Origin of the sequence: Novosphingobium sp. IK01 (assembly GCF_033242265.1) — a bacterium.
GTDB classification, from domain to species: domain Bacteria; phylum Pseudomonadota; class Alphaproteobacteria; order Sphingomonadales; family Sphingomonadaceae; genus Novosphingobium; species Novosphingobium pituita.
Genome location: NZ_BTFW01000001.1, coordinates 3,420,082 through 3,533,901, shown reverse-complemented (window position 1 = coordinate 3,533,901; position 113,820 = coordinate 3,420,082). Strand labels below are relative to the sequence as shown.

Below are 113,820 nucleotides of genomic sequence, written 5' to 3'. Positions count from 1 at the left end.
TCTACGGCTTTTGATTGCTGCCATGCTGCAAGACTTGACGCGGCGCACAAAAAGGGACGACCCTCGCACGCGATGAACCAGCCCTCCTCGATGTTGCATGACGGATTTCTCCTGCTTGGCTTTGCCATGGTCTTCGTGCTGGCGTTCCGCCGCGCGGGGCTGGGCGCGACGCTGGGCTATCTCGTGGCGGGGGCCGTCGTCGGCCCGCAAGTGCTGGGCCTGGTGGGCGAGGCCGACCAGAAGATGGGCATTGCCGAACTGGGCATCACGCTGCTGCTGTTCCTCGTCGGGCTCGAACTCAATCCCTCGCGCCTGTGGCGGATGAAGCGCGACATTCTGGGGCTGGGGCTGTTGCAGGTCGTGCTGTGCGGGGCCGGCGTGGCCGCGATGATCGCGCTGGGCACCGATTTCTCGGCGACGGCGGCCATCGCGCTGGGCCTGCCGCTCGCGCTTTCGTCCACCGCGCAGGTGCTGCCGATGTTGCAGGCCTCGGGCAGGCTGCGCACGCCGTTTGGCGAGCGGACATTCGCGATCCTGCTGTTCCAGGACCTCTCGATCATCCCGATGATCACCATCATCGGCGTGCTCAGCCGCAATCCGGCCAACGCCGATGCGCCTCCCGGATGGCAGCAGGCGCTCTATACCGTTCTGGCGATTGCCGGGCTGATCCTGGCCGGGCGCTATCTGATCCGCCCGCTGTTCCGCCTGATCGGCAATCTGGGCGAGCGCGAGATGTTCGTGGTGGCCGCGCTGTTCACGGTCATGGCCTCGGCTGCGCTGATGGAAACGCTGGGTCTTTCGACCGCGCTGGGCGCCTTCATCGCCGGGGTCATGCTGGCCGACAGCCCCTATCGCCACGAACTGGAAGCCGATGTCGAGCCGTTCCGCTCGATCCTGCTCGGGCTGTTCTTCCTGGCGGTGGGCATGATGCTCGACCTTCACGCGATTGCCGAACGCCCGCTGTTCGTGGCGACGATGGCGCTGGCGCTGGTGGGGATCAAGGCACTGGTCATCTTCCTGATCGGGCTGGCCTTCCGCATGACGTGGCGCGGTGCGCTCGCGCTGGGCCTGCTGCTGAGCCAGGGCGGCGAATTCGGCTTCGTGCTGTTTACCCAGGCCCAGAACGCCAACCTGATCGCGCCCGAGGCGGCCAGCCTGTTCGGCGCCATCGTCACCCTTTCGATGGCCACGACCCCGTTCCTGATGGCCCTGACCAAGCCGCTGCGGGCCGATCCGGTCAAATCGGGCAAGAGCCGCGAACGACAGGGCCCCTCTGCCGATCATGCCCATGCCCTCGTGGTCGGCTATGGCCGCTTCGGCCAGACCGTGGCCCAGATGCTCATGGCCAGCGACCTGAGCGTGACCATGGTCGATACCGACGTGGAAATGATCGACGTGGCCCAGGGCTATGGCGCCAAGGTCTATTTCGGTGACGGCACAAGGCTGGACATCCTGCGCCAGGCCGGGGCCGAGGAAGCCGCGCTGATCATGTTCTGCATGGATGGCGACCAGATGAGCGCCGGGGCGCTGGAGGCGGTGCAGCAGGCCTTCCCCAATGCGGCGATCTTCCTGCGCGCCTACGACCGGCGCGCGGTCGTCCGCCTCAAGGGTTCGCCCGCGCGCGGTGTCGTGCGCGAGGTGATGGAATCGGCCATCAAGATGGCCCGCCTCGCCCTGAACGAAAGCGGGGTGAGCGAGGAAGCGATCAAGCGCGCCGAAGACATGTACCGCGCGCGCGACAAGGAACGCCTCAAGATCCAGATCGAGGCGGGCGACTTGCGCGCCGCGCGCGACCGCATCATCACCTCGCCACAGAGCCATGCGCCCCTATCGCCTGCCGGTGAATAGCGGCTCCGGCTCACTTCTTGCGTGAGGCCTCGAAGGCGTTGCGCGTCTTGAGGCTGGGGTCTTCGGCCCAGGGCTGATCAGGCCAGCGGTGGCGCGGATAGCGCCCCTTCATGTCCTTGACCACATCGCGCCACGAACCGCGCCAGAACGCGGGCAGGTCGGCGGTGGTCTGGATCGGGCGCCCGGCGGGCGAGGTCAGCGAGAGCAACAGCGGCTGATGGGTCTGGCCGATGGTGGGGTGACGGTCGAGCCCGAACAGCGCCTGCACGCGCAGTTCGACCGCCGGGCCGCCTTCGTGGGCATAGTCGATGGCGTGGGTCGTGCCCGCGGGCGAGCGGAATTCGCCCGGAGCCAGCCGGTCGAGCTGGCTGCGCGCATTCCAGTCGAGGCGGTCGAGCAAGGCCTCGTGCAGGCGGCCCGCCGGAAGATCGAGGTCGCGATGGCCCTTGAGCAGCGGGGCCAGCCAGTCTTCGGCCTCGTCGAGCAGGGTCTGCGGTTCGAGGCCTTCAAGGCCCGCATAGCGCGCGCGTTCGATCAGCGCGCGCGCCGCCTTGCCCAGCGGCAGCGCATCGAGCCCCTCGCGGCGGACAACCTCGATCAGGAGCGCGGCGACCTCTGCCGGATCGGGCCTGGGATCGGGCGCCTTGCCCAGCACGATGGCGCCCAGCCGCCGTTCCAGCCGCGCCTCGACCCGGCGCTCCTGTGCGTTCCAGGTCAGTGTGTGGCGCTGCTCCATGCGGTGGGCAAGCCACTGGCTGACATCCTCGTCGTCGAGCGCGAGGCCTGCCATGATCCGCGCGCCCTTCGCCTCGCCCTGCGCGTCGCCGATCACCAGCCAGCGCGCGGTCACCAGTGGCGAGGCCGGATCGAGCCGGTAGCCGCGCCCGCCCGAAGACAGCCATTCCTCGCCATTGGCCGCGCGGGGCCGCGCGATGCGGTCGGGAAAGGCTTCGGCCAGAAGCACGCCGAGCGGGGGGCCATCCTGTTCCCCCGCCCGGCCCGGAACCTGACGCTGTGCCGCCTGTGCCCAGCGCGCGGCCAGCTTGCGCGAGGCTTCGGCCCGCGCGCTGCGGTCGCCGCGCCAGCGATCATAGCGCCGGGCAAGGTCTTCGCCGCTGCCGCCAAGGCCGCGCTCCTGAAGCAAGAGGGCCAGCCGCGCAGCCTCCCCCGCTGCGCCATGCTGCGCAGCAAAGAGCAGCATGTGGGCGAGCGCAGGCTCCATCGGCAGGCGCGCCATGGCCCGGCCATGGGCGGTGATCCGCCCTTCCCCGTCGAGCGCGCCGAGCGCGGCCAGCGCGGCCTTCGCCGCCGCCATCGCGGGCGCGGGCGGCGGATCGATCCACGCCATCTGCGCCGGATCGCCCGCCCCCCACTGCGCCAGCGTGAGCGCCAGCGGGGCCAGATCGGAGGTGAGCATTTCAGGCGGATCGAAGGCGGCGCGGCCTGCGTGGGCGGCTTCCTCCCACAGGCGATAGGCCACGCCCGGCCCCTGACGCGCGGCGCGGCCCGCGCGCTGGGCAGCGGCGGCCTGGCTGGCGCGCGTGGTGACGAGGCGGGTAACGCCGGCCACCTTGTCGAACTCGGCCCGGCGCGAAAGCCCGGCATCGACCACCACGCAAACGCCGTCGAGCGTCAGCGAGGTTTCGGCAATGGCCGTGGCCAGCACGATGCGGCGGCGCCCTTGCGCATCGCGCCGGATCGCCGCGCGCTGGCCCGCAGGCTCGACCTGCCCGTGCAGCGGCAGGATCAGCGCGGAAGGCAGGCGCTGGGCGAGAAGGTCGGCGGTGCGCTCGATATCACGCACACCGGGCAGGAAGCCGAGGATGTCGCCGGTCTGCTCCTGCCAGGCCTGGACCACGGCATTGGCCATGGCCTGATCGGTGCGGAGCTGCGGGCTGGCCCCCAGCCAGCGGATTTCGAGCGGATGGGCCTTGCCCTCGCTCTCGATCACGCGGGCGCCGGGCATCAGCGCGGAAAAACGCGCGCCATCGAGCGTGGCCGACATGACCACCACGCGCAGATCCTCGCGCAAGACCCCTTGCGCTTCGAGCGCGAGGGCAAGGCCGAGGTCAGAATCGAGATGGCGCTCGTGGGCTTCGTCGAACAGCACCGCGCTGACCCCGGAAAGCTCGGGATCGGACAGGATCGTCGCGACGAAAATCGCCTCGGTCATCACCACGACGCGGGTACGCCCCGACCGTTTGGTGTCGAGGCGGGTGACATAGCCGATGGTCTCGCCCGGTTCTTCACCAAGGGTCTGGGCCATGCGCTCGGCCGCCGCGCGCGCGGCCACGCGGCGGGGCGACAGGACGATGACCGTGCCCGTGCACCAGGGCTGGTCGAGCAGGGCGGGCGCAAGCGCGGTGGTCTTGCCCGCGCCGGGCGGCGCGATCAGCACGGCATTGGGCCCGCTGGCGAGGGCCGCGAGCAGCTCGGGCAGGACGGCATGAATGGGAAGATCGGTCACCCGCCAGCCCTTATCGCGCGGGGGCGGGCTTGGCGAGAGTGGAGCAGAAACACCCGCGCGTGCCCGAAAGCCTGCCACCCTCGGGACAATCCCCGGCTCGCTTTAAAAGAGCATAAACGGGCCGGTTTTACCCTCAAAGCTGCTGCGCACGGGCCCCCTTTCATGATAAACCCGGCGCCTGGCCCTCGCACCCGCAACGACGAAGGCCACCACACCCGAGAGGATGCCATGTTTCTCGATCTCAAAGACCCCTGGCCGCCCCCACCCCCCAATGCGCAGCCCGAACCGGCCGCCCCGCACGCCCCCTTGCAGAAACGGCGGGTCGTCGCGGTGATGCTGGCCCTTGCGCTGGCAGGTGCGCTGGGGCTGACCCTGCTGGTCGGCGCGCCGCTTGCCGAACCCTCGCTGGAGACCGTCATGGCCCGGCTTCCCGACTAGAGGAGCCCGGCCCCCAACTCCGGTCAGAAAGGCCTCCGGTCAGGAACGGCTTCGATCAGAAGCGGGTCCGATCAGAAGTGCCCCTGATCAGAAGCGGCGGGCCACCGCGAATTCGGCGGCTTCGCACATGGCTGCCTTGGCATCGCTGTCGGGGAATCGGGCGATCGCGTCGATGGCGCGCTGGGCATAGTCACGCGCGCGTTCGCGGGTGGCCTGCACGGCATCGTGCTTGCGAATCAGGGCGATGGCCGTGGCAAGGTCTTCGTCGCTGTTGCGGTTGCCCGCAATGGCCTCGCGCCAGAAGGCCCGCTCGTCTTCCGAACCGCGCGCATAGGCCAGAATCACCGGCAGGGTCATCTTGCCCTCGCGGAAATCGTCGCCCTGATCCTTGCCCATTTCCGAAGCGTCGGAATCATAGTCGATGGCGTCGTCGGCCAACTGGAAAGCAATGCCCAGATAGCGGCCATAGGCATCGAGCGCCAGTTCGTCGGCTTCCGAGCGCTCGGCCACGACGGCGGCGATCCGGCAGGCTGCGGCAAAGAGCGCGGCGGTCTTGGCGTTGATGATCGAGAGATAGCGTTCCTCGCTCGTCTCGACCTGGCGCTGGGCGACCAGCTGGTCCACCTCGCCCTCGGCAATCACCGCAGAAGCATTTGAAAGGATGCGCAAAACCTGAATTGCGCCGTCTTCCGTCATCAGCTCGAAGCTGCGCGAGAAGAGGAAATCGCCAACCAGCACGGTGGCCGGGTTGCCATAAATGATATTGGCCGCCTTCTTGCCCCGGCGCATGTCCGAGCCATCGACCACGTCGTCATGCAGCAGGGTCGCGGTGTGGATGAATTCGACCGCGGCGGCCAGCTTGTAGTGACGATCCCCCTCGTACCCGATCAGCGCGGCCCCCGCGAGCGTGAGCATCGGGCGCATGCGCTTGCCGCCCCCGGCGACAAGATGCCCGGCCAGCGCCGGGATCAGCGGAATACGCGATTGCATCCTGTCGAGGATCACGGCGTTCACGCTGTTCATGCCATCGGCCACCAGCGCCATGAGCGGCGCCAACGAGGGTTCGACCTTGCGGGGGAGCGTATGGAGGGGTGCAGTCATCGCTGCCCGCTTGGCGCTTGGGGCACGGCTTGGCAAGTCGCAAGTTGCGCGGTAGCGACAAGACCGTCATTTGAGCGGTCGATTGATCGCCCTCCATACCATCACGATCCACAGCAAGGCACGAGAAACCCATGAGCGCATATGCGGGCAAGCCCGACGACACGCTGGCCGCAGCAGCAAGTGCAGGCCCCGACCCGGTTCTGGCCAGCTATCGCCAGAGCATCGACAATATCGATGCGGCCATGATCCACATTCTGGCCGAACGCTTCCGCATCACCCAGGCCGTGGGCGCCTACAAGGCCGAAAAGCAGCTTCCCGCCAGCGATCCGGGCCGCGAGGAGCGCCAGATCGCCCGCCTGCGCAAGCTGGCCGAAGACGCCGCGCTCGACCCCGAATTCTCGGAGAAGTTCCTGCGCTTCATCATCGAGGAAGTGATCCGCCACCACGAACAGGCAAAAGCCGAACGCTGAGCGGGAAAGGGGCCGGGAGCGAGGGCAGCAGCCCACGCTCCCCAGCCGATGAAAGCCCCTCAGTCGGTAAAGGGCCCCTCAATCAGTAAAGGGAACACCCGGCACCTGCTTGGCGGTGCGGATGGTGAGCGAGGTCTTCACGCTGGCCACGTTGGGCACCGGGGTGAGCCTGCTGGTCAGGAATTCCTGGAAACTTTGCAGGTCGCGGCTGACGATCTTGAGGATGAAGTCGATCTCGCCGTTGAGCATGTGGCATTCGCGCACTTCGGGCAGTTCGCGCATGTGCTCCTCGAACTGGCGCAGCGCTTCCTCCGCCTGGCTCTTGAGGCTGACCAGCGCGAAGACCGTGATCGCGAAACCCAGCTTGGCCGGGTCGAGATCGGCGTGATAGCCGCGAATGACGCCCGCTTCCTCCAGCGCGCGCACACGGCGCAGGCATGGGGGCGCTGTCAGCCCCACGCGCTGCGCCAATTCCACGTTGGTTACCCGTCCCTCGTCCTGAAGCTCGGAGAGGAGACGCCGGTCAATTCCGTCCAATGTTGCCATGTTCGTGTTCGTGAACCACTCGGCTCGCAAGATTGTACCTGCCGCAAAAGCGACGTTGCTAATTTTATTAGCTCATATCGCAATTGTCGTGCAATGCAACGCATCAAGGCCACAGCCCTGTGGCTTGGCCACACTTTATTAGCACACGGTCGGTAATAACCGGCGTTATGAACCCGATTATGGTCTGGAACCGGCTTGCCTCGCGGCGGGCGATGCCTCATGTCGACAGACCGTGCAACAGGATACCCCGGCCCGACAGCAATGCCTGCCGACTTTGACCCCTCCTCCGGTTCCAGTCTGGCCGGTTCCAGTCTGGCCAGCTCCAGCGCGGCGCCTGCGGCTCCGTCGATGATTTTCGACGACCGGCTGGAAACGGTCCTGCGCACCCGCGCGGCGGGCCCGGCGGGTCTGCGCGTGCAATTCCGCCAACTGGTCGATCTTCTGGGCCGGGTCCCCGAGCAGGGCTGGAACGCCCGCCATGACGAGGCCCTGGCCCGGCTCGACACCCTGTTCGAAGCCATCGCCGCGCCGCCCGAAGGCACCAGACCCGCGCAGGCCAGCCCTGCCGCCACTTCGCTGTCGGGCGCGGAAGCCGCCGCCGCATTGCTGGCCGCCACCCATCTGGCCCACCCGCGCCTTGTCGCCCATTTTGCCGCGCAGGGCCCACGCGTGGCCCTCGCCAGCATTCGCGGCGCCCGGCTCGACGAGGCCAGTTGGCTCGACCTGATCCCCCGCCTGCCGATTCAGGCGCGCGGGTTCCTGCGCCATCGCCGCGATCTGGGCCCGGCGGTCGAACGGCTGCTCGAACAGCTCGGGATCGACGATTTCGCGCTCACCGGGCCTGAAGTCCCTGTAGAAACGGGCGCCGTCGCCGAACAGGCCCCGGAGCCCATGCCCTGCGCTGAACTGTCCGATGACACGACAGAGGAGCCAGAAGGCCTCGCCCCGGACACGCTTTCCGAACCGGCCAGCCCGGTTTCCGCCCCCATCGAAGGGATCGGCGCCATCGTGCGGCGGATCGAGGCCTTCCGGCGCGACCGCGAAGAACGGCAGGCCGCGCAAGCTGCCCCGGCCAAGGCCACGGCCTCTGGGCCCGCGCCGCGCTCGTCCCCGGACTCTGCCTCTGGCCCGTCTGCCGACGATGTGCCGCCCCCGCTCGCCATCGATCTGGCCTTCGATCCGCAAGGCACGATCGTGGCCGCCGATGCCGATTTCGCGCCGATGCTGGTGGGCCACCGCCCGTTCCCCGCGCCGCACCTGCCCGCCCGGTTCAGCGGCGCCGAAGTGGGCGATGCCAAAGTGGGTGATGCCAAAGTAGGTGATGGGAGCGCCTCTTGCCCGGCCATGGCCGACGCGCCGAGCCTGCGGGCCTTCGCCGCCCGCCAGCCGATCGAAAACGGGATCGTCCGCTTCGATGGCGCGCCCGCCATCGAAGGCTTCTGGCAACTCGATGCGACACCGCTGTTCTCGCGCATGAGCGGGGCCTTTGCGGGCTATCGCGGCCGCCTGCGCCGCCCCCCGCCCGAGGCTTTGGCCCAAACCGCCAGCGACGCACAGGCCCCACTCACACCGCAGCAGCCCACCCCTGAGCAGACCAGCCCCGAGCAACCTGCCGGGCATCAGGGCGCCGACCGCCTGCGCCAGACCCTTCACGAGTTGCGCACCCCGATCAACGCGATCCAGGGGTTTGCCGAGATGATCCAGCAGCAGGTCTTCGGCGCGGCCCCCCACCAGTATCGCAGCCTTGCCGCCAGCATCGCCGCCGATGCCGCGCGCATGCTCGCCGGGTTCGAGGATCTCGAACGGCTCGCCCGCCTCGAAAGCGCGCCGGCTGGCCATGCGGCCGCTTCATCATCAGGTGCGGGCAATGCCGATGACAGCCTGTCGACCGATCTGGCCGCGTTGCTCACCCGCCTGATCGTCCAGCTCGATCCGGTGATCGGCCCGCGCGAGGTGCGCTTGCGCTGGGAGGCTCCGGCAGACGGCGCCCCGGTGGCCGTGGCGCCCGGAGAACTGGAACACACCATCTGGCGCCTGCTCGCCGTGATCGCCAGCACCGCCGCACCGGGCGAAAGGCTGTCGATCACCCTCGCGCCCGAAGCCGACCCTTCGCGCCCGATCCGGCTCGACCTGCCGCTGCCCGCCGCCCTCGCCATGCGCGAAGATGCCGCCCTGTTCGCGCTAGACAGCTATCGCGGCGGCCCCAATGCCAGCGCCGGCGCCGGGCTGGGGCCGGGCGGCATGATGGGCAACGGCTTTGCCCTGCGCCTCGCCATGGCCGAAGTGCGCGCCATGGGCGGGCAGATGCGCCGCGAGGCGGCCCGCCTGCTGATCGACCTTCCGCGCGCCCGCGCCATCGATGCCGGATGGGGCGGGAGCAGCCTGGAGGGCCCACACACATCCGCTCCGCGTCAGGCGAGTTGAGCGCAGTGCTCGCACCGAGGGAAGGCCTCGCCCCCGTCACGCGCGCCGCAATTGCCAGCCCCCCCGCCCCCGAGGCCCATGTGCGCTTCGCGGCGGGGTTTGGCCCTCGCTTTGTCGTCACGGTCGATACCGAAGAGGAATTCGACTGGAGCAAGCCGTTCGAGCGCACCGGCCATGGCCTCAGCCATGTGCCCCGCCTCGCCAAGTTCCAGCAGTTCTGCGAAGGCTTCGGGGTCACCCCGGTCTATCTGATCGATTATCCGATCGCCAGCGACCCGGGCATCAGCGCCGCCCTGGGCCAGGCCGTGGCCGATGGCCGGGCCGAGATCGGCGTCCAGCTTCACCCGTGGGTCAACCCGCCCCATGCCGAAGACCTCACCGTGTCCAACAGCTTTGCCGGCAATCTGGAACCCGCGCTCGAAGAGGCCAAGCTGGTCAAGCTGCGCGACACCATTTCGCGCGCCTTCAACGGCACCGCCCCGCTGATCTACCGCGCCGGACGCTATGGCGTGGGGCCGCATACGGCGGCCATCCTGGGCCAGGCCTCGATCGCCATCGACACCTCGGTGCGCGCCCATTTCGACTATTCCAGCCAGGGCGGCCCGGATTTCACCGGGTTGCCGGCGCACCCCTGGTGGGTCGACCGGCGCGGCGGGTTGATGGAACTGCCGCTGACCACGGTCTTTTCAGGCCTGCTCCGGCGGGCCGGGCCCTGGCTGTTCCCGCGTCTGTGGCGGGTGCCGCGCCTGCGCGGGGTGCTCGCGCGGCTGGGCCTGATGAACCGCGTGCCGCTCACCCCCGAAGGGGTCAGCGCAGCCGAAGCCATCGCCGGGATCGACCTCGCGCTCGGCGATGGCCTGCCGGTGCTGGTCTTCTCGTTTCACAGCCCCTCGCTGCGCCCCGGCAACACGCCCTATGTCCGCGACGACGACCAGCTCGACCAGCTTTACGGCTGGTGGCGCACGGTCTTTGCCCATCTGGCCCGGCGCGGGGTGCGCCCGGCCGGGGTTGCCCAGATCATGCAGGCCGCACAGATATAAGAGCCCGACCCAAAAGTCGGGCGGCGGAGGTTTGGCGAGGGATTTTGGGTCACCACAAGAAGGCTGCGAGCCCAGCGATGCTGGAAGCATCGTGGCGAACAACCGACGCCGTGGTGGGGCAAAAGACCCGCCAAACCGACCCGAAGGACTTTTGGGTCGAGCTCTAAGAGCCTGCCCCCAAAAACGATCCCCCACGAATTGCCTTCGTGCCGGCTTGCCAAGCACGCCCCCCTCCACTAACGGCTTGTCCCGAAGGGGGCCCGTAGCTCAGCGGTTAGAGCTGGCCGCTCATAACGGCTAGGTCGCGGGTTCAAATCCTGCCGGGCCTACCACCCCTTCCCCCCTCCCTTCATGCGACAACACGGCGACAGGTGGCGGCGAACTGACCCGCAACCATCATCGTTGTGCAAAACCGGTGTCATCGTGATGCGCTAGAGCCGTCCGAACGGAGGCGACACACGCATGACACACGCAGGCACGATGCCAAGGGAACAACGCCGCCTGACAGTGCGGCTGGCGCGTGACGACAGGGATCTGGCCGCCGTCCAGGCCCTGCGCTGGGATGTCTTCTTCGCCGAGATGGGCGCGCAGGCGCACGACGTGCTGCACACCCTCGACACCGACCCCTATGACGCCCTGTGCGACCACCTGCTGGTCATCGACGCCGACGAGCCGGGCACCCATCTGGCCGAAGGCGGCGTGGTGGGCACCTATCGCCTGCTGCGCGAAAGCGTCGCGCACCGGGCCGGAGGCTTCTACAGCGCCGGCGAATTCGATCTTTCACCGCTGATGGCGCCCGGCAGCCGACCGGGTGGCGAACTGCTCGAACTGGGCCGCTCCTGCGTGCGCCCGGCCTGGCGCACGAGCGCGACGATCTCGCTGCTCTGGCGCGGGATTGCCGATTACATCGCCAGCCACGGCATCGGCCTGATGTTCGGCTGCGCCTCGTTTCCCGGCACCGACCCCGACGCCCATGCACAGGCTCTCTCGCTGCTGGCCCACACCTGCCTGGCCCCCGCCGAACGCCGCCCCCGCCTGCGCGGGGAACTCGGGCCCGATCAGGCGGTCACGCTCGAACGCCTCGCACGGGGCAGCTACGACGAACGCCGCGCGATGCTGCGGCTGCCGCCACTGGTCAAAGGCTATTTGCGGTGCGGCGCCCTGTTTGGCGACGGCGCCTTCATCGACCATGCATTCAACACGGTCGATGTCTGCGTGGTCCTGCCAGTCGAACAGATCTCCCAGCGCTACGCCACCCGCTTCAGCGTGGCCGCCTGAGGCGCGCCTCACGCCAAGTTTGTTCTTGCACGCCTCCCTGCGCAGACCTAAGGGCAAGGCCGTGTCGGGGAGTAGCGCAGCCTGGTAGCGCATCTGCTTTGGGAGCAGAGGGTCGCAGGTTCGAATCCTGTCTCCCCGACCATCTTCCCCAATGATTTTCCAGTCATTTGCCAAGGCACCGGATCACCCGCCTTGCGCTGGCCCATGCGCGGACCACCAGCCTCTGTCGGGAACTGGCCGGGTTCGTCTGGCCTTGCGCCACACCTAAGGGCCCGTGCGTAAGGACGCAGTTGCAAGATGACAGGTCCGCTCGCCTAGCCTGCGCTCCCGTTCCTGCCGCTCTGGCAGAGCCTTGCACGAGCCCCCCATGTTGCACCGCTCCATTCCCGCCCCGCTGACCGGCAAGACATGGCATGGCCTGATCCCACCCCTGGAGACCCCATGATCCTTGTCCCATCCCTCGAAACGGCCACCCGTGACGCCTTGCGTGACATGGCTGCCGCCACCGGGCAGGTCTTCGACGTGATGACCAGTGCCCGCCGCCATGGCGAGCGCATGCACGCCGAACACAAGCGACGGCTTGACCAGGCCTGGCACAAGGCCCGCGCGATAGGGGAAACCTTTGCCGGTCTGGGCCTGCGCCACGAACTGGCCCACCATGCCAGCGCCTATGCGCTCGACGCCGGACAGCGCGCGATCCTCACCCTCGACACCTTGCGCGAGCGGGGCAACAACGATGCGCTGCACAAGGCTCTCGGCTCGCCCCCGGTGCTGGCCTACGAATACGACCTGATCATCGACGGGGCCGACCTGCCCCGGCCCGTCAACTACATGCTCATGCGCATCCGCGCGCCCGAGGGGTGCACCACGCAGGATGCCAAGCGCCCGTTCATGATCATCGACCCGCGCGCGGGCCATGGCGCGGGGATCGGCGGGTTCAAGTCGGACAGCGAGGTCGGCGTCGCGCTCAAGGCCGGAAACCCGGTCTATTTCGTCACCTTCCGGCCCGAACCCGAACCGGGCCAGACCATCGGCGACGTGACCGAAGCCGAGGCCGCCTTCGTCGCCGAGATCCTGCGCCGCCATCCGGAATCGCCCAAGCCGGTGATCGTGGGCAATTGCCAGGGGGGCTGGGCCTCGCTGCTGCTGGCCGCGACCAATCCCGATCTGGTCGGCCCGCTGGTGATGAACGGGGCGCCGGTGGCGGCCTGGTCGGGGCATATCGGCAATTCGACGATGCGCTACAACGGCGGCTTTGTCGGCGGGGCGCTGCCCGCGCTGATGCTGTCGGATCTGGGCGGGGGCAAGTTCGACGGGGCGCACCTCGTGCTCAATTTCGAGATGCTCAATCCGGGCCGCAACTACTTTGCCAAATATGCCGACCTCTATGCCAATGTCGACGAGAGCCACGGCGAGTTCCTGAAGTTCGAGCGCTGGTGGGGCGGCTTCCACTTCATGAACGAGAACGAGATCCGCTGGATCGTCGAACAGCTTTTCGTGGGCAACAAGCTGGCGCGCGGCGAGGCGCGGCTGCCGGGCGGGCGCATGCTCGACATCAAGGCGGTCACTTCGCCCATCGTGGTCTTTGCCAGTTGGGGCGACAATATCACCCCGCCGCCCCAGGCGCTCAACTGGATCACCGATCTCTATGCCGACGAGACCGAAATCCGCGTCCGGGGCCAGCGCATCGTCTACATGATCCACGAGAAAGTCGGCCATCTGGGGATCTTCGTGTCCTCGTCGGTGGCCCGGCGCGAACATGCCGAGATGGCCTCGACGCTCAAGACCATCGAGGCGCTCGCCCCCGGTCTCTACGAGATGACGATTACCGAACAGGAGGGCCCCGAACAGGAAGGCACAGGAGAGAACGGGGATGGCCCGCATTACCTCGTCGACCTGCACGAACGCACGATGGCCGATTTGCGCGCGCTCAGCGAGGATCGCACCCACGAAGCCGGGTTTGCTGCCGTCTCCTACATCTCTGAACAGAACGCGCGCGCCTATGAAACCATCCTGCGCCCCGCGGTGCGCGCCATGGTCACCCCGCCGGTGGCCGAGCGGCTGACCGAGGCGCATCCCAGCCGGCTGAGCCGCAAGGTCTTTTCCGATGCCAACCCGTTCATGTCCTGGGTCGGCCCGGCGGCCGTGCAGGTTCTCCAGCGCCGCCAGCGCAGCGCCAGCGACAATCCGTTCCTCGCTCTCGAACGCTGGTGGGCCGAGGCGATCACCCAGGGCATCGATGCCTGGCGCGACTGGCGCGATGCGGTGCAGGAAACCAGTTTCCTGGCCATCTGGGGCTTCCCCCTCGCCCAGCGGCTGGGCCGCCAGATGATCGAGCACACCGCCCAGACCGTCCATGACACTGGCACTGGTACTGGCGACCCGCGCGACCTGCCCGAAGTGCGCGCGGCGCTGCGCCGGGTTGCGCAAGGAAGCTATGCCGACGGGGTGATCCGCATCCTCCTGCTGCTGGCCGAATCGCGCGGCGGGGTCCGGCAGGACCGCCTCGCCCGCTCGCAGGAAGTGCTCACGCAGCGCGAGCCTTTTGCCGCGCTGGGCCCCGAGCAGCGCGAGGCGATCCTGCGCAAGCAATCGCTGATCGTCGAATTCGCGCGCGACAAGGCCATGGCCAGCCTGCCCGCGCTCCTGCCCGAGCGGGCCGACCGGCAGAAGGCACTCGACACCGCGCTCTACATCGCGGGCGCGCGCGCTGACATGGCCCCGGCCACGCTCGCCTGCCTCGATGCGATCATCGCGGTGCTCGGCCTCTCCACCCCCGCCCCGGCCCCCAAGCTCAGGAGTGTTGCCCGATGAACGCCCCCATCTCCATGGCTGCCCCGGTTAAGGATGGCCTGCCTGCCCTGTGGGACCCGCAAATGCCCATCGGCGCCATGCTGGCGGGCAAGCGCGGGCTGGTCGTGGGTGTCGCCAACGACCACTCCATCGCCTATGGCTGCGCGGCCCGGTTGCGCGCGCTGGGGGCCGACCTCGCGCTCACCTACCTCAACGCCAAAGCCGAGCCCCATGTCCGCCCGCTGGCCGAGCGGCTGGGCGCCGACTTGTGCCTGCCGCTCGATGTCGAGGAACCCGGCGCGCTCGAACGCGTGTTCGAGACCATCGCCGCGCGTTGGGGCAGCCTCGACTTCGTGATCCACTCGATTGCCTTTGCCCCGCGCGAGGATCTCCACGGGCGGGTGATGGACTGTTCGGCGCAAGGGTTCGCCCAGGCCATGCATGTCTCGGTCTATTCGTTTCTGGCCATGGCCCGGCTGGCCGAACCGCTGCTCAACCCCGGTGCATCGCTGATCACGATGACCTATTACGGGGCCGACAAAGTGGTCGGCCACTACAACGTGATGGGCCCGGTCAAGGCCGCGCTCGAAGCCTCGACCCGCTATCTGGCCGCCGAACTGGGCGAAAAGGGGGTGCGCGTCCATGCCGTCTCGCCGGGCCCCTTGCGCACCCGCGCGGCCAGCGGAATCGCCGATTTCGACAGCCTGACCACCATGGCCCAGACCCGCAGCCCGGCCCACCGGCTGGTCGACATCGCCGAGATCGGCAATCTCGTGGCCTTCCTCGTCGGCGCGGGGGCCTCGGGGATGACCGGGGACACGATCTATGTCGACGCGGGGCTGCACAACATGGCGTGAGTGTCTGATCCGGAATTCGACGCGCACCACGCTTGCCAATGAAAGCGCTGCGCAATGTTTGCTTCATTTCTCGTCATCCCCGCGCAGGCGGGGATCCAGTTCCGACGGTTGCGCATGCAAACAGAGCGCCAGACTGGATTCCCGCCTACGCGGGAATGACGAATAAAAACAACAAAATCATACTTCTGCGCATCGAAGATCTGAATTTGTCCAGCCGCCTGACCAGACACTCAGGCCATCTGGCCCATGCGGCTGTGCCAGGCCATCGCTGCCTCGCCGGCAATCGTGCGCAGTTCGCGCAGGGCGCTGCCATCGGCGCGCTGGCTGCCGGGCAGCAGGACGCCGACATCGTGGAGCGCCAGTTCGGCCTCGATGCTGGCAAGGCCGGCGCGGCGGCGGGTCTCGCGAATCCGGGCCGAAGGGGCTCCGGCCCGCACCGCGTCGCCATAGGCCATGTTCGCCGCGATCCCTTGCGCGATGCGCTCCTGAAGCGAGGCGCCGAAATCGGGCCAGAGGGTGAAGACGGCCAGCAAGGCGGCCACGCTGCCCAGCACGTTGTCGGCCATGCGCGCGGCGGCCACCCCCTCGCCCGGATGCAGGATCTGCGTGACGATCACGAAGAGCATCGTGAGGAAGACCACGAACAGCGTGTAGTTGACCTGCCGCATGGCGATGGTCACCCCGGCCAGAACGACCGCGAGCGCGGCAAAGACCGGCGTCGACACCGTGCCGAACAGCAGCAGCAGAACCATGGCCACCGTGCCCCCGAGCAAGCTGCCCACGATCCGTTCGAGGCACCGCGCCCAGGTCACCCGCGCCCCGCCCTGCAACACGACCACGACCGCCATCGTCGCCCAATAGGGATAGCCCAGATGGAACAGCGCGGCCAGAGCATAGACCGCGACGAGCCCCGCCGTCTGGCGCAGGGCCTGCCGCAGCGCGGGCTGGGGCAGGGTCCATTGCGGGATCAGGCTGCGGCGTTGCGGCGGCCCTTCCTGCCCGGCTTCCTGCCCGGCCTCCTGCACGCCAACTGGCCCGCCAGAAACCGGTTCGGCCGGTTGTTCGTCCTGCGCGCAGAGCACCTGCAACGCGCGTCTTTGCGCAACGACACAACCCACGAACAGCGGATCGTGCAGCCCGGCCTGAAGACGCGCAAGGCGGCGCTCGACCCACGGCAGGCTCTCACCGCTGGCCGCCCCCAGCCGCCAGGCCAGCAGCGTCGTGCGAAAGGCGCGCGCCGTGGCCAGCCGTTCGGCCACCGGGCCATGGTGGACGATGAAAGCCTGGTCGAGCGCGATCATCGCACCGAACAGCGTTTCGGCAGCATCGCGCAGCCGCTCGAACGGAGCGATGGCGGCTTCCTGTCCGGGATAGCGTTCGAGCAGGGCGCGCAGTCGCTCGATCGACAGGCGCACCGCGCGGCGGTGTTCGCCATGGTCGCTGTGCCAGTCCTCGTCGCGGTGGTGCCCGTCGCCCAGTTCGACAAGGCTGACCGCCATGTCGAACAGCCGCGCCAGCACCCCGTCGCCCGCGCGCACCAGCGCGGCGCGCGCATCGATCCGCCAGATCCCGTTGATCAGCAGCCAGCACCACAGGCCCCCGCCCGCAAATGTCAGGGCCTGCGCCAGCGCGGCAGGCGGGCTTTGCGGAAAGCCCACCGCCACCACCGCCACCACCCCCAGCAGCGTGCCCACCAGCCCGCCAAAGCGGACCCGCGCGGCCCCGGCAAGGCTCAGGAAGACCAGCACCGGCCCGACCAGCACGCCTGCCCACGGCGCCAGTCCGGCCAGCAGCGAGCCTACCAGCGCGATTGCCCCGCCCGCCCCCACGAACAGGCCCAGCAGGCGGCGGCGCGGACGGTCCCCGCCCTGCCCGTCGCCCAGACAGGTCCAGAACGCGGCAAAGACCGCCCAGGCCAGCCCCGGCTGGTCGAGCCCCACCGCCAGCGCGAGCGGCACGCCCACGGCCAGCGACGCGCGCAGGCCCTCGGCCAGGCTGAAGTGTTCGGGCACGAAGCCGACATGGCGCAGTTCGAGCCGCCGCGCCGCCCGGCGAAGCCCCCCCGGGCCCCGCACCAGCGAGCGCGACAGGAACGAGGGCGCAAGGGCGATGGCGCGGCTCCGGGGCATGGGCCGTCTCAGTCCTGCACCGCGCAGGCCGGGCAACTGATACCCGGACGATAGAGTGGCGATTGCTGGCCTTGCGGGCTCACCGGGTGGCCGCAGGGCCCGCACAGCACATGCCCGCCCGGCACCAGCCCGTGGCCGACCGCCACGCGCGCATCGAAGACATAGCAGTCGCCCTGCCACAGGCTCTCCCCGGCGGGCACTTTTTCCAGATAGTTGAGGATGCCGCCCTTGAGGTGATAGACTTCGTCGATCCCCTCGCTTTTGAGGAAGGCGGTCGATTTCTCGCAGCGGATGCCCCCGGTGCAGAACATCGCCACGCGGGGCGCGCCCCCGTTCCCGCCAGTTCCCTTTTCACTGGCTCCATCCCCGCGCGCGGCCATCAGGCGCTCGCGCTCGCGGCGGAACCAGCCGGGAAATTCGCGGAACGAGGTCGTGCCCGGATCGATCGCCCCGGCAAACGTGCCCACTTCGACCTCATAGGCGTTGCGGGTGTCGATCACGATGGTGTCGGGATCGCTGATCAGCGCGTTCCAGTCCTCGGGCTCGACATACGTGCCCACGCTCGCCAGCGGGTCGATGCCCTCCACGCCCATCGTCACGATCTCGCGCTTGAGGCGCACCTTGAGGCGCCCGAACGGCATGGCCGGCGCGGTCGCATACTTGACCTCCAGCCCGGCGCAATGGGGCAGCGCGCGCAAGTGATCGACGAGCGCGGCGATTCCTTCGGCGGGCCCGGCCACGGTGCCGTTGATGCCCTCGTCGGCCAGCAGCAGGGTGCCCTTGATGCCCTGCGCCGCGCAGAAGGCCAGCAGCGGTTCGCGCAGGGCCTGCGGATCGTCGAACGGGGCGAACTGGTAGAGCGCGGCGACCAAAACTTCTGGCTGAACTTCAGCCAGACCTTCAGGCTGAACGGCGGGTGTGGAGACGGGAGACTGCATCCCCGCCGCCTACAACAGGATGGCAAATGGTGGGAACCGGTTTTTGGAAAGGGCCCCCACGCAGACGAATGCGGATGGCTATTGCCAGCCCTCGAACGTGCTCGCGCAATCGTGGCGCAGGCGCGAGAGCTGCGCGCCGACTTCGCTCAGCAAGGCCCCGGCCAGCTGGTCGTCGTGGCGTTGCAGCGCGCTTTCGGTGCGCAGGGCCAGATCGTGAAGCCGCATCGCCCCCAGCGTGCCCGCGCTGCCCTTGAGCTTGTGGATGCGCCGGGCGATGTCGGGCGCGGCGATGACCTGGATGGGCGCTTCCTCGAAATCGGCATATTGCTGGACGAGGCTGTGCAGCAGGGTGCCGAACAGCTCGCGGTTGCCGCACAGGCGGCGCTCGGACTGTTCGCGGTCGATCCCCTCGATCCGGGGCCATGTCTCGGCAACCGTGCTGTCGCAGTCCCCCGCTTCGGCTCCCGTATCCGCCCCGGCCACATCGGCGGGGCTGCGCAGGCCCGGCATGTTGACCGCAACCCCCGGCCCGCCCGGCGGCGGCGGCAGCAGCGAATGGCCAAATGGCTGGAACACCACTTGCGCACGGCCCGCCGCCTTGGCCTGATAGAGCGCCTGATCGGCCCGTTCGACCAGCCGCGCGGCATGGTCGGAAGGGCCATTGCCGCCGCGCTGGACCGGATCGCGCCAGTCGTCTTCGAGCGAGGTGACCCCCATGCTGGCGGTGACATGATCGGCCACGCCCGACGCCGAATGGGGAATCGCCAGTTCGTGCAGCCGGGCCAGCATCGCGCGGGCCAGGGTCATCGCGCCATTGCGCGAGGTCTGCGGCAGGAGGACGACGAATTCCTCGCCCCCATAGCGGGCAAAGACATCGCTGGGCCGCCGTGCCATGGCCGACAGCGCGCGGGCGACCTGACGCAGGCATTCATCGCCCGCCGGGTGGCCATACTGGTCGTTGTAGGCCTTGAAATGGTCGATATCGAACAGGATCAGCGAGAGCGTATCGGCATTGCGCAGGGCGCGCGCGGTCTCGGCGTGGAGCGTGGCCTCGAACGTGCGGCGGTTGGCCACCCCGGTCAGCCCGTCGGTCATCGCCTGGTCCTGAAGCTGGCGGGTCATGCGCTGGAGGCGCAAGTGGGTGTTGACCCGCGCGCGCAGCAGCCCGGTGCTCGTCGGCTTGGCGATGAAGTCGCTCGCCCCGCATTCGAGCCCGCGCACTTCGACGTCCTCGTCGCTCATCGCCGTCACGAAGATGATCGGCACCGTTTCGAGGCGCATGTCCTGGCGCAGCGTCCGGCACAGGTCGAGCCCGCCGGTGCCCGGCATGTCCATGTCGAGCAGGATCAGCTCGGGAACGCGCAAGTCGATCTGGAACTGGGCCTCGGCGGCGCTCGCGGCAAACCGCGGTCGGCCGAAGTCTTCCAACTGGCCGATGATGACCCGTGCTGCGATCGGATCGTCGTCTATCAGAAGAATGTCGACATTCACGAAAACGGTCTTCCTGCCTTGTCCGCTCCCGAAGTCCGCCAGTTCCGCCCGTTCCCGTCATGCCGGGGCCGGTTGGACTGTCGGAGAAACGCGTGCGGCCCGTTCATGCAGCACGAAACGGAATCGCTCCCTCCCACACTGCAATCGATGCATGTGACCCCAATGGCGCTAACTTATCGCCACGAATCCCACCGGGAAATCACGTAGCGGCGCCGTTTTGCCGAGGTTCCGGCACCGCTCTGCCCGCCGCGCCCGCTCGCCCAGACCCTTGAATATACTTCCTTTTGACCGATGCCCCGCGCCGGGACGCCGCAATTCGGGTTCCGGGCGGCAGGCCGTGCGCTTGCCGGATGAATGGACAACAACCCTCAGGGAAATGACGCAATGCACAATGCCCCGAAAGGCGGTTACTTCTGCCTCTGTTATTTGTGATTTCCTGTGAAAATACGGTGTTTCCACAATAACGCCCTAAACCCTCCGTTTGGCGTCTTTGTCTATTTTCGAAACGCCGGGTCGCCAACGGGCAAAAAGAAGAAAACCAGCACGGACTGGCCAGCACCAACTGGAAAGGGCGCGCGCGGGTCATATCCCGTCGGCCCCGGACAGTCCCGGTACGACCGCCACATCAGATCGAGGCCGATACACAAACCAGTCACAGCAAAGCCGGGGCAACGAAGGCCCGGCAGCGCCAAGCTCAACGGACCTGGAAGGGTTTCCCCCCCAATGCTCGACCCAAGCAAGCACGACGAGGAAAACGGACAGCCCGGTCCGCTGGCCGACACGGAACAGGCCGGAATGCCCCCGCCCGATCACGGCATCCTGGCCTTCGACTGCCTGTTCAACACCTCGCCCATGGGCCTGTTGCTGGTCGACGGGCGCGGCCTGATCGTGCGGATCAATGCCCGCGCGCTGGCCATGTTCGGCTATGAGGAGGCCGAACTGGTCGGGGAACCGATCGAGACCCTGCTGCCCCATCGCGCCCGCCCCCATCATGTCGCCATCCGCGAGGGCTATATCGCGGCCCCCTCGATCCGCGCGATGGGCAAGGGCCGCGACCTGACCGGACGCCGCAAGGACGGCATCGAGTTTCCCCTCGAAATCGGGCTGAGCCCGCTCACCACGCAAAACGGAATGATGACCTGCGCCTCGATCGTCGACATCACCGAGCGCAAGCGCGCCGAACTGCGCCTGCGCGAGGCCAATGCCCAGCTCGAAGAATTCACCTATGTCGCCAGCCACGACTTGCGCTCGCCCATGCGCGGCATCGCCAACCTGATCAACATCATCCGCGAAGACTATGGCGAACAGGCGCCCCCGGCCGTGCTCCACAATCTGGGCCGCATGGAAGAGCGGGTGAACAACACCGAGAAGATCATCTCCGATCTCCTGCACTATGCCCGCGCCGGACGCCGCGCGATCAAGGCCGAGCCCATCGTGCTGGCAGACCTGATAGCCGAAGTCGTCGAAACAGAAAGCCCGCCACCGGGCATGACCATCACGGTCGAGGCCAGCGACGAGGAATTCGAGGGCGTGCGCACCCCGCTCACCACGATCCTGCGCAACCTGCTCTCGAACGCGATCAAGCATCACGACCGCGAGACCGGGACGATCACCCTGCGCGCGCGGCTTGAGGGCAACTCCTGCCTTTTCGACGTGTGCGACGACGGGCCGGGCATTCCCGAAGCCTCGCAAGGGCGCGTCTTCCGCCTGTTCCAGACGCTGAGCGCGGCCCAGCGCAAGGGCACCGGCCTGGGGCTGGCCGTCGTGCAGCGCCTGGTCGAAAGCCACGGCGGCTCCATCACCCTGCTCAGCCAGGACGGAAAACGTGGCTGCACGTTCCGTGTCACCTGGCCGCGCTTTGCCAGGACGGATCTGGATGACTGACCGCATGGTAGATATTCTGGTCGTCGACGACGACGAACTCACCGTCGAGATGGTCGCCCGCTCGCTCGCCAAGGTCGGACCGGGATTCCGGGCGATTGCAGCCTGCGACGGGCTGGAGGCACTCGACATCCTGCGGGGGCGCTCGCCCCTCAGGCTCAAGCGCCCCCATATCGTCCTGCTCGATCTCAACATGCCGCGCATGAACGGCTTCGAATTCCTCGAAGCGATCCGCAGCGACGACGAACTTTCGCAGACGGTGGTTTTCGTGCTGACCACCTCGGACGCCGATTCCGACCTGACCCGCGCCTATCGCGAACAGGTCGCCGGCTACATGGTCAAATCGCACGCCGGGCAGCAGTTTGCCCGCGTCGCCTCGCTGCTGTGCGAATATCGCCAGACAGTGCACCTGCCGGTCTGAGGAGCCATCATGTCCCCCCCCGCCTCCAGCCTGCCCGACGACCCCGGCCTGCACCTGCCCTTTCCCCCGGTGTTTCCCTCTGCGCCCGGAGCCCCTCTGGCTTCGCGTTTTGCCGCTTCTCCCCCGCTGCTGGCCCCGGCCCTGCCGACCGCGCCCAGCCGGGAGGAAAGCATGCCCTTGCGCTTCCTGCTGGTCGACGACGACGACGTGGACCGCGAGGTCGTCAGCCGCCTGCTGTCGCGGATCGATCCGAGCTTCGAGCTGGTCGAGGCGGTCAACATCACCGATGCGCGCGAAAAGCTCGAAAACGGGCAGTTCGACTGCGTCCTGCTCGACTATCATCTGGGCGGCGCGCGCGGGCTCGATCTCCTGCCCTTGGTGGCCGCGCACCGGACCGAAATCTGCCCGGTGATCCTGATCACCCTGCGCGAGACCGAGGCCCTGATCGTCGAGGCGATCCGCAGCGGCGTGTCCGACTACATCGCCAAGTCCAGCCTCGACGAACCGCGCCTCCACAGCGTACTCGAAACCGTTCTGGCGCGCGCGGCGGTCGAGGAACAGCGGCTGAGCGCCGAACGCCATTTCCGCAAGCTGGCCGAGTCAATGCGCCTCAACTACGAGGAATCGCTGCGCGCCACCGCCGAGCGCGCCGAAAGCGCGATGCGCGCCAAGACCCAGTTCCTCGCCAACATGAGCCACGAGATCCGCACCCCGCTCAACACCGTGATCGGCATCGCCTACCTGCTGCGCCACACCGCGCTCGATGCCTCGCAGGCCGATCTGGTCGACAAGATCGAAGTGGCCAGCAAGACGCTGCTGGGGATCGTCAACAACGTGCTCGACACCTCAAAGCTCGACGACAAGAGCGTCCGGCTCGAACATATCCCGCTGCGCCTGACCGATCTGGTCGACGACTTGCGCAAGATGACCGAAGTCCAGATCGGCGAGCGCGACCTCGCGCTGCGCTTCTCGATCGCGCCCGACGTGCCCCCCCAGATCCTGGGCGACCCCACCCGCCTCCACCAGATCCTCAGCAACCTGCTGACCAATGCGATCAAGTTCACGCCCAAGGGCCATATCGAACTGACGATCACCACCTTCCTCGACGCCGATCAGGCCCAGCGCTTTGCCATCACCGTCAGCGATACCGGCATCGGCATCGAACGCGACATGATCGACCGCCTGTTCGAGCGCTTCACCCAGGCCGACAGCTCGACCACCCGCCAGTTCGGCGGCTCCGGGCTGGGTCTGGCGATCACCCGCGATCTGGTGACGCTGATGGGCGGGACGATCAGCGCCGAGAGCGAACCAGGCCATGGCACGCGGTTCCGTGTCGAACTGCCCTGCCAGCCTTTCGTGGAAACCGAACCGGCCCAGCAACTGATCGACGAGGACATGGCCGGGTCGCACCGGCTGGCGGGCCTGCGCGTGCTGCTGGTCGACGATTGCGAGATCAACCTCGACATCGCCTCGCGCATCCTCGCGATGGAATCGGCGCAAGTGAGCACCGCCACCAATGGCCAGCAGGCGGTCGACATGGCGCTCGACAGCGCGAACGCCTTCGACATCATCCTGATGGACCTCCAGATGCCGGTGCTCGACGGCCACGATGCCTTCAACCGCATCCGCGGCGCGCGGGGCCATGCCCGCCCGCCGGTCCTCGCGCTGACCGCGGCGGCGGGCGATCTGGTGGGCAACGGCTTCGAGCTGGGAGGGATGGACGGCCTCGTCTCCAAGCCCTTCAACGTCGAGGATCTGGTCCGCGCGATCCTGCGCCACACCCGCAACAATGCCCCGGCCATCCGCGCCCTGCGCCATCAGGAACAGGCCGCGAGCGTCCACGAGACCGATCTGGCCTGGCCCCAGTTCTCGCATATCGACACCGATCAGGCCTGCCTGCGGCTGGGCGGCGATCAGGCGCTGTTCAAGTCGGCGCTCTCGCGCCTGCTTCAGGACAACGGCGATCTGGCCGTCCACATCGCCATGGACGACAGCGCGGCGCTGCGCTCGCGGCTTCACCGGCTCAAGGGCAGCGCGGGCCTCGTGGGGGCGGGCACGCTGCGCCATGCGGTGCACCAGGCCGAAATGGCCTCGCACAAGCAGGACTTGCCCGAACTGGGCCGCTCGCTGGCCATCGTCGTGCGCGAACTCGACCTCATCCGCGCCGAAACCACCCCCTACCTGCAATTCATCCCCTTTGGCCGCGAGACCCTGCATGGCCATTCGAATGCCCCCCTGGGCACACTGAACTGATCGCGAAAGACACTGCCATGGCCCGCATCCTGATTGCCGAAGACGATGCCATTGCCGCCAGCGTGCTGGCCAATGCCCTGATGAACGCGGGCCATGCGGTGGGCGTGCTCGACAATGGCCGCGATGCGCTGTTCACGATCCGCGCCAAGCGCCCCGACATCGTGATCCTCGATGGCGACCTGCCCGAGATGCACGGACTGACCGTGCTGCGCGACTTGCGCCACGATGCGCAAGTCTGGCACACCCCGGTCTTCATGCTCACCGCCAGCCGCAGCCGCGCCGACGAGGAAATCGCGATGCGCGCAGGCGCCACGGGCTATCTGCGCAAGCCTTTCGATCCCGACTACGTGCTCTTTCGCATCAACGAGGCGCTCGAAGCCCATCTTGCGCTCCATGCCCCGCCCCCGCGCCGCACGCTGATCTGACCTTACCCCGTCTCGCCCTTCCCCTGCCTTGTCCTTCCTCCGGCTTTGTGAAAAAGCCCCACTGGTCCGGCATCAGGCCGGAGAGCGGCAGGGAGAACGCGAATGCCTGATGCACAGGCGCCCGATCTTGCGAGTCCCGATCTTGCGAGTATCGTGCACGACATCGCCGCCGAAATGCGCCTGCGGGCCGAGCGGGGCACCGTGGCCGACTATATCCCCGCGCTCGCCACCGTCTCGCCCGACCGCTTCGGCATCGCGGTCATCATGGCCGATGGCACCTGCCACACCGCCGGAGACGCCGACGAGGCCTTCTCGATCCAGAGCATTTCCAAGGTCTTTGCCCTGACCATGGCGCTGGGCGCGGTGGGCGATGCCCTGTGGCAGCGGGTCGGGCGCGAACCTTCGGGCAGCGCGTTCAACTCGATCGTCCAGCTCGAAAGCGAGCATGGCATCCCGCGCAACCCGTTCATCAATGCCGGCGCCATCGTGGTCAGCGACATCCTGCTGGGCAACCACGAACCGCGCGAGGCCATCGGCGAAATGCTGCGCTTCGTGCGCGCGCTGGCCTCCGACGAAACGATCCGCATCGACGAGACCGTCGCCCAGGGCGAATTGCAGACCGGGTTTCGCAACATCGCGCTGGCCAATTACATGCGCGCCTTCGGCAATGTCCGCCATCCGGTCGAAAAAGTGCTCGGTCTCTATTTCCACCAGTGTGCCATCGCGATGAGCTGCCGCCAGTTGGCTGCCGCCGGGCGCTACCTGATGGCGCGCGGGCGCCATCCCGAATCCGGGCGCAGCGTGGTCTCGCCCCGCCGCGCGCGCCGCATCAATGCCCTGATGCTCACCTGCGGCCACTATGACGGCTCGGGCGAATTCGCGTTCCGCACCGGCTTGCCGGGCAAGTCGGGCGTGGGCGGGGGCATTCTGGCCATCGCGCCGGGGGTGGCCAGCATCGCGGTCTGGTCGCCCGGCCTCAACGAACGGGGCAATTCGCTGCTGGGCACGCTCGCCCTCGAACGGCTGGTCGAACACACCGGCTGGTCGGTGTTCGATCCGGTCACCACGGCCTGAAGCCCGCTGCGCGCGGCAGGCCGCCACCACCGCGCGCAACTGCGCCTGCACTTTTTGAAGCCTTTCACGGGGTTCCATATCGGTCGCCCCCGCCTATATGGATGAAACCGTTTGCGTGGCTCGCGCATTGTCTGGCCGCGCCCGAGCGCCGCTCGCCCCAGACGCTGACAGACCCGAAAGTGCATGGCCATGACCCCGACCTCCCCCGGCCCCGGTGCCCCTTCAGAAAGGCCCCGCCGGCGCGGCATCGCCACGGCCAATGCCGAAATCCGCGACGGCATCGTGCCCGCCGCCGATGCGCTGACCCCGGCGCGCGATCCGGGCGGGCCCGATACTTCGGGCTCCAACTACCGGCTGGTCGCGCTGATCGTGGCTTCGGCGCTGTTCATGGAATTCGTCGACGCGACCGTGCTGGCCACCGCCCTGCCCACGATGGCCCGCGATTTCGGCGTGCGCCCGCCCGAAATGAGCATCGCGCTCACCTCCTACCTGCTCGCGCTCGCGGTGTTCATCCCGGCTTCGGGCCTTCTGGCCGACCGCTATGGCTCGCGCACGGTGTTCCGTTCGGCCATCGCACTGTTCGTGGCCGGAAGCCTGGCTTGCGGTCAGGCGCCCACGCTCGGCGCCATGGTGCTGGCCCGCTTCCTCCAGGGCATGGGCGGGGCGATGATGATCCCGGTCGGGCGGCTCGTCCTGCTGCGCTCGGTGGCCAAGCAGGACATGGTCAACGCGATGTCCTGGCTGCTCGTCCCCGCGCTGGTCGGCCCGGTCGTGGGCCCGCCGCTGGGCGGCTTCATCGTCACCTATCTCGACTGGCGCTGGATCTTCTACATCAACCTGCCGGTCGGCGTGCTCGGGTTCTGCCTGGTCAGCCGCTTCATCGCCAATTTCCGCGAAGACCACACCCCGCGCTTCGATGCAGGCGGCTTCGTGCTGAGCGGGGTCTCGCTCGGCTGCCTGCTGTTCGGCTGCGAGATGGCCAGCCGCGCCGGACAGGGCAAGCTGGCACTGGCCCTGCTGGCCATCGGCGCCGTATCGGGCTTCTTCTACATCCGCCACGCGCACGGGCGCGAGGGCGCGATCCTCGACCTTACCCTGATGCGCGATCGCACGTTTCGCCTTTCGGTGATCGCCGGATCGATCACCCGGATCACCCAGGGCGCCCAGCCCTTCCTGCTGCCGCTGATGATGCAGGTGGGCTTCGGCTTTACCGCGGCGCGCAGCGGCATGATCACCGTGGCCACGGCCATCGGCTCGCTCATGATGAAAAGCATGGCACCGCGCGTGCTGCGCCGCTTCGGCTTTCGCCGGACGCTGGTGTGCAACGGGATCATCGCGACGGCAGGCTATGCCACCTGCGGGCTGTTCAGTCCGGCCTGGCCGGTCTGGGCGATGTTCGGCGTGCTGGTGTTCTCGGGCTTCTTCATGTCGCTCCAGTTCACCGCCTACAACACCCTCGCCTACGACGCCATTCCCCAGCGCCGGATGAGCAGCGCGACCGCGTTCTATTCGACGTTCCAGCAACTGATGCTCTCGCTGGGCATCTGCGTGGCTGCCGTGGCACTGCATCTGGCCATGCTGGCAAGCGGCGATGCCACCGCTGTCCGGCACGATTTCTCGGTCGCGTTCTGGGTCGTCACGGCGATCTCGCTGGGCGCAACGATCTGGAACCTGCGCTTTGCTCCCGACGCGGGGGCCGAGATCAGCGGGCACCATGTCCCCGTAACGCCCACGCCCGAAGGGGAGCAGCGGCAGGCGGCCTGAGGGCCCGGAGTCCGTGAAAGACCACGCAGGCCTAGACCAGAACCTTGCGCTCCACGCGCCCGCCCTCGCCAAAGACGCGCAAGTAGCGGGCCACTTCGGCAGCCTCGCCGGTGGTCTTGCGCGGGTTGTCCGAAAGCTTGACCGCCGGACGCCCATTGGCGCTGGTGACCTTGCAGACCAGCGAGATCGGCTCGAGGCCGGGGCTGCCATCGGGCGCGCAGTCGCGGAAATCGTTGGTCAGGTTGGTGCCCCAGCCAAAGCTGAGCCGCACCCGCCCGTGGAAATGGTGGTAGGTCTGCTCGATCGTGTCGATGTCCATGCCATCGGAAAAGATCAGCAGTTTCGTGCGCGGGTCGATCCCTTGCGATTTCCACCAGGCGATGATCTGCTCGCCCCCCTCGATGGGCGGCGCGCTGTCCGGGCGGAAGCCGGTCCATTGCGCGACCCACGATGGCGCATCGCGCAGGAAAGCCGTGGTGCCAAAGGCATCGGGCAGCGCGATCAGCAGGTTGCCGTTGTAGTGAGCGCGCCATTCCTCAAGCACGCGATAGGGCGCGCTGGCCAGTTCGGCATCGTCGCGCGCGAGGGCGGCGGCCACCATCGGCAATTCGTGGGCATTGGTGCCGATGGCTTCAAGATCGGCATCCATCGCCAGCAGCACGTTCGAGGTGCCGATGAAGCGGCTGCCCAGCCCTTCCTTGAGCGCCTCGACACACCAGCGCTGCCACAGGAACCCGTGGCGCCGCCGCGTGCCGAAGTCGGACAGCACGAGATCCGGCAGCAGCCGCAGCCGCTCCACCTTGTCCCACAACTTGGCCTTGGCGCGGGCATAGAGCACGTCGAGCGCAAACTTGCCCCGCGCGCGCATCGCCGCGCGGGCGCGCAACTCGTTGATGATCGCCAGCGCCGGGATTTCCCACATCGTCGTGTGGGTCCACGGGCCTTCGAAGCGCAGTTCATACTGCCCGTCGACCTTGCGCAGATCATAGGGCGGCAGGCGGAAATCGGCGAGCCAGGCGATGAAATCGGGCGAGAACATCTGCTGGCGCCCATAGAAGCTGTTGCCCGCCAGCCAGATCAGCTCCTTCTTGGAAAACCGCAGCGTCCGCGCAAAATCGAGCTGGGCGCGCAGTTCCTCCTCGTCGATCACCTCGGCCAGACGGACCGAGCGCGTGCGGTTGATGACCGAGAACGTCGCCTGCACATCGGCATGGATGTGCTGGATCATCTGGAGCATCAGCAGCTTGTAGAAGTCGGTGTCGAGCAGGCTGCGAACGATGGGGTCGAGCCGGAAATTGTGCCCATACGTGCGCGTGGCGATGTCGGTCAGCGTCATGACCGTGCCATAGCGCCATAACGCAGGCAGCCCAAGCCCCTGCAACAACAAGCCCTTGCAGAACAAGGTGCGGGCGTCATCGCAGGGGCTCGCCCTTCCTCACATCATGTCGCGCGCGATGGTTTCGACCCATTCGCGCTGCGCCACCGGCTCGTCATTCTCATAGGCGACGAGTTCGCCTTCGAGATGGAAATGCGTGGCATCGGAGCGCATGGCCACGCGCACGTCGGCGCGCGTGCGCCAGCCCTCGCGGCCCATCGCAATGGTCTGCGTGAGGACATAGCGCGCGCTGAGCGGATCATCGTCGTGAATGGTCAGTTCGCGGCGCAAGTCGTGGGCGATCTCGGTGCCGGTCTCGTCGAACCGCAGGATGCCCTCGCCAAAGACCCCGCCTGCCGCTTCGGTCACATAGGTCTGCAAGCCGGTCACATGGTCGACCGTGCTCGTGCGCGCAACGGTGCCCTCGCCGATCTGCGTGATCGGCGTGCGGGGCCCATGGGCGGGGGGCAGCATCGTGATCGTGGGGTGATCCTCGGGCAGGACTGGCAGTTCGAGGCGGCTGGCCGCCGCATCGAGCGCGAGCGTCACGCGCGCGGGCGTCGGCCAGATCAGCGGCCAATAGGTCGTCGCCACCGCAAGGCGCATCCGGTGCCCGGCGGGGAAGCGATGGCCGCAGACATTGAGGTCGATCGCCACGTCGAAGGCCTCGCCCGGCACCAGCGGCTCGGGGTTTTCGTGGCTGTGGCGGTGGGTGAGGTTGAAGACCTGGTAGGTCACGCGCGTCGCCGTGCCATCGGGCGCGACGTCGGACAGGCGCAGCACGCAATGGGCGACCGGCTGGTCGGCGCTGAGCCGCAAATGCGCGCGCACCGTGCCCAGAACCGAGAGCGGCGCATCGAGCACATCGGTCTCGAACACCAGCGCCCCGCCATCGTCGAGGCGCTGGTCGGTCGCATGTTCGCCCGCACAGCCCGCCCCCATCCATTCGCCGCCCGCGCGGCCATGGCTCTGGGGCGAGCAGATCGAAAGCACGCCGGGCTTTCCGGGCGCATCGGCAAGGCGGCCCTCGCCCCCCAGATGGAGCACGCGGGGAGCCAATTCGTCCGACGGCCACTGGTCGAGGCCGACCCAGCGCCCCGGCATCATCGTGCGCGTGCCCTCGGGCCGAACCGCATCCTCGACATAGGCGCGCAGTTTGGGATCATCCATGACCCCGGTGTCCTCGCCCTTGAGCCAGTGGTCCCACCAGCGCACGGCCTCCTGGAGAAAGCCGATGGCCGGGCCCGGCACGCCGTCGTGCGGATAGATATGGCCCCAGGGGCCGATGATCCCCCGGCTGGGCACCGCAAGGTTGGCGATCAGGCGCGGCACCGCATTGGTATAGCTGTCGGCCCAGCCGCCCACGGCCAGCACCGGACAGGCAATCGCGCCGTAATCGGTGCAGACCGACCCGTGCTGCCAATAGGCATCATAACGCTGGTGGGCGAGCCAGAGCGCGGGAAAGAACGGCATATGGGCCAGACGGTCGAGCCAGGCCTCGCGCCAGCCCTCGCCCACGATGGCCGGATCGAGCGGGCGGGCCTGATAGGCCAGCATGATCCCGCCCCACCACAGATTGTCGTTGAGCAGGCAGCCGCCCATGTAGTGGATGTCGTCGGTATAGCGGTTGTCGGTGAAGAACGTGGTGATCACCGCCTTGAGCGCCTCCGGACGCCGGGCGGCGACTTGCAGCGAATTGAACCCGCTCCACGACTTGCCCTGCATCCCCACTTTGCCGTTGCACCACGGCTGCGCGGCGATCCACGCGATCACGGCGAGCGCGTCATCCTGTTCGAGCGGCAGGTATTCGTCGGCCAGATACCCGTCGGATTCGCCCGAACCGCGCATGTCGACGCGGATCGCGGCATAGCCGTGCTGCGCATAATAGCCGTGCATCGGCTCGTCGCGCCCGCGCGTTCCGTCGCGCTTGCGATAGGGGATATATTCGAGGATCGCGGGCACGGGCGTTTCGAGGGCACCCTCGGGCAGCCAGAGCCGCGCGCCCAGACGGCAGCCGTCGGGCATCTCGATCCACAGGTGTTCTTCGACAGTTACAGGCACGGGCACAGGTCCGGACATCAGGGGGAGGCTTTCCGAAGGGGATATCATTTGAATTTCGCAGGTTTCAGGCGGCGATAGAGCAGCGCGGGATAGGTTTCATACGTGCCGCTGCCCGCCACGGCCCCGGCCTGCTCGATCCGCACGCCTTCGGGAACCGCATGCCAGACCAGCCGCATGTCGCGCCCGCGCGAAGGGATCACGCTGTCCAGTTCGACGGCGCCATCGGCGCGGGCCTTGCCCGACAGGATGATCGCGCCCCACTGGTTGTCGGCCCAGAGCTGGACCCAATGCTGGCCGTCGAACCGGCTGATGCTCATCCCCGCGAGCGGGAACGGGGTGCCCGGATGGCGATAGGTCTGCCCGACAAAGCGCATCTGCTGGCGGATCACGCAATGGCCATAGAGCGCATCGACATGATCGGTCGCCACCTGACGGTCGCTCTGCGCATCATAGACGGCCCAGTCGCCCAGCCAGAAATCGAACGCATGATGGGCCGGGCTGTCGCACGGGCGAGCCGGATCGAGGCCCGGCGTCGCCGTGGCACTCAGCGTCGAGGGGAGCGCGGGCGCCGCAGCCGCATGGGCCATCGGCGCGCCCGCAACATGGGCCAGGCCCAGCAGCAGCAGGGTCAGAATCGGTTCATGCCTCCAAAGTGCGGGTGCGCGCGATGATGCGGCGCAAGGTCGGCGCGGCCAGCGCGATGATGGTGATGCAGCCGCCCGAGAGCGCGGCGATCATCGTCCAGTAGACCACCGGCGAGAACAGGCCCCACAGGCCCCCGATCCAGCCGCTCGCGATATTGCCGAGGAAGACCGTGAGGTACCACATGGCCATCGTCGTGGCGCCCTTGCCCTCGGGCGCGAGGCGCGAATAGAGGCCCATGGCCGCCGGGCTGAAGAACAGGTCGCCCATTTCCCAGATCAGAAAATAGACCAGCAGCGGCACCATGGCCGGGGGCTTGCCCCCGCTCACCAGCGCATAGACCGGCAGCAGAAGCTGCGCCGCCACGACGAACCCGGCCCCGATCAGCAGCTTGGTCACCGGCCCCGGCTCGCGCCCGCGCCGCGCCTGATGCGACCACCAGCGGTTGAGCAGCGGGGTGCCCAGCAGGACGACACTGGGCGGAATGGCCTGTATCCAGGCCATCATCACGTCGTCGGGCGTGGCCACCAGCCAGCGCATCATGGCATTGGCCTGCTGTTCGTAGCTCATCCACATGAACACCGAGGCCAGCGAGATCAGGCCCAGCACCGCCCATGCCGCGCGCCGTGCAGCTTTCGCCTCTCCCCTGCCCGCCGCAACCTGATCCGCAACCGAAGCGGCAGGCGCCTGCCTGCCACGCGCGCCGGGCAGCAGGCGCAGACAGGCGACATAGATCGCCAGCCCGATCAGCATACCCACCGAAGTCGCCTCGAAGGCCGCGCTCCAGCCCCAGACCTGTGCCAGCCAGGCGCAGACCAGCGGGGCCGCCGTCGCGCCGGTATTGATGCCCACGTAGAACAGCGAGAACCCGCGTTCGCGCCGCCCGTCCTGCGGCGCGTAGAGATCGGCCACTTGCGCGGCGATATTGCCCTTGAGCCCGCCCGTGCCCAGAATGACCAGCACGAGCGCGAGCAGGAACGTGGCATGGGTGGTCAGCAGCACATGGCCGAGCGCCACCAGCACCCCGCCCGCCACGATCATCCGCGACTTGCCAAACCAGCGATCGGCCAGCCAGCCCCCGATCAACGGAGTGAAATAGACGAAGCCGCTGTAAAGCCCGTAAATCTGCGAGGCGAGCGCCTGCCACTGCGCGCTGCTGGCGCGCGCCGCATCGAAGCCGAGCAGCCCGGCCATCGTGGCAAAGCCCACCATGTCCTGCGGCCGCTGGGCCAGCGCGACATGGGTGAGATAGAGGATCAGCAGCGCGCGCATCCCGTAGAACGAGAAGCGCTCCCACAATTCGACCGTGAAGAGCACCGTAAGCCCGGCCGGATGGCCGAACAGATCGCGCACACGCCGGGCTTCCTTCATCGTTCGATCACCACATCCGTCAAAGGCCGCGCACAGCACGGCAGAATAAACCCGGCGTCAATCTCGCGCTGGCGGATGCCGCCATTGTGCGCCATCGCCACCTGGCCGCTCACCAGTCTGGCCTTGCATGTCCCGCACAGGCCATTGGCGCACGAGGACGGCAGCACCACCCCTTGCGCGCGCGCCGCAGAGAGCAGGGTCTGATCAGCGCCCACGGTGATCGTGCGGTTCTGGCGGCTGAAGGTGGCCGAAAAACCGGTCTTTGCCGGCGCATCGTCCACTGTGCTCTCAACCGGGGCGAGGTCGAAGCTTTCTTCGAGCCAGGCCGCCTGTGGCACGCCCGCCGCCACGCCGATGGCCCGCGCCGCCGCCATGAACGGCGCCGGGCCACAGCACAGCACCGTGCGCGCGGCCAGATCGGGCACGAGCGCGCCCAGCAGTTCCGCCGAAATCCGCCCGACCGGCCCGAAATGCCCGCCCGAGCCATCCTCGGGCAGGAAGATCACGCGAAAGCGCGGATTGGCGCGCGCGAGCGCCTGCAAGTCTGCCGCGAAGGCAAAATCGGCAAGGCTCCGCGCGGCATGGAAGAACACCACGTCGGTCCTTGCCGCCGCATCGGCGAGGGTGCGCGCCATGGCGATCATCGGGGTGATCCCCGATCCCGCCGAAAGCAGCAGCAGCTTTTCGGGCAGGGGCCGGGGCAGCGTAAAAGCGCCCGAAGGCCCCATCGCGCGGATCGTGTCCCCCACGCGCAAGGCCTCGTGGAGCCGGTTCGACACGCGCCCGCCGGGCACCCGCTTGACGCTGACCGCAATCGTGCGCGGACGCAGCGCCGAGGACGAGAGCGAGTAGCAGCGCGGCTCGGTCGCGGCCCCTTCCCCGCTTTCCAGCGGCACGTCGAACGTGAAATATTGCCCGGCTTCCAGCGCGAAGGACTGCCCCTGCGCGCCCGCGAACGTGAATGTGCGAATGTCGGGCGTTTCGTCGTGGACCGCGAGGCACACGAGATCGGCATCGGTTTCGCGGTCCCACCAGCGGGCCGCAGGGTCGCAGGTCAGGTCCATCCCGTCCTTCATCCGCTCAACCACCATGCTTGCGCAACTGGTTGAGATACCACGTTGCAAAGCTTTCCAGCTCGGTCTCTGCAAACGTGGAATAGGGGCCGGGCAGATAGGCCGGATCGCCCACCCCGGCATGCGACCGCTCGACAAGGCCGGCGTCCTGCATCGTCGTTGCCGTCCACACGCTGGTCAGGTGGTCGACATCATAGTCCACCCCTTCGACCGCATCCTTGTGGACGAGCCACTTGGTGCGCACCAGTGTTTCATCGGGGCCGAGCGGGATGACCGTGGCGATCACCGCATGGTCGCCCATGAAGTGGTTCCAGGTGTTGTGGCCCCACAAGTGCACGTCGCCCAGCCCCGTGCTGCCGATCGTGCCGAGCAGGCGCTTGCAGGCCGCGCGGGTATCGGGCGACTGGCTTTCGCCCGCGCCGTTCATCATCAGGCGCTGGGTGCGGAAATTGGTGTCGCCATCGGCCTGTGGCAGCACCGCCGCCGAAGGATAGCCCGCTTCCTCCCACTGCGCGGTCACGCTGGCAAAGCGCGCCTCGTGGGCATCGGCCCGCGCGCGATCCTCGGGCGCGAGCGTGGCCGGATCATAGCCGAAATCGAGGTCGATGAACGACAGGCACAGCTCCGGGTGATTGCCCAGACAGTGGTAGCATTCGCGGTTGTTCTCGATCGTCAGCTTCCAGTTGCCGCGCTCGACGATGTCGCACTGGTGGGCGATCTTGGCATTGGCGATGTCGTAGGGCGCAAGGCGCGGGGTCATCGTCTCGACCAGACGCGCAACGTCCTGCGGCGGATCGTCCGACAGGCAGGCATAGATCAGCCCGCCCACGTTCACATGCGCGACCGGGCGCAGCGAATGGCACGAACGATCGAACCCGGCGCCCATGTGCGGGGCATGCATCAGCTCGCCCGAAAGCTCGTAAGTCCACTGATGATAGGGGCACACCAGCTTGGAGATGATGTGCGTGCCCTTGTCGAGCAGGCGCGCGCCGCGATGGCGGCACACATTGTGGACCACGCGCACGGTGTTGTCGTCGTCGCGCAGCAGGATCAGGCTGCTCTTGCCCAGTTCGACGACATGCGCGTCGCCCGGCTCGGGCACGTCGCATTCGAGGCCGATGGCGATCCAGTTGCGACGGAAGAAGATCTCCATGTCGGCGGCAAAGACGTCGTCACGGGTATAGAGCCCGCCGGGCAGGCTGTGGCCCGGCTTGCGGCTGTCGATCAGCGAGCGAATGGCAGGGGAAAGCGGGACCATGGTTTCTCCGTCGCGCAAGAATGGCGTGCAATCCATGTGTCACGGAAGTGCAGCCTGCCTTCAACGGCACAAAGAATCAAACTTCGCTTGAGAAAAAGTTATGGGAAGGCAAGACTGCTCCCTGCCATCAAACAGGGCCCCGCGATGTCGCGTTTTCGCAAGAATATTCCATCGATGAGCGCCCTGCTCGCGCTCGAAGCCACCGCGCGCCATCGCAGCGTGACCCTCGCCGCCGCCGAACTGGGCGTGACGCAGGCCGCCGTCAGCCGCCACATCGGCGCGCTCGAAGGCGAACTGGGCCAGTCGCTGTTCGTGCGCCGCCACCGCGCGATCGACCCCACGCCGACCTGCCTCGCGCTCACCGCCTCGCTCGCCGACAGCTTCACCGCCATCGGCCGCAGCATCGATGCCGCGCGGCTGGGCGACCGCCCGCGCGAGATCACCATCGGCACGACGCTGGCCTTTTCCTCGCTCTGGCTGATGCCGCGCCTCAACGCCTTCCGCGCGGCGGTGCCCATGGCCAAGATCCGCCTGCTCGCCCGCGACAGCCGGATCGGCCTCGACGCGGGCGAGGCCGATGTGGTCGTGCGCTTCGGCGTCCCCCCGTTCGACGACGGACGCGCCCTTGTGCGACGCCGCGACGTGATCATGCCGGTCTGCTCCCCCGCCTTTGCCGCGCGCATCGCCGACCCGCAGGCCTTCCTTGCCGCGCCCAGCGACCTTATCGAGAACGACGTGACCGACCGGCAATGGTATTCCTGGGCCGACTGGTTCGCGCGGGCCCGCCCCGGACAGGCCATTGCCCCGCCCGCGCTGCTGTTCAACGCCTATACCGATGTTCTGGAAGCCGCGCGCGCCGGTCAGGGCGTGGCGCTGGGCTGGGGCGTGCTGTGCGAACGCTTCCTCGCCGATGGCAGCCTCGTGCGGCTGGGGCCCTGCGAGGTCCGGCCCGATGGCACCTATACCGTGCTGCTGCCCCGGCGGCGCGCGTCCGATCCGGTCGCGCAGATGGTGGCGCAGTGGCTGGCGGGGGAACTGGAAGGGTAAAAGAAAAGAACAAGGAAGGGGCCATCGCCCCTTCGACCCCGGAATTCCTGCCGGTGTTGCGCCTCACCCTTTCGTCATTCCCGCGCAGGCGGGAATCCAGCAACGACCTGTGCTTTCTGGATTCCCGCCTGCGCGGGAATGACGAAGAGGGCTACGCCAAGATGGAGGCGGAACATCCGCCCATTGCGCAACATTCGCAGGAGTTCCGGGGTCGAAGGGGCAATGGCCCCTTCCCTCCCCCTTGTTCTTAAAGATCCTTCACCAGCCGCAGCGCATCATAGATCGCCGCATGGGTATTGCGCGAGGAAACCGCGTCGCCGATCCGGTAGAGCGCGAAGGCGCCTTCCACCCCGCGCGAGGCCAGCGGGGAGCTGTCCTGACGCGCACCCGCAACCAGCGCGGCATAGTCGACCGCGCCGAGGTTCGAGGAGAGCGGCTTGAGTTCGAAATAGAGATCGTCGAGCGGCACGGTGCCGTGGTTGACGACCACCTGATCGACCTCCCGGCTGCGCGCGACGGGGCCATAGTCGCTGCCCAGGTGCGCGGTCAGGCCATTGCCCTGACGGGTCACGCCCCTGAGCGTGTAGCTGACGGTGAACGTCGTATCGAGGGCCTGAAGCGAGCGCATGTAGGGCACGAGGTTCATCGCCATGACTTCAGGCGCAAAGCTGCGGTCCGGGGTCATGATCTCGACACTGGCGCCCGCCTTCGCGGCGATTTCGGCGGCCTGAAGCGCCACGTGATCGCCCGCGTCGTCGTAGACCAGAACCCGCGTGCCCGGCTTCACGTCGCCCGCGATCACGTCCCATGCCGTCACCACGAGGTCGCCCCCGGTTTCGAGCGGCACGCTGTCGGCCATGCCGCCGGTGGCCACGATCACCACGTCGGGCTGCTCGGCCAGAACCGTGTCGGCATCCGCCCAGGTGTTGAAGGCAAAGCGCACGCCCTGCTCGGCGCAGCGGTCGAGGCGCCAGTCGATGATCTGCATCATCTCGCGGCGGCGCTCGCTCTGCGCGGTCAGGCGCACCTGCCCGCCCGCGTGGGCCGCGGCTTCGAACACGACGACATCGTGGCCGCGCGCGGATGCGACGCGCGCGGCTTCGAGACCGGCAGGCCCGGCCCCGACGATCACGATCTTGCGGCGATCAGGCGCGGGCGCGATGTCGTGCGGCATCGTCAGTTCGCGGCCCGTCGCCGGGTTGTGGATGCAAAAGGCTGCCCCGCCCTGATAGATGCGGTCGAGGCAATAGTTGGCGCCCACGCAAGGACGGATCGTGTGCTCCTGCCCGGCCACGATCTTGCGCACGATGTGGGGGTCGGCCATGTGCGCGCGGGTCATTCCGATCAGGTCGACCGCGCCGCTTTCCACCGCATGGCGGGCAGTGGCCACGTCCTGGATCTTGGCGGCATGGAACACCGGCAGGCCGGTTTCCTCGCGCACCTTGCGCGCGGCATCGAGGTGGGGCGCGCTGCGCATGCCCTGGATCGGGATCATGTCGGTCAGCCCGGCGTCGTGGGCGATATTGCCGCGCACGACATTGAGGAAATCGACGAGGCCCGAGGCGGCCAGCGCGCGCGACATGGCCATGCCATCGTCTTCGTCATAGCCGCCCGGCACCGTCTCATCGACCGAATAGCGCACGCCCAGCAGCATGTCAGGGCCCACCGCCGCGCGCACGGCCCCCAGCATGTCCATGCCAAAGCGCATGCGGTTTTCGAGCGAGCCGCCATAAGGCGCGGGCAGGTCGTTGGTCAGCGGCGACCAGAACTGGTCGAGCAGGTGGCCGTAGGCCTCGAACTCGATGCCATCGAGCCCGGCTTCCTTTGCCCGCTGGGCCGCAGCGACATAGTCGGCGATGATCCGCTCCATGTCCCAGTCCTCGATCCGCTTGGGAAACGCGCGGTGGGCCGGTTCGCGTTCGAGCGAGGGGGTGACAACGGGCAGCCAGTCGGCCTTGTCCCAGCGCGTGCGGCGGCCGAGGTGGGAAAGCTGGATCATGATCGCCGCGCCCGCCTCGTGGACGCCATCGGCCATCTCACGCAGCCAGGGGACGATCTCGTCCTTCCACATCAGGAGGTTGGAAAAGACCGGCGGGCTGTCGAGCGAAGTCGAGGCCGATCCGGCCGTCATCGTCAGGGCGATCCCGGCCCGCGCGCGCTCGATATGATAGGCCGCATAGCGCCGCGTCGGAATCCCGTCTTCCGAATAGGCCGGTTCGTGCGCCGTCGTAATAATGCGATTGCGCAAGGTGAGATGTTTGATCGTATAGGGTTGAAGCAGAGGATCGGTCGACATGGGTGCGCCTTTGCTGGGTTTCACCCTGAACACCACATATGTTCACATGCGTCAAGGATATGGTCATGGTTGTACAATCGGAAGAAGCGGAACCCGTCCGCAAAGCCGCCCGGACAAGGCGGACGGAGGCGGCCGCCAAACCCGATTCGCGTGATGGGGCCAATCGCGGCTCGCGCGAGCTGTGGCTCGATGCGGCCTGCGAACTCCTGCTCGATCAGGGCGTTGCCGCGGTGATGATCCAGCCGCTGTCCAAGCGGCTCAAGCTCTCGCGCACGAGCTTCTACTGGTTCTTCGAAGACCGCGAGGAGCTGCTCGACGCGGTTCTCGAACGCTGGCGCGACCGCAACACCGGCTCGATTCGCGAACGCTCGTCGGCCTATGCCGAGACCATCGGCGAGGCCACGCTCAACCTGTTCGACTGCTGGCTCGATCCCGAGCTGTTCGATACCCGCTTCGAATTCGCGGTGCGCAGCTGGGCGCTCCAGAGCGAGGAGGTGGCCGCCGAGATCAAGGCCGCCGACCAGCAGCGGCTCGAAGCGATCACCGCGATGTTCACCCGCTTCGGCTATCCCCTCGCCGAGGCCGATGCCCGCGCGCGCACCGTCTACCTGACGCAGATCGGCTATATCAGCATGCAGACGGTCGAGGCGCCCAACGTGCGCATGCCGCGCGTGGCCCACTATGTCGAAATCTTCACCGGCAAGCCCGCCCAGCCGCGTGAACTCGCGCGGTTCTTTGCCCGGCACCACTATTCCTGAGTCCCCCGGAAAGGCCTTTGCGCGAAGGCCTGCGACAGACACGAAAAACCCCGATGCGCCACCAAGGCCCATCGGGGTTTTCCATTTTTTGCCTGCAAGGCCCCGACGCGCAGCCTGCGCCACACGCCGGGGCCATCACATCAGTGCGCGGTCTTCTGGTCGGGCAGCGCATAGGCGATGATGTAATCGCCGATTTTGGTGCCGAACGAGCCATGACCGCCCGCCGCCGTCACCACGAACTGCTTTCCGTTCACGGCATAGGTCATCGGGGTCGACTGGCCGCCCGCAGGCAGGCGGGATTCCCACAGCATCTTGCCGGTGGTCACGTCGAAGCCGCGGATGAAGTTGTCCTGCGTCGCCGTGAGGAACGAGACGCCGCCCGCCGTGGTGATCGTGCCACCAAGCATCGGCACGCCGATCCTGAGCGGCAGGGGAACGCCGTTGTCACGGGTGGTGCCCACGCGGTGCTTCCAGATGACCTTGTTGGTCTTCAGGTCGATCCCCGTGACATAACCCCAGGGCGGCTGCATGCAAGGCAGGCCGAGCGGCGAGAGGAACGCATTGAGTTCCACGCCATAGGGCGAGCCATACATTGGCTGGACGCCCGTTTCCGTACCCGCCGGGTGCGCATTGTTGGGCTGGGCCGGGTTGCCCGGGCCACGCGGGATCAGGCGCGAGACGAACGGAATGTTCATCGGGTTGGCGACAGCAATCTGGCGCCTGGGGTCGATCGAGATGCCGCCCCATTCGAACATGCCCAGATTGCCGGGGAACACCAGCGTGCCCTGAAGCGAGGGCGGCGTGAACGGACCATCATAGCGCAGGCGCTTGAACATGATCCGGCAGGCCATCTGGTCGAACATGGTGGCGCCCCACATGTTCGCGTCGGTCAGGTTCTCGGCCGGACGCAGCGTCAGCTCGGAGAACGGCTGGGTCTTCGACAGCCATTCACCCGGCGCGCCCCCCTGCAGCACGGCGCGTTCGGGCGCCGGGACGATCGGCTTGCCCGTGCGGCGGTCGAGCACGAAGATGTTGCCGGTCTTGGCCGGGGCATAGATCGCCGGGACGATGCCGTGGGCGGTCTGGATGTCGGCCAGCGTGGGCTGCGAGGGAACGTCCATGTCCCACAGGTCGTGGTGCACGGTCTGGTAGTTCCACACGCGCTTGCCCGTGGCGATGTCGAGCGCGACCAGCGAGGTCGCATAGCGCTCGTTCAGGGCCGAACGGTTGCCGCCGAAGATATCGGGCGAGGACACGCCCATCGGTATGTAGACAAGGCCCAGCTTTTCGTCGGCCGAGGCCGTGATCCACGAGTTGGGCGAGTTGCGGGTATAGGTTTCGTTCGGACCGGGGATGCGGTTTTCATCCCTTGCGCCCGAATCCCATGCCCAGACCAGACGGCCGGTGTAGACATCGTAGCCCCGCACCACGCCCGAGGGTTCGTTGGTCGAGTAGTTGTCGATGACCGCGCCGTTGACGATGATCATGTTCCGGGTGACGACCGGCGGCGAGGTCACTTCATAGAAGCCGCCACGTACCAGATTGATCTGCTTGTTGAGATCGATCGTGCCGTTGGCGCCAAAGCTGTGGCACAGCTTGCCGGTCAGCGCGTCGAGGGCGATCACGCGGCCATCGTTGGTCGGCAGGATCACGCGCTTTGCACACTCGGCAGGCGCGGGCTTGCCCGTGGTGTCGAGAGCATTGGCGACGTTTTCGTGATACGACAGGCCCCGGCAGGTCAGGTGCTGGAAGCTGTTGTCGTCGACCAGCTTGGGATCGAACTTCCACACCTGCTTGCCGGTGGCGGCATCAAGCGCGAAAGCGATCTGGTGGGCCGAGCACAGGTAGACCAGATTGCCGACCTTGATCGGGGTCACCTCGAACGTGGATTCGACCGGATCGGCCTTGCCCAGCGCGGGCAGGTCGCCGGTGCGGAAGGTCCAGGCGACCTTGAGGTTCGAGACATTGTCTGGGCTGATCTGGGTCAGCGGCGAGAAGCGCAGGCCGGCATTGGTGCGGCCATAGGCGGTCCAGTCCTCGGGCGAGATGCCGTCGGCCAGATCGACCGCACCCGGCGCGCCCGGCAGGCTGCCGTTGATCGAAACGCGATCGGCAGTCAAAGAGCAGGCCAGCGTGCCCACCGCAGCAACCAGCGCGACCACCAGCGGCCAGCGCATCGGCGCACGGCCCGCCGCATGGGCGCGCACGACCCAGGGCAGCAGCAGCACGATGCCAAGCGGAACGAGCACGTCACCACGCGGGGCAAGGCGCCAGAAATCGATGCCCGCTTCGCCGATCGCCCAGACCATCGTGCCCAGGATCACGGCGGCAAACAGCGGATAGGCCCACTTGCACGAACGCCAGAGCAGCACGGCATTGACCAGCAGCACGACGCCGGTGATCACGTAATAGGCCGAGCCGCCCAGCGCGACCAGCCAGCCACCGCCCAGAACGAGCGGAATGGCGACAAGCAGGACCAGTATCGATGCCAGCCTGAGGGGAAGACCCGCTCCCTTTCCTGGGAGAGGGTCCTGAATTGTGGGGGAGGACATTTTAATTACCCCTTGCTTCCATTAGAATTAATAAAATCCCCTCCCCGAGATTTTAGAGCCCGCTCCGAAACGATAGCTTCGGATCAGATACTTACAGCGCGAAAGAACTCTTCATCCCAAGGATCACGACGTCCTTGTTGGTGTGGTATCCGCCGGGATTGACGATGTACTGGATGTTGGGCTTGAGCATCACGCCGGGGTAGATGTGGACCCCGTAGTAGAACTCGGTCAGGTACTCCGCGTCGGCATGGCGCCCGGTCGGCGAAGCCAGTTGCTCGCCATAGGCCGCCCGGCTGTTCACATTGGTGCGGCCGATCGCCCAGCCCAGTTCATCGTGCGGACGGGCCGAGAACGGCGCCGACCAGAGCAGCCCGGCCGTCAGCTGGTTGTCGGTGCGCGCGGTGCGGCGGTCGGTCTGGGTCAGGTTGAACTGCACGCTCACGCCACGGGTCACCATCGCGCCGGTCAGCGGGTCCTTCGTGTAGGAACCGGTGATCTGCTGGCGGATGGCGATGTAGCCACCATAGCGGCCCCGACGCGCCATCGGGTCGATGTCGCGCGCGCCGACCGGCTGGCCGTCGACACCCAGCAGCACGTCATCGGCGCGCTGCGAGTTGTACCAGGCACCGATCTTGTAGACACCGGGCAGCCCGCGCGAACCCAGACGCGGGGTCCAGCCCGCTTCGACCGGGACCGTCACGCCATCGGCGCCACCGTGGTTGAAGGCGAAATTGTTGTCGAGGCTGTGACGGTTGGCCTCGAACACGGCGGCCTTCACATACCACGACTTGTGCTTGTAATTGGCGACCAGCGCCCACTGGCTGATCGGCCAGTTGTACCAGTAATCGCCCACGAGGTTGCCGACAGCCGCGCCGCAGAAGCTCAGGTTCTGGAACTCGCAGCCCATCTGCTCGAAGTCCGAGCCCATGGTCATGCGGCCGATCTTCACATCGAGCGAGGCGCCGATCTGCTGCTGGTAATAGGCTTCGGTCACGCGCCAGGTCTGGCCGCGCCCCCAGACTTCCTGCACCAGCTGAAGGGTTTCGAGACCGGCCTTGTCCCCCAGGTTGGGGCCATGGCGATAGGTGATCTTGCCGTGGAACGACCCGCCGTGGATCCCCGCGATCTTGTCCATGTCGAGATCGGTGCCGAGCACCAGCTGGCCGACCGCAGTGGCATCCTTGCGCGCACCACCCGCGACATTGGCGGCAAATTCGTTGCCATAGGCGACCGTCAGGCCGACGCCGGCATCATCGAGCTTCTCGCGCAGGCCGCCCCAGTCGCCCAGAATGCCATCATAGGTCTTGCGGACCAGGCCACCGGGCAGCGACGTGACAGCAGGCTCTCTCCCACCAGAAACCGGTTCGGCCGAAGGTGCCACGACGGGGCTGGCCGCATCAGCGGCAGGCGCATCGGCCCAGGCCGCGCCGGGCAGCATGAGCGTGGTGGCAATGACAGCGCAAACCGACCCTGCAAAATGATTCATCTTTTTCATTTTTCACCATCATATCTGTTTATGTTATTGATCATGCTGGCGTTTTCGGATCTTGCAGATCCCCCGGCGCCAGCCTCCCATCTTGCCTTCAGACGCATCCGGGGGCGGTTCTGGCGAACCCTCGCACCGCCCGAATGCCCCGTTTGGGGTCAACAGCCCCACAGCCTCGTGCCCGCTCATCGACCAGTCTGGAAAAGCGTGGTCGACATGAGACCAATCCGCCCGGTCACGAGCGGCCCATGTCGCCGGAAAGCCCATCCCCTGCCCGCTCCCGCCCCGGAAAAACGCCCGGAACCGGGAAAGTCGAACATGTCAGCCTCAGGTTCGTTGCCCGTTCTCCCAAATTACCCATTGTCGGAGTTTATCGACACAATTCCAGACAACGCTGTCAGTCATGGCCGAACAAAGGGGGGTGAGACAACTTGTCACGTTGTGCAGACCCCCTCGTTCCGGCAAGACCGGACATGCTGCCGAGAACCACGTTTTTCGATAGTTCCGTTGAGCTGTCCTGCCGCTAGCATCTAAAATTCGGCAGATCACGGCAACCGCATAGGTATGCCTTACGACTGCATACGAATTTTCTCCCTTTTTATTGACTGCGCTGCCATACATGATTCCGGCACCGGTTTCAGTCCGACTATTGAACCAGACTGCTCACCGGGTGTCCAGCCCCGAACCGTTCCCGGCCGTGCGACACCTGTCGCCACCGGACATGCGCTCTTTCGCGTCAACGGGCTTTCCCGCCGCGTCATCTGCATTATGAAATGGAGCCATGCGCAAACCCGCCCTGTCCGGCTTCATCGCCGCTTCGCTCTGCCTGTCGTCCCCGGCCCATGCCTGGGGGCCCATCGGCCATCGCATCACCGGCGCCATCGCCGACGAGAACCTGAGCGGCCTGGCCCGCGCGCGGGTGCGCCTGCTGCTGGGCAATGAAGACCTCGCCCAGGCCGCCACCTGGCCCGACGACATGCGCTCGGCCCCCGATCCGTTCTGGCAGAAGACCGCCAGCCCCTGGCACTATGTCACGGTCAAGGGCGACGACTACCAGACTTCGGACGCCCCGCCCGCAGGCGACGCGGTCACCGCGCTGGCGCATTTTTCCGCCGTGCTGCGCGATCCCAAGGCCTCGCCCGACGAACAGCGCATGGCACTGCGCTTCGTGGTTCACATCGTGGGCGACCTGCACCAGCCGCTCCATGCCGGCGCGGGCGATGATCGGGGGGGCAATACCGTCTCGGTCAGCTGGTTCGGCAAACCGACCAATCTGCATTCGATCTGGGATTCGGCGCTGATCGAACAGCGCGGGCTGTCCTATTCCGAATATGCGCACTGGCTGTCCCGCGCGATCACCCCGCAGGAGGTGATCGCCTGGAACCAGACCGACCCGAACGTGTGGATTCACGAGAGCGTGGCCCTGCGCAAGACGATCTACCCCACCGACCCGGCGCTGAGCTGGGACTATGCCTACCAGCATCGCGGGGAAGTCGATCAAAGGCTCGAACAGGCCGGGGTGCGCATCGCGGCAACGCTCAACCGGATCTTTGAAAGCGCGCCCCCGCCCCGTCCCTGAGGGCGCACCGGATCGGGGCGCGAAAGCAGGCCGGAGCTTATGCAGGTCCGGCCTGTTTCCCGTTCGGGGCAGCAGGCGGCGCCGCCGGAAGGGGTGCGACGGCCTCGATCTCGACCCGGCGGTTCTTCGCGCGCGCGTCGGGATCGTCGGTGCCGTCGCGGCGGCGGTTGGGCACCAGCGGGCTGGCCTCGCCCATGGCGACAACCGTGATCCGCGCCGGGTTCACCCCCTTTGCGATCAGATAGGCCCGCGCCGCCAGGGCGCGCTGGCGCGAGGAGGCCAGATTTGCGCTGTCCGTGCCATGGGAATCGCTGTGCCCCCAGATCGTGACCGGGCCCCCGGCCTGAAACGTCGGATCGCCCAGCAGGCCATCGATCAGCGCCCGGCCGGCATCGTCGAGCCGGACAGCCCTGGCCGGCCAGGGCACGACGAGATGCACCGGCAGCAGCACCGGGGCCTGCGTCGGCCCGGCGTCGACCTCGGGGCGGATGATCGACTTTTTCGGCTCGGGCGCCGGTTCGCCTGAAGCAGACTGACCGGCAGCAGAACTGGCCCCGCCCTCGCCTTCCCCCTGCCCGTCATCGGCCTGATCCGAAGCCTGCGCGGAGGCATCCTGACCGGGCTTGTCCGGGCCGGGTCTGTTGCAGCCGCCCAGCGTGGCCAGAAGAACCGAAAACGCGATGATCGACGCGCGTCTCACGACATCACCTCCCTTTGCTCATTCCTGTTCCTGACAGCGCCACGCGCGGCTTCGGGTTCCTCGTGGCGCGAGGGGCCATAGGAAATGATCGTGTCGCCCGCCTGCGGCGTGGGACGCGAGGCATGGGTGAAGAACACGATCCGCCCGTCCTTGCGCAGCACGAACAGCATGTCGCTCTGATCGGGCAGCGCGGCCTGCGCATCGGCAAAGTCGAACTGGTCGCTCAGCCTTGTCTTGCGGAAGGTCCAGCCCAGACGCTCGCGTTCGAGAATCTCGGCCACTCCGGCGCCCGAGGCGAACATCGCGCGCCCGCGCAGGGCTTCGGGCAGGCTGCGATGATCCTCGTCGTCGCCCGAGCCGCCCAGCTGGTAGACCGCATCGCGCCCGAATTCGGGTGCGAACTCGCTGCACACGAGGGCGTTGTAGGCCTCGCTGTCGGTCGTGGCGACGAGCACCTGAAACTGGCCGAGTTCGAGGCGTTCCTCGGTCGCCTCGGCCAGAATTTCGCCATGGTAGGTGGCAATGCCCGCCTGACGCGCAAGCGAGAGGCGCGGCCAGCTGGTGTCGACGATCATCACCGGCACGTCGAGCTGGCGCAACTGGTCTGCCAGCGACAGGCTCCACGAAGTGCTGCCCACGATCAGCAACCCCTTGCGCGGCGGGCCCTGCACCCCCAGCCAGCGCGCAACGAAACGGATGCTGAAACCATGCGCGATGATCGTGGCGACCACCACCGAGAACGAAAGCGCCACCAGAATGCTGCCGTCGCCATAGCCGAGCTGGTCGAGCCGCAGCGCGAAAAGCCCCGAGATCGCCACGGCCACGACCCCGCGCGGCGCGATCCACGCCACCAGCAGGCGCTCGTTCCAGGGGATCTTGCTGAAGGCCAGGCTGACCAGCACCGTGGCCGGACGCACGAGGAACAGCACCGCCAGAAGATAGGCCAGAAAGCGCCACTCGAAATGGCGCAGAACCCCGAAATCGAGCGAGGCCGAGAGCAGCACGAACACGCCCGAAATGAGCAGGACCGTGATGTTCTCCTTGAACGGATGAATGTCGCGCAGGCTGTCGAGGCGCATGTTGGCAATCGCCACGCCCATCACCGTCACGGCCAGAAGGCCGGTTTCCTGCTCGATGAGATTGGAGAGCACGAACGTGCCCACGACCGCCACCAGCAGGACCGGCGCCTTGAGATATTCGGGCACATGGCCGCGCGGGAAAGCCCAGGCGATTGCCAGCGCCGCCAGATAGCCCATGAGCCCGGCCACCACCGCCGCCGCCAGCAGCGAGCCGACAACAGCAACCACCGTCGCCCCCTCGCCCGTGCGGCGCAGACATTCATAGGTGACCACCGCGCACAGCGCGCCGATGGGATCGTTGACGATGGCTTCCCACTTGAGGATCGTGCGCGGGCGCGCAGCCACATTGCTCTGGCGCAGCAGCGGGATCACCACCGTGGGCCCGGTGACCACCAGAATGCCCGCAAACAGCGTGGCCACCGGCCAGACCAGCCCGGCGATATAATAGCACGCCAGCGTGCCCAGCCCCCAGCCGACCGGAATGCCGATCAGCATCAGGCGCGTCACCGCGCCTTCGGTCTTGCGCAACTCGCGGAAATTGAGGCTGAGCCCCCCTTCAAAGAGGATCAGCGCCACCGCGATGGAGATCATCGGCTTGAGCATGGCGCCAAATGTCTGGTCGGGAATGACCAGCCCGGTGACCGGCCCGGCAACAACGCCCGCCACGAGCATGAGGGCGATAGCCGGCCATCCGGTGCGCCACGCGATCCACTGCGCGCCGATACCAAGAATACCGATCAGAGCGAAAACAAGAGCCTGTTGCTGCATGACCTTCAGAAAAAACGAGGAGCACCTGCCTGTCCCAACGCAGCGCGCCGCATTTCTATCCCGGCCCCCTGTGCCCGCGCGGTTTGCGCCCGACGATCCCCCCGGAATCAGACAAGGAGAGGCACCGTCAGAGCGCCTCTCCTTGCAGGATCATCCCGAGGGTATCGGCCTGGGGATCGAAAACACAGGCCGGACGGACCTTACCGGGCCCTGGAAACCGCATCGACGAGCGTATCGTCGACCTTTCCGGGATCGACCGAGAGGATCACGGTCGCCTTCTGCTCGCCCAGCCCCGGCTGGTAATGCTCGCGCCACGAAAGCGTGTCGCCATAGGTCGCGCCGAACTGGCTGTCATAATCGACATAGAGCTGTTCCGAGCGGGTCACGACCGAAGGATCGATCAGCACCGCCGCAACGATCTCGTCCCACAGCGGGAAGCCCGGCTCGAACCCGGAAACCACCTGCCTGATCCCGGCCGGGGCCACCTTGGCCACGCGTGCGAGCAGGTCGGGGGTCAACTGGGTTGCGGTCGAGGGATCGACGGGAACCACGGTGATCGACTTCCACGGCGCGTGCGAGGTGATGCTGGCTGATTCAGGATCGAAGCGGATGTTGAATTCACGGCGGGGCGAATTGGCAAATTCGCGCGCAAAGTCGGCAGCCGAGCGGTTGTCGAGCACCTGCCGGGGATTGAAGCTGCCGCCCATGTAGATCAGCCCCTTGGCAAGGCTGGCGAACTCGGGGTCGAGGCGCTGGGCCAGCGCAAGGTTGGTCATCGGGCCGCCCTCGACGATCGTGATCTGGCCCGGATACTTGTGGACCATGCGGATCATGAAGTTGGCCGCCGCCTCGGCCAGAACATGGCCCTTGGGCGCGCCGCCGGGAATGTCGCTGACATCCTGCGGGGTGCGATAGGGCGGGGTCGATTGCTGGGTGGGCTCCACCCACTCCTTCATCCACACGCCCTTCCACGTCAGCTTGCCATAGAGGGCTTCCCAGCGCCGGGTCTTTTCCTCGGTGTTGAGCAGCGGATAGAGCGCGCCCTGGGCCACGGGAACCTTGTCCTTGCCCATCAGCTCCAGCATGCGCAACTGCATCGCCGCGCCGCGCGTCGCCCAGATATTGCCGCTCACGCTCGTCACCCCGACCACGTCGATCTTCGGCGAGGCCAGCAGCGCGATGTGCATCAGCGAGGTGCCTTCGTCATCGATGATGACCATCTGGCGCGCGTTCGCCTGTTCCGCCTTGGCAGGAGCAGTCTTGCCCGTCTCTTTCTGGGCCGGAGCTGGGGTCCGGGCCTGAGCCTGGCCCATCGCGGCCAGGGCGCCAAGCGCAAGGAAACCAGCCCGAAGGCGGCGGGAGAAGGTGGGGGAGGAAGAGGCGGGGGACGAATAGGTCAAGGGCTGTTCCGCTCGTTGGACGGGAGACCTGCCACCAAAAGCGCATGCCCGAACGGAGGGAAACCGGGCATGCCGGCAGGCCGGGGAAGAAAAAACGGGGCACCGGATCACCGGCGCCCCGCAGACTATCAGAAGTGGAAGCTGATTTCGCCGCCGAAGATGCGCGGTTCGTTCAGCATCGCGGTCAGGTTGTTGAAGTCGATCGCGCCCACGATCCGCACCTGGTTGGTGATGTTGCGGGCAAAGGCGGCCACTTCATAGCCACGCGCCTTGTCGCGATAGCCGACGCGCAGACCGCCTTCGACCGAGGCCTTCCCGGTGAATTCAACCGCCTGATAGAGGAAGAAGTTCACCTTCGAGCGATAGGCCCAGTCGGTATAGGCGAAGACTTCGGTGGTTTCGGTCAGCGGCACGGCATAGCTGAGCGTCGCATTGCCGATCCAGCGCGGCGCCTGGGGCAGACGGTTGCCATCGATCGAGGCCAGCCGCGTTCCATTGACCGAGACCAGCGGGTCGAGGACCGTGCAGTTGCTGCCGCACGGGGCGACAAACAGGTTCTTGTCGCGCAGCTGGGTGAAGTTGTAGCTGCCGCCCAGCGTAAGCTGGAGATGCTCGATCGGGGTCGCCGTCAGTTCGGTTTCCACGCCATAGCCGATGGCCTTGCGCGCATTCATGAGCTGGGTGACGTTCGAGCCCCCGCCCACGGCGGTCAGCTGGATATTGTGCGTGTTCGAGAAATAGGCGTCGATCGAGAAGTTGAACAAGCCGGGCTGTTCGCTCTTGAAGCCGATTTCATACGAAGTCGTCGTCTGCGGACGGGCCACCGTGGCGACACCCGACTGGGTATCGTTCTTGAGCGCCGCCCCCAGATAGCCCGAAGCCACGCGGCCATAGACGCTGCTCGACGACGAGATCTTGTAGGTGGCGCTGCCATCCCACGACCAGTTGGAACCCGCGACATGGCCGGTCGACACGCCGATGCCCGGACCGCGCGCGTTGATGTCGGCGCCATCGACGAGGATGCTGTGACGGCGATCATGCGACCAGCGCACGCCCGCGCGCAGGATCAGCGAACTGGTCGGCGTATATTCGCCCGAACCGAAGAACGCATAAGTCTCGTTGTCGAGATGCATGACGCTGGTCGGCGCATAGACGTTCGCGTTGTTCCACGAGCCGCTGCCATTGTCGAGGTTCTGGTTGAAGTAGTAGGCCCCGGCCTGGAAGCTGACATCGCCGAACTTTTCAGAGGCGAAGCGCACTTCCTGCGAGAATTCCTTGGGCGAGGTATCGCCACCGGTCTGGACCTGGAACGGCACGGCGCCCGGATAGGACCCGTCGATGTCGCCACGCGAGAACACGTCGGCGCGTTCCCAGGCCGTGATCGAGTAGAGGGTGCCGACGCCGCCGAAGGCATAGCTGCCCTGAAGGTTGATGCCCCAGCTGTCGAGCGACTGCGGGTTGTCGCCGTTCTGGGCGGTGTGTCCGATGTCGTAGCCCGGAACCAGATCGTTGGTGCCCTTCTGGATCGCGTTGCCGCGGAACAGGCGCGCGGTGCCGCGCAGCGAACGGCCATGGACGTTCAGCAGGAGGTCGAGCGGGCCGTTCTCGTATTCGAGCATGAAGCGACCGGCAAAGTCGCGATAGCCTTCGAAGTTCTTCGAATTGATCGTCTGCGTATAGTCGTTCTTGACCCAGTTGTCGCGACGCTGAAGCAGGCCGGCCACGCGGAAGCGCAAGTGGTCGGTGATCGGCGCGCCGATGGCGGCCTCGATGTTGGCGGTGTTGAAGCTGCCCCACGAGGCGCTGATATGGCCGTTGAGGTCTTCGGTCGGGCGCTTAGAGGTCAGCTTGACCACACCGGCCGGCGTGTTGCGACCAAACAGCGTGCCCTGCGGCCCCTTGAGCACTTCGACGTTTTCAAGGTCGAAGACCGGGAAGGCCTTGAGCATCGGGCTTTCGAGCGCGACGTTGTCGTAGACGACCGAAACCGGCTGGGCCGCGTCGGCGCTGAAGTCGGTGTTGCCAAGGCCACGGATGTAGAAGCGCGGGAAAGTGCGGCCAAACGAGGATTCGATCTGGAGGCTGGGCACGCGCGAGGCGAGGAAGCGAATGTCCTGACCGCTCGAATTGAGCACGTCGAGCTTCTCGCCCGAGAGCGACGAGACCGCGATGGGAACATTGATCGCGCGCTCGGAACGGCGCGTGGCGGTCACGACGATGCCGCCGCCAGTGCTGGCATCGCTCGCAGCTTCCGTTGCCGGGGCATCAGCCTGGGCAGCGGCTTCTTCGGCAAAAGCCGGAACGGAAACGGCAGACATGATGGCGATGGCCGAGACGGTCATCGGCCAGCGCAGATTCGTAAATTTCACAGACCCCCCTGAAGGTGCTTGTCGTTTCTTGGAAGGGGGCGCTCATAGAGACAATGTTGTGTTGCAGCAAATACAAGATTCACAACAAAGTGCGACAAAAATTCGCACACCCCACCCTTCCGGACAGCCGCTATCCGGCGCACCTGCACCAGGAATCGCTTCATTCCGGCCCAGCCTTGCGTGAAATTATCGAAAAGCCCGTTATTTTAATATTTTTCTACAAATCGCCCTGCTCGACCACCGGATCGCAGGCATCGCCACGATAAAAACAGCGGGTCGCCCGGACAAAAAAAAGAGGCCGGGGCGCCGCAATGTCGCCCCGGCCTCCATCCCGATTGCCGTCAGATCAGAAATCGGCCTTGATCGTTCCGAATGCCGAACGCGGCATCCCCAGGATCATCGACTGATAGGTATAGGCTTCGGCCCCGCTCATCGGGTTGCCGACTTCGCCCATCGTAGCGACATAGGTCTTGTTGGTGACGTTGTTCAGGTTGAACGACAGGGTCAGGCCCTTGAACACCTGGGCAAACGTCTCGCCATCGGAGGGCTTGCGGATGTGCCACTGCACGCCAAGGTTGGTCATCCAGTAGCCGGGGACGCGATATTGGCCCTGATAGTCGTAGTTGCGCCAGCCGGTGCGGCTCTCGTCGACATAGAAGCTGAGCTTGCCGATGTCGTAGCCCACGCGCGCCTTGTACATCAGGCGCGGATAGTTGACGACCTGCTTGCCCTTGATCTGGTGCACGCCGTTCTGGTCGACGATGTTGTCGTTGTAGACACCGTGGTTGTAGCTGATGCTGTTGGTGATCGACAGGCCGGTGAGCGGACGGACCGACAGCAGGCCTTCCACGCCGTTCATCGTCACGCCGCCCACGTTCGCGACGGTCGAGACCGGGTTGATCGACGAACCCGAAGTGATCTGCTGGAGACGGTTCGAGAAGTCGGTGTGATAGGCATAGATCGACACGTCGAACAGCTTCGAGCCATAGCGATAGCCGACCGCATAAGTCCAGTCGGTCTCGGGCTTGATCGAACCGCTCATCTGGTCGAACGCGGCCTGCGTCACCGCAAACGGCGAAGACGACAGCTTGAAGCCCGACTGCGCATAAGTGCGCGCGTTCTTCGAGATGTCGAAGAACAGTTCATGATGGCCCAGGAACGTCCAGTCCGCGCCGAAGTGCGGCAGGAACGCCTCGGCCGTGGTCAGGCTGACCCCGCTCGCGATATTGCCGATGGCGCCATAATAGCCCTGGTTCAGATAGCCCTTGTCCACGCTCGTCGTGCTCAGGATCGACTTGAAACCGGCGTGCAGCGTCAGGTTGTGCACGGGATGATAGTCATCCTGCACAAAGGCGGTGAACGTGTTGGTATTGTAGGTCTGGTCGAAGATGTTGGCGAACGGATTGACGAAGCGGTCGAGAGGGTTGAGCACCCCGCCCTGGATCACCCCGTTGACCACCGCCGGCAGGGCATAGGCGTTCATCGGCGAGCGGTAATGGTTGTTTTCATACCAGACGCCCATGCCCAGATGGTGCTTGGCGACCTCATAGGACACGCGCGAAACGACGCCGAAACGACGGATCGAGGGTTCCTTGACCAGTTCGCTCAGCAGCGATCCGCCCGGCGAACCGAAATAGGGCGAGGTCCAGGTCGTCTGCGATTCCTCGCCATGGCCATAGGCCGTCGTCACCCAGCGCAGGCGGTCGGTCACCGCGATATCGGCCTTGAGGTAGCCCATCACGTCGCTCTGGTTGGTCGCGCCGTCATAGTAGGAGGCGTCGAGCGGCGCCTTGAGCTTTTCGTACCCGGCCGGGAAAATGCCCTGGGCGGCATTGTAGGCCGCGATGTACCCGCTGGCCTTGCCGTTGTAGTAATAGTCGATGTTGTTGCCCAGCGTGTTGAGAATATCAGGCGACATGTCCTGATAGACCAGCTCGTGGAGGTCGTTCCAGTTGAAGAAGGCGGTCAGCGAACTGTCGCTGCCGAGCGGCTGGACGATCTTGAAATTGACCTGCTGCGCGGTCGAACCGCCGCCGCTCTTCCACTTGTCCTGCGTGTTGCGCATGTAGGACGCATAGAACCGCGTGCCGGTGCTGTTGAGATCGCCGCTGTCGAGGCGCACGAACGTGTGGAAGTTCGAATAGCTGCCGAACCCTTGCGTGACGCTGGCGCCCATCACGTGGCTGGGATCGAGGCTGGTATAAGTGAGCGCGCCGCCCAGGTTGTTGGTCGCGGCCACCGATTCGGCGCCCGCCGACTGGACCATGTCGACACCCGCGACATTTTCCGAAGTCACCGCCTGCATCGGGCTCAACCCGTTGTAGTTGCGATAGGTCATCTCGCCCAGCGGCATTTCGTCGAGCGTCATGCCCACCGCGCGCTGGTCGAAGCCGTGGATGAAGATCTGGCTGGCCCAAGTGCTGATGCCCTGAGGGTCGGCCGACTGGAACGAAACGCCCGGCGAAACGCTGATCGCCGCCATCGGGTTGGCCCCCGAAGGCAGGTCGTCGATCAGGACGCGGCCAATCGAAACTTTCGTGGCATGAACCGCCTTCCGGCCGAGGACGGAGATGACGACACCGCCATCGTCGGAAGCCTGTACCTCGGACGCCGCAGGAGAAGACTCAGACTGCGCAGCCCCGCCAGCATTGTCGGCAGCCATCGCCACCGTGGGGGCAACCGCCAAAGCGGCCAGGACGGCATAAGAAGCCTGCCAGCCCACGAGTACCTTTCGTACCATTTGCTTTCCCTCATGTTCTTTGCGCCCCAGTGCGGGACACAACCTCACCTTGGAAATGATGCAATTCATTTCACATGTTTTTTTTGCACCACACCCCAAAAACACAGGGAAACAATCCGGCAAACAAATATCAATTTTTCTAATCATGCAGCGAGAGCCAGCTTATGGAATTCTCCATCAGGCTTCCTCCTCTCCGGCCAGTCACCCCCTCAAAAACGGCCCGGAATGCAGCCATTGCGCTGGCAGCGCGCACCGGCACGCCGATCACCTGGGTGGGCGAGGCCGGCCCCGGCGGGACATTTAGCGACAGCGCCTTTTGCCAGACTACCGTTTCCTCCGGGAATGCCCCATCTGATGTGAAAAGCGGCACGAAATCATGGCGCAAAGCAGGAACGCCCGGAAGATAAAACCGACCGAAAATCCAGCAAAGCCAATGTATCGAGATGTTTTGGGAAGAAGCCCTGGTGCCGCTTACGTGACTCGAACACGTGACCCCATCATTACGAATTATAGGATATGTGGCGAATTTACCACCTCTGGAAATAACAATCGCTGATTTAATTGGATAATTTATATCTCCACTTATCGCAACTTATCGTTGATTGGAAACGACCTGATGCCTATCTGATGCCTAGAGCAACCGCAGGCATCAGGTGAGATTATGGCCAAGGCCCCCATAACCAAGCGCACAGTAGACGCGGCTAAACCCGGCACCGCCGAGTATGTTGTTTGGGATGATGGTGGAAAGGAAACCGTCAAAGGGTTCGGCCTGAAGGTCACGCCAGCCGGAGCCAAGACCTACATCTTCCAGTATCGCGTCGCACGTGCGGGCATGGCGGACAAAACCGCCCCCAAGAAATTCACCATTGGCCGCCATGGCAATCTGACGCCTGATCAAGCGCGTGCGCGTGCCAAAGAGCTGGCTGCCATGGTGGATGCCGGGATTGACCCGAGGCAGGCCAAGCTCGACGCAGAGGCACAGAAGGATCGTGCAAGGCGCGAGGCGGACGAGAAAGCGCGCCTTGAGAACGAGCTTGAGTTCGAGAAGGTCGCCGAACGCTGGCTGGAGGAATACGAGCTGGATCACCGGGCCAGCAGTGTCGGCCAAGCCAAGGTGTCAATGCGCAAATACCTGATCCCGAAATTGAAGGGGCGCCCGATGCCCCGCATCACCAAGCAGGAACTGCAGGCCGCCTTCGATGCGGTCCCAGCCGGGCAACGAGCCAGCCGACAGCAGGTCTTTGCCTATGCGTCGATCCTCTGGCGCTGGGCGTTCGAGCGGGGTGACATCGAAGACAATATCGTGCCCAGCATGCTCAAGCCCAAAGGCGTGAAGGCGCGCGATAGGGTTTTGGTCGATGCAGAACTGGCGCGGGTCTGGAAAGCAGCGCTGACCTTGCGAGAGCCATTCGGCGCCTATTTCCGCTTACTGATGCTGACAGGACAGCGCCGCGATGAAGTGGCCAGCATGAACTGGTCGCAACTCAACCGCGCCGAAGCCACTTGGACGAAGCAATCAAAGGACGTCAAAAACGAGGTCGCGCATATGGTGCCCCTCGTGCCAGCCGTGATTGCCGAACTGGATGCGCTGGCGTTGGCCCATCAAATCCGCATGGCTTCTCCCAAGCCGGATGCTGCCAAATGGCCCAAGGCAGGGCCTGTCGTTTCGGTGAAAGGCACCCATGCTTTGAGCTGCTATTCACAGGCCAAGGAGGCCATCGACGAAGCCCTTGCCTTGCCGTGCAAGGGGGGCGCCCAAGTCGCGCCTTGGCGGGTGCATGATCTGCGGCGAACCCTTGCCACGGGCCTGCAGAGGCTGGGTGTCCGCTTTGAAGTGACCGAAGCTGTGCTGAACCACGTGAGCGGCGCGAAAAGCGGCGTTGCGGGCATTTACCAGCTTCACGATTGGAAAGACGAAAAGCGCGATGCATTGAGCCGCTGGGCAGACCATCTGGCTGCAATCACTGCTGAAGACTGAGTTGGAAAGCTTGACAGAAATGACGAATGAAAGCGCTCCTTGTCGCGTAATCACCCCTCAAGAGGCAAGGCAGCGCTTGGGGGCTGAAATGACAGAGCAGGCAACCCTTGCGATGTTGATCGACGAGCTACCGAGCCACGCTATTTCTGGCAAAGAAAGAACCGAAGGGTATTCCATCAACGGCATCGGCACGGCGATGCCCGAGGAATATCAAGACCTTGACGCTATGCGCCTCGACACGCTGCGACGAAATCTGTGTGTGGCGGTGGGTCGCACAGAAGACGAGAACTGGAAGGTGGTCATTGGGGCGCCCAACCTCGCGGCTGGCTCATTTCGGCTGCATGTCACGCACCGAATGGAAACAGTCGACGACGAGGGGGACATCGCCTTTCGCGAAGAAACATATGCCCTGCATTACCGTGCGATGCGGTTTGATGAGCGCGCATTTTTGGACACCTTCCCTGAAGCATCCCAATACCAACCACGCAAAGCGGGAGAGCGTGCGAAAGCCAGTCAACCTCCAGTGGCATTCGAGGCAGTCGTCGAATGGGTGCGCGCCTCGCCCGAACAAAACAGCAAGATAGCGTGGAAGCAATACAAAGTAGCAATGGGCGAGGCCTGCCCCAAGCGAGACATCTTTGAGCAGGCATGGAAAGTAGCACGCCCTGACGCTCGGCGCGGGAGACCACGGAAAGCATCCGCAGAATAATCCCGATAAGCAATTTCGTCGGGATTTTTTGTCAGCCTAATTGTTTTGTCACCGCAAACGATGAGGTGACAAACCTATGAATGTTTTGACTACTGAAGAAGCCGCCAAGCTGCTGAAGCTCAGCCAGCCGACCATGAACCGCTTCCGCGTTAAGGGCGATGGCCCTGTGTATGTGAAGCTTGGTGGCGCTGTCCGTTACCGCCAGTGCGACCTTGAGACTTGGCTGGAAAGCCGCACCACCCGCTCCACCAGCGAGGAGCGCGCAGCATGATCAACGCTCTCAAGATCGCCCAAGGGCTGGACCGCAACTATCGCGCTTCGGGCAGTGGCTATGCTTGCAAGTGCCCTGTTCACGACGACCAGACCGCTTCGTTGTCCGTCACGGATGGCAAGGAAGGCCGCGTGCTTGTCCATTGCCATGCAGGCTGCGCCCCCCGCGACGTCATCGGCGAACTGAAGGCACGCAACCTCTGGCCCGAAGCGGCCCCTAAGCACCGCCCTCGCTCGGCTGGCGGCTATGCCGAGGGCGCCAATGATAACCGGAAGGCGACCGCTCCCAAGGGGCAGCGCGGCAAGCTCGCTAAGACTTACGATTATTTTGATCACTGGACCGGCGAACTGAAGATGCAGGTTTTGCGCTATGAACCCAAGGGCTTCAGCCAGCGCCGCCCTGATCCCGACCACCCCGGCCAGTGGATCAAGGCCGTCAGCGCCGAGCACCGCACCCTCTACAAGGCGCAGAGTGTGGCGCAGGCTAATTGCGTGGTCTTGATCGTGGAGGGCGAGAAGGACGTCGATAATCTGACCGCGCTGGGCTTCGTTGCCACCTGCAACCCCGGCGGAGCTGGCAAGTGGCAGGACAATTACAGTGAAATGCTGCGCGATAAGACTGTCGTCTTGCTGCCTGATAACGATGATGCTGGCCGCCGCCATGCCAATGTGGTCGCCTACAAGCTTTCGGGCATCGCTGCGTCTGTCCGCATTGTGCATTTGCCTGATTTGCCCGAAAAGGGCGATGTCAGCGATTGGCTGGCTATCGAGGGTAATGACCGCGCCACGCTTGAGAAGTTGATCGAAAGCAGCGACGATACGCCTCCTGCGTCACCGGCCAGCGCGGCCTCGATTTCGGTGGAAGACTTCTTGTCACGGGAAGGTCGCCTTACCATTTTCGAAGCTGGGTCGGAGGTTGAAGTCGCACAGGTCTTGCATTCCTTGCTGAAGCGGCATTTGGGTACCCTCGTGCATGCCGAAGGCGAGTTCTGGCATTACCGGGAAACCCGCTGGCAGGTGCTCAGCAGGACTGAGTTGTGGCGCGGTGTCCAGCACTTCGACGGCGCAGAGGTGGGAAATGAACGCCCGACCCTGTTGAAGCTGGGCACCAAAAAGATCGAATCCATCTTGCACGAATTGCAGATGATGTGTGCCGTGCCCGACTTCTTCGAAAACCCCGTCATGGGAATCAACTGCGCGTCTGGCTTCATCACCTTTGATGCTGATGGCCAGCCGTCACAGCGCCCCCATGCGCCGAACGACCGCGCACGCCATACGTTGCCCGGTTGCTGGGCGGCTGGCATGAGTGGTGGTGTGCCTTCTGGCAGTCTGCTCGACCGTCTCCTGACTGGCTCCTTTGCCGGTGACGAAGACGCGGCAGACAAGATCAACCTCTTGGCCGAAATCGCGGGCGTTTCGGCGCTGGGCTATGCCACGGAACTGCGCGAGCCGAAGGCTGTGATCTTGTATGGCATGACCGCCGAGAACGGGAAGAGCCAGATTCTGGACCTGATGCGCGGGCTTTTGCCGCCCAGTGCGGTGAGCGCCATCACGGCGGCCAAGATGAGCGACGAGCGCTATGTCGTCGGGCTGGCGGGCAAGCTGCTCAATGCCACGGATGAATTGTCTGGCGCCGCCATCGCCTCGGACACCTTCAAGACCATCATCACGGGCGAGCAGGTCAACGGGCGCGATGTTTACAAGAGTTGCATCGAGTTCTGCCCGCACGCGCAGCATATGTTCGCCACGAATGTTCTGCCGCCTTACAAGGGCGGGATGGACCGTGGCGTGCAGCGCCGCCTCTTGGTGGTCCCGTTCAACCACACCGTGCCCAAGGCCGAGCGCGTCGAGCACATCGGCAAGCGCATCGGGGCCGAGGAGGCCGACTTGTTGCTGGCATGGGCGGTGGCCGGCGCCTCGCGGGTGATCCGCAACCGCGCCTTCAGCGAGCCGCAGTCCAGCAAGAGCGCCTTGCGTGAATGGGTGTGCAAGGCGGATGCTGTGCAGGCGTGGATCGAAATTGGCATCGAAGCCGCACCGGGACATTGGGTGGCGACCAGTGTGGCCTATGAGGCGTTTTGCAATTGGGCGGTTAGCGAAGGCTATATGCGCGACCGCCTGCCCAATGTAAGTTCCTTCTCGGAGCGGCTGCAGTCGACGGTTGCGGGCGTGACGGACAAGCGCACTTCGCGCAAGCGCGGGCTGGTGGGCTTGCGTATCAAGCCGCTGTTTTAATTACTTAATGACGCTGTGACGGGGTGACGCCCTAAAGTGAATGAGTGTGGGGGTTATACTCCTGCACTCATTTGCGCATATAGGAACTTGTTCGGGCCAAAGTGCGTCACTGCGTCACACCCGGCGGCTTTCCGGCCCTTCCATGAGCGCGGGTCCTCCCACGAGGGTGCCCCATCGCAGGTAACGCGCTACCGCAAGAACGCGCTAGTGGCAGCCCTTGAACTTGGTTCCCACACGAACCGGTTTACGCCCTTTCATCGCCATCCCGCCTCGACAGGAAGGCTGGCACGTTCTACTCCATTGCCAAGGCAGGCTCATTTCTGCCAGCGAGTTGAATTGAATGGCAAAGCTAACACAACAAGAACTTGAACGTCACCTTTGGGGGGCTGCCGATATTCTACGCGGCACAGTCGATGCCGGGGATTACAAGCAATACATCTTCGGCCTGCTGTTCTATAAGCGCCTGTGCGACGTGTGGGACGAAGAATACGAGCAGCTTTTGGCCGAAACCGGCGACCGCGACGAGGCTGCTGATCCCGACGAGCACCGCTATGACGTGCCTGCCGAGCACCGCTGGGAGGCAGTGCGCCAGCAGTCCACCTTGATCGGCCAGCGCCTCAACAACGCGCTGGCCGCTATCGAAGACCGCAACCTACGCCTGCGCGGCGTGTTCGGCGATGTGGACTTTGCCAATCAGGACCGCTTCTCCGACGCCCTGCTGGAAAAGCTGCTCTCCCATTTCGAGAAGCACCGCCTGCGCAATGCCGATGTGCCAGCCGACATGCTGGGCGATGCCTATCTCTATCTCATCAAGATGTTTGCAGAAGGGGCGGGCAAGAAGGGTGGCGAGTTCTACACGCCCCGCTCCATCGTCCGCCTGATGGTCGAAATCCTTCAGCCACGCCCCGGCATGTCGATCTATGACCCGACCTGCGGCTCGGCTGGCATGCTGCTGGAGGCCGTGCAGTATGTGAAGGACAAGGGCGAGAACGCCCGTAGTCTGTCGCTCTACGGGCAGGAAAAGAACTTCGCCACTTGGGGCATCGCGCAGATAAACCTGTTCCTGCACGACGTGGAAGACGCCTTCATCGCCAAGGGTGACACCATCCTCAGCCCCAAGCGATACGATCCCAAAGCCCGCGAGTTCGTCGAGGGCATCGGGGCCTATGACCGCGTTCTGGCCAATCCGCCCTTCTCCGAAAAGGTGTGGGGCTACGAGGTCTGGCAGAACGGCGACCCATTCGGGCGCGACGAATATGGCTGCCCACCCAAGGGCTATGGCGACCTTGCCTTTGTGCAGCACATGCTGGCCAGCCTGAAGGATGAAGGCATTCTGGCCGTGGTGGTGCCGCATGGCGTGCTGTTCCGTGGCGGGGCCGAGGGGCGCATTCGGCAGGCCATGCTTGAGGCCGACGTGATCGAGGCGGTCGTCGGCCTGGCTCCCAACCTGTTCTATGGCGCGGGCATCCCGGCGGCGGTGCTCATCTGCCGCAAGAAGAAGCCAGCCGAGCGCCAAGGCAAGGTGCTCATCGTCAATGGCGACGCCACGTTCCAGCCCGGCAAGGCGCAGAACTTCCTGACCGATGAACACATCCATGCGCTGGCCGAGGCGGTGCATGGCTTTGCCGACATCGAGAAACTGGCCCGCGTGGTGCCGGTGGACGAGATCGCCGCCAATGGCCACAACCTCAACATCAGCCGCTATGTGCAAACCGGCGCCGATGCCGAGGCGGTCGATGTCGCGGCGGAAGTCGCCAAGCTGCAAGACCTGATCGCCAAGCGCAACGAGGCTGAGGCCGTGATGTTTGGCCATCTGCGGAGGCTCGGCTATGTCGGGTGAGATCGTCCTCTATAACACCGAAGATGGACAAGCGGCCTTTCAACTCAAGGCGGAGCGCGGGTCGGTATGGCTGACACAGGTGCAGCTTGCCGATCTGTTCGAGACGACCGTTTCCAATATCAACAAGCATATCAAGGCCATCGTCGAGGAAGGCGAGCAGCCGGAGGCAACTATTGAGCAATTCTCAATAGTTCAAACCGAGGGCGCGCGCAGCGTCACAAGGCAAGTCGCCCACTATTCCCTGCCCATGATCCTTGCCGTGGGCTTCCGGGTCCGCTCGCCACGCGGTGCGCAGTTCCGGCGCTGGGCGTCCACCACGCTGGCGGAGTATCTGGTCAAGGGCTTCGCCATGGACGATGCGAAGCTGAAAGACCCCGAGGCCGACTATTTCGAGGAACTGCTTGCCCGCATCCGCGACATCCGTTCGTCGGAAAAGCTGTTCTACAAGAAGGTCTTGGACATCTACGCCACAGCCGTGGACTATGACGGCAGCGCCGAGGCCAGCCAGTTGTTCTTTCAGACTGTGCAAAACAAGATGCATTGGGCGGCGCATGGCCACACCGCTGCCGAGATCATTGATGCCCGCGCCGATGCCACCAAGGACAACATGGGCCTGACCTCATGGGCCAACCAGTCCAAGGGTGGGGCGGTGCGCAAGAACGACGTGGCCACCGCCAAGAACTATCTGAACGCGGAAGAGATCGAGGCGCTGAACCGCATCGTCACCGCCTATCTGGAGTTTGCCGAGTTGCAGGCGATGGCGCGCAAGCCCATGACCATGCGCGACTGGATCGCCAAGCTGGATGACTTCCTGCGGCTGGGCGACCGCGATGTGCTGACCCATGCGGGCCATATCTCTGCCGAGGTCGCCAAGGCCAAGGCGCTGGCGCAATATGACCAATGGCACGCCCGCCAACTTGACGCGCCCAGCGCGGTGGAGGGCGCATTTGTGGAGGCGACGAAAAAGGCAAAGCAGATCGGCGCGGCCCGGCCCAAGACCAAGCCGAAGGGTAAGGGCAAGTGAGCGCGGTGGCGGAACTGGAGCGGGTCGCAGATGAGTCGCCCGATGGATGGCGCAACGCTTGCCTTGGTGATCTCTGCCGGATCAACATCGGAGGAACGCCGCCGCGACACAAGCCGGAGTATTGGGCAACGAACGGCGACGGTCATCCTTGGGTGGCCATTTCGGACCTGCGACAGCCGGTGATCGTAGCGACGAAAGAGCGCATTACAGACGCTGGCGTTGCGAACTCGAACGTCAAGCTGGTGAAGGCCGGAACGATAATGATGAGCTTCAAGCTCACGATTGGTCGGGTCGCGGTTGCAGGCACAGACCTGTTCACCAATGAGGCGATTGCCGCCTTCGTGCCCATCAAGGGTATCGACACATCGTTCCTGCCCTATTGGCTATCGCGCATTGTAGAAGGTGCCGACACGGATCAAGCCATCAAGGGCGTGACGCTGAACAAGCAGAAGCTGGCTGCCTTATCCGGCCCTCTGCCCCCGCTCGACGAGCAGCGGCGGATCGCCGAGGTGCTACGGTCGGTGGATGAGGCGATTGCGGCGAATGAGGCCGCCTTGGCTTCCTGTCGGGAACTGGTCGGCAAGCTGGCGCGAGACGTGACCGACAGTTGCGAAGCCACTACTGCCATGGCTAGTCTCGGAAAGATCGTGACAGGGCGGACGCCATCGCCAAAGCAAGCCGACCTGTGGGGTGGCGATCTACCATTCGTGACACCGGGTGATCTGGTGGCCGGGAACATCTCGGTTTCTGATGCGCCGCGCACTCTTGTGGCGGGCAGCGGTCATGGCGGCACCGTTCTGCCCGCCAACTCGGTTCTTGTAACGTGCATCGGTTCGACTGTCGGCAAGACCGCTGTCGCTCGCGAACGGTGCGTAACGAACCAGCAAATCAACGCCATCTGCTGCCCTGCTCAAACCGCAGGCTTCGTCTATCTCGCCTGTGTCGCGGCCTATGACACGATAGTGGCGAACGCCGGAAAGCAGGCCGTTCCGATCATCAACAAGAGCACGTTCTCCGCAATCGAGGTCCCGGCCTTGAGCCAAGCTGAAATGATCGAGATCAGCGCGATGGTCGATGCCATCGACGGTGAGATCGTGGCTGCGCAGACTTCGCTGGACACGCTTCATCGCACAAAGGCCAACCTCATGTCCGACCTTCTCTCCGGTCGCGTGCGGGTGCCAGAAAATCGGAAGGCCCTATGAGCGAGTATCGCCTTGCCGAAAAGCCCGCGCTCGATGTGCTGGTCGCGATGGGCTGGCAGGCGCTGTCGCCAGCCGCCGCCTTGGCGATGCGGGCGGAGGAAAACCGGGTCATCCTGAAACCCGTGCTGATCGCCGCGCTGCGCGATCTCAATGGCATTGGCGAGGCCGACGCCGAGGCAATCTATGCCGACCTTGCCACCCTGTCCGACAATGAGGACTGGCAGCGCAAGCTGCGCGGCGGCTATTCCCGCCGCCTGACCGGCGAAAACCGCGACAGTCCGATCACGCTGATCGACTTCAAGCACCCCGCCCGCAACCAGTTCCACGTCACCCGCCAGTTCCGCGTGGCCGCCCAGCGCCCGCGCATCCCCGACGTGGTGCTGTTCGTGAACGGCATCCCGCTGGTGGTGATCGAGGCCAAGTCGCCGCTGAAAGCCACGGCGCGAGCCGAGGAAGCCTTTGAGCAGATCAAGCAGTATGAGCGCGACATCCCGCGCCTGTTCGCGCCCAACGCCTTCAACATCGTCACCGATGGCATGGCGACCCTCTATGGCGCGACGGGCAGCCCGGCGCAGTTCTATGCCCCGTGGCCTGATGCGTGGCCCCGGACCCGCGCAGACTTCCCGGACGACCTGTCGAAAGACCTGTGGTGCCTGTGTGAGCCATCGCGGTTGCTGGACCTGCTGGCGCACTTCATCGTGTTCGAGGTGGACCCGGAGACGGGCCGCAAGAACAAGAAGGTCTGCCGCTATCAGCAGTTTCGCGCCGTCAACAAGGCGGTGCAACGGGTTGCAACGGGCGAGCACCGCAAGGGGCTGATCTGGCACACGCAGGGTTCGGGCAAGAGCCTGACGATGGTATTCCTCGCGCTCAAGCTGAAAACCCATCTGACGCTCGACGCGCCCAGCCTCGCCAATCCCAACATCCTTGTGCTGACCGACCGGATCGACCTCGACGATCAGATCAGCAAGACATTCGTCGCCTGTGGCCTGCCCAACCCAACGCAATGCGCGTCTGTGGCGGCGCTGCGCGAGGCGGTGAACCGGGGCGGCAACGGGCAAATCCTGCTTTCCACCATCTTCAAGTTCGCCGGGTCGAAGGAGGCCATCCCCAACTCGGCCAACTGGATCGTGCTGGTGGACGAGTGCCACCGCACGCAAGAAAAGGACTTGGGCGCGTTCCTGCAAGCGACGCTGCCCGATGCCCATTTCTACGGCTTCACCGGCACGCCGATCAAATCCACCGACAAGGACACCTACGCAAGGTTCAGCATCGCCGGGGAAGGCTACCTCGACAAGTATGGCATCGACGACGCGGTACGCGACGGCGCGACCGTGCCGATCCTCTATGAAGGCCGGAAAGCCGACTGGTCGATCAACGAGGCCGAGATCGACATCCTGTTCGACCGCTGGTTCGTCGATCTGCCCGACGACAAGCGCGAGGAATTGAAGCGCAAGGGCCTGACACTGGCGACCATCGCTAAGCACCCCGAACGCGTTCGCCTGATCGCGCTCGACATATGGGAACACTTCAAGGCGGTGTGCCAGCCGGACCGCTATAAGGCGCAGGTGGTCGCGGTGGATCGCGAGTCGGTGGTGCTCTATCGCGCTGCGCTGGCCAAGGTGATTGCCGCCGATCTGGTCAAGGGCAGCATGGATAACGAGGCGGCGCGAGCGAAGGCTGATGCCATGCTAGCTTGCGTCTATTCCAAGAGCCAAGAGGACAACAAGCCCAGCGAGAACGCCGAGGTGGCAGCGCTGCGGGCCGAGCTTGAGGCGCATTACCTCGATGCCGAGGCCGAGAAGGCAGCTAAAAAGGCGTTCAAGATACGCGGGGCCGATCCGCAACTGCTGATCGTCTGCGACAAGCTGCTGACCGGGTTTGACGCGCCCATCGAGCATGTCATGTATCTCGACAAGCCCTTGAAGGAGCACAACCTTCTCCAAGCCATTGCCCGCACCAATCGCACCCACACGTTCAAGGGCGAGGATGGTGGCGAGATTGCCAAGCCCAATGGCCGGATTGTCGATTACATTGGCGTCACCAACCATCTCGACGAGGCGTTGAAGTCTTACCGCGCCGACGATGTGGAGAACGCGCTGCGCGACATCGCCATTTTGCGCAACGACCTCAAGGAAGCCCATGCCCGCTACCGGGCGCAGAAGCGCGCCATGGGGCTGGAAGGCATGGACGAGAAGGCCGCCGCCTATACCGCCGCAGCCATTGCCGCAGACGGGCGGGAAGACGAATGGTTCGACCTCCAGCGCCTGACCCGGACGTTCATCAAGGTCTACGCTGACCTCTCGCCTGATCCGGCCATTCTGGACTTCACCGCCGAAGTGAAGTGGGCGGCGGCGTTCCTGCGCCTCGCCACGCAGGCCATCGCCAAGGACGAAAGCCTCGACCATCGCAGCTATTCAGGCAAGATCAGGGATATGCTGGAGGCGCACGTCCACGTCACCGGCCTGTCCACCACGATCCGACTGCGCAACCTCACCGATCCCAACTTCGCCGACGACTTCGACACCGAAGAGCGGTCCGAGGAAGAGTTGCAGGAAGCCTTCGTGCGCAAGTCTGCCGAGCTTCGCCGCGTCACTCGCGAACTGGTGGACAAGAACCCGGCCCAGTATGGCCGCTTCTCCGAACGGGTGCTGGAGATAATCCGGCGTTTCGAACAAGGGCAGATCGCCGCCGCCGATGGCTTGGCCGACTTCGAGGGGCTGACCGGCGACATACAGGCCGAGCAGGGCGCGCACGCCGAGCTTGGCATGGACGAAAAGGCCTTTTCAATCCTGCGCATCATGGAAGCCATTGCGACCGACACCGCGCACGACGCGTTGCAGGTCGCCGCTATTGCCATCGGCTCGGTCTATGCTGATGCCGCCGCGACGCAGCCTGCCTTTGCGCATATGGAGGCCTATCTGCGAACGCTGCGTCAGCAGGTCCGCCGCATTCTGACCGAACACGGCATCGGCGAAACCAAGACAATCCGCGAAAAGGTCGAGGAGTTCGCCGTCAACGCCTACGGGGCCGGTGCCTGATGCCCACGATCCAGATTGGCCGGGCCAAGATCGCCTACGAGCTTCGCCGCAGCGCCTGCGCCACCGAGCGGCGCATCACGGTGACGCCCGGTCATGTCGAAGTGATGGCGCTCACCACCGATGGCGACGACGACATCGCGGGCTTCCTCGACCGCAAGCGGCAATGGCTATTCAACACCATGCGCGACATGGAGCGCATCGCCGCCAGCCGCCACGCAGTCCCCCGCTTCGCCACCGGCTCCAAGATACCCTACCGGGGGCGCAAGATGGGCCTGACCGTTCGTCGCAGCGACGCTGCGCGAGCCACCGTCATCTATCGCAACGGCTTTATCGTCGATCTGCCGCACTGGGCGGGGGACGATCCAGACCAGCTTGTCGCCAGCGAACTAGAGCACTGGCTCAAGCAGCGTGCTCGCCGTGACGTGAACGAGATCGCCACAGCTATTGGCAAACGGCACACGCTCTCGCCTCGCTCGATCCGCGTCGCAGACTTTGCCCATGGCTGGGGGTCATGTGGGCCGGAAGGCAATGTGCTCATCAACTGGCACCTGATCTTCGCGCCCAAGAAGGTGCTGGAATATGTGGTCGCACACGAGCTGGCGCATTTGCGACATCGGTCGCATGGGCCGGAGTTTTGGGATTACCTTGCCACGATCACTCCGGGCTGGGAGGCTGCCAAGGCTTGGCTGGATAAGCATCAGTCTGGGCTGTCGGCTGAGTTTTTGAATTGAGGTGACGGAGGCCTGACATGGGGGTGCCTTATCACATTAGCCGAGACGTGCCGGGCAGATGCATGTGGCTGATCGACGAGCTGTTTGACCGCGTCGCAAACATCACTGATCCCAATCAACCTGAACTTGGGCCAATGGATGCGACTTTCCTGTTCGCGATGTCCACGCTGATTCTCTCGCTGCCAATCGAGCGGTTGGAAAAACATCGTCGTAGGGAAGAGGCGGGCGAGCAGGGCTATATGGATGACCGGCCACTCGATCCAGTGACAGCCAAGGAAGTGGATGCCGTTTTAGGACCTGATGGCACGCGCTTCGACAAGTCACCGGTTTATATCTCCGGCGCATGGCAATTTGCTTCAATCGAGTATGTCGCAGGGCAAAACTTGGCGGTCGAGTTCCCTGATGAACTAGCGGGCGCGCTTTCCAATCCTGCTGCCAGTGCCGCAGCCAATGCGATCAGCGCTCGCCAGTGGATTAACTGCCTTCGCAATGCCCTCGCGCATGGCGGTATCGTTTATCTCGACGAGGATGGCCAGCAAGCCAAAGGCGGCGTCACACGGATGATGGGTTTCGTCAGTGCCATTTACCCCAACGGAAACATGAGGAAGCCTCCAGAGCGATTGATCGCCTTGAGAACAACGCCGAGCCATTTCCGCAGGACGCTGCAGAAATGGGTGTGCTGGGTTCAACACATCGGCCTATCGGAGCGGCTGGCGGCTTAATGCCGCGACTCACTGCAAAAGGCAGGCGGCCACTCGAAAGTCTAAGCCCCTGCGCTTGAGCAGGTCTTGAGCTAAACGGCGTTGTGGCCCGCCTGATGCCTATCTGATGCCTGAAACGAAAAAGACGGGCCGAAGCCCGTCTCGTTTCTCAGCTAAGTTACTGATTTTGTGGTGCCGCTTACGTGACTCGAACACGTGACCCCATCATTACGAATGATGTGCTCTACCAACTGAGCTAAAGCGGCCCATTGCCCTGGGCAGGGGCGCCGATTAGCGGCGGGCGCGCAGGAATGCAATGGGTTTTGCGCGCGGAAATGTGCCTTGTCGTGGATATCTTTGCCATCGCGCCTGCCGGGAGGCGTTCCGGGCATGGCCGAAGCCATGTCCCGGCGCGCCATGGAGAAAGGCCGGATGGGCAACATCAATGTCTTCGCGAACACGGGCCCCTGAGCGGAAACCGAATCGGGCAGCAAGGATACGCCACGCCATCAGAGCTGCCGCGCCTCGCCCATGCCTTTTTTGACGAAACGCAGCCCTCCTTGACCGATCGCAATGCAAGACCTGCCGGACAGGCCATGGTGGTGTCAGCCCCGGGCCTCTCCCGCCGCCTTGCTGCGGCAGGTCGTGGTCCTCGGGCACATGCGAAGAACGCATATTCGGACAAGCAAGCAAGGAGCCCCGCCATGACCCACGTACCTTTCGAACTGGACACGATCTTTGCTGGGGACAAGAGCCTGCTTGCCGACCTCAAGGTGCAGGACACCCACTTCGCCCGGCTGATCGAGACCTATCACACGGTCAATCGCGCCATTCATCGCATCGAGACCAATGTTGAGGCCGCCTCGGACGCGCACCTCGAAGACCTCAAGAAGCAGCGTCTGGCCATGCTCGACGAAGCGGCCCAGATCCTCGCCCGCGCGCGTCAGGAATCCTGCACAGCCTGAACGATACTCCGGCAAATTCCGGGAGCGCCGGAATTTGCCGGGAAGTCGCGGAAAAACGAAGCTGTGGAGAACCTTCTTCTTCCCGTCAAAAAGCAGGTTGACGTTTTGGCGCACGCGGCCTAGTTGGCCGCCCTACCGAGCGTCGCCAAACACGACGCAGACCGGGGCGGAGTAGCTCAGCAGGTTAGAGCAGCGGAATCATAATCCGCGTGTCGGGGGTTCGAGTCCCTCCTCCGCTACCATTGTTTTTCCTAGATAATTTTCCGATTTTGATGGACACCAACCCTGCGGTTGGGCGTTTAGTTGGGAAAAACCACCCTTCCCTCCAGCTTTCGGATGGCCGCTTCACCCAGCGCCGGATCGCGATGCATGTAATGCGCATCGAGGATCGTCCCGACTTTCTTCAGGCTGTGACCGGTGATCGCCGCGATCTCTGGAACCGTAGCCCCTGCCAGCGCCAGACGCGTTACGGCGGTGCCGCGCAGGTCGTGGAACGTCACCCCGCTGACACCTGACCGGATGCAGGCCTTGCGCCACGAAGCGCGAAAACCCGATTCCGTCCACGCCGTCCCGCGCTCGGTTGCCAGAATGGTCGGCGAAAGCGGCATGCCGGCCTGCGTAGCGCGCGCCTTTGCCGCGTCCAGCGCGGCCTTGAGCGGCGCGCCAACCGGCACGACCACCGCGACGCTCGTCTTGCGCTGGCGCAGGCGGATGGCCGCGCCCGCGTCTTCGAGAGGCTCGAGCATGGTCACAGACCCATCCACCGCGCGCACTGGGCGACGAGGCACAGCACCGCCAGAATGCCCGCGAGGGCGAGCAACGAGCGCAGGACGAAAAACTCCGTCCGGCGGGCAAGTTCCGCCTGCTCGGCGGCATACATCGCCGCAAGATCGACCAGAACCACCAGCCCTCCGGACCCGGGTCAGGCGGAAAACTCTAGACCCGAGCGGCCCAAGGTTGGGTAGCAGTGCAGAGGCAAACTACTATGCAGCCAGAGAGACCCTCGATATGGTTGCATGACTCAATTGAAAATGCCTCCGGGAAAGCCGGTGCGGTTCATTTCGACGATTAAGCGCTCTTCCGGACACGACCGCTGTTGCGGGGATTGGCCAAGCGTGTCAAAAAATCCAAATGATCAGAAATCATTTGATGATTTTCGCGTGTGTGCTGGCGATGAGCCCTGCTTTTGCCCAGGCCAGTACGGAGGAAGATGGTGTGGCAGTGTTCTTCAACCTGTGCGGTGGCACCGTCGCCGCAGTTGAAACGCCATTTGACCCTTCCGCATTCAAATTTACAAAGCTTGGACCTGATGTCCTCAAGAAAATTCGCCCCACCGAGGAAGGTCCGTTTTGGGATGTCCAATCATCGCGCTCCGATCTGCGAGGTCTTGCCCATATATGGACCAATGGCAACTGCACATTCGAACTAGTTAAGGCCAATGAACGCGCTACGCGCGAGGCATATGACCATCAGTTGGCTAATTTCGCCTTGGAGATCGGCGGGATAGTTGAGCGCAGGCCGGATAAAGTGACTTTGATGGAAGGCCTACCAATGACTTCCACCGAATGGTTCGTCACCGCGCCAGACAAAGCCTTTCTCCTGGGCCTAACGACATATCCCAAAATGAGGTTCATGACCCAACACATGATGCTTATGCGCAAAGTCCGCTAACCACCCAAATTGGCTCGTCTCCCCCTACCCCGCCGTTTCCATCTTCAACTCGGTGATGAATCCGCCCGCGTTGTCGAGGCGGTGGGTTACTTCGGTGATCAGCCATGGGGTGGTGTCGATTTCGGGCTTGAAGCCGGTGAGGGTGACGCGGGCTTCGGGGATGGCGTCGGGGCGGCCCAGGGCGAGGCGCATGTCGAGGGTGGCGGGGGCGCGTTTGAGGCGGGTGTGTTCGGCGGTGGCGGCGCGGCGGGCGCTGGCTTCGTCGGGGTAGGTCTTGCGCAGGGTTTTTGCGCCTTCGGCCTTGCCCATGGTGACGGCGCGGTGGCGGGCGGCCTTGCGGTCGTGCCAGTGGGCGGTGACACCGGCCTGCCCGTCGCGCGTCTGGCGCTGCCATGAATGGCCATCGCCGCTGCGGCGGGTGAGCGCGAGGGTTGGCAGGGGCTGGCCCGTGCTGGTGGTGCCCGCGCCCTTGCGCGCGAAGATCAGGGTGCCGGTCTTGATGGTGGCGACAGCGTCGTTCTCGCGGCCGAGGCGGCGCAGGAAGGCGGTGTCGCTCTCGCGGCTCTGGTGGAGCGCGGGCAAGGCGATGGCGGCCAGATCGGGCGCGATGCGCAAGGACAGGGCATTGCGCCCGGCGATGTCCTGCAAGACGGTGCCCAGCGTGGTGTTCGCCCAGCTCTGTTCGCGGCGGTTGCGGATCGCGCTGGTAAAATCGGCGGCCCGCGCGCGGATGCGGATCTGGTCGGGCGGGCCGCTGTGGTTCACCTCGTCGACCTTGAAGCTGCCCTTGTGGACGAGGCCGGGGGCCACGTCGCGCCCCTGTTTCCACCCCAGCATGACCAGCAGGCGCGCGCCCTCGGGCGGGATCGCCAGCAGGCCATCGGCATCGTCGAGCACGATGTCGAGCTGGTCGGCCTCGTCCCCGCGCTTTTCCGAGATGGCCAGCGAGACCAGGCGCGGGCGATCCTCCCAGCGGGTGAGCGCGACAGCGGTGGCGGCATAGAGGCGCAGGATATTGGCGGGCGTCATGGGCTGGTCGATCTGCTCGGGCACCAGCGAACCATAGTCACGGCGCCCAAGGCAAAGGCCCGATGACCACGCCCCCGCTCTCCACCATGTAGGTCGCCCCGCCCGGATCAACAGCTGCCACCACGCCAAGGCGCAGGACATCGCCGGTAAGGTGTTCAGGATCGGAAGTGGCCGCCAGGGCCAGACCATGGCGCGGGATCGCTCAGCTTACGCGGGGGTGTATCGGGTTGGCTGGCAGGCCAAGTGCCTCATTAGCATGCCCCTGCCCCGGATAAGGGCAACCGAGTTTCCGAACGGGCCAATATGAACTGCTAAGCCGCGCAATTCTGGAAAAGGAAAAGAACGATGTTGCAGTTGGCCCGCGATCTCTGAACTGCTAAGCCTTCGCGAGCGCAGTGTCATCGCTCGAACAGGTTGCAGTTGGCCCGCGATCTCTGAACTGCTAAGCCCCAGCGGCAAAGGCCTGCCCAGCCTTGCGGGTTGCAGTTGGCCCGCGATCTCTGAACTGCTAAGCCCAGAACAGCTCCAGCAGCAGTTCGAGGAGGGTTGCAGTTGGCCCGCGATCTCTGAACTGCTAAGCCAATGGGCATCCAATACCACGACGTTTTGCAGTTGCAGTTGGCCCGCGATCTCTGAACTGCTAAGCCTCTGTTCGCAGAAACCGGCGGCAAGCTGCGGTTGCAGTTGGCCCGCGATCTCTGAACTGCTAAGCCTCTGTTCGCAGAAACCGGCGGCAAGCTGCGGTTGCAGTTGGCCCGCGATCTCTGAACTGCTAAGCCCCATGAAAGACCGTAGTCGATCATGTACATGTTGCAGTTGGCCCGCGATCTCTGAACTGCTAAGCCGGCTGGCGAGCTGGTCAACGGCTTGGCTCTGTTGCAGTTGGCCCGCGATCTCTGAACTGCTAAGCCCCCGTCCGCGTCGAGGAGGTGGCCGGATGTGTTGCAGTTGGCCCGCGATCTCTGAACTGCTAAGCCCTGCGGTCAGCGTGGTGAGCGCCTGCGTATGTTGCAGTTAGCCCGCGATCTCTGAACTGCTAAGCCTGGCACAAGTTCCTAAACCCTCCCTTCGTAGTTGCAGTTGGCCCGCGATCTCTGAACTGCTAAGCCACCAAGAGAGGCCATAGCAGAGCGCGGGGCGTTGCAGTTGGCCCGCGATCTCTGAACTGCTAAGCCCGTCGAGCCGTTCGCCTTGAGCCAGCCGGAGTTGCAGTTGGCCCGCGATCTCTGAACTGCTAAGCCCGCGGGCTTCATCAACAAGACCCAGACGCCGTTGCAGTTGGCCCGCGATCTCTGAACTGCTAAGCCCATCGGGATGCCGACCGGCTCCCTGACGCTGTTGCAGTTGGCCCGCGATCTCTGAACTGCTAAGCCTTGAGATGTGGCTGGCATCCGCTCGCATTAGTTGCAGTTGGCCCGCGATCTCTGAACTGCTAAGCCAAACGACACTGCATCGCCGGTCACGTATCGGTTGCAGTTGGCCCGCGATCTCTGAACTGCTAAGCCACCTATGCTCCATGGCAGATCGGACCGTTTGTTGCAGTTGGCCCGCGATCTCTGAACTGCTAAGCCATCCCAAACGCGATAGGCCATCGTGGATCGGTTGCAGTTGGCCCGCGATCTCTGAACTGCTAAGCCTAGAGGCGCCGCCTGCCTCACCTTAGACAAGTTGCAGTTGGCCCGCGATCTCTGAACTGCTAAGCCGATTCGTATCGACGAACAACTCCCCGAGACGTTGCAGTTGGCCCGCGATCTCTGAACTGCTAAGCCGGTGGTCGTCACGCTGCCCGTCGTGGTCGGGTTGCAGTTGGCCCGCGATCTCTGAACTGCTAAGCCGCGGGCGCGCTTCTGATCATCTTCTTCGCGGTTGCAGTTGGCCCGCGATCTCTGAACTGCTAAGCCATTTCCGATTCCGATCGGATCGCTTGGTAGTTGCAGTTGGCCCGCGATCTCTGAACTGCTAAGCCCTGGCGCTGGTGGGCCCCTCGAGCGCGGTTGTTGCAGTTGGCCCGCGATCTCTGAACTGCTAAGCCTTGCTGGCCAGCGCGGTATCGGTGAAGGTGAGTTGCAGTTGGCCCGCGATCTCTGAACTGCTAAGCCCTTCTGGGCCACTTCCGCCGATTCACTGCGTTGCAGTTGGCCCGCGATCTCTGAACTGCTAAGCCGACCTCACCAAACACGCTGAGGCGATCTTGGTTGCAGTTGGCCCGCGATCTCTGAACTGCTAAGCCAAGCATCTACAACGACCAGATGGCGCAGGTGTTGCAGTTGGCCCGCGATCTCTGAACTGCTAAGCCCTCGCCGAACGCTGATCAGTGACCGCGAGCGTTGCAGTTGGCCCGCGATCTCTGAACTGCTAAGCCCCCGGCTTCACTGTCAGGGCCTCCACTAGCGTTGCAGTTGGCCCGCGATCTCTGAACTGCTAAGCCGTGTTCCCGTCCTTGATGGTATCCCCTGAGTTGCAGTTGGCCCGCGATCTCTGAACTGCTAAGCCTACCGTGGGTTTCAACCTCACCTGCCCGGAGTTGCAGTTGGCCCGCGATCTCTGAACTGCTAAGCCAGGATGCAGATTCGATCACCTTCCTACTCCGTTGCAGTTGGCCCGCGATCTCTGAACTGCTAAGCCGTACGGCAGGTGGCAGCGTTTGCGAACGTGGTTGCAGTTGGCCCGCGATCTCTGAACTGCTAAGCCTCGAGCGCAAGGGAATGCCCCTTGCTGAAAGTTGCAGTTGGCCCGCGATCTCTGAACTGCTAAGCCAACGAACCACTCTTGCGGCTTGTAGAACGTGTTGCAGTTGGCCCGCGATCTCTGAACTGCTAAGCCAGCGGCGGCATCCGCCTGGATGGTTTCCTCGTTGCAGTTGGCCCGCGATCTCTGAACTGCTAAGCCCAGCAACGGCGATGGCATCGGCGACATTCCGTTGCAGTTGGCCCGCGATCTCTGAACTGCTAAGCCGCCGTCGCCGCGCATGATATTGGTGATCGGTTGCAGTTGGCCCGCGATCTCTGAACTGCTAAGCCTACTCCTACGGGCACGCCAGACGGCACGGTGTTGCAGTTGGCCCGCGATCTCTGAACTGCTAAGCCCAATAACAACGAATGCAATGCGGCCATCACGTTGCAGTTGGCCCGCGATCTCTGAACTGCTAAGCCCCCACAAGCAAAAACCCCGACCATAAAGGCGTTGCAGTTGGCCCGCGATCTCTGAACTGCTAAGCCTCGCCGGGTTCCGGCTATCGGTGATCCCTTGTTGCAGTTGGCCCGCGATCTCTGAACTGCTAAGCCACGCAAGCGCAAATTGTCACAGCCTGTGCGGTTGCAGTTGGCCCGCGATCTCTGAACTGCTAAGCCCAATGGCGCGCCCGCTGACGGCAGCTTGAGGTTGCAGTTGGCCCGCGATCTCTGAACTGCTAAGCCCATGGCGCCACGAGGCCAGCGACCGCTTCGGTTGCAGTTGGCCCGCGATCTCTGAACTGCTAAGCCCTACTTCGGGCGGGGTAACGTGGCACTCTGGTTGCAGTTGGCCCGCGATCTCTGAACTGCTAAGCCGCTGGTCCGGCGGCTGCAACACCTGCGCAAGTTGCAGTTGGCCCGCGATCTCTGAACTGCTAAGCCCCTCGGCCGCAACGCCTACGAGATCGAGCGGTTGCAGTTGGCCCGCGATCTCTGAACTGCTAAGCCCTGCGTCTACAGCTACATGTGCTGGGCGCGGTTGCAGTTGGCCCGCGATCTCTGAACTGCTAAGCCGGATGGCGCATCAAGCACTTGATATGAAAGTGAAGAATGCGCCATCCGGCCTGACTTTTACGGCAGACAAAGTCAGAACAGGGCAAGTTGGTCGGGATTTTTGCGCGGCTTCTGGCGGCGCTGGCTGGAAAAGCGGACGATGCCCTCATACTGCCGGTCGGTGAAGGTAAGGACATGAATGTCGCCTTTTTCCGGCAGATTGCGCTCGATGCGGGCAAGATGCGAATCGAAGCTGTCCTTGCCGTTGCAAAAGCGGGCATAGACCGAGAACTGGCTCATTTCAAAACCCTGGTCGAGCAGGAACTGGCGAAACCGGGTTGCTTCGCGCATTTCCTTTTTCGTGCCCACGGGCAAGTCGAACATCACAAAGATCCACATCAGCCGGTATCCGCTCAGATAAGGGGTTTTGGCCATGGTCAGTCCTCACCTTCAATCCGCGCCCACTGCCACCAGCGCCGCCCATTCGAGCGGCGTGGGCGGAGCGAACAGGCGCAAGGCCGGGCGCCCGGTTTCAAACGCACGGGCCAACGATTGCGCCAGGCGCACGGCGGCCAGCGAGACGGGTGAGGCTTCGCCCTCGAAATCCAGATCGAACGCGATCAGGCGGGCAAAGCGGCGCTTGATTGGCGGGGTGAGTTCCGCAACGCCATCGGCAACCAGCGTTACCACCAGGGCATCGACCAGCGGACGGAACGGTTCGATCAGATCGTCGGCCAGAGCCAAAGGGTTGCCGCGATTGGCATGGGCAATGCCGATGGTGGGATGCAGGCCTGCGGCCACTACCGCCCGCGCCACGCTGGCCCGCAGCACGGCATAGCCATAGTTGAGCAGAGCATTGGCGCCGGGGCTGTCGCGGTCTCGCCGGAAATCGGCGCCCATCAGCAGCGGCCAATAGCGACGCGCGGCTTGCGCCTCCAGATTGTCGCTGTCGCCCGATTTCACGCGACGGGCCATCAGCGGAAAGGCTTCTGCACCGGCCACCTCGCGCCAGGCCAGCACCGCGCCCTGCATGCCGATCTTGGCCGAAACCAGTTGCCGCCACAACTGCTTGGTCAAGGGAGCCGAGGCGCCCCATTGCGCGCGAAATCGTGCGTTCTGCGCATGATGGCCGACCAGCGGCAGTGTTATGGCGACGGGGGCGTGATTGGCCCCGCAATGCACCACGGGTGCGCCGCGTTCGGCCAGCGCGGCGATCAGGTTGGCACTCCAGGTGGTGCCATGGGCATGGAGCAGCACGGCATGGACATCATCGAGCGCGATCCGCCCCACTTCCTCGCGATCCTGACTGACGACCAGAAAACCGCGATGCAGCGACAAGTGGCGGCCATCGGTGGCGATATCGACGATGCGGTCCATACCCCTTCCCTCCTCACTCGCGCGGGCCGGGGTCGAACACCCGGCCCAGCGGATCGATGCGGATCTGGCGGGCTTTCAGCCGTTTGAGGCCGGTGGCCGACGAATTGATATATTTGAACGGATCAACGGCATCGGCATCGCGCGCCTTGAGCGGGCCAGCTTCTTCATCTTCGGCCAAAACGATCATCCCGTTGATGGAAAACTTCACCACCCGCACGATCTGCGCGGGAATACCATCCCGTTCGATGGCCAGCATGTCGTTCTGGCGCAGGCTCAACACCTTGCGCGCAGCCGGGTGGGGACGACGGTCGCTGCTGCCGGGCTGATGAGCGGCAAACATCGAAACGATATCCGAAACCCATTTGCCGTCGGGCAGGCGCCACACATCGAACCGCGCATTGGCATCGCCCTTGTAGGCCTTGTATGCTCGCCCCGCCTTGTCGCGAATGGCAATCACGCTCAAAGGTTCGCGTACGCGCACGCGGCGCAGGCCCCTGAACACCGGATGCGTCTGGGCCAGACGGCGCAAGGTCGCCTCGAAATCCTTGCCCGCCTTGCCGCGCGTGGCATCGGCCAGCGCCTGGCGCAGCGCGGGATCGGGAATGCGCGTGGCGCTGGCAATGTCCGCCGGTTTCAGGCTGAGCAGCGGGACGCGGTGGACCACGATCGGCGTCTTGCCATCGGGCGCCACTTCGCCGGTCAGGCCATAGGCGGTGTCGTTGTGCAGGCGCGCAGCGGTGCTGTCCTTGCCCGGCGCAGGTGGATGCTTACGGCCATGATCGGCCTTGTGGCTGACGGTGACGGCGTTGACCTTCTCGCCCAACTCCTCCCGAAAGCCTGACCAAGGCTGGCGCAAATCGGCAAACAAGCGGTCGAGGTCCTGCGCTTCAGCTCGCGCTGCGGCATCGGCAATCTGCTTGAGCAGACGGGGCGTGGTGACCGCCATCACGGCCGCATCGATGGCGTGGTGACGATGGTCCAGGCGATTTTTGGGCGCATTGGAGTGCGGGTTGCTCACATAGTTGTGATCGGGCAGCAGGCTGTTGAGGCCCCAGACCCGGCGCAGCAGCGCCGTCATCCGCCCGGTGGCGACATAGACCGCCTGGCTGCCTTCGCCCTTGTCGGGATAGAGGCTACGCAGATACTTGCCCGCCATGCGCGAGAGATATTGCGTGTCGGTCAGTTGACGGGCGATAAATCCGCCGTCCTGCTCGAACCGTGTCATGGCATCGGGGCCAAAGCGCCACTGCTTGGCGCGCGGCAGCTTGGCCACTTGCGCGGCGATCTTGTCCCACCGCTGCGCATCGTGGCCCCAGCGCTCGAACGGGGTCTTGTTGCCCTTGTCGCGGTTGCAGGCGCGATGCACCACCACCTTGTTGCCCGCGCTGTCGTCCAGCGAGCGGGAATAGGGAATGATGTGGTCGATATCCACCGCATCGGAAAACAGCGCATGGATGGCGATCGGCCCGCCTATGCCGCAATAGGGGCAGAAGCGGTCCTGCGGCTTCTCGGCCAGTTCCTCCCACAGCTTCAGCTTCGCCCGGTTGCTGCCGCTGTCGGGAATACCGGCGGTTTCCAGCATGCGCCCGCGCCGCTGCGCTTCCTCGGTATCGCGTTTGATGCGTTGCTGGTGCTTTTTCTTCTCCTCTTCCGACAGGTTCAGCTCGCGCGCCAGTTCCACCACGATCTCGTCGGGTCGACCATGGACGGCAATCACCGCGTTGATCACTTTTTCCAACTGGCGCAGGCCGATATGCACGGTGGGATTGGTAATCTTGCCCCAATAGACTTCGGGGTTGGCGGCGTCCTTGTCTGCAAAGGTGCCGGGTGGAATCTCGCGCGAGAGCAGTTCGCCATAATAGGGCAGCTTGGGCAGTTCCTCGCCCGTCCGCTCGTCGGAATGGTGCCAGCCCGCCAGTTCCACCGCACGGGAATAGGGGATCACTTCCGCTTTCAGGTGCTCCAAAATGGCGCTCGTGGCAGTTTTCCCGATGCGCCCATGGCCTTGGGGCAACGGCGCCTTGGCCACGGCCTGCGCCCTTTCTTCGCTCAGCCCGCATTCGCCGGTGAGAAAGGCCTGGAGCGCAGCCGGGTCTTCCTCGTCCTGCACGCGCTGCACGATGTCCCACTGTCGCTCTGTGGAAAGATGCAACCAATCGTCGCCGAAACGCTTCTTGTCCTTCATCACCGCGCGCACTTCGTTGCCGGTCAGCTTGGTGCGCGCGGCGCTGGCCTTGTTGAAGCTTTGCCCGGGTTGCAGTTTCAGGGCCCTGGCCAGTTGCTCGAACGTCTGCTCGCGCTTGTCCTGCAACAACAGGACGAGCCTGTCGCGCTGGTCGCGGGTGAGGGGCTGGGCCGGTTCGCCCGGCTCGGTAATGGCGAGCTGATTCACTTCCTCGTAAAGACGCCGTTCCTGAAACAGCGGGTGCGCCTTGGCCAGGCGCGCTTCATCGAGCGGCACGCCATTCTTGCCGGCGAACAGGCACAGGCCGACTTTCGGTTCCTTGAGCGGGCGCTGGAAGAACAGGATGCGCGCCAGCCTGTCACGGGCGGCGTCGGTGAGCAAGGCGGGATGGTGCGGCGCCTGCGCGGCCCAGATGGCGCCGAATTCAGCCTCGATATGCGCGCGCTGGGGGTAGAAATCATAGGCCTGCGCTTCGCCGTTTAGGCGCACGCGAGCGGCCTTGCCCTCCCCCAAACGACCCGCCAGAAATTCGCCCAGGGTACGCGCCCCTGCTTCAGCCATGGCGGCGTCGAGCGCGCGAGCGCCGGTTTCGATCAGGCCACTTTCGCTGTCTTTCTGCCCGCGCTCCGCCTTGCGGTTGGACTTGAACCCGCGCCGCTGGTTGAGGTGGAACAGCACGCGGCCGATCTCGTGCGGGAGCAAGCTCTCGTCCAGCGCACGAGCGCGCAGGGCATAGGGATCGCGCATGGCGACAAGCCGCGCCTCGTCGGCATCAACGGGCATCAGGCCCAGATCGACGAGCGTTTCGAGAAAGGCCGACCGCCGCCGCACATAGCGATCGCGCCGCCGACGCATGCCCCGCGCCAGGCGCCGGTCCACCGCCAGCGATGCGCCCGACTTGGGGTCACGCCCATCGCTGAAAATCCGGCTCCCCAGCGCGACAATGTGCGTATCGTCCTCGATCAGGCACCACCCGATCGAATTGCTGCCGATATCCAGGCCGAGTCTGTGCATGATTCCCCCAATTGGCCTTACCCAAGAAGATCATGCTCTTGATATTCTTGGCAAGCAACGGGGCGATACGGTGATTGCTTGACGGATCTGGAAGATCTGTGCATCGTTCCTGCTCAGAGATCGCGGCCAACTGTTAACAAGCAGTTCGACTGCACCAAATAAGGGCGGAGCCATGGCTCCGCCTTTTTTGGTTTTCCAAGACCCGGCCATGGCTGAAGCGAAAGTGCCATGACCGACGGCGTCTTGATTACTATTCAGCCCGGCTTTCTGGGCCGGATCAGTCACTGGTGCCCAATATGGTGGCAATCAACGACTGGTTTCGAGGCCCCTGCAACGAGCCATAAACGTCAGCAATGGCGAAGCTAACGGTTAAAATGCCTCCCGCCCTTAGGCGATGTCGAGCAGTTCGGAGAAAACGAAAGTTGCGGGTGCTCGCCCGGAGGCAGGCACCAGTTCGCGCAACAGGCCGTTGGCACGCAAGTCGCGGATGATCTTGCGGGCGGTGGGCGGCGGGATTTTGGCGGAGGCGATGAAGTCCGGGGTCTGAAATATCGGACGCTGGAATATCCAGTCGAGCGCGCGCACGGCATATTGCGAATGGGTTATCTCGACCACCCAATCGCGCCTGTCCTGATGCAAGGCCAGGATCGCCTGCGCCTTCTGGGTGTTGGCTTCGGCCTGGGCGATGATGCCACGCAGGAAGAAGGCTACCCATCCGCTCCAATCATCGTCGCGGGAAACAGCCAGCATGCGGTCATAATACTCATCTCGATTAGCTTCGAGATATTCCGAAAGGTAGAAATTGGGCCGCGAGAGCAGTCCATGGGTGTAAAGGAACAACGGGATGATCAGCCGACCGATGCGCCCGTTGCCATCGAGAAAAGGGTGAATCGCTTCAAACTCGGCGTGGACAATGGCCAATTGCACCAACCTGTCCGGCGCATCAGCATGGATGTATGCCTCCCAGCCCGCCATCGCGTTTTCAATGTGATCGGCGCCGGGCGGTACGAACCGTGCCTGCTCGATGGTGCAGCCTTCCGGGCCGATCCAGTTGGGAATGCGGCGGTATTCCCCCGGATCCTTGTTACGGCCACGCACCCCATCCATCAGCACTCGGTGTGTCGCCTTGATGAGGCGCTGTGACAGCGGAAGTTGGGCCATCAGGCCCTCCGCCTCGCGCAGAGCGGCGCGATAGTTCAAGACTTCACGCGCGTCCGCCTTCCTGGGAGTGCTTTCGTCGAACAGATGCCCCTGTGCTTCGAATTCCAACACCTCGCCCAGCGTGACCTGCGTGCCTTCAATCTTGCTCGAAAGCACAGCTTCGCGGGCCGTCAGTGGAGAAAGCAGGATGTCAGGGTTGGGAATGCCGGAGAGAACCCCCTCATACCGCGCGATGGCAGCATTGGCTGGCCGACCAGCGGGAACAGCACGCCGAGATCAAGTGTGGAAGGAGGAAAGCGCCCTTCATGATAGGCAACAGGCAATTACATCTCCGTCCAGCGGACTTCAGCAAGCGGTCAAGAGTCGCTTGCTCATTTTGATGATCGTCTATCGACAGCTACATCATTTGATGATCGCGAAACAGCATTTTGCCTACATCAAGACATTTTGATGTTCACATACGATCATCAAACGCCCCCTCACCTAATTGACCCCCGCGCGCCCGCTCCCAAGCGCGCGCGGGGCCAGGCGCTGGACGTAGAGGAAGCGCACCGCGCGTTGCAGGTCGGTCAGGCGTTCGGGAGGCTGGGCGAGCAGGCGCTCGAACTCGGCCCGGCTTGCCACGCGGAAGCGCAGCATGTCGATCAGGTAGGGATAGTGTTCGGCAAGGCAGCGGAACAGGGTGACGACGTCGCCGGAAATGTCGTTGATCGCCTCTGCCCTGGGGCGCCGCGCACGGCGCAGGAAGATGCCGCCCATGCCCACGAAGGGCTCGGCATAGCTGGTGTGGGGCGTGGCCTCGATGATGGCACAGATGCGGCGGGAAAGATTGCGTTTTCCACCGATGTAGCCGGCCGGGGGAGAAACGGGGCGAACGAGAACAAAAGGGGTATACATGGAGGGTATCCTGCACGATGTCCCTTCCGCGCCTGAGACGCGGAAGGGTGCTCGAAGGGACAGGCGCGCTGCCCGGAGAGTGCGAGTGCAGGCTCGCTGGTTTCGAGATGCGGGAACATCCGAGCCCCCCTTCCGTAAAGGGGGAACAGGGCGGCGTGAAGGGCCGCCGCAATCTTACACAGCAGCGGGGCCTGCCGGTTCGGGTGCCGGTTCGGGTGCCGGCTCGGCGATCACGCCCAGCGCGATCTTGTGAGCGACGCCAAGGGCAACCTGCTCGACACGCGCCCTGGTCGCGGCCTTGTCACAGGCCCCGCCCTCGTCCAGCACCGCATTGACCTCGCGCGTGTGGCGGATCCTTTGGACTGGGGGCGACCGGCCAGACGATGCTGGCCGAGTCGGTGATGGTTTCGGGGAGGGTCCGCAGGGCCTGACGGTACTCGGCCCAGGCTGAAGGTATGTGGCAGGCCCCTCGGCTCACTCTGCCACCATTCGCGGATCGCCACCTCGACATCGAGCAGCCGCGCGGCGACCTGTTCGAGCGCCTTTTCCAGCGGCGTTGAGCCGGGAGGCAGGATTGAAGGGACGGTCACTCCCCTACCCCGGCATAGGCGACTGACATGCCCGTGCAATAGGGGGCCTGCTGGCGCGAGATCACGATGTCCTGCGCCGGCTCGCGCAGGATGACGTTCTGCACGCCCTCGACGCTGAGCGCGGCGAAGATCGCCGAGCGGGTGACATCGCGGCCAAGGCGATGGCTGGCTTTGGTATAGGCATCGAGACTGGCCTGCGCCGCCGCCAGCACCACGCCGCCATCGGGGCCGCTGAACGTGGTGAGCGTGGCATCGACGGCATAGGGGACGATCCGGGCCGACTGGACGGTGACCCAGTCGGTCAGCGGGCGGCGCGTCTCGTCGGAGACATAGGCGGCGACGGTGTCGATCAGCTCGGCCGGGGCCGCATGGTCGGCCAGAACGCCCAGCACGAGGGCCTTGATATCGTCGGGCTGCGGGCCGGTGGCGCTGGCATCGAGCACGTTCGCATCGGCGGACAGCGTGTGGGAGATATAGGCCCCTTCCGGCCCGGCCACCGAATAGCCCTCGGGCGCGAGGACCATGCGGCGGCGGAAATCGGTGTCGTCCTCCATCACGGCGCTCGCGCCGGTGGCGGGGTTGGCCGGGGTGATGGTCAGGCGGGTGATGCCGAACAGGGCGGCGATATGGTCTAGGTCGGCCTTGACGGCATAGGCCGGCATGACCGCGCGCGCGGCATCGTTGATGCGCTGGCGCAGCATCTGGGCGTAATAGGCGAAGACCTGAAGGAGCTTGGTGGCCGGATCGCTGTCGCGGGTCTCGAAGCTCAGGCCGCTTTTGGCCATCTCGTCGCGCATCTGCGCGACAGCCCCGGCCAGGACCGTCTCGAAGTCGAGAGCCTCGATGATGTCAGGCGCAGGCAGGCGCGAGAGATCGACAGCGGTGAAGGTAGCATCGGCCATGCCCGCCATCTCGCCGCGACCACCGACCCAAGGCTATGACCCGCATTGGGATGGCAGGCTGGCCATATACCCGGACGGCCGGGGGGGGACGGGAAACCTCAGCCGGTAAGGTTTCCGTCACTTTTCCAATCCGGCAGGGTTTTTCGGACATTATGGGGATTGAAAGAGCCGCTCAATACGTGGGTAGCCAAAACTCCCAGGCGCAGCGCCGACGCCCTGTCGGCAAACATGTGTTATGAGGTGCTCCCCGGCGGGAGGGGGCAATGTTGCCGTTATTGCATCAATCGGCCATCAACTCACGCCCGTTCGATGCGTCATATTTGCGAATGTCGCCACGCATCCTATGCTGCCAGCGTTCGATGAACGCTGCTGTCTCCGCCGCTTCGAGATGCGCGGTCAGCGCGGCCTGATCACGCCATCGCTCGGCGATCAACAGACGACCGGCCTGGGGGTCTGCGACAACCGCATCATAAAAGAGATTGCCGGCGCGCTGCCGCGTGACCGCGATGAGGGCTTGAAGTTCGGCTTCGAAGCGCACCAGTTCGGACGGCTCGACGTGCATATAGCCGGTGACGATCAGCATGATGTTTTCCTCCGCAATGGCTGCGGCTTCCTCTGAGCGGGAAGCCGCAGCGTCGGCCGGTCAGGCGACGGTGAGGACGATCTTGCCCTGGATGTTGCCTTTCGCGGCGCGTTCATGCGCGCGGGCAGCCTCGGCGAGCGGAAAGGTGCTGTCCACGATCACTTTCACAGTGCCGTCGGCAAGCAGCCGTCCGGCCTGTGCCAATTGCGCGCCGTTCGAGCGCACCTGCGTGACCGACACCGTGATGCCCAGCTCCTCAGCCTCGGCATGGCTGGTGAAACCAAGCGGGTTGACGAGGAACAGCGCGCCGCCCCGCCTGATGCTGCGCAGGAAGCGGTCGATCGAGGTTCCCCCCACCGCATCGATGACCAGATCGGCGTCGCGCACCACATTCTCGGCCGCAGTTTGATTATAATCGATGAACTGATCGACGCCGAGATCGCGCATGAGAGCTTCATGCCGGCCAGAGGCGACGGCGATGACGCGCGCGCCCTGCCATTTTGCCAGCTGGACCGCGAAATGGCCGACACCGCCGCCGGCGCCATTCACCACCACCGTCTTGCCCGCCAACGGCACCGGTTGGTGGGTGAAGGACTGGAACGGGTTTGGTGCCTCATGACCCAGATCGATCAGGAATTGCCAGGCCGTCAGAAGCGACATGGGCGCGCCGGCCGCTTCCACATGGCCAATGCCAGCAGGTTTCAGCGCCAGCTCGGAGGCCGGGACGATGACATATTCGGCATAGGCGCCACTGCCGGTCATGATGGCCTCGGGAAAACGGACCATGGAATAGACTTCGTCCCCCACCGCAAAGCCGGATACACCCTCGCCCACCGCCGCGACGGCACCCGAAATGTCGGTGCCCAGGATCAAAGGGAACACCGCATCGGGGCGCCATTCGGGCGGCAGGGCACGATAGCCGTCACGCAGATAGAGATCGGGAGGATTGAGGCTGGCGGCATAGACCTTGACCAGTACCTCACCGGGCGCCGCCACCGGACGCGGGGTATCTTCGTACCGCAACACCTCGGGGCCGCCAAAAGCGTGGAGGCGTGTTGCTTTCATCATCTCGCTCATTTGGGCCTCGCAAAATTTGTTCTGAAGCGCATATGGCATTCGCAATATCGGTTGATAATCATGCCAAATGTCGCTTCACTCATGCCATGACGGAACATATAGGTCTCGAACGGCTCACCGGCCTGATTGCCTTTGCGCGTGCTGGATCACTGGGCAGCTTCACCGCCGCCGCGCGCGCGCTGTCGATCTCGCCTTCGGCGATCAGCAAAAGCGTGCAACGTCTGGAGCGCGACTTGGGTGTTCCGCTTTTTACGCGCACCACGCGTTCGCTCGCGCTGACAGCGGAAGGGCGCGACCTGCACGAACGGGCGCTGCGATTGCTCCGGGAGGCCGAGGAGATCGAACAAGTCGCCAAGGCGGCACGGGGAGAACCATCGGGCATACTCAGGATCGCCGCGTCGTTGCCGATCGGTCTTCACCTGATTGTGCCGCTTCTCCCCCGATTCAGGGCGCAGAACCCCAAGGTTACCATTGATCTGCGCCTCAGCGACCAGATCGTGGACATCATCGAGGACGGCATAGATCTGGCCGTGCGTATCGGTGACCTTGCTGACTCCCGGCTGCTGTCACGGCGGCTCGCGCCGCATCGGCTGTGCTGTTACGCCTCACCGGCATATTTGGCCTCGCGAGGAACGCCTCGGCACCCGGACGAACTGGACGGACACGATACGGTCAATCTGCGTTATCAAAGCTCGGGGCAGAGTTTCCGCTGGCCGTTCCGCATCCATGGTCGTGACGTGGAACTGGTGCCCGCATCGGGCATCATCGTCGATGCCAGCGAGGCGGTCGTCGCCACCATCGTCGCCGGCGGCGGGATAGGGATCTGCACCAGCTTCATGGTCGCTCCATGGGTCGAGCGTGGCGCACTCGTGCCCGTGCTGGCCGACTTCGCAGCCGATCGACACAATGTGAGCGCAATCTGGCCGGAGAGTCGGCGTTCCAATCCGGCCGTTCGCGCTTTTCTCAAAATGTTGATCGAGGCATCATATTAGCTCTCAGTGGAAGCGAAAAGGCATACCGGGGCAAGCCTTGGGCTTTCAGGACCTGAGACTGAGCTTTTCAAAGTCCAGGATTGGTAATTTCAACTCTGTACGACAAACAGGTCAGTCCGTCCGAAAACGCACGGGCTGATCGGGTTTCGGTCGAGCGGAGGGGCTTCACGCAGCGGCCCGCTGGTTTTTCGGCGCGGAAGGCGTGGTGACGGTCTCGATGAACCTTATCGGCATCTATACGCGAGTTATGCCGGAGACGGCTGAAGCGCGACCTTTTCAGGCCTGCACGGCGCGTAGCAGGGCCGGAATCCCGAGGATGTTGATCGCCCTGCGCAGATTGTAGGCGAGCGCCGTCAGACTGAACTCGGCGTTGACGTTGGCGAGGCCCCGCATGAGGAATGCGCCCTGGTTCATCCACTGCTTGATGGTGCCGAAGGGATGCTCGACGGTCTCGCGCCGCCGGTCAATAATGTCGGGCCGGGCATCGAGCCTTTCCGCCATGCGCTCGAGCACAGCCTCATTCTCCCACCGATCGATGCTCCGCCGCGTGCCGGACGCGCATTGCGGTTTGAGCGCGCAGTCCCGGCAGGCCCGCATATTGGCATAGCGGATCGTGACATGCCCGTTCTTCTGGGAGCGAGTATACGGATCGAGACGCTGGTCGCCGGGGCAGATGTAGCAATCCCTGTGGGTATCGTAGCGGAACTCGTCCTTGGCGAAATATCCCTCGGTAATGGCCGGACCGCGCTGTGGTCGCGCGACATAAGCCATGACGCCGAGATCCTCGCAGGCGGCGATGTCCTCTCCCTTGTAATAGCCCTTGTCCGCTACGGCGTCGATCTGCTCGACGCCCAGCACCTCGCGCGCGGCGCTGGCCGTCTGTGCCAGAAAGCCCAGATCGCTGCCCGAGTTTGTCACATATTGCTCGACGATCAGCTTGTGCCGGGCATCGACCGCGACCTGTGCGTTATAGCCCACGCCGACCTTGGGTTGGGTCGCCATGCCGCGCGCATCGGGATCGGTGAGCGACATCTGGCTTTCGCCGCTGGCGACGAGATCGGCCAGCATCGCGCTGTGCCGTTCGCGCCGTTCCCGCATCCGCGCGATCTTTGCCGTTAGCACCGCTGCGCGGCGGGCGGCACCTTCCGCCTCGGCTTCGGCGTGATCGGCACGGTCAAGGCGCGCCAGGTATTCCCCCACCCGCTCATCGGCCTGCTTGATCCACCCGGCCAGCTTCTGGCGGGTGAAGTTGCGCTTGCGGCTGTTCACTGCCTTGAGTCGCGTGCCGTCCACCGCCACCAGTTCCCGCCCGAACAGGTCAAGGCGGCGGCACAGCAGCACGAAGGACCGGAACAGCGGCTTGAATGATGCCCTGTTGGCGCGACGGAAATCCGCGATCGTGCGGAAATCAGGACGCAAGCCACCCAGCAGCCAGATCACCTCCAGGTTCCGCGCTGTCTCTGCTGCCAGGCACCGGCTCGACCGCACCCGGTTGAGATAGCCGTAGAGATATAGCTTCAGCAGATCGGCGGGATCATAGCCGGGCCGCCCTGTGGCCTTTGGCCTGGAACGGCCGAAGCCCAACTCGCCAAGATCAAGATCGTCGACAAACGCCGCGATGAAACGCACCGGGTTGTCCGCCGCCACATAGTCATCGACCGACGCCGGAAGCAGCAGCATCTGATCGCGCGAATGTCCTTCGATGTAGCCCATGCCCGATCATATCGGACCCCCAACCAAGTGGGAATCCTTCATCGAGTTCTCGGACAGTCTGAGGTGTTTTCGGGCACTTTCACAAGCCGCCACCAAAGCCGATGAGCAGTCAATCACCGGAGATCAAGCGCCGGCCAGTTGCCCATAGAGCAGGTCGAGCAGGTGTTCGCGGTCAGAGGGTGTTGTGCCGAGGAGTTCGCGGCGGGGGTATTCGATGGCTCTGGTGCGCAGGGAGGGTTTGTCGTGCAGGCCGTTCTGGTGGATGCTGGCGATCTGGGAGACTTTGCCCGAGAAGCCCACCCAGAAGCCCTGGTCGTCGGCCTGGGCCTTGAGGTAGCGGGCGCTGGCGAGTTTGCGGAACATGGCCTTGCGGCGCAGGCTTCCCCGGCGGCGCAGGCGGCCACTGGTGCGGTTGCGGTATTCGGGCGGGACCGGGAGCCATTGAACCACTTTGGCGAACTCGAAGGTGCGGATGCCGCCGGCCTCGATGTCGAAGCCGGTCATCGCGCGGCCCCTGCCCCATGTGAAGCTTTTCATGATCACCCGGCGCGGCGGGCCGCTGCCGCCGGCGGGATAGAGGAAGCAGGCGGCGCCCCGGCCCGTTACCGGCTGCGCCTTTTGCTTGCGCGGCGCGAAGGCGCTGCCGTCGGGCTGGTGCTGGGCGGCGATGCGCTGGCGCTGGCTGGCGGCGAGGTCACGGGCCATCTTGCGCAGGAGCTTGCGGCGCTGGCCCGCAGACAAGTTGCGCAGCAGGGCGCCGGCCAGACGCTCGATTTCGGCCAGATCGTCGCCGGTCATGCTTCCGGCGATCCGAGCGTGGGGGACTGCACGAGCTTGTCGGCATTGCCGAAGCCTTGCAGGAACGTGGCCGTGCCCTGCGTGAACATCGGCGGGAGCGTCGGTTCGGGCGGGTGCTCGATGTCGAAGCCCGAACCGTCCGCGCGGGGGAGGACGAGGACCGGTTCGGTCAGCTCGATCGACAGCTGGAGATCATAGGTGTCGCTGTCGAGCAGTTCGGCCTCGAACTGGAAGGGCGTGTTGTCTGCGGTCTGGAGCAACTGGGGCTGCTCCTTCTCGATCCATGCGAGCGTCGCCACCATGACCGTGTCGGGATTCCCTGAGAAGTCGGTGATGAGCGCCTTGACCGTGTAGGCATAGGCGAAGGACAGCGTGGCCGACCGCCGCGCGCTGATCCGGCCGCCTTCGAGATAGACCTGAAGGCGGTCGGCCTCCTTGCGCAAGTCGGGCAGGAAGGCGGTGAGCCAGCGGCGCAGGCTATCGGCTTTGCGCATGGGCGGGTTCCTGTGTCAGGCGCAGTTCGACTTGCAGCTCAACAAGAGTTGCGCGGATCTGGCCGGCGATGTCGTAGAGCGCGGTGAGGCTGGCGGCCAGCGCGCTGGCGAGGGCGAGAGTTGGGACGCCGGGCATCAGGCCCAGCCCCCCTCACCCAGCGCCGCCGCGATTGTGTCGGCATGGGTGGCGATATCCTCGGCCCGGTCGGTGCCGTTGATGATCCTGCGGGCCTTCACGAACTGGGCGTGGGTGCCCGTGCCGGTGATGCAGTCGGCCAGGGCGAGCCCGGTGAAGGCCCCCTGCTCCATGCCCTTGACCAGAATCGCGACGGCCAGAGCGCGGCGGCGGTGAGCAGGGCGTTGACGGGCGCGGGGGTCGGTTCAACGGGTGGCACCACCCCGTCGCTGCCATTGTCCGCCTTTAACAGCGCGGTGAAGGCGGCCAGAAAGCCGGACTTCGTGGCCTCGGCCAGCGCCGGTCCATCGAGCGCGGCGTCAAGCTCCACCACGGTCTCGCAGACCGACGAGAACAGGTTGCCCCGCTGACGAGTTTGCGAACCTCTACATGTGCGAGTTCGTCGACGACAGCCTGTCCGCGTTCAAGTTCAACGACCTGATCGCCTGCGGTTGCGAAAGCCTGGTCGAGTGGACCGACTTCAACCCCGAAGTCGCGCGGCCCCGCTGCGCGAGGGCGGTCCTCGCCCGCTACACCTGCACCTATCTCGACATCGTCTCGGCCTTCGTCTCGATCAAGAAGACTCTGACCACCAGCGGCCGCAACGTGACCTTCAAGGCCGGGCGCGGCGGCAACGACGGCCATGCCGACCTCGCTTGGGCAACCATGCACATCCTCATGAACGAACCGCTCGACGGCAAGGAAAAGCCCAGGGGCACGATGGAGATTATCGAATGAGCAAGCGCAAGCCGGCACGACCACCGCGACGCGCATCTTGCGCTGGCGCGGTGGTCGGCACGGACGCCTCAGGGCTCGGTGACGGGCAGGATTATCGCGCTGGCTTGCGAGCCGCCGAACCACACGCTTTGCGTGGCCTTGCGATAGTCGGCAGGCTTGGCGGTCATGATGTTGGGCACGAAAGTCTGCGGGTTGCGGTCGTAGAGCGGGAACAGGCTCGACTGCACCTCGACCTTGATCCTGTGGCCGGGCAGGAAGACGTGGTTCACGTTGGGCAGCGCCCAGCGGTAGTGGGTCACCTGTCCCGGCTTGAGCGCCTCGGGCCGGGCAAAGCTCTTGGCATAGCGGCCCCGGAAGATCTCGATCCCGATCGGCAGTTCATAGCCCGCCATCGACGGGCGACCGCCCTGATCGGCAGGTTCGGGCACGTCGTTGGGGTAGACGTCGATCAGCTTGACCACCCAGTCGCTGTCGGTGCCGGTGGTGGCCGCATAGAGATCGACCTCGGGCGCGCCCATGATGTGGACGGGCTTGTCCAGCGTGGCGGTCTGCCATTCGGCCATGTCAGGGCGCCCGGAGACGAAGCGCTGGTCATGGACCAGCCAGGGCTTCCATTGCGCGGCATTGCCCATGTCGATCGGACGCGGAATGAACGGCACGGGGTGGGCCGGATCGCTGACATAGTCGGTGTGCCCGGCGCCGGACGGTCGGGCGAAACCGGCGGTACCATCGGCATCGAGATAGAGCGGGGTGGCCCCGCCCATCGGCCAGCGCGGGCTTTCCTGCCACTGGTTGATGCCGGTCGCATACGTCACCACGGGCGGGGTATGCGGATCGGGTGCGCCCTTGAGCCAATGGTCGAAGAACGGCTTGAGATAGCGCGTGCGCCATTCGCGCGCGGTATCGCCGGTGAAATCGAGCGCGCCAAGGCTCGACCCGCCATGGTTGGCGCCCGAATGGCGCCACGGACCGATCACCAGCGTGACCATGTCGTTCGCCTTGTCCTTGGGTTCGAGCGCGCGATAGACCGCCGGGGCGCCATAGCTGTCTTCCTGGTCCCACTGGCCGACCTCCAGCATCGTGGGAACGCTCAGCGGACGGACGGCAAGCCACTTGTCGACCGCCTGAAGCGACCAGAAATCGGTATAGGCCGGGTTCTCGACGAACTTGCGCACGCCGGGCACTTTGCTGATCCCGAGGCTTTCGGCAAAATCGGCCATGGAGCCCGCCTTGAGCCAGCGGGTATAATCATCGCCCTTGCCCAGTGCGAATTCGCCGCCGCCATCGCCCTTGTTGGTCGCCTGCCCCACCGCATAATCGAGCGAGCTGACGCGGAACGCACCGTTGTGGAACCAGTCGTCGCCCATCCAGCCATCGACCATCGGGCTTTCGGGCACCGCCGCCTTGAGCGCGGGGTGCGGGTTGATTTCGGCCATCAGCGTCGTGAAGCCGAGATAGGACGAACCGATGATCCCCACCTTGCCGTTGCTTTCGGGCACGTTCTTCACGAGCCAGTCGATGGTGTCGTAGGCGTCGGTCGATTCATCGATGCCGGTATCGTTGAGGGGGCCTGCCAGCGGGCGGTTCATGATGTAGGTGCCCTGCGAGCGGTGCATCCCGCGAATGTCCTGATAGACGCGGATATAGCCATCCTGCGCAAATTCGGCGTCCATCGTTTCGAGGATGTCGACGATGCGCTGGCTGGCGACGCGGTGGGTGGCCTCGTGCGCGTCGTAGGGCGTGCGCGAGAGCAGGATCGGGCCGCCTTGCGTGCCCTTCTTCATCACGATCACGGTGTAGAGCTTTGTCCCGTCGCGCATCGGCACCATGGCCTCGCGGCGGATGAAATCGGCCGAGGGCAGGACCTGCTCGTAATGGTCGACAATATCGGGGGTCATCGGGGTGACGCGTTCAGCCGGACTGGCCGGGGCCGCGAGGGCGGGCGCGGCGCAGGCCAGCGAGAGCATCGAGACACCGGCGAAAGACAGCAGGGAGCGCAAGGGGGACATAGGCGAAGGACAACTTTCGAGCAGCGGCGCAAGCGGCCCGTCCGGTTGCGCCCGCAACCACTGTAGCCAAGCCTGCCGGCAAGGGAAGCGCCCTTTCTCCTTCCCTCTCAGGGCTTGCCGTGGCGCAGGAATGCGCGGGGGGGCAGCGCGGTGGGGGTGAAGCGGGCCACGCGCAGCGCGCCGTGGAAATGGTCCACCCCGTTGCGGCGCATGGCAAGGCTGCTGCTGCCCTGCCCTTGCGGGGTGAAGGCCACGCGCGCCTCGCCTTCCAGCACACCGTCGACATAGCTGCGGTAGGTGGTTCCGTCGAACGTCTGGGCGACATGATACCAGCGCCCGAGCGGATGGAGCCGGGCCGGATCGACCAGCACTTGCGCATAGCCGGGCCCCTTCACGAAGGTGTCGAGATACCACGAGGTGCCGACCACGCGGATTTCGAACAGGATCCGCGTCTCGCCCGGCGGACGGCCGGGGGTGTCGTCGGAAGACAGATGCATCCAGCGCTGGGCAAATGCCCCGCCATCGGGACGGAACACCGCCTCGGCGGTAAAACGCGCCGCCCCGGCGAGCGGGTGGCGCGGCAGGATCAGCGCGTCTTCCTGCCCGTCGAACACCAGCACCTTGCCACGGGGGCCGCGTTCAAGATGCGGATGGCCAAGCACGGTGGGGACCATGCCGCCGATGCGGGCCAGCGTGTCGAAGCGCCAGACTTCTCCATGCGCCTGCGCACTGGCCAGCGGCGCGAAAGCCGCGAGCGCCAGCACAAGGCCCCTCCAGCCGCGCATCATTGCCCGTCGTCCAGCGCGACGACATTGTTGCGCGTGGTCAGTTCCTCCACGCCCGCCGTGTCGATCACCAGCCGCAACGGCCCCTTCACCCCGCGCGGCACGGTCAGGCGAACCGGGACCATACGTGGGTTCAGATCGACCGGCGCGGCCATCACCGGGATCGGAGCAGAGGTCACGCTTGCCCCGTCCGCTGTTTCGAGGCGCAACGTGGCAGGCGGCGTCGCCACGGCGCCAAGGCTGTGAACCGTCACGTCCAGCCGATCGCCGTTGCGCACGACATCATCGCGGCCAATGCCCAGATCGGCGCGCGCCTCGGGCTGGGTCGCCGCTTTTTGCGCGAGGGTGAACGTCATTACCGTCGTCGCGCCCGGCGCGAAGGTAACCGGGACCGATCCGCCGCGCTCGATGGCCACCTCTCGGGTTGCAACGGGCCCCTCCGCCGTGTCGTCATCCCCTTGCGCCAGCCCCTGCGTCATCGTCCAGCGCCCGGCCACGACATTCCACGTCCCCATCTGCGCGCTGACCGGCACGGCGCGGGTGTTGTGGGCGATCACCGTGAAATGCTCGGGCGTGGCATCGCGCACGAGGATGGCGACCTCGACCGCCGCTTGCGGATCGGCAAAACGCCAGCTCACCGCGTTGCCCGGCCAGGTCTGGTTGCGCTTGAGCGCGATGCCACCCAGCCGCTCGCGCTGGAGCAGCTCGTTGGGCGCTTCAACGCGGTCGGTCCACCATTCCCCCTTGGTGATCATGAACATGTGCTGCGCCTTGTCGGCAATGCCCGCAGCGTTGAGTGCGGCCGGCCAGGCCTTGTCGCCGGTGCTGTTCCACGCCTCGAACCGGGCAACATCGTTGCCGCCTTGCGCGGCCTTGCGCGTGGCCGCCGTCCAGGCCTCGCGCTGGCCCAGCACGGTCAGCGCATTTTCGTTGAGTTCGCCCAGCGCCGAAAAATTGCCGGGCACCAGCCGCCCGAGCACGGGGCGCAGATACTTGTCCTGTCCGGTGAACCGCCAGGCCGCCCAGGCCGATTGCATCGGCAGGCTTGCCCCGCCGCCATCGCCCGCACGCTCGGCATCGGTATCCCAGCTGATGTCGTTGGGAAAATGCCACAGGCCATCCACCCCTTGCTGGCCATGGGCGAGCAGGCCGTCGACCAGCCCCGTCACCAGCCCGCGCGCCGCCGGATTGCCGTTGTACAGGCCCAGCAGGATCGGGCTGTGCATGATCACGAAGCCATAAGGCTTCTGCCAGGCCCATGGCGCATCGCGATAGATATGCCGCCCGCCATACCAGCTTGACGAAATATGCATGTGGCCCGCCGCATTGCGACGGATCAGCCCGCCATGGGGCCCGTCGCTGCCCAGCGCCTTGACCGTGGCCATGATCCGCTCGACCGCGCGCGGCTCGCCCCAGTTGAGGTAGAGCCGCTCGGCATCCGAATTGATGCCCTCTTCATAGACGTGCAATTCGTCGCTGGTGATGTAGCTCAACCCGTTGACGATCATCCCGTTCTTGTACACCGCATCGGACAGCGCGCGCAGCGAGGCGTTGATCTTGTCAGGGTCCACCCCCATCAGGGCCATCCCCGGCCATTGCTGGGTCAGGTCGGTATCATCCGAAATGCCGCCGCCGAAATCGCCGAACGGCACCTGCCGGTTGTCGATCCACCAGCTGACGAACTGGCGCGCGAGCTTGAGGTCCTCCAGCTGGCGAAACGCCCAGAGCGGCATGCCCGCAGGCGCCACCGGCTGGACGAACGGCGGCAACTGGTCCTGCGAATAGCCGATATCGGCCCAATAGCGTCGCGCCTCCAGATTGTCGGGATCGACGCGCAGAAGATCGGAAATGTCGCCATAGAGCCGCCGATAGAGCGCCTCGCGCTTCGAGGCGGTGTGTTCCTCGACCAGAAAGGCCCAGTTGTCCTTCACCTGGTTGAAGCGGTCGGTCACATGTTCCTTGCGCGCCTCGACCCGGTCCTTGAACACGAGGCGCACGCCCATGCCGTCGAGCGAGGCCGCCCCGAAATCGGGGGCGGACGAAGCGATGGTGAGGTAGAGGCTGTCGCCGGTCAGCAGACGGTCGCGCAAGTCGAGCCAGAGCGTGCGCGCCTCGCCCGGCTTTACCGCAACTTGCACGTCGATCATGTCGCGCTCGGGCCAGATCGGGTCTTTCACGCGAATGTCGAGCGCGATCAGCCCGCGCGCATCGGGCTTGGCATGGATCGCGGGCAAATCGAGCGCCACGCCATCGAGGCCATCGTGGCTGTTTTCCCAGCCATAGTTCCATGCGCGCGCGAGCGGTCGCCCCGGCGGCGCATCGCCAAAGTTCGACGGGATCAGGACATGGACGATGGGCAGCGTGGCCCCCGCCTTGCCGTTGCCTTCGCCCCGTGTCGCCCCCGCCGCGCTGCCCGCACCGACCGCCGCGCGCACGCCCTCGGTCGGCAGGGCCACGACGCTCGCCCGCTCGGCCAGCGGATAGCGCCCGGCGATAAAGGTATTGAGCCTGCCTAGCGCGCCCAGATCGGGGGACGCGGCGCTGCGCACGGTATAGCGCAACTGGAACGTGCCGTCGGGCACCGTGCCGGGGTGGATGTCGTAGGCCCAGATTTCCTGGATCGGCTGCTCGGCCATGACATTGGTGAAGCGCAGCACGCCGCCCTTCAGCGTGCCGGTATCGGTCAGCGAGCGGACGACACCCTGCGGCCGCGTGGCGAGCTTGCGCCAGCCGCCCTTGCCATCGGGCGACCATTCGAGCGCGCCATAGGCCGCGCCCCGGATCTCCACGCGGTTGAACGCGGTATCGGCCGGCAGGGTCAGGCGATAGGCCTTGCCACCTTCGACATAGACGTTCCAGTCGGGCAGTTCGAAATAGTCGTCGCGGCCCGGCAGGCGCGAGCGGTTGTAGACGCCCGGCCAGGTCGTTTCGGCAATGCCGTCGACGCCCTTCCACATCCATTCCTTGAGATCGCGCGCATCGGCGAACTCGATCTTGCGCACGGTCGTCACCGGATCGACGAGCGGCGGCGGGGTTTCCCGGTCCCAGCCGAAACGGTGCAGCCAGGCCCTGCGCAAGTCGGCAGGGGGAACGCCCACCCCGCCGTTCTGTTGCGCGCCGCCATCACCATCGGTCGTGCCTGTCGCCAGCCGCGCCACCGCCGCGCCGTCGAGCATGTGGTCATAGACGCGAATGTCGTCGAGGTCCGACCCGCGCATGAAATTGTAGCGGCTCTGCACCTGATGCGGGGCCATGACGCGCCCGGCAAGGCCGAACTGGTCGAGCCCCATGTCGAAGTCGGCGGCCTGTTCCTTGGCGGCCACCTCGCGCCCGTCCCAGAACAGGCGGACGCCGCGCGTCTCGTCCCAGGCAAACGCGATATGGTGCCAGGCATCGGGCGCAGGCGTCGTGGGGATCGTCCAGCTTACGCGCAGGCGCGACAGGTTGGCATCGGTCACGAAGGCATCGAAGCCATGGCCGTTCCAGTCGATCCGCAGGAAGGCCATGTCCCAGCTCGTATGATCCGCCGCCCCGGCGCGGAAGATCACGAAGGGCGCCTCGCCCACCGGCGTATGGCTGCGCCAGAAGAACGCCAGCGTGCCGCGCTGGGCCTGGATATTGCCCGGCGCATTCCACGCAACATAGCCGCCATCGGCCCAGCGCCCGGCTCCCTTGCCACGCGCCCCATCGGGCACAATCGCCACATCGCTCTGGAAATTGGGCTTGGCATCCCCTCCCGCCACGCTCGCGACAAAGTCGCTGTCAAGCGGAGCATGGAACAGCAGCCCATCTGCTGTGCCCTGCGCATGGGCCACCCCGGCCAGCGCCAGACACGAAGCCCCGCGCAACAGAACGCCCAGAACAGCGCGCCCCGACAAACGATGGGCCATGGCAATTCTCCCTTGTGCGAGGCCGGTCATTGCCGCCTCATCCTGATCTTGCAGGCTTCGATGGTATCCCCCGAAGCGCGGCTGACAACCTTAAGCCAGCGCCCGGAAACGAAAATCGCGAAAACGCGCGGTGCCCTTCCCCGCAGCATAGAGCCCCGGACGCAGCATCAAAAAGCCACCGCGCACATTGTGGTGATAGCCCGACACTTCCATCCCGCGATCAAACCGGTGCCAGGTCTTGCCCCCATCGCCGCTGGTGTGGAACGAGACGATATGCGCCTCGTTGCGCACGCGCATCCGCATCATCGTGCCATGCGGGTTGGTCGGGCGGCCCCGCTCCATCCCGTATTGGTGCGTGACATAGCGCCGGGCATCGAACCCCAGCCCGCAATAGAGCGCGCTGTCGTAGAACAGCAGCAGCCCGGCGGTGACACCCGGATCGACCTCTATCGAACACTCGAATTCATAGGCGCGGTCCCCCGCTATCAGCAGCAGCGGCGCGGAATCGACCGGCGCGGTGCCCGTGGCCCTGAGCGCCAGTTCCCCGCCCGAAACCCGCGCGCGCGCGGCCTCGTCCGGGCCGGGACGAAAAAAATTCCAGCGGCGCCCCAGATCGAGCGTGGCAAAATCATCGGACAGCGCCATGCCATGCGGCGCGCCCGTCCCCGGCTTGCGACCGAGTGGCGCCCTGATCGGCTGGGCCAGATCGCCCCCGGTCATGCGGAACCAGCCATCGGCGGTCCATTCGACCGGATCGAGCAGGGTCTGGCGGCCCAGCGTCCAGAAATCGCGCTCGAACCCGTGATAGACCGACCACCAGTCGCCCGCCGGTCCCTCGAACACGGTGGCATGGCCGCGCGACCACCAGGCTTCCTCGCGGCTGCGCGTGCGCACGATCGGATTGTGCGGGCAATTCTCCCACGGCCCATGGATCGAGCGCGAACGCGCCGCGATCACCATGTGCCCGGTGGGCGGCCCCGCCGTGCCCCCGACCGCCGTGATCAGGTAGAACCAGCCGCCCCGCGCCACGATCTTGGGCCCCTCGGGCGAAAAGCCCTCGACATCCCAGTCCTCGGGGTAATGCCAGGGATCATAGACATGCTCGACAGGCCCTTTCAGCGACAGGCCGTCAGGCGCCAGCGCAACCCGGTCCCCACCCGAGAGGAACAGCCAGCGCGAGCCATCCTCGCCCACCGCATGGCCCGGATCGATATGATCGGGCAGGCCCAGCGGGATCGGCGCGCTCCATGGCCCCGCGATCCGGTCGGCCCAGATCACATAAGTACAATTCGGGGCAGCCTTGGCGGCAAAGTAGATGAAATAGCGCCCGTCGTGACGACACAAGTCGGGCGCCCAGACCGCGCCGACATTGCGCGACAGCGCGGCCACCACCGGCTGCCAGTTGAGCAGGTCGCGGGAATGCCAGATGACGAGGCCGGGATAGGAATCGAAGGTCGAGAACGTCAGGTAATAGTCGTCACCGTCCTTGAGGATCGTGGGATCGGGATGGTCCCCGGCCATCAACGGATTGAGGAACCGCCCGTCGCCCAGATCGGCCTTGCGCTGGTTGTCGAAACCGCGCGCGTAAGGCGGAATGGCGCCATCCGGCAAGCGCTTGCCTGCCGTCCGGGCATGGCTTTCGCTCGCGGTTCCGGCCAGAACAGCCAGCCCCGCCGCGCCGGCCAGCGCGCCGCGCCGGCTTACCCCTGTTGGCCCGCGCATCAGGCCGCCTGCTTTTCGATGCAGACATTTTCGATGCAGACAGGCGCCAGACGCGGGCTGAGCAGGTGGATCACCGCCAGCGCCACCAGATAGGCGCTCGCACAGATCGCGAAGAGAACGTGGTAGCTGTGCGTGGCGTCGAGAATATACCCGGCAAACAGCGCCATGCCCATGCCGCCAAAGGCCCCGACCGTCCCCCCGATCCCGACGACCGAACCGACCGCCCCGCGCGGGAAGACATCCGAAGGCAGGGTGTAGAGATTGGCCGAAAAGGCCTGATGCGCCGCCGTGGCAAGGCCAATGATGCCCACCGCCGCCCACATGCTGTCGACCCCCTGCACGAACCAGATCGGGGTCACGCAGACTGCGCAGATCAGCATCGTGATCTTGCGCGCAACGTTGGGCGTGCGCCCGGCGCGGATCAGGCGCGAGGAGAGCCAGCCCCCGGCAATGCTGCCCAGATCGGAAATCAGGTAGATCGCGGCCAGCGGCAGGCCGAACGTCTTGAGATCGAGATCATAGCGGGAAAACAGATAGCCCGGCAGCCAGAACAGGAAGAACCACCAGATCGGATCGACGAGGAACTTGCCGAGCGCATAGGCCCAGGTTTCCTTGACCACGAGCAGCCGCGCCCAGCCGATCGGCTCGAGCGGATCGGCCGGGTCCTGCGCGATCCAGGCCAGTTCGGCCTCGCCCACGCGGGCGTGTTCGCGCGGGTGGCGATAGAGCAGCCACCACGCCGCCAGCCAGGCCACGCCGAAAAAGCCGGTCACGAAAAAGGCCATGCGCCAGTCGAACCACAGCACCAGCAGCGGCACGAGCAGCGGCGTGATGATCGCGCCGACATTGGCCCCGGCATTGAACACACCGATGGCCAGCGCGCGTTCGCGCTGGGGGAACCAGTCGGTCACGGCGCGAATGCCAGCGGGGAAATTGCCCGATTCGCCCAGCCCCAGCCCGAAACGGGCGACCGCGAACGAGACAAGGCCGGTGGCAAAGCCATGGGCCATGTGGCTCACCGTCCAGATGACGATGGCGACCGTGTACCCCAGCCGCGCGCCCAGCGCATCGACGACTTTGCCGAACGAGAGATAGCCGATGGCATAGGCCACCTGAAACCAGAACACGATGCCCGCAAAATCGGATTCCGACCAGTGGAAGTCGGCGGCCAGCGTGGGCTTGAGCACGCCGATCATCTGCCGGTCGATATAGTTGATGGCCGTGGCCGCAAACAGCAGCGCCACCACGCCCCAGCGCCTGCGCCCGACATGGGGCGGCGCCTTGCCCGTGGCCGCGAACCGCGCCCCGGATGCGCCTGCGGCCCCGGATGGACTTTGCACGGACGCCCTTTGCTCGATCTGCGCTTCCATTGCATCAACTCCCGTGTCGGCGGGCTTTTGCCCTGTCCGTTCGTACTCGTCCGTTGTATTTTCGGCTGCGGCAGGCCGGTGCTCAGTCAGCTCCCGCGCCAAGCGCCGCAATCGTGCAGGTCACCTCGCCATGCCCGGCAAAGCTGGCCCGCACGGCCTGCCCCGGTGCGACAGGGTGAACCCCGGTGACCGCCCCGGTCGAAACCCACAGCCCGGCGCTCGCATCGATCCCGCGCGCGGCCAGATTGCCCAGCAGGAAACGCACTGCGCCCAGCGGACCATCGAGCATCGTGGCGCTCGTCGCCTCGCCCGCCAGCACGCCGTCGATTTCGAGGCGCACGAGGATAGAAGCGAAATCGACCGTCTGCCAACCGGCCAGCGGCGCCCCGACGACAAGACCGTAATTGTTGCCAAAGTCCGAGACCGTCACCGGCGGACCATCGGCATTGATGCCCGGATAGGGCGAACTGGCAACCTCGATGCCGATGTGGACGGCATCGAGCAGCGCGCGCGTGGCCGCATCGTCCTGCGGGATCACGCCATCCCAGCCGGGCGCGACATGGAGCAGGAATTCGGCCTCGGCGGCCGCAAAACCATCGGCGAAGACCGGCATGACCGGCCCCTCACCCGCACAATCCCCGGCAAAAACCACGTTTGTCGCAAAGATCGGCCCGGCCAGCCGATTGCTGCCCAGCGCCGCATCGTCCGGCGCGTTGATGCGCCCGACCTTCCACCCGGCCACGGCCCCGCCATCGAGCGCAAGCGCCAGATCCTGAATGACATAGGCCTGCGCCAGATCGGCAGGCATCACCCCCGGATAGGCAGCCATGGCGCGCCCTTCGCGCCGCGCCGTCACGAATGCTGCGGCAACAGCCTTTGCCTGCTCGGTCAAACTCATCCCCAGCCAATCCCGGTCAGGTCAGGCAACGCCCGGCCACGAAGAACGCGGAAACCGGTGTCAAAACCTGACGCAACACCATTGAACATGATTTTCCGTGCCCGGCCCAAAGAGCACAGCTTTGGCCGAATAACGGAGCTTCCATTGCGGTAACCGGTGTCATCTTGCCTTTTGCCGCAGGCGAAGGCAAGTCGGAAAATCGCAGCACGACGAGAGGCACAAAACAGACCGATGGCAAAAGCGCAAAAACCCACGATCAACGATGTGGCGCGCCTCTCGGGGGTATCGAAAAAGACCGTGAGCCGGGTGATCAACAAGTCGCCCCTGCTCAACCAGGCCACGCGCGAAAAGGTCGAGGCGGTGATCGCCCAGCTCGACTACGTGCCCAATCCGCAGGCGCGCGCGCTGGCGCTGCGCCGCAATTTCCTGATCGGCCTGATCCACGACAACCCCAACGCGCAGATGGTTCTCAATGTGCAGGAAGGGATTCTCGACACCATCCGCGCGACCGAATTCGCGCTCGTCGTGCGCCCGGTCGACCGCCACTCCCCCACCCTGCTCGACGACATCCGCCACTTCATCGAGCAACAGCGGCTCTACGGGGTCATGCTGCTCCCGCCGCTTTCGGAAAACGACGAACTGGCCCGGCTGTGCCGCGATCTGGGCTGCACGGTCGTGCGCATGGGCTCGGCCCGACTCGACGACGAGGCCCATCTGGTCGCCTCCAACGACCAGGAAGCGGTGTGCGAGGCGGTCGAATGGCTGGCACACCTTGGCCATCACCGGATCGGCTTCGTGGCCGGGCCAGAAGGCTTCCGCTCGGCGCGCGAGCGCGAACTGGGCTTCATCGCAGGGATGGGCCGGGCCGGACTGACGATCGACCCGGCGCTGCTCACGCGCGGCAACTACCGGTTCGAATCGGGGAAGGCTGCCGGCGAGGCCCTGCTCGATGCTGAAAATCCGCCCAGCGCGATCTTTGCCAGCAACGACGTGATGGCCGCCGGCGTGCTCCACGCGGCCTGCGCGCGGGGGCTGCGCGTGCCACAGGATCTCTCGATCATCGGCTTCGACGATACCGCCATCGCCGCGCATATCTGGCCCCCGCTCACCACCGTGCGCTGGCCGATCCGGGCCATGGCGCGCACTGCCGCGCTCAAGCTGATCCGCCCGGAAACCGCCGCGCGCGAACCGGCCTTCTTCCCCTCCGACCTCGTGCGCCGGGCCTCGGCCATAGAATATTCGGGCGATCCCACCGGCTGAAACGCCCGTGTTGCGCGCCGTTGCAGGAAGCGCGTTCCTTTTGCAAAACAGCGTTGACACCGGTTACCCAAACCCGATACCAAGCACCCGACAGCGAAAAAAGGGAGAGTGCGCCATGTTTGCCAAGACCTATCACGCCACCCATCCGGACATGATGGACAGCGTCTCGAACGAGGCCCTGCGCGACCGTTATCTGGTTTCGGGCATGTTCGTGGCGGGCGAGGTGAACCTCAACTATTCGCACAACGAACGCTTCGTGATCGGTGGCGCGGTCCCCGGTGCCGAGCCCCTGCCCCTCCCCCGCCAGACTGCCCCGGCAAGCGCGGCTGGCCATTCGCTGCTCGAGAGGCGCGAGATGGGCGTGGTCAACATCGGCACCCCCGGCTTTGTCACCGTTGATGGCCAACGCTTTGCGGTCGGCAACAAGGAATGCCTCTACGTGCCGATGGGCAGCGAAGAGGTGGTGTTCGAGGGCGAAGGCGCGCGGTTCTATCTGGCCTCGGTTCCCGCGCACAAGGCGCTGCCAGTCAAGCTGATCACGCTGGCGCAGGCCAACCCGCTCGAACGCGGCGACCTTGCCAATTCCAACCAGCGCACGATCTACCAGCTGGTGATCCCCGGCGTGTGCGAGAGCGCGCAGCTTCTGCTCGGCCTGACCGTGCTGGAGGAAGGCAGCGTGTGGAACACCATGCCCCCCCACCTTCACGACCGCCGCAGCGAAATCTACCTCTACTTCGATCTCCCGCAGGAAAACGACCGCGTGTTTCACTACATGGGCGAGCCGGACGCCATGCGCCACCTCGTGATCGCCAACGAGGAAGCCGTGATCAGCCCGCCGTGGTCGGTCCATATGGGCTCGGGCACCAAGAAGTATGCGTTCATCTGGGCCATGGGCGGGGAAAACCTCGACTATACCGACATGAACGTGCTCGACATCTGCCAGCTGAAGTAAGCGCCATGAGCATCTCCTTCAGCCTTGCGGGCAAGGCCGCCCTCGTCACCGGCGCCAACACCGGCATCGGCCAGGCCATCGCCGTCGCCCTCGCGCAGGCCGGGGCCGATGTGGCGCTGGCCGGGCGTTCGGAGCCCACCGAAACCCTCGCGGCCATTGCCGCCACCGGACGCACCGCGATCAGCATCAAGGCCGACCTCTCGTTGATCGATCCGGTCGAAGGCGTGGTGGCGCAGGCAGGCGAGGCGCTGGGCGGGGTCGACATCCTCGTCAACAACGCCGGGATCATCCGCCGCGCCGACTTGCTCGAATTTTCCGAGGAAGACTGGGACGCGGTGATCGACACCAACCTCAAGACGCTGTTTTTCCTGAGCCAGGCCGCCGCGCGCGGCATGGTGGCGCGCGGGGGCGGCAAGATCATCAACATCGCCTCGCTGCTCACCTTTCAGGGCGGCATCCGCGTGCCCTCCTATGCTGCGGCGAAATCGGGCGTGGGCGGGGTGACCAAGGCCATGGCCAACGAACTGGCGCCCCACGGCGTGCAGGTCAACGCCATTGCGCCCGGCTATATCGCCACCAACAACACCGCCGCGCTTCAGGCCGACGAAACCCGCAACCGCCAGATTCTCGAACGGATTCCCGCCGGGCGCTGGGGTGCCTCCGAAGACATTGCGGGGGCCGCCGTGTTCCTCGCCTCGCCCGCCTCGAACTATGTCACCGGCCATGTTCTGGCCGTCGATGGCGGATGGCTGGCGCGATGAGCGGCCTACAAAAATCGGGCCAAAAATCGGGCCACATCGTCTGCTTTGGCGAAGTGCTGCTGCGGCTGGCGACGCCGGGCCACCGCCTGATGCGCCAGAGCGAGAGCCTTACCCTCGAAGTGGGCGGCGCGGAGGCCAATGTTGCCGCCGGGCTGGCCGCGCTGGGCCACGAGACCGTGATGGTCACGGCCCTGCCGCATGGCCCGCTGGGCGACAAGGCCCGCGCCGCGCTGGGGGCAGCGGGGATCGACACCGGCCCTGTCAAACGCGCCGCCGGGCGCATGGGCCTCTATTTCCTCGAAAGCGGGGCGGGCCTGCGCCCTTCCTCGATCACCTATGATCGCGCGGGCAGTGTGTTTGCCGGGTGCGAACCCGAAACCTTCGACTTTGCCGCCGCGCTCGATGGCGCGGCCCTGCTGCACCTTTCGGGGATCACCCCCGCTCTCGGCCCCAAGGGCGTGGCGCTGGCCCGCGCGGCGGTCGCCGCCGCCGATGCGGCAGGTGTGCCGATCTGCTTTGACGGCAATTATCGCGCCTTGTTGTGGAATGCGTGGGACAGCGATCCGCGCGCGATCCTGACCGACCTGATGCAATCGGCCACGATCATGATCGGCAACCACCGCGACATTTCGCTGCTGCTGGGCACGGCCTTTTCGGGCGATGGCGCCGACCGGCGGCGCGAGGCCGCGCTCGCCGCGTTCGACGCCTTTCCCCGCCTGCAATGGATCGCCTCGACCGCGCGGCACATCGTCAATTCGGACTATCACCGCATTGCCGCGCGCGTCGACGCGCGCACGGGCGCGCACCAGACCCCCGAAGCGAACGTGACCGGCATTGTCGACCGCATCGGCACGGGCGATGCCTTTTGTGCAGGCGTGCTGCACCAGTGGCTCGAAGGCGGCGACCTTGCCGCGATGGCGCAATCAGGGCTTGGCCTCGCCGCACTCAAGCACACCCAGCCGGGCGACATGTGCACGATCGGCCGCGGCGAACTCGAAGCTTTCTCGGCCAGCGGCGGCGACGTCCGGCGCTGACCCCCACCTCCCGAGCGGGAGATTTCCGATGGACCCGATCAACCGGCGGACATGGATCAAGGGCGCTGGCGCGCTCGCCGCCCTGACTGCCACATCGTCCCTGTCTGCCACACCTGTCTTGTCCGCCTCCCTCTCGCCCCCACGCGCCGGGCGCTATCGCGGGCTGCGCGAGGACGGGGTCTGCGCGTTCAAGGGCATTCGCTACGGCCGGGCGCAGCGATTTGCCCGCGCCGTGGCCGAACCGTTCGAGGGCCCCCTGCTGGAGGCCACACGGTTCGGCCCGGTCTGCCCCCAGCGCGGCATGGCCGATGCCCCGCAAAGCGAGGACTGCCTGTTCCTCAACGTGTGGACGCCCGAAACAGCCGGAAAAACGGCCTCTGCGCGTCGCGCGGTCATGGTCTATTTCCATGGCGGGGCCTATTCCAACGGCTAGGTCACCGACCCGCTGACCCACGGCGCCAAGCTCGCCGCCGGGGGCGACGTGGTGGTCGTCACCGTCAACCACCGGATCGGGCCGCTCGGCTATGCCTGGCTCAAGCCGCTCGATGCCACTCTGGCCGACAGCGGCAATCTGGGCCAGCTCGACCTCATCCTCGCGCTCGAATGGGTGCGCGACCATATCGCGGCCTTTGGCGGCGATCCCGCGCGGGTCATGGTCTTTGGCCAGTCTGGCGGCGGGGCCAAGATCGCCACGCTGATGGCCATGCCGCAGGCCAAGGGCCTGTTCCACGCCGCCGCAACGATGAGCGGGCAGCAGGTTCAGGCCAGCGGCCCGGCCCATGCGCTGGCCCGCACCCATGCCTGGATGGCGCGGATGGGCCTTGGCACGTCGGATGTCGCCAGCTTGCGCAGCCTGCCGGTCGAGCGCCTGATCGCGGCCATCGACACCCCCGATCCGGTCATGGGCGGCGCGCTCTATTTCGGCCCCGTGCTCGACATGACCAACCTGCCGCGCCACCCGTTCTGGCCCGATGCGGCGCCCCAGTCGCTGGGCATCCCGATGATCCTGGGCAATGTCCACGACGAGACCCGCGCCTTCCTCGACCCACGCGGCCCGAAGCTGGCCGGGCTGGACTGGAGCAACCTCCCCGCGCGGATGGCCGCCGAAGTGAAGATCGACCTCGATCCCGACTGGGTCATCGCGCAATACCGCGCGCAGGCCCCGCACTGGAGCCCGCAGGAGGTCTATTTCGCGGCGACCACCGCCGGGCGCTCGTGGCCCGGACAAGTGATCGAGGCCGATGCCCGCGCGCGGGCCGGAGCCCGCGATACATGGGTCTATCAGCTCGACCGCCGCTCGCCGCTCGATCCCTTGCGGGGCGCGGCCCATACCGACGACATTCCCTATGTCTTTGGCACGCTCGACGCGCCGGGCAGCTATTCAGGCACCGATGCCGGTGCCCGCGCGCTCAGCACCGCGATGATGGCCGCCTTTGCCGGTCTGGCCCGGACAGGCCGCCCCGGCCTTGCCCAAGACATGCCCGAATGGACGCCCTATCGCACGCCCGAACGCGCGACGATGATCTTCGACGATGCCCCGCGCATGGTCGAAGATCCGCGTGGCTGGCAGCGCCGGGTCTGGGCCCATGGGCCCTACGTCCAGCCGGGAAGCTGACCGAATCACGTTCATGCTGCGCGGCATGGTGCGCAGCATGAACGGGCCCGACATGCACCGGCATGGCGCCTGCCGGGCCACCCAAGTCCATGCAAAAGAATGCCGATTTCGATGTTCTGCTCCATCCGTTCGCGTTCTTGACAGGGACCGGATCGTGTTGCAAAACATCACGTAATGACACCGGTTACCATTCCTGACGGACAACCCGCAGGAAGGGACCGAAAACAATAAGCCCGGACAAGGTCCGGGCGGTCTGCCCTGTGCGGATGGGAGTTGTGACGCCGGAAAGATGCAAGCCATTGCGTGCATCGCTGACACCGGTATCATACGACCTCACGGGCTGAGAGGGGATGTAACGATGCGCAAGACTGAATCCCGTATTTCGATGCTCAAGATCGCCCTGTTTGCCGGCAGCGCGCTTGCCCTGCCCCAAGGCGTTCTGGCTCAGGAAGCCCCGCCGCAGGACGAGGCGGCAGCCCGGCCCACGGCCCAGCCTGCAACCGAGCCCGCAGCCGGGCCCGCCCCCGAAGTCGGCGCGGAAGGCGACACGCCCGATGTCCCCGCGATCATCGTCACCGGCTTTCGCCAGTCGCTTCAGGCCGCGCTGAACCTCAAGCGCCAGTCGATCTCGGCGGTCGATGCGGTCGTGGCCGAGGACATCGCCAAGTTCCCCGACCAGAACATCGCCGAATCGCTCCAGCGCATTCCGGGCATCTCGATCCAGAAGGACGGCGGCGAAGGCCGCGCGATCACCGTGCGCGGCCTCGGTTCGCAGTTCACCCGCGTGCGCGTCAATGGCCTCGAAACGATCACCACTTCGTCTGACGGTGCCTCGGCCAACCGCGATCGCTCATTCGATTTCAACGTCTTCGCGTCCGAACTGTTCAGCAGCCTGGTCGTCCACAAGACCGCCGAAGCCAGCCTCGACGAAGGCTCGCTGGGCGCGGTGGTCGATCTCAACACCGGCAATCCGCTGGCGGGCAAGACCGGGCTGACCGCCGTTCTCAACGTGCAGGGGTCGTACAACACCCTTTCGAAGAACGTCGGCCCGCGCATTGCCGGGTTGCTCTCGTGGAAGAATGCCGCTGGCACGTTCGGCGCCAACTTCTCGGCGGCCTATTCGCACACCGACACGCTCGAAAGCGGCAACAACACCGTGCGCTGGTCGCAAGCCTATTTCAATTCGGTCAACGGCACGCCCTGCTTCTATTCGACGCCCGGCGCCACCGGGGGCAATCCGGTCAGCAGCGGCGGCTCCTATCGCCCCTCGCAGGCCTGCGACGCGGCGGCGCTCTCGTTCCATCCGCGCATCCCGCGTTATGGCGTGATCGAGCACGACCGTCGCCGTCTGGGCCTGACCGGCTCGATCCAGTTCGAGCCGAGCAGCCACACCAAGATCTCGGTCGACGCGCTCTATTCCTCGTTCAAGGAAGACCGCAAGGAGAAGTGGCTCGAAGTCCTCGCCCGCTCCAACGAGCGCAGCTTCAACGTGGTCAACCCCACGTATGACAGCAACGGCAACATGGTCAGCGGCACCTACAACAACGCCTATGTGCGCACCGAGAGCTACCTGCGCCAGTCGCAGACCAAGTTCTATCAGGTCGGCGCGACGTGGGACCAGGACGTGACGGACAAGCTGCGCTTCACCCTGCTGGGTGGCATCTCGCAGTCGGACGCCGACATTCCGGTCGAAAGCACGATTGCCTACGACAGCCGCGGTGCCAATGGCTTTGCGTTCGATTACAGCAACATGAAGTCGCCGACCCTGGCCTATGGGTTCGATGTCACCAACCCGGCCAATTTCCAGCTCGCCGAAATCCGCGACCGCCCCTCCTATGTCACCAACAAGTTCAAGACCGTGCAACTGCGCACCGAATGGGACGTGGCCAAGGGCTTCACGGTCAAGCTGGGCGGGGTCTGGCGCCGCTACAACTTCGGCACCCAGATGTGGACGCGCGACACCGTGGCGTGCAGCGGCAACGGCAAGCCCGACCTGATCCTGGGCACCACGACCTGCTCGTCTTCGACCTATGGCCTGCCGGTCACTTCGGGCATTTCCGACATCGTGAACCTGGGCAATGCCGGACAGGGCGCGGGCACGACCTCGCAGTTCCTGGCCGCCAACATCGCCTCGGCAGCCGACTATACCAATCTCTATGGCCGCACCGCCAACGAGGACTTCGGCTCGAACCGCCGCGTTCAGGAAACCACTTCAGGCGGCTATCTCCAGTTCGATATCAAGGGCAATATCCTCGGCCTCGAATATGCGGGCAATGCGGGCATGCGCTATGCCCATACCGACCAGCGCTCGACCGGCTATACCGCAGGCGTCGCGGGCACGGTGGCGCGCACCTATGACGACTGGCTGCCCTCGTTCAACGTGGCGTTCTATCCGCACCACGACGTGATCGTGCGCGGCGCGATTGCCAAGGTCATCACCCGCCCCTCGCTCGGCAACCTCAATCCGGGTGGCTCGGTCGACGGGTTCAACTATCGCATCACCTTCGGCAACCCGTTCCTCAACCCCTACCGCGCGACCAATTTCGACGCCTCGGTCGAATGGTACTTCGCGCCCCAGGCGCTGCTCTCGGTGGCCGGGTTCATCAAGCAGATCCAGAGCTTCCCGGTCGCGGGCACCTATGTCGCCACGCTGCCCCAGCTCGGGCTGGATCGCTCGGTGCTGACCCCCAGCTCGCCCGCCTACATCAACTACGACCCCGCCCAGGAATATGTCGTCTCCTCGCAGGTCAACGGCACGGGGGCCACGCTCAAGGGCATCGAACTGGCGCTGCAACTGCCCTTCCCGTTCCTGCCGGGCCTGCTCAGCCACACCGGCTTCCAGGGCAACGCCACGCTGATCCAGAGCAACGCCGACTATACCATCACCGGCCCGGCGGTCAGCGCCTGCACCCGCAATGCTTCGGGCGCCTGCACGCTCGCCGGGGTCTCGGCGGTCTACAACCAGACGCTGCTCAACGTCTCGAAGAAGGCCTGGAACGCCACGCTCTATTATGACGACGGCAAGTTCAGCATCCGTGGTTCGGTCAGCTATCGCGGGCCCTTCGTCGACGGCACCAGCGCAACGGGCAACGTGTTCGAAGGCTATGCTTCGTACACCAGCGTGGACGCCGCCGTGCGTTACAAGGTCCGCCCGTGGCTCGAACTCTCGATCGACGGCAACAACCTGACCGACGCCTATCGTTATCGTTTCACCGACCAGACGGCCCAGCGCAACTACGAGAACAACCACTATGGCCGCACCATCCTGTTCGGTGCGCGTGCCAAGCTCTGAAACGGCCAAACTCTGATCCAGCCTCACAGGAGATTTGCCCATGACGGTTGATCGTCGCGCCCTCGTGGCCCGGACGCTGGCGATGGCCGCATGTGCAATAACCCGGTCGGCATCGGGACAAACCCCGCCGCCGACCGGGCTTCAGGCCCTTCCACCCGGCCTGCCCCAACCTGCCGAAACACTCGACCTCTGGCCGGGCCACGCGCCCGGCCAGCTTTTGCGCCCGCTGGTCGAGACGGTCGAGGAACGCTCGCGCGACGCCCTCGTCAACGACCGCGCGGTCTTTGGCATCACGCGCCCCCGCCTCGCCGTGTTCCGGCCCGATAGGCCCAATGGCGCGGCGGTTATGATCACGCCGGGCGGCGGCTATCGCTGGATCGTGGTCGACAAGGAAGGCTACGAGATCGGCCGCTGGCTGGCCGCGCGCGGGTTCACCGCCTTTGTCCTGTTCTATCGCCTGCCCGGCGAAGGCTGGTCCACCGGGCCCGATACCCCGCTTGCCGATGCCCAGCGCGCGATGCGCCTGATCCGCCACCACGCGCGCGACTATGCCATTGATCCCGAACGCGTGGCCGCGATGGGCTTTTCCGCCGGGGGCCATGTCTGCGCCGATCTGGCCGCACGCTTTGCCGCGCCGGCCTACCCGGCCAGCGACGCCGCCGACCGCCTTTCGGCCCGCCCCCACAGCGCCGCGCCGATCTACCCGGTGGTCAGCATGGACGCCGCCATCGCCCATGCCGGATCGCGCGCGCTGCTGCTCGGCTCCAATCCCACACCCCGGCTCGAAGCGGCCCACTCGCCCGACCGCATGGTCCCCGCCGACGCCCCGCCCCACTTCCTGTGCCACGCCGAGGACGACGAAGCCGTGCCGGTGGAAAACACGATCCGCCTGCGCGCCGCGCTCAAGGCCCGCGGCATTCCGGTCGAGACCCACCTCTTTGCCAATGGCGGCCACGGCTTTGGCCTGCGCCGCGCCATCGGCAAGCCGGTCGAAGTCTGGCCCGATCTCTGGCGCACCTGGGCCCGCACCGTCGGACTGGCTTGAACCTTGGCCCCCAGATCTTAAAAGGGGCCATGTCCGAACCCACCATCGAAGACGTTGCCCTGGCCGCTGGCGTATCCATCCGCACCGTCTCGCGCGTCCTCAACAAGTCGCCCAAGGTCAACGCCCAGACCCGCGAAAAGATCGAGGCGGCCATCGCCGCGCTCCACTTCCGCCCCAGCCCGCGCGCCCGCGCACTGGCCATGCGACGCTCGCTGCTGATCGGCCTGATCCACAACGACCGCAATGCGCTTGTGCTCGATTCCATCCAGCGCGGCATCATCTCGGTCACCGCCGAACGCGGCTACGAACTGATTGTCCACTCCACCCCGCTGGGAGGCGAAGCAGCCATCGCCGACGTGATCACCTTTGCCGGACGCTCGCGCGTCGATGGCCTGATCGTGCTGCCCCCGATTGCCGGGGTCGAAGGCCTCGCCCCCGCGCTCGACGCCGCCGCCGTCCCCGCCGTGGCACTGTCCGCCGTCCCGCTCGAAGGCTTTGCCGGGGTGATCCGCAGCGACGAACGCGCCGCCGGGGCACACGTGGCCGAACACCTGCTCACCCTCGGCCACCGCCGCCTCGGCCTCATCAACGGCCCGGCCGACACCGCCTCGGCCCGCGAACGCCGCGCCGGCTTCGTCGCCCGCGTCGAGGCCGAACCGGACGCCACCCTCGCCGAAGCCTCAGGCGACTATGGCTTTACCTCGGGCATGGAGGCCGCCCAAACCCTGCTGGCCCTGCCCCAGCCCCCCACCGCGATCTTCGCCGCCAACGACATCATGGCCGCAGGCGTGCTGAAAATCGCCGCGCGCAAGGGCCTGTCCGTGCCAGCCCAGCTCTCGGTCGTGGGCTTCGACGGCTCGATGCTCGCCCAGATGGTCTCCCCCGCGCTCACCTCGATCACCCGCCCCTTCGACACCATCGCCGCCGCCGCCACCCGCCACCTGCTCGCCCGGATCGAAGGCACGCCCCCGCCCGAACCCTATCACCCCGCGCTCACCCTGACCCCGGCAGAAAGCACCGCCCCGCCCGGTCAAAGGTAATATAGAACAGCATGCCCTGGGGGCCATCGCCCCCAGACCCCCGGACGTCCTGCTGGCGCAAGTGCATGGGAGCAACCGGCGCGCCTCCATCCTGACCTCGCTTCAATTCGAACCGTTCCACCACCTTCGAAACGGCAGATAAGTGGGGCCGACCGATAAGTCGCCTTTTTCCGGCATATAGCCCCAAGCCGCGCAATCATGAACACATTTTAAATCAATTAATTACCTGATGAATCATAACCGTCTCTAGAGGGACGACAGCACATGCGCTATCAATCCAATGAATTGCAATCCCAAGAGGTTGGTAAAGATATGGTGAAGACAACTCACACGACCGACGACGTATTTGGTATATCCCGGGAATTACCACTTAACTACGTTTCCAGAAAAAATGTCGATGAGGTTTTTATAGACAGCTTATCTCAAGGAAAGCATATCGTCATTTACGGCAGCTCCAAACAAGGCAAAACCTCTCTTAGAAAAAAATGCCTAAGTGACAATGATTATGTTGTCATATCTTGCCAAAACAAGTGGACTTTAGCAGATTTGCATGCTGCAATTTTGAAATCAGCTGGGTTTTCTGTCAAGCAGTCTACTACCAAAACTGTATCGGGTTCAAATAAAATTGCTGTTGAAGGTAGCGCCGGATTTTCTATCCCTCTTTTCGGAAAGGCCACAGCTAAAGCGGGAAATGAAGACACCGCAACAGATTCCGAATCAGTAACATTTCACGAGCTTGAGCTTGACCCAGACTCAACTAACGACATCATAAGAGCACTTGAGGCTATAAATTTCAGTAAATTTATTGTCCTAGAAGATTTCCATTATCTCCCAGACGACACCCAAAGAGATTTTAGCTTTTCTTTAAAAGCATTTCATGAATCTTCAAAATTTACGTTTATAGTAGTCGCAGTCTGGCGAGAGGAAAATAGACTTATTGGATTCAACGGCGACCTAACAGACCGCGTAATTTCCGTTGACGTCGACACTTGGGGCGAAGCCAGCCTTCGCGAAGTGATCACAGACGGCGGAATGCTCCTGAATATTTCTTTTTCTGAGGAATTTGTGCAGGCCGTTCTCGGGCGAGCTTTTGAAAGCGTACATATCGTTCAAGAACTCTGCCGCCGCGCTGCAAGAGGCATTGGGATTTACGAAACTCAAGACGTATACAAGGTAGTAGGCGAAGGAATCGACGTACCAAGCCTTTCTGCAGAAATAGTCTCCCAACAAACAGGTCGATACAAAGGTTTTCTCTTTGGATTTGTCGATGGCTTTCAGGAAACTGATCTTGAAATGCCAAAATGGATAATTTACGCGCTCCTCTGCTTTCCTGTAGAAGAGCTTGAAAAGGGCGTTCGATTAAGGACAATAACAAGAATAATAAAATCACAACATCCGCGCGGAGACAAGCTAAACAACGGAAATATAACGCAGATACTAATTTCCGCGGCATCACTTCAGAATAAAAAAAATATACGACCACTGGTTATAGATTACGATACGACCAACACGCGCCTTCACGTTGTGGATAAGGGCTTTCTAGGCCGTGAACCCATAAATCTGTGATGCTAGATTACCAGCGGCCACCGTGTGGACAGGCACGCCCTTCGAGCGCAAAGTGCAGGCATGAAGAAGCTGGCCGCCATCTATGAACGCAAGGGGCAACTGTTTGTGACGGCGTCGCACAAGACGGCGGCGGGTTTTTGGATCGACGATGAGCAAGTGGCTTGCCTCAGCCAGCCTTCGCATGATGAGTTGGGTCGCGCCATCGAACAGGCTTTGGCTCGATCGCAGGAAGGCGTCCCGACGCCGCCGCCCGATGCACACATCGACAAGCCATTGCTGGCGGCCGCCGGCGTTCGTTCGTGGACCACGTTCATGAAATTGTCCAAGCATGTCAGTGTCGTGAGCGACGGGAGTTTGCTCAAAGTCACCCCCTATCGCAATTTGGGTAGCAAAGAGGGCTTTGAGCCGGAGCCGGATATAGCGGTTCCATCTGCTAATTCGGCCTCGGCTTTGGGGCAGATCGTTGCAGACCTGCTCAGCCGAGCGGCATAGCGGCATTGGCTCGAACTTTCTTCTTCCGTCAAAATCTGATTCAGGCTTGGCATGAGCCGATATGACTTGACCGACTTCGA

At 65.0% G+C, this 113,820-nt stretch carries 83 protein-coding genes, 4 tRNA genes, 3 pseudogenes and 1 CRISPR repeat array (1 of these 91 only partly in view); of the genes and pseudogenes, 45 read left to right on the top strand and 45 right to left on the bottom strand.

The genetic code is table 11. The annotated features are described in order from the left end of the window. Positions 1-72 precede the first annotated feature (72 nt). On the top strand, positions 73-1,848 hold the full coding sequence (locus SBI20_RS16300) for a cation:proton antiporter domain-containing protein (protein WP_317976003.1): 1,776 nt from the start codon (positions 73-75) through the stop codon (positions 1,846-1,848). A 10-nt stretch (positions 1,849-1,858) separates the two neighbouring features. On the opposite strand, the gene hrpB is transcribed toward SBI20_RS16300, so the two are convergent. Then, positions 1,859-4,315 carry an ATP-dependent helicase HrpB gene (hrpB, locus tag SBI20_RS16295; RefSeq protein WP_317976002.1) on the bottom strand — a complete coding sequence of 819 codons (2,457 nt, stop codon included), beginning with the start codon at positions 4,313-4,315 and terminating at the stop codon, positions 1,859-1,861. A 228-nt stretch (positions 4,316-4,543) separates the two neighbouring features. Between hrpB and SBI20_RS16290 the strand changes: the two genes are divergently transcribed. Further along, entirely contained in the window at positions 4,544-4,753 is a 210-nt protein-coding gene (locus tag SBI20_RS16290) for a hypothetical protein (RefSeq protein ID WP_317976001.1), read from the top strand. An 87-nt stretch (positions 4,754-4,840) separates the two neighbouring features. Here SBI20_RS16290 and SBI20_RS16285 read toward each other — a convergent pair whose 3' ends face one another. Beyond that, positions 4,841-5,854, bottom strand: a complete 1,014-nt coding sequence (locus SBI20_RS16285; RefSeq protein ID WP_317976000.1) for a polyprenyl synthetase family protein — start codon at positions 5,852-5,854, stop codon at positions 4,841-4,843. 131 nt (positions 5,855-5,985) lie between these two features. Here SBI20_RS16285 and SBI20_RS16280 point away from each other — a divergent pair, with 131 nt between their 5' ends. After that, the gene (locus SBI20_RS16280) at positions 5,986-6,324 is read left to right on the top strand and encodes a chorismate mutase (RefSeq protein WP_317975999.1); all 339 of its coding nucleotides are present in this window, start codon (positions 5,986-5,988) and stop codon (positions 6,322-6,324) included. A gap of 78 nt (positions 6,325-6,402) precedes the next feature. Here SBI20_RS16280 and SBI20_RS16275 read toward each other — a convergent pair whose 3' ends face one another. After that, positions 6,403-6,870, bottom strand: coding sequence for an Lrp/AsnC family transcriptional regulator (locus SBI20_RS16275; protein ID WP_317975998.1), 468 nt, complete (start codon positions 6,868-6,870; stop codon positions 6,403-6,405). Between the two features lie 261 nt (positions 6,871-7,131). On the opposite strand from SBI20_RS16275, the gene SBI20_RS16270 reads away from it, so the two are divergent. From SBI20_RS16270 to fabI, 7 genes are all read left to right on the top strand, one after another. After that, complete coding sequence (locus SBI20_RS16270; RefSeq protein WP_317975997.1) at positions 7,132-9,294, top strand: histidine kinase dimerization/phospho-acceptor domain-containing protein; 2,163 nt, start codon at positions 7,132-7,134, stop codon at positions 9,292-9,294. Positions 9,295-9,299: 5 nt separating this feature from the next. After that, entirely contained in the window at positions 9,300-10,334 is a 1,035-nt protein-coding gene (locus tag SBI20_RS16265; protein WP_411911535.1) for a polysaccharide deacetylase family protein, read from the top strand. A 256-nt stretch (positions 10,335-10,590) separates the two neighbouring features. Beyond that, positions 10,591-10,666: transfer RNA gene (locus tag SBI20_RS16260), tRNA-Ile, on the top strand. A 148-nt stretch (positions 10,667-10,814) separates the two neighbouring features. Next, positions 10,815-11,612, top strand: coding sequence for a GNAT family N-acetyltransferase (locus SBI20_RS16255; RefSeq protein WP_317975996.1), 798 nt, complete (start codon positions 10,815-10,817; stop codon positions 11,610-11,612). Between the two features lie 65 nt (positions 11,613-11,677). Then, positions 11,678-11,754 (top strand) — tRNA-Pro (locus SBI20_RS16250). A gap of 299 nt (positions 11,755-12,053) precedes the next feature. Beyond that, the gene (locus tag SBI20_RS16245) at positions 12,054-14,426 is read left to right on the top strand and encodes a DUF3141 domain-containing protein (RefSeq protein WP_317975995.1); all 2,373 of its coding nucleotides are present in this window, start codon (positions 12,054-12,056) and stop codon (positions 14,424-14,426) included. Then, on the top strand, positions 14,423-15,262 hold the full coding sequence (fabI, locus tag SBI20_RS16240) for an enoyl-ACP reductase FabI (RefSeq protein WP_317975994.1): 840 nt from the start codon (positions 14,423-14,425) through the stop codon (positions 15,260-15,262). Before SBI20_RS16245 ends, fabI begins: the two co-directional genes overlap by 4 nt. A gap of 347 nt (positions 15,263-15,609) precedes the next feature. Here fabI and SBI20_RS17605 read toward each other — a convergent pair. From SBI20_RS17605 to SBI20_RS16225, 3 genes and pseudogenes are all read right to left on the bottom strand, one after another. Next, positions 15,610-16,563 (bottom strand): annotated as a pseudogene (locus SBI20_RS17605) (FUSC family protein); the annotation flags it as partial. Positions 16,564-17,399: 836 nt separating this feature from the next. Beyond that, complete coding sequence (gene trhO / locus SBI20_RS16230) at positions 17,400-18,329, bottom strand: oxygen-dependent tRNA uridine(34) hydroxylase TrhO (protein ID WP_317975992.1); 930 nt, start codon at positions 18,327-18,329, stop codon at positions 17,400-17,402. Between the two features lie 78 nt (positions 18,330-18,407). Next, positions 18,408-19,820, bottom strand: coding sequence for a diguanylate cyclase (locus SBI20_RS16225; RefSeq protein ID WP_317975991.1), 1,413 nt, complete (start codon positions 19,818-19,820; stop codon positions 18,408-18,410). 723 nt (positions 19,821-20,543) lie between these two features. On the opposite strand from SBI20_RS16225, the gene SBI20_RS16220 reads away from it, so the two are divergent. The 6 genes from SBI20_RS16220 (at position 20,544) to SBI20_RS16195 (ending at position 27,638) form a co-directional block, all read left to right on the top strand. Further along, positions 20,544-21,704: a sensor histidine kinase gene (locus SBI20_RS16220; RefSeq protein ID WP_317975990.1), complete on the top strand. Its 1,161-nt coding sequence runs from the start codon at positions 20,544-20,546 to the stop codon at positions 21,702-21,704. Further along, positions 21,697-22,122: a response regulator gene (locus tag SBI20_RS16215; protein WP_317975989.1), complete on the top strand. Its 426-nt coding sequence runs from the start codon at positions 21,697-21,699 to the stop codon at positions 22,120-22,122. The genes SBI20_RS16220 and SBI20_RS16215 overlap by 8 nt, the downstream gene beginning before the upstream one ends. Before the next feature lie 9 nt (positions 22,123-22,131). Then, positions 22,132-24,375, top strand: a complete 2,244-nt coding sequence (locus SBI20_RS16210) for a hybrid sensor histidine kinase/response regulator (protein WP_317975988.1) — start codon at positions 22,132-22,134, stop codon at positions 24,373-24,375. Between the two features lie 17 nt (positions 24,376-24,392). Further along, positions 24,393-24,800: a response regulator transcription factor gene (locus SBI20_RS16205; protein WP_317975987.1), complete on the top strand. Its 408-nt coding sequence runs from the start codon at positions 24,393-24,395 to the stop codon at positions 24,798-24,800. Positions 24,801-24,902: 102 nt separating this feature from the next. After that, the gene (locus SBI20_RS16200) at positions 24,903-25,874 is read left to right on the top strand and encodes a glutaminase (protein ID WP_317975986.1); all 972 of its coding nucleotides are present in this window, start codon (positions 24,903-24,905) and stop codon (positions 25,872-25,874) included. A 189-nt stretch (positions 25,875-26,063) separates the two neighbouring features. Beyond that, positions 26,064-27,638 (top strand): MDR family MFS transporter, encoded by a 1,575-nt coding sequence (locus SBI20_RS16195; protein WP_317975985.1) that lies wholly within the window; start codon positions 26,064-26,066, stop codon positions 27,636-27,638. A gap of 31 nt (positions 27,639-27,669) precedes the next feature. Here the strand turns inward: SBI20_RS16195 and pncB are convergent, their stop codons facing one another. The 6 genes from pncB to SBI20_RS16165 form a co-directional block, all read right to left on the bottom strand. Beyond that, the gene (pncB, locus tag SBI20_RS16190; RefSeq protein ID WP_317975984.1) at positions 27,670-28,974 is read right to left on the bottom strand and encodes a nicotinate phosphoribosyltransferase; all 1,305 of its coding nucleotides are present in this window, start codon (positions 28,972-28,974) and stop codon (positions 27,670-27,672) included. A 99-nt stretch (positions 28,975-29,073) separates the two neighbouring features. Beyond that, complete coding sequence (locus SBI20_RS16185; RefSeq protein ID WP_317975983.1) at positions 29,074-31,092, bottom strand: CocE/NonD family hydrolase; 2,019 nt, start codon at positions 31,090-31,092, stop codon at positions 29,074-29,076. A gap of 26 nt (positions 31,093-31,118) precedes the next feature. Further along, a complete protein-coding gene (locus tag SBI20_RS16180; protein WP_317975982.1) occupies positions 31,119-31,661 on the bottom strand; it encodes a hypothetical protein in 543 nt (180 codons plus the stop codon). Between the two features lie 52 nt (positions 31,662-31,713). Next, entirely contained in the window at positions 31,714-33,069 is a 1,356-nt protein-coding gene (locus tag SBI20_RS16175; protein ID WP_317975981.1) for a peptide MFS transporter, read from the bottom strand. Between the two features lie 14 nt (positions 33,070-33,083). Next, the gene (locus tag SBI20_RS16170) at positions 33,084-34,178 is read right to left on the bottom strand and encodes an FAD-binding oxidoreductase (RefSeq protein ID WP_317975980.1); all 1,095 of its coding nucleotides are present in this window, start codon (positions 34,176-34,178) and stop codon (positions 33,084-33,086) included. Continuing rightward, complete coding sequence (locus SBI20_RS16165; RefSeq protein WP_317975979.1) at positions 34,168-35,418, bottom strand: aromatic ring-hydroxylating oxygenase subunit alpha; 1,251 nt, start codon at positions 35,416-35,418, stop codon at positions 34,168-34,170. The genes SBI20_RS16170 and SBI20_RS16165 overlap by 11 nt, the downstream gene beginning before the upstream one ends. A 174-nt stretch (positions 35,419-35,592) precedes the next feature. Here SBI20_RS16165 and SBI20_RS16160 point away from each other — a divergent pair, with 174 nt between their 5' ends. Continuing rightward, positions 35,593-36,465 carry a LysR substrate-binding domain-containing protein gene (locus SBI20_RS16160; protein ID WP_317975978.1) on the top strand — a complete coding sequence of 291 codons (873 nt, stop codon included), beginning with the start codon at positions 35,593-35,595 and terminating at the stop codon, positions 36,463-36,465. 247 nt (positions 36,466-36,712) lie between these two features. Here SBI20_RS16160 and SBI20_RS16155 read toward each other — a convergent pair whose 3' ends face one another. Next, positions 36,713-38,761, bottom strand: a complete 2,049-nt coding sequence (locus SBI20_RS16155; RefSeq protein WP_317975977.1) for an NADH:flavin oxidoreductase — start codon at positions 38,759-38,761, stop codon at positions 36,713-36,715. A 65-nt stretch (positions 38,762-38,826) separates the two neighbouring features. On the opposite strand from SBI20_RS16155, the gene SBI20_RS16150 reads away from it, so the two are divergent. After that, on the top strand, positions 38,827-39,519 hold the full coding sequence (locus SBI20_RS16150; RefSeq protein WP_317975976.1) for a TetR/AcrR family transcriptional regulator: 693 nt from the start codon (positions 38,827-38,829) through the stop codon (positions 39,517-39,519). Between the two features lie 140 nt (positions 39,520-39,659). On the opposite strand, the gene SBI20_RS16145 is transcribed toward SBI20_RS16150, so the two are convergent. Further along, on the bottom strand, positions 39,660-42,071 hold the full coding sequence (locus tag SBI20_RS16145; RefSeq protein ID WP_317975975.1) for a glucose/quinate/shikimate family membrane-bound PQQ-dependent dehydrogenase: 2,412 nt from the start codon (positions 42,069-42,071) through the stop codon (positions 39,660-39,662). A 91-nt stretch (positions 42,072-42,162) separates the two neighbouring features. Then, a complete protein-coding gene (locus SBI20_RS16140; RefSeq protein WP_317975974.1) occupies positions 42,163-43,557 on the bottom strand; it encodes a carbohydrate porin in 1,395 nt (464 codons plus the stop codon). Between the two features lie 781 nt (positions 43,558-44,338). Between SBI20_RS16140 and SBI20_RS16135 the strand changes: the two genes are divergently transcribed. Next, positions 44,339-45,136: a S1/P1 nuclease gene (locus SBI20_RS16135; RefSeq protein ID WP_317975973.1), complete on the top strand. Its 798-nt coding sequence runs from the start codon at positions 44,339-44,341 to the stop codon at positions 45,134-45,136. 37 nt (positions 45,137-45,173) lie between these two features. On the opposite strand, the gene SBI20_RS16130 is transcribed toward SBI20_RS16135, so the two are convergent. The 5 genes from SBI20_RS16130 to SBI20_RS16110 form a co-directional block, all read right to left on the bottom strand. Continuing rightward, on the bottom strand, positions 45,174-45,836 hold the full coding sequence (locus SBI20_RS16130; RefSeq protein WP_317975972.1) for an OmpA family protein: 663 nt from the start codon (positions 45,834-45,836) through the stop codon (positions 45,174-45,176). Further along, the gene (locus tag SBI20_RS16125; protein WP_317975971.1) at positions 45,833-47,683 is read right to left on the bottom strand and encodes a cation:proton antiporter; all 1,851 of its coding nucleotides are present in this window, start codon (positions 47,681-47,683) and stop codon (positions 45,833-45,835) included. Before SBI20_RS16125 ends, SBI20_RS16130 begins: the two co-directional genes overlap by 4 nt. Positions 47,684-47,883: 200 nt before the next feature. Then, positions 47,884-49,083, bottom strand: a complete 1,200-nt coding sequence (locus SBI20_RS16120) for a nucleoside hydrolase (RefSeq protein WP_317975970.1) — start codon at positions 49,081-49,083, stop codon at positions 47,884-47,886. Positions 49,084-49,211: 128 nt separating this feature from the next. Then, a complete protein-coding gene (locus SBI20_RS16115; protein WP_317975969.1) occupies positions 49,212-51,452 on the bottom strand; it encodes a TonB-dependent receptor in 2,241 nt (746 codons plus the stop codon). Between the two features lie 346 nt (positions 51,453-51,798). Then, entirely contained in the window at positions 51,799-54,192 is a 2,394-nt protein-coding gene (locus SBI20_RS16110) for a TonB-dependent receptor (RefSeq protein ID WP_317975968.1), read from the bottom strand. A gap of 661 nt (positions 54,193-54,853) precedes the next feature. Here SBI20_RS16110 and SBI20_RS16105 point away from each other — a divergent pair. From SBI20_RS16105 to SBI20_RS16060, 10 genes are all read left to right on the top strand, one after another. After that, positions 54,854-56,170, top strand: a complete 1,317-nt coding sequence (locus SBI20_RS16105; protein ID WP_317975967.1) for a tyrosine-type recombinase/integrase — start codon at positions 54,854-54,856, stop codon at positions 56,168-56,170. A 112-nt stretch (positions 56,171-56,282) separates the two neighbouring features. Then, the gene (locus tag SBI20_RS16100) at positions 56,283-56,879 is read left to right on the top strand and encodes a hypothetical protein (RefSeq protein ID WP_317975966.1); all 597 of its coding nucleotides are present in this window, start codon (positions 56,283-56,285) and stop codon (positions 56,877-56,879) included. 76 nt (positions 56,880-56,955) lie between these two features. Next, on the top strand, positions 56,956-57,150 hold the full coding sequence (locus SBI20_RS16095; protein WP_317975965.1) for a helix-turn-helix transcriptional regulator: 195 nt from the start codon (positions 56,956-56,958) through the stop codon (positions 57,148-57,150). Next, positions 57,147-59,384 (top strand): phage/plasmid primase, P4 family, encoded by a 2,238-nt coding sequence (locus SBI20_RS16090; protein WP_317975964.1) that lies wholly within the window; start codon positions 57,147-57,149, stop codon positions 59,382-59,384. Before SBI20_RS16095 ends, SBI20_RS16090 begins: the two co-directional genes overlap by 4 nt. A gap of 340 nt (positions 59,385-59,724) precedes the next feature. Continuing rightward, on the top strand, positions 59,725-61,224 hold the full coding sequence (locus SBI20_RS16085; RefSeq protein ID WP_317975963.1) for a type I restriction-modification system subunit M: 1,500 nt from the start codon (positions 59,725-59,727) through the stop codon (positions 61,222-61,224). Next, a complete protein-coding gene (locus tag SBI20_RS16080) occupies positions 61,214-62,248 on the top strand; it encodes a virulence RhuM family protein (RefSeq protein WP_317975962.1) in 1,035 nt (344 codons plus the stop codon). The genes SBI20_RS16085 and SBI20_RS16080 overlap by 11 nt, the downstream gene beginning before the upstream one ends. Continuing rightward, positions 62,245-63,450: a restriction endonuclease subunit S gene (locus SBI20_RS16075; RefSeq protein ID WP_317975961.1), complete on the top strand. Its 1,206-nt coding sequence runs from the start codon at positions 62,245-62,247 to the stop codon at positions 63,448-63,450. Before SBI20_RS16080 ends, SBI20_RS16075 begins: the two co-directional genes overlap by 4 nt. Then, positions 63,447-66,491, top strand: a complete 3,045-nt coding sequence (locus tag SBI20_RS16070; RefSeq protein ID WP_317975960.1) for a type I restriction endonuclease subunit R — start codon at positions 63,447-63,449, stop codon at positions 66,489-66,491. The genes SBI20_RS16075 and SBI20_RS16070 overlap by 4 nt, the downstream gene beginning before the upstream one ends. Beyond that, on the top strand, positions 66,491-67,222 hold the full coding sequence (locus tag SBI20_RS16065) for a M48 family metallopeptidase (protein WP_317975959.1): 732 nt from the start codon (positions 66,491-66,493) through the stop codon (positions 67,220-67,222). The genes SBI20_RS16070 and SBI20_RS16065 overlap by 1 nt, the downstream gene beginning before the upstream one ends. A gap of 62 nt (positions 67,223-67,284) precedes the next feature. After that, positions 67,285-67,944 carry a hypothetical protein gene (locus SBI20_RS16060; RefSeq protein WP_317975958.1) on the top strand — a complete coding sequence of 220 codons (660 nt, stop codon included), beginning with the start codon at positions 67,285-67,287 and terminating at the stop codon, positions 67,942-67,944. Between the two features lie 169 nt (positions 67,945-68,113). Here the strand turns inward: SBI20_RS16060 and SBI20_RS16055 are convergent. After that, positions 68,114-68,189, bottom strand: a tRNA-Thr gene (locus SBI20_RS16055). Between the two features lie 438 nt (positions 68,190-68,627). Here SBI20_RS16055 and SBI20_RS16050 point away from each other — a divergent pair. Beyond that, a complete protein-coding gene (locus SBI20_RS16050) occupies positions 68,628-68,888 on the top strand; it encodes a YdcH family protein (RefSeq protein WP_317975957.1) in 261 nt (86 codons plus the stop codon). A 165-nt stretch (positions 68,889-69,053) separates the two neighbouring features. Next, positions 69,054-69,130 (top strand) — tRNA-Met (locus tag SBI20_RS16045). 57 nt (positions 69,131-69,187) lie between these two features. Here SBI20_RS16045 and SBI20_RS16040 read toward each other — a convergent pair. Together SBI20_RS16040 and SBI20_RS16035 are read right to left on the bottom strand one after the other, a co-directional pair. Continuing rightward, complete coding sequence (locus SBI20_RS16040) at positions 69,188-69,634, bottom strand: tyrosine-type recombinase/integrase (protein WP_317975956.1); 447 nt, start codon at positions 69,632-69,634, stop codon at positions 69,188-69,190. 2 nt (positions 69,635-69,636) lie between these two features. After that, on the bottom strand, positions 69,637-69,792 hold the full coding sequence (locus tag SBI20_RS16035; protein ID WP_317975955.1) for a hypothetical protein: 156 nt from the start codon (positions 69,790-69,792) through the stop codon (positions 69,637-69,639). Positions 69,793-70,019: 227 nt separating this feature from the next. Here SBI20_RS16035 and SBI20_RS16030 point away from each other — a divergent pair, with 227 nt between their 5' ends. Further along, positions 70,020-70,559 carry an NMCC_0638 family (lipo)protein gene (locus tag SBI20_RS16030; protein ID WP_317975954.1) on the top strand — a complete coding sequence of 180 codons (540 nt, stop codon included), beginning with the start codon at positions 70,020-70,022 and terminating at the stop codon, positions 70,557-70,559. Positions 70,560-70,583: 24 nt separating this feature from the next. Here the strand turns inward: SBI20_RS16030 and SBI20_RS16025 are convergent, their stop codons facing one another. The 11 genes and pseudogenes from SBI20_RS16025 to SBI20_RS15975 form a co-directional block, all read right to left on the bottom strand. Further along, complete coding sequence (locus SBI20_RS16025; protein WP_317975953.1) at positions 70,584-71,612, bottom strand: contractile injection system protein, VgrG/Pvc8 family; 1,029 nt, start codon at positions 71,610-71,612, stop codon at positions 70,584-70,586. 323 nt (positions 71,613-71,935) lie between these two features. Continuing rightward, positions 71,936-75,334: a CRISPR direct-repeat array (repeat unit 36 nt; unit sequence GTTGCAGTTGGCCCGCGATCTCTGAACTGCTAAGCC). Positions 75,335-75,406: 72 nt separating this feature from the next. Continuing rightward, on the bottom strand, positions 75,407-75,748 hold the full coding sequence (gene cas2, locus SBI20_RS16020; RefSeq protein WP_317975952.1) for a CRISPR-associated endonuclease Cas2: 342 nt from the start codon (positions 75,746-75,748) through the stop codon (positions 75,407-75,409). Positions 75,749-75,763: 15 nt separating this feature from the next. Then, a complete protein-coding gene (cas1, locus tag SBI20_RS16015; RefSeq protein WP_317975951.1) occupies positions 75,764-76,690 on the bottom strand; it encodes a type II CRISPR-associated endonuclease Cas1 in 927 nt (308 codons plus the stop codon). Positions 76,691-76,703: 13 nt separating this feature from the next. After that, positions 76,704-79,889: a type II CRISPR RNA-guided endonuclease Cas9 gene (gene cas9, locus SBI20_RS16010; protein ID WP_317975950.1), complete on the bottom strand. Its 3,186-nt coding sequence runs from the start codon at positions 79,887-79,889 to the stop codon at positions 76,704-76,706. Positions 79,890-80,276: 387 nt separating this feature from the next. Next, positions 80,277-81,239 carry a Fic family protein gene (locus SBI20_RS16005; protein WP_317976164.1) on the bottom strand — a complete coding sequence of 321 codons (963 nt, stop codon included), beginning with the start codon at positions 81,237-81,239 and terminating at the stop codon, positions 80,277-80,279. A gap of 333 nt (positions 81,240-81,572) precedes the next feature. Next, a pseudogene (locus SBI20_RS16000) lies at positions 81,573-81,947 on the bottom strand (DNA adenine methylase); the annotation flags it as partial. A 174-nt stretch (positions 81,948-82,121) separates the two neighbouring features. Next, positions 82,122-82,274, bottom strand: a complete 153-nt coding sequence (locus SBI20_RS15995) for a hypothetical protein (protein ID WP_317975949.1) — start codon at positions 82,272-82,274, stop codon at positions 82,122-82,124. Beyond that, a complete protein-coding gene (locus SBI20_RS15990) occupies positions 82,249-82,458 on the bottom strand; it encodes a phage tail assembly chaperone (protein ID WP_317975948.1) in 210 nt (69 codons plus the stop codon). Before SBI20_RS15990 ends, SBI20_RS15995 begins: the two co-directional genes overlap by 26 nt. Before the next feature lie 75 nt (positions 82,459-82,533). Continuing rightward, positions 82,534-83,439 carry a baseplate assembly protein gene (locus SBI20_RS15985; RefSeq protein WP_317975947.1) on the bottom strand — a complete coding sequence of 302 codons (906 nt, stop codon included), beginning with the start codon at positions 83,437-83,439 and terminating at the stop codon, positions 82,534-82,536. A 280-nt stretch (positions 83,440-83,719) separates the two neighbouring features. After that, entirely contained in the window at positions 83,720-84,022 is a 303-nt protein-coding gene (locus SBI20_RS15980) for a putative quinol monooxygenase (RefSeq protein WP_317975946.1), read from the bottom strand. Positions 84,023-84,082: 60 nt separating this feature from the next. Next, positions 84,083-85,099: an NADP-dependent oxidoreductase gene (locus tag SBI20_RS15975; protein WP_317975945.1), complete on the bottom strand. Its 1,017-nt coding sequence runs from the start codon at positions 85,097-85,099 to the stop codon at positions 84,083-84,085. 86 nt (positions 85,100-85,185) lie between these two features. Here SBI20_RS15975 and SBI20_RS15970 point away from each other — a divergent pair, with 86 nt between their 5' ends. Next, the gene (locus SBI20_RS15970; RefSeq protein WP_317975944.1) at positions 85,186-86,091 is read left to right on the top strand and encodes a LysR family transcriptional regulator; all 906 of its coding nucleotides are present in this window, start codon (positions 85,186-85,188) and stop codon (positions 86,089-86,091) included. A gap of 276 nt (positions 86,092-86,367) precedes the next feature. Here SBI20_RS15970 and SBI20_RS15965 read toward each other — a convergent pair whose 3' ends face one another. The 5 genes from SBI20_RS15965 to SBI20_RS15945 all read right to left on the bottom strand — a co-directional run bounded on the left by SBI20_RS15965 (position 86,368) and on the right by SBI20_RS15945 (position 89,405). After that, a complete protein-coding gene (locus SBI20_RS15965; protein WP_317975943.1) occupies positions 86,368-87,804 on the bottom strand; it encodes an IS1182 family transposase in 1,437 nt (478 codons plus the stop codon). A 123-nt stretch (positions 87,805-87,927) separates the two neighbouring features. After that, positions 87,928-88,602: a phage virion morphogenesis protein gene (locus SBI20_RS15960; protein ID WP_317975942.1), complete on the bottom strand. Its 675-nt coding sequence runs from the start codon at positions 88,600-88,602 to the stop codon at positions 87,928-87,930. Further along, complete coding sequence (locus tag SBI20_RS15955) at positions 88,599-89,096, bottom strand: phage tail protein (protein WP_317975941.1); 498 nt, start codon at positions 89,094-89,096, stop codon at positions 88,599-88,601. Before SBI20_RS15955 ends, SBI20_RS15960 begins: the two co-directional genes overlap by 4 nt. Further along, complete coding sequence (locus tag SBI20_RS15950; protein WP_317975940.1) at positions 89,080-89,232, bottom strand: hypothetical protein; 153 nt, start codon at positions 89,230-89,232, stop codon at positions 89,080-89,082. Before SBI20_RS15950 ends, SBI20_RS15955 begins: the two co-directional genes overlap by 17 nt. Continuing rightward, positions 89,232-89,405: a hypothetical protein gene (locus SBI20_RS15945; RefSeq protein WP_317975939.1), complete on the bottom strand. Its 174-nt coding sequence runs from the start codon at positions 89,403-89,405 to the stop codon at positions 89,232-89,234. Before SBI20_RS15945 ends, SBI20_RS15950 begins: the two co-directional genes overlap by 1 nt. A gap of 256 nt (positions 89,406-89,661) precedes the next feature. Here SBI20_RS15945 and SBI20_RS15940 point away from each other — a divergent pair, with 256 nt between their 5' ends. Continuing rightward, positions 89,662-90,009, top strand: a complete 348-nt coding sequence (locus SBI20_RS15940) for a hypothetical protein (RefSeq protein ID WP_317975938.1) — start codon at positions 89,662-89,664, stop codon at positions 90,007-90,009. 68 nt (positions 90,010-90,077) lie between these two features. Here SBI20_RS15940 and SBI20_RS15935 read toward each other — a convergent pair whose 3' ends face one another. From SBI20_RS15935 to SBI20_RS15910, 6 genes are all read right to left on the bottom strand, one after another. After that, positions 90,078-92,018: a CocE/NonD family hydrolase gene (locus SBI20_RS15935; protein WP_411911534.1), complete on the bottom strand. Its 1,941-nt coding sequence runs from the start codon at positions 92,016-92,018 to the stop codon at positions 90,078-90,080. A 107-nt stretch (positions 92,019-92,125) separates the two neighbouring features. Beyond that, a complete protein-coding gene (locus SBI20_RS15930) occupies positions 92,126-92,806 on the bottom strand; it encodes a LamG domain-containing protein (RefSeq protein WP_317975937.1) in 681 nt (226 codons plus the stop codon). Further along, the gene (locus SBI20_RS15925; RefSeq protein ID WP_317975936.1) at positions 92,803-96,693 is read right to left on the bottom strand and encodes a LamG-like jellyroll fold domain-containing protein; all 3,891 of its coding nucleotides are present in this window, start codon (positions 96,691-96,693) and stop codon (positions 92,803-92,805) included. Before SBI20_RS15925 ends, SBI20_RS15930 begins: the two co-directional genes overlap by 4 nt. A gap of 90 nt (positions 96,694-96,783) precedes the next feature. Further along, the gene (locus tag SBI20_RS15920; RefSeq protein WP_317975935.1) at positions 96,784-98,415 is read right to left on the bottom strand and encodes a family 43 glycosylhydrolase; all 1,632 of its coding nucleotides are present in this window, start codon (positions 98,413-98,415) and stop codon (positions 96,784-96,786) included. Continuing rightward, complete coding sequence (locus tag SBI20_RS15915) at positions 98,415-99,662, bottom strand: MFS transporter (RefSeq protein ID WP_317976162.1); 1,248 nt, start codon at positions 99,660-99,662, stop codon at positions 98,415-98,417. Before SBI20_RS15915 ends, SBI20_RS15920 begins: the two co-directional genes overlap by 1 nt. Positions 99,663-99,867: 205 nt before the next feature. Next, positions 99,868-100,683 (bottom strand): 2-keto-4-pentenoate hydratase, encoded by an 816-nt coding sequence (locus SBI20_RS15910; RefSeq protein ID WP_317975934.1) that lies wholly within the window; start codon positions 100,681-100,683, stop codon positions 99,868-99,870. 231 nt (positions 100,684-100,914) lie between these two features. Between SBI20_RS15910 and SBI20_RS15905 the strand changes: the two genes are divergently transcribed. The 11 genes and pseudogenes from SBI20_RS15905 to SBI20_RS15855 all read left to right on the top strand — a co-directional run. Beyond that, entirely contained in the window at positions 100,915-101,943 is a 1,029-nt protein-coding gene (locus tag SBI20_RS15905) for a LacI family DNA-binding transcriptional regulator (RefSeq protein WP_317975933.1), read from the top strand. 115 nt (positions 101,944-102,058) lie between these two features. After that, on the top strand, positions 102,059-102,895 hold the full coding sequence (gene kduI, locus SBI20_RS15900) for a 5-dehydro-4-deoxy-D-glucuronate isomerase (protein WP_317975932.1): 837 nt from the start codon (positions 102,059-102,061) through the stop codon (positions 102,893-102,895). A 5-nt stretch (positions 102,896-102,900) separates the two neighbouring features. Then, complete coding sequence (kduD, locus tag SBI20_RS15895) at positions 102,901-103,656, top strand: 2-dehydro-3-deoxy-D-gluconate 5-dehydrogenase KduD (RefSeq protein ID WP_317975931.1); 756 nt, start codon at positions 102,901-102,903, stop codon at positions 103,654-103,656. Beyond that, positions 103,653-104,690: a sugar kinase gene (locus tag SBI20_RS15890; protein ID WP_317975930.1), complete on the top strand. Its 1,038-nt coding sequence runs from the start codon at positions 103,653-103,655 to the stop codon at positions 104,688-104,690. Before kduD ends, SBI20_RS15890 begins: the two co-directional genes overlap by 4 nt. 28 nt (positions 104,691-104,718) lie before the next feature. After that, positions 104,719-106,305: pseudogene (locus SBI20_RS15885) on the top strand (carboxylesterase/lipase family protein). A gap of 358 nt (positions 106,306-106,663) precedes the next feature. Continuing rightward, a complete protein-coding gene (locus tag SBI20_RS15880; protein ID WP_317975929.1) occupies positions 106,664-109,597 on the top strand; it encodes a TonB-dependent receptor in 2,934 nt (977 codons plus the stop codon). Between the two features lie 40 nt (positions 109,598-109,637). Further along, the gene (locus SBI20_RS15875) at positions 109,638-110,642 is read left to right on the top strand and encodes an alpha/beta hydrolase (RefSeq protein WP_317975928.1); all 1,005 of its coding nucleotides are present in this window, start codon (positions 109,638-109,640) and stop codon (positions 110,640-110,642) included. A 29-nt stretch (positions 110,643-110,671) separates the two neighbouring features. Next, complete coding sequence (locus tag SBI20_RS15870) at positions 110,672-111,682, top strand: LacI family DNA-binding transcriptional regulator (RefSeq protein WP_317975927.1); 1,011 nt, start codon at positions 110,672-110,674, stop codon at positions 111,680-111,682. A gap of 264 nt (positions 111,683-111,946) precedes the next feature. Next, complete coding sequence (locus SBI20_RS15865; RefSeq protein WP_317975926.1) at positions 111,947-113,248, top strand: hypothetical protein; 1,302 nt, start codon at positions 111,947-111,949, stop codon at positions 113,246-113,248. A gap of 60 nt (positions 113,249-113,308) precedes the next feature. Beyond that, a complete protein-coding gene (locus tag SBI20_RS15860) occupies positions 113,309-113,740 on the top strand; it encodes a hypothetical protein (protein WP_317973650.1) in 432 nt (143 codons plus the stop codon). A 51-nt stretch (positions 113,741-113,791) separates the two neighbouring features. Then, positions 113,792-113,820 (top strand): IS5 family transposase gene (locus tag SBI20_RS15855; RefSeq protein ID WP_317973651.1) (it continues 738 nt past the right edge of the window). Within the gene, positions 113,792-113,820 belong to an annotated coding region that runs on past the window's edge; the region does not span the whole gene.

Excerpts from the sequence above, each read along its gene's own strand:
- SBI20_RS16300 (WP_317976003.1), top strand. The coding sequence starts at position 73 with ATGAACCAGCCCTCCTCGATGTTGCATGACGGATTTCTCCTGCTTGGC.
- SBI20_RS16290 (WP_317976001.1), top strand. The coding sequence starts at position 4,544 with ATGTTTCTCGATCTCAAAGACCCCTGGCCGCCCCCACCCCCCAATGCG.
- SBI20_RS16285 (WP_317976000.1), bottom strand. The coding sequence starts at position 5,854 with ATGACTGCACCCCTCCATACGCTCCCCCGCAAGGTCGAACCCTCGTTG.
- SBI20_RS16280 (WP_317975999.1), top strand. The coding sequence starts at position 5,986 with ATGAGCGCATATGCGGGCAAGCCCGACGACACGCTGGCCGCAGCAGCA.
- SBI20_RS16275 (WP_317975998.1), bottom strand. The coding sequence starts at position 6,870 with ATGGCAACATTGGACGGAATTGACCGGCGTCTCCTCTCCGAGCTTCAG.
- SBI20_RS16270 (WP_317975997.1), top strand. The coding sequence starts at position 7,132 with ATGCCTGCCGACTTTGACCCCTCCTCCGGTTCCAGTCTGGCCGGTTCC.
- SBI20_RS16255 (WP_317975996.1), top strand. The coding sequence starts at position 10,815 with ATGCCAAGGGAACAACGCCGCCTGACAGTGCGGCTGGCGCGTGACGAC.
- SBI20_RS16245 (WP_317975995.1), top strand. The coding sequence starts at position 12,054 with ATGATCCTTGTCCCATCCCTCGAAACGGCCACCCGTGACGCCTTGCGT.
- fabI (WP_317975994.1), top strand. The coding sequence starts at position 14,423 with ATGAACGCCCCCATCTCCATGGCTGCCCCGGTTAAGGATGGCCTGCCT.
- trhO (WP_317975992.1), bottom strand. The coding sequence starts at position 18,329 with ATGCAGTCTCCCGTCTCCACACCCGCCGTTCAGCCTGAAGGTCTGGCT.
- SBI20_RS16220 (WP_317975990.1), top strand. The coding sequence starts at position 20,544 with ATGCTCGACCCAAGCAAGCACGACGAGGAAAACGGACAGCCCGGTCCG.
- SBI20_RS16215 (WP_317975989.1), top strand. The coding sequence starts at position 21,697 with ATGACTGACCGCATGGTAGATATTCTGGTCGTCGACGACGACGAACTC.
- SBI20_RS16210 (WP_317975988.1), top strand. The coding sequence starts at position 22,132 with ATGTCCCCCCCCGCCTCCAGCCTGCCCGACGACCCCGGCCTGCACCTG.
- SBI20_RS16205 (WP_317975987.1), top strand. The coding sequence starts at position 24,393 with ATGGCCCGCATCCTGATTGCCGAAGACGATGCCATTGCCGCCAGCGTG.
- SBI20_RS16200 (WP_317975986.1), top strand. The coding sequence starts at position 24,903 with ATGCCTGATGCACAGGCGCCCGATCTTGCGAGTCCCGATCTTGCGAGT.
- SBI20_RS16195 (WP_317975985.1), top strand. The coding sequence starts at position 26,064 with ATGACCCCGACCTCCCCCGGCCCCGGTGCCCCTTCAGAAAGGCCCCGC.
- pncB (WP_317975984.1), bottom strand. The coding sequence starts at position 28,974 with ATGACGCTGACCGACATCGCCACGCGCACGTATGGGCACAATTTCCGG.
- SBI20_RS16185 (WP_317975983.1), bottom strand. The coding sequence starts at position 31,092 with ATGTCCGGACCTGTGCCCGTGCCTGTAACTGTCGAAGAACACCTGTGG.
- SBI20_RS16180 (WP_317975982.1), bottom strand. The coding sequence starts at position 31,661 with ATGGCCCATGCGGCTGCGGCGCCCGCGCTCCCCTCGACGCTGAGTGCC.
- SBI20_RS16170 (WP_317975980.1), bottom strand. The coding sequence starts at position 34,178 with ATGGTGGTTGAGCGGATGAAGGACGGGATGGACCTGACCTGCGACCCT.
- SBI20_RS16165 (WP_317975979.1), bottom strand. The coding sequence starts at position 35,418 with ATGGTCCCGCTTTCCCCTGCCATTCGCTCGCTGATCGACAGCCGCAAG.
- SBI20_RS16160 (WP_317975978.1), top strand. The coding sequence starts at position 35,593 with ATGAGCGCCCTGCTCGCGCTCGAAGCCACCGCGCGCCATCGCAGCGTG.
- SBI20_RS16155 (WP_317975977.1), bottom strand. The coding sequence starts at position 38,761 with ATGTCGACCGATCCTCTGCTTCAACCCTATACGATCAAACATCTCACC.
- SBI20_RS16150 (WP_317975976.1), top strand. The coding sequence starts at position 38,827 with ATGGTTGTACAATCGGAAGAAGCGGAACCCGTCCGCAAAGCCGCCCGG.
- SBI20_RS16145 (WP_317975975.1), bottom strand. The coding sequence starts at position 42,071 with ATGTCCTCCCCCACAATTCAGGACCCTCTCCCAGGAAAGGGAGCGGGT.
- SBI20_RS16140 (WP_317975974.1), bottom strand. The coding sequence starts at position 43,557 with ATGAATCATTTTGCAGGGTCGGTTTGCGCTGTCATTGCCACCACGCTC.
- SBI20_RS16135 (WP_317975973.1), top strand. The coding sequence starts at position 44,339 with ATGCGCAAACCCGCCCTGTCCGGCTTCATCGCCGCTTCGCTCTGCCTG.
- SBI20_RS16125 (WP_317975971.1), bottom strand. The coding sequence starts at position 47,683 with ATGCAGCAACAGGCTCTTGTTTTCGCTCTGATCGGTATTCTTGGTATC.
- SBI20_RS16110 (WP_317975968.1), bottom strand. The coding sequence starts at position 54,192 with ATGGTACGAAAGGTACTCGTGGGCTGGCAGGCTTCTTATGCCGTCCTG.
- SBI20_RS16105 (WP_317975967.1), top strand. The coding sequence starts at position 54,854 with ATGGCCAAGGCCCCCATAACCAAGCGCACAGTAGACGCGGCTAAACCC.
- SBI20_RS16100 (WP_317975966.1), top strand. The coding sequence starts at position 56,283 with ATGTTGATCGACGAGCTACCGAGCCACGCTATTTCTGGCAAAGAAAGA.
- SBI20_RS16095 (WP_317975965.1), top strand. The coding sequence starts at position 56,956 with ATGAATGTTTTGACTACTGAAGAAGCCGCCAAGCTGCTGAAGCTCAGC.
- SBI20_RS16090 (WP_317975964.1), top strand. The coding sequence starts at position 57,147 with ATGATCAACGCTCTCAAGATCGCCCAAGGGCTGGACCGCAACTATCGC.
- SBI20_RS16085 (WP_317975963.1), top strand. The coding sequence starts at position 59,725 with ATGGCAAAGCTAACACAACAAGAACTTGAACGTCACCTTTGGGGGGCT.
- SBI20_RS16080 (WP_317975962.1), top strand. The coding sequence starts at position 61,214 with ATGTCGGGTGAGATCGTCCTCTATAACACCGAAGATGGACAAGCGGCC.
- SBI20_RS16070 (WP_317975960.1), top strand. The coding sequence starts at position 63,447 with ATGAGCGAGTATCGCCTTGCCGAAAAGCCCGCGCTCGATGTGCTGGTC.
- SBI20_RS16065 (WP_317975959.1), top strand. The coding sequence starts at position 66,491 with ATGCCCACGATCCAGATTGGCCGGGCCAAGATCGCCTACGAGCTTCGC.
- SBI20_RS16060 (WP_317975958.1), top strand. The coding sequence starts at position 67,285 with ATGTGGCTGATCGACGAGCTGTTTGACCGCGTCGCAAACATCACTGAT.
- SBI20_RS16050 (WP_317975957.1), top strand. The coding sequence starts at position 68,628 with ATGACCCACGTACCTTTCGAACTGGACACGATCTTTGCTGGGGACAAG.
- SBI20_RS16040 (WP_317975956.1), bottom strand. The coding sequence starts at position 69,634 with ATGCTCGAGCCTCTCGAAGACGCGGGCGCGGCCATCCGCCTGCGCCAG.
- SBI20_RS16030 (WP_317975954.1), top strand. The coding sequence starts at position 70,020 with ATGATCAGAAATCATTTGATGATTTTCGCGTGTGTGCTGGCGATGAGC.
- cas2 (WP_317975952.1), bottom strand. The coding sequence starts at position 75,748 with ATGGCCAAAACCCCTTATCTGAGCGGATACCGGCTGATGTGGATCTTT.
- cas1 (WP_317975951.1), bottom strand. The coding sequence starts at position 76,690 with ATGGACCGCATCGTCGATATCGCCACCGATGGCCGCCACTTGTCGCTG.
- cas9 (WP_317975950.1), bottom strand. The coding sequence starts at position 79,889 with ATGCACAGACTCGGCCTGGATATCGGCAGCAATTCGATCGGGTGGTGC.
- SBI20_RS15990 (WP_317975948.1), bottom strand. The coding sequence starts at position 82,458 with ATGTCGAGGTGGCGATCCGCGAATGGTGGCAGAGTGAGCCGAGGGGCC.
- SBI20_RS15985 (WP_317975947.1), bottom strand. The coding sequence starts at position 83,439 with ATGGCCGATGCTACCTTCACCGCTGTCGATCTCTCGCGCCTGCCTGCG.
- SBI20_RS15980 (WP_317975946.1), bottom strand. The coding sequence starts at position 84,022 with ATGCTGATCGTCACCGGCTATATGCACGTCGAGCCGTCCGAACTGGTG.
- SBI20_RS15975 (WP_317975945.1), bottom strand. The coding sequence starts at position 85,099 with ATGAGCGAGATGATGAAAGCAACACGCCTCCACGCTTTTGGCGGCCCC.
- SBI20_RS15970 (WP_317975944.1), top strand. The coding sequence starts at position 85,186 with ATGACGGAACATATAGGTCTCGAACGGCTCACCGGCCTGATTGCCTTT.
- SBI20_RS15965 (WP_317975943.1), bottom strand. The coding sequence starts at position 87,804 with ATGGGCTACATCGAAGGACATTCGCGCGATCAGATGCTGCTGCTTCCG.
- SBI20_RS15960 (WP_317975942.1), bottom strand. The coding sequence starts at position 88,602 with ATGACCGGCGACGATCTGGCCGAAATCGAGCGTCTGGCCGGCGCCCTG.
- SBI20_RS15955 (WP_317975941.1), bottom strand. The coding sequence starts at position 89,096 with ATGCGCAAAGCCGATAGCCTGCGCCGCTGGCTCACCGCCTTCCTGCCC.
- SBI20_RS15950 (WP_317975940.1), bottom strand. The coding sequence starts at position 89,232 with ATGCCCGGCGTCCCAACTCTCGCCCTCGCCAGCGCGCTGGCCGCCAGC.
- SBI20_RS15945 (WP_317975939.1), bottom strand. The coding sequence starts at position 89,405 with ATGGAGCAGGGGGCCTTCACCGGGCTCGCCCTGGCCGACTGCATCACC.
- SBI20_RS15940 (WP_317975938.1), top strand. The coding sequence starts at position 89,662 with ATGTGCGAGTTCGTCGACGACAGCCTGTCCGCGTTCAAGTTCAACGAC.
- SBI20_RS15935 (WP_411911534.1), bottom strand. The coding sequence starts at position 92,018 with ATGTCCCCCTTGCGCTCCCTGCTGTCTTTCGCCGGTGTCTCGATGCTC.
- SBI20_RS15930 (WP_317975937.1), bottom strand. The coding sequence starts at position 92,806 with ATGATGCGCGGCTGGAGGGGCCTTGTGCTGGCGCTCGCGGCTTTCGCG.
- SBI20_RS15925 (WP_317975936.1), bottom strand. The coding sequence starts at position 96,693 with ATGGCCCATCGTTTGTCGGGGCGCGCTGTTCTGGGCGTTCTGTTGCGC.
- SBI20_RS15920 (WP_317975935.1), bottom strand. The coding sequence starts at position 98,415 with ATGCGCGGGCCAACAGGGGTAAGCCGGCGCGGCGCGCTGGCCGGCGCG.
- SBI20_RS15910 (WP_317975934.1), bottom strand. The coding sequence starts at position 100,683 with ATGAGTTTGACCGAGCAGGCAAAGGCTGTTGCCGCAGCATTCGTGACG.
- SBI20_RS15905 (WP_317975933.1), top strand. The coding sequence starts at position 100,915 with ATGGCAAAAGCGCAAAAACCCACGATCAACGATGTGGCGCGCCTCTCG.
- kduI (WP_317975932.1), top strand. The coding sequence starts at position 102,059 with ATGTTTGCCAAGACCTATCACGCCACCCATCCGGACATGATGGACAGC.
- kduD (WP_317975931.1), top strand. The coding sequence starts at position 102,901 with ATGAGCATCTCCTTCAGCCTTGCGGGCAAGGCCGCCCTCGTCACCGGC.
- SBI20_RS15890 (WP_317975930.1), top strand. The coding sequence starts at position 103,653 with ATGAGCGGCCTACAAAAATCGGGCCAAAAATCGGGCCACATCGTCTGC.
- SBI20_RS15880 (WP_317975929.1), top strand. The coding sequence starts at position 106,664 with ATGCGCAAGACTGAATCCCGTATTTCGATGCTCAAGATCGCCCTGTTT.
- SBI20_RS15875 (WP_317975928.1), top strand. The coding sequence starts at position 109,638 with ATGACGGTTGATCGTCGCGCCCTCGTGGCCCGGACGCTGGCGATGGCC.
- SBI20_RS15870 (WP_317975927.1), top strand. The coding sequence starts at position 110,672 with ATGTCCGAACCCACCATCGAAGACGTTGCCCTGGCCGCTGGCGTATCC.
- SBI20_RS15865 (WP_317975926.1), top strand. The coding sequence starts at position 111,947 with ATGCGCTATCAATCCAATGAATTGCAATCCCAAGAGGTTGGTAAAGAT.
- SBI20_RS15860 (WP_317973650.1), top strand. The coding sequence starts at position 113,309 with ATGAAGAAGCTGGCCGCCATCTATGAACGCAAGGGGCAACTGTTTGTG.